The 109,116-nt window shown below is 66.5% G+C and carries 122 protein-coding genes, 1 tRNA gene and 1 riboswitch (2 of these 124 running past the window's edge); of the genes, 59 read left to right on the top strand and 64 right to left on the bottom strand.

Translation table 11 applies throughout. From position 1 onward, the window contains the following. Positions 1-827 carry the 3' portion of a prolyl oligopeptidase family serine peptidase gene (locus tag EEB18_RS12070; RefSeq protein ID WP_187668994.1) on the top strand. 871 nt of this gene lie to the left of the window's left edge, so 827 of the gene's 1,698 nt are visible here — the last part of the coding sequence; its start codon lies beyond the left edge, outside the window; its stop codon occupies positions 825-827. Between the two features lie 5 nt (positions 828-832). Here the strand turns inward: EEB18_RS12070 and EEB18_RS12065 are convergent, their stop codons facing one another. From EEB18_RS12065 to EEB18_RS12050, 4 genes are all read right to left on the bottom strand, one after another. Next, positions 833-2,578, bottom strand: a complete 1,746-nt coding sequence (locus EEB18_RS12065; protein ID WP_187139581.1) for an asparagine synthetase B family protein — start codon at positions 2,576-2,578, stop codon at positions 833-835. After that, positions 2,575-3,276 (bottom strand): lasso peptide biosynthesis B2 protein, encoded by a 702-nt coding sequence (locus tag EEB18_RS12060; RefSeq protein WP_187139582.1) that lies wholly within the window; start codon positions 3,274-3,276, stop codon positions 2,575-2,577. Before EEB18_RS12060 ends, EEB18_RS12065 begins: the two co-directional genes overlap by 4 nt. A 55-nt stretch (positions 3,277-3,331) precedes the next feature. Beyond that, positions 3,332-3,472 (bottom strand): hypothetical protein, encoded by a 141-nt coding sequence (locus EEB18_RS12055; protein WP_187139583.1) that lies wholly within the window; start codon positions 3,470-3,472, stop codon positions 3,332-3,334. Between the two features lie 573 nt (positions 3,473-4,045). Further along, a tRNA-Gln gene (locus tag EEB18_RS12050) sits at positions 4,046-4,119 on the bottom strand. Between the two features lie 159 nt (positions 4,120-4,278). Between EEB18_RS12050 and EEB18_RS12045 the strand changes: the two genes are divergently transcribed. Then, a complete protein-coding gene (locus tag EEB18_RS12045) occupies positions 4,279-5,571 on the top strand; it encodes an FAD-dependent oxidoreductase (protein WP_187139584.1) in 1,293 nt (430 codons plus the stop codon). Positions 5,572-5,675: 104 nt separating this feature from the next. Here EEB18_RS12045 and EEB18_RS12040 read toward each other — a convergent pair whose 3' ends face one another. After that, on the bottom strand, positions 5,676-6,176 hold the full coding sequence (locus EEB18_RS12040) for a TlpA family protein disulfide reductase (protein ID WP_187139585.1): 501 nt from the start codon (positions 6,174-6,176) through the stop codon (positions 5,676-5,678). A 21-nt stretch (positions 6,177-6,197) separates the two neighbouring features. On the opposite strand from EEB18_RS12040, the gene EEB18_RS12035 reads away from it, so the two are divergent. Next, entirely contained in the window at positions 6,198-6,611 is a 414-nt protein-coding gene (locus tag EEB18_RS12035) for a DoxX family protein (protein WP_187139586.1), read from the top strand. Positions 6,612-6,707: 96 nt separating this feature from the next. On the opposite strand, the gene EEB18_RS12030 is transcribed toward EEB18_RS12035, so the two are convergent. Next, complete coding sequence (locus EEB18_RS12030; RefSeq protein WP_187139587.1) at positions 6,708-7,964, bottom strand: dipeptidase; 1,257 nt, start codon at positions 7,962-7,964, stop codon at positions 6,708-6,710. Positions 7,965-8,098: 134 nt separating this feature from the next. On the opposite strand from EEB18_RS12030, the gene EEB18_RS12025 reads away from it, so the two are divergent. Continuing rightward, complete coding sequence (locus EEB18_RS12025) at positions 8,099-9,274, top strand: acyl-CoA dehydrogenase family protein (RefSeq protein WP_187139588.1); 1,176 nt, start codon at positions 8,099-8,101, stop codon at positions 9,272-9,274. 5 nt (positions 9,275-9,279) lie between these two features. Further along, entirely contained in the window at positions 9,280-9,819 is a 540-nt protein-coding gene (locus EEB18_RS12020) for an RNA 2'-phosphotransferase (RefSeq protein ID WP_187139589.1), read from the top strand. A gap of 9 nt (positions 9,820-9,828) precedes the next feature. Here the strand turns inward: EEB18_RS12020 and EEB18_RS12015 are convergent, their stop codons facing one another. Genes EEB18_RS12015 through EEB18_RS12000 form a run of 4 tightly spaced genes read right to left on the bottom strand, consistent with a single transcriptional unit; the run spans position 9,829 to position 11,495 of the window. Continuing rightward, positions 9,829-10,062 (bottom strand): hypothetical protein, encoded by a 234-nt coding sequence (locus EEB18_RS12015; protein ID WP_187139590.1) that lies wholly within the window; start codon positions 10,060-10,062, stop codon positions 9,829-9,831. Further along, a complete protein-coding gene (locus EEB18_RS12010) occupies positions 10,059-10,394 on the bottom strand; it encodes a hypothetical protein (protein ID WP_187139591.1) in 336 nt (111 codons plus the stop codon). Before EEB18_RS12010 ends, EEB18_RS12015 begins: the two co-directional genes overlap by 4 nt. Then, positions 10,381-11,229, bottom strand: a complete 849-nt coding sequence (locus EEB18_RS12005) for a hypothetical protein (RefSeq protein WP_187139592.1) — start codon at positions 11,227-11,229, stop codon at positions 10,381-10,383. Before EEB18_RS12005 ends, EEB18_RS12010 begins: the two co-directional genes overlap by 14 nt. An 11-nt stretch (positions 11,230-11,240) precedes the next feature. Then, positions 11,241-11,495 (bottom strand): hypothetical protein, encoded by a 255-nt coding sequence (locus tag EEB18_RS12000; protein ID WP_187139593.1) that lies wholly within the window; start codon positions 11,493-11,495, stop codon positions 11,241-11,243. A gap of 121 nt (positions 11,496-11,616) precedes the next feature. Here EEB18_RS12000 and EEB18_RS22815 point away from each other — a divergent pair, with 121 nt between their 5' ends. Continuing rightward, on the top strand, positions 11,617-12,363 hold the full coding sequence (locus EEB18_RS22815; RefSeq protein ID WP_187668993.1) for a helix-turn-helix domain-containing protein: 747 nt from the start codon (positions 11,617-11,619) through the stop codon (positions 12,361-12,363). Positions 12,364-12,391: 28 nt separating this feature from the next. Here EEB18_RS22815 and EEB18_RS11990 read toward each other — a convergent pair whose 3' ends face one another. Then, positions 12,392-12,718 carry a metalloregulator ArsR/SmtB family transcription factor gene (locus EEB18_RS11990; protein ID WP_187139595.1) on the bottom strand — a complete coding sequence of 109 codons (327 nt, stop codon included), beginning with the start codon at positions 12,716-12,718 and terminating at the stop codon, positions 12,392-12,394. 89 nt (positions 12,719-12,807) lie between these two features. Here EEB18_RS11990 and EEB18_RS11985 point away from each other — a divergent pair, with 89 nt between their 5' ends. The 4 genes from EEB18_RS11985 to EEB18_RS11970 are packed head-to-tail and all read left to right on the top strand — an operon-like array spanning position 12,808 to position 16,580. Continuing rightward, positions 12,808-13,758: an acyl-CoA desaturase gene (locus tag EEB18_RS11985; RefSeq protein ID WP_187139596.1), complete on the top strand. Its 951-nt coding sequence runs from the start codon at positions 12,808-12,810 to the stop codon at positions 13,756-13,758. Next, positions 13,755-15,164: an SRPBCC family protein gene (locus EEB18_RS11980; protein WP_187139597.1), complete on the top strand. Its 1,410-nt coding sequence runs from the start codon at positions 13,755-13,757 to the stop codon at positions 15,162-15,164. Before EEB18_RS11985 ends, EEB18_RS11980 begins: the two co-directional genes overlap by 4 nt. Continuing rightward, positions 15,133-16,338: a M20 family metallopeptidase gene (locus tag EEB18_RS11975; RefSeq protein WP_187139598.1), complete on the top strand. Its 1,206-nt coding sequence runs from the start codon at positions 15,133-15,135 to the stop codon at positions 16,336-16,338. The genes EEB18_RS11980 and EEB18_RS11975 overlap by 32 nt, the downstream gene beginning before the upstream one ends. After that, positions 16,335-16,580, top strand: a complete 246-nt coding sequence (locus EEB18_RS11970) for a GlsB/YeaQ/YmgE family stress response membrane protein (RefSeq protein WP_187139599.1) — start codon at positions 16,335-16,337, stop codon at positions 16,578-16,580. The genes EEB18_RS11975 and EEB18_RS11970 overlap by 4 nt, the downstream gene beginning before the upstream one ends. A 3-nt stretch (positions 16,581-16,583) precedes the next feature. Here the strand turns inward: EEB18_RS11970 and EEB18_RS11965 are convergent, their stop codons facing one another. From EEB18_RS11965 to EEB18_RS11950, 4 genes are read right to left on the bottom strand one after another with little or no spacing between them, the layout of a single operon-like run. Beyond that, positions 16,584-17,315, bottom strand: a complete 732-nt coding sequence (locus EEB18_RS11965) for an AAA family ATPase (protein WP_262407911.1) — start codon at positions 17,313-17,315, stop codon at positions 16,584-16,586. A gap of 54 nt (positions 17,316-17,369) precedes the next feature. Next, positions 17,370-18,956 (bottom strand): L-aspartate oxidase, encoded by a 1,587-nt coding sequence (gene nadB / locus EEB18_RS11960; protein WP_187139601.1) that lies wholly within the window; start codon positions 18,954-18,956, stop codon positions 17,370-17,372. Continuing rightward, on the bottom strand, positions 18,953-19,153 hold the full coding sequence (locus EEB18_RS11955; RefSeq protein WP_187139602.1) for a hypothetical protein: 201 nt from the start codon (positions 19,151-19,153) through the stop codon (positions 18,953-18,955). The genes nadB and EEB18_RS11955 overlap by 4 nt, the downstream gene beginning before the upstream one ends. After that, on the bottom strand, positions 19,146-20,069 hold the full coding sequence (locus tag EEB18_RS11950) for an ABC transporter ATP-binding protein (protein ID WP_187139603.1): 924 nt from the start codon (positions 20,067-20,069) through the stop codon (positions 19,146-19,148). The genes EEB18_RS11955 and EEB18_RS11950 overlap by 8 nt, the downstream gene beginning before the upstream one ends. Before the next feature lie 111 nt (positions 20,070-20,180). On the opposite strand from EEB18_RS11950, the gene EEB18_RS11945 reads away from it, so the two are divergent. From EEB18_RS11945 to EEB18_RS11880, 14 genes are all read left to right on the top strand, one after another. Next, positions 20,181-20,741 carry a DUF4402 domain-containing protein gene (locus tag EEB18_RS11945; RefSeq protein ID WP_262407910.1) on the top strand — a complete coding sequence of 187 codons (561 nt, stop codon included), beginning with the start codon at positions 20,181-20,183 and terminating at the stop codon, positions 20,739-20,741. A 73-nt stretch (positions 20,742-20,814) separates the two neighbouring features. Further along, entirely contained in the window at positions 20,815-21,303 is a 489-nt protein-coding gene (locus EEB18_RS11940) for a DUF4402 domain-containing protein (RefSeq protein ID WP_187139605.1), read from the top strand. A gap of 52 nt (positions 21,304-21,355) precedes the next feature. After that, positions 21,356-21,553, top strand: a complete 198-nt coding sequence (locus EEB18_RS11935; protein ID WP_056342597.1) for a zinc-finger domain-containing protein — start codon at positions 21,356-21,358, stop codon at positions 21,551-21,553. 130 nt (positions 21,554-21,683) lie between these two features. Next, entirely contained in the window at positions 21,684-22,232 is a 549-nt protein-coding gene (locus tag EEB18_RS11930; RefSeq protein ID WP_187139606.1) for a DUF4402 domain-containing protein, read from the top strand. 142 nt (positions 22,233-22,374) lie between these two features. Then, entirely contained in the window at positions 22,375-23,802 is a 1,428-nt protein-coding gene (gene tldD / locus EEB18_RS11925; protein ID WP_187139607.1) for a metalloprotease TldD, read from the top strand. Positions 23,803-24,018: 216 nt separating this feature from the next. Next, positions 24,019-25,245, top strand: coding sequence for a hypothetical protein (locus EEB18_RS11920; RefSeq protein ID WP_187139608.1), 1,227 nt, complete (start codon positions 24,019-24,021; stop codon positions 25,243-25,245). A gap of 139 nt (positions 25,246-25,384) precedes the next feature. After that, positions 25,385-25,786, top strand: coding sequence for a hypothetical protein (locus EEB18_RS11915; RefSeq protein ID WP_187139609.1), 402 nt, complete (start codon positions 25,385-25,387; stop codon positions 25,784-25,786). A 103-nt stretch (positions 25,787-25,889) separates the two neighbouring features. Next, positions 25,890-26,450 carry a DUF924 family protein gene (locus EEB18_RS11910; RefSeq protein WP_262407909.1) on the top strand — a complete coding sequence of 187 codons (561 nt, stop codon included), beginning with the start codon at positions 25,890-25,892 and terminating at the stop codon, positions 26,448-26,450. A gap of 34 nt (positions 26,451-26,484) precedes the next feature. After that, complete coding sequence (locus EEB18_RS11905) at positions 26,485-27,051, top strand: pyridoxamine 5'-phosphate oxidase family protein (RefSeq protein WP_187139611.1); 567 nt, start codon at positions 26,485-26,487, stop codon at positions 27,049-27,051. Further along, positions 27,051-27,263 (top strand): DUF2007 domain-containing protein, encoded by a 213-nt coding sequence (locus tag EEB18_RS11900; protein WP_187139612.1) that lies wholly within the window; start codon positions 27,051-27,053, stop codon positions 27,261-27,263. Before EEB18_RS11905 ends, EEB18_RS11900 begins: the two co-directional genes overlap by 1 nt. Positions 27,264-27,314: 51 nt before the next feature. Next, positions 27,315-28,013 (top strand): endonuclease/exonuclease/phosphatase family protein, encoded by a 699-nt coding sequence (locus EEB18_RS11895; protein WP_056342578.1) that lies wholly within the window; start codon positions 27,315-27,317, stop codon positions 28,011-28,013. Positions 28,014-28,219: 206 nt separating this feature from the next. Next, complete coding sequence (locus EEB18_RS11890; protein WP_003043080.1) at positions 28,220-28,558, top strand: P-II family nitrogen regulator; 339 nt, start codon at positions 28,220-28,222, stop codon at positions 28,556-28,558. A gap of 17 nt (positions 28,559-28,575) precedes the next feature. Beyond that, complete coding sequence (locus tag EEB18_RS11885; RefSeq protein ID WP_056342575.1) at positions 28,576-29,955, top strand: ammonium transporter; 1,380 nt, start codon at positions 28,576-28,578, stop codon at positions 29,953-29,955. Between the two features lie 352 nt (positions 29,956-30,307). Beyond that, the gene (locus EEB18_RS11880) at positions 30,308-32,677 is read left to right on the top strand and encodes a TonB-dependent receptor (protein ID WP_187139613.1); all 2,370 of its coding nucleotides are present in this window, start codon (positions 30,308-30,310) and stop codon (positions 32,675-32,677) included. A gap of 454 nt (positions 32,678-33,131) precedes the next feature. Here the strand turns inward: EEB18_RS11880 and EEB18_RS11875 are convergent, their stop codons facing one another. Further along, positions 33,132-33,509: a VOC family protein gene (locus EEB18_RS11875; RefSeq protein WP_187139614.1), complete on the bottom strand. Its 378-nt coding sequence runs from the start codon at positions 33,507-33,509 to the stop codon at positions 33,132-33,134. A 184-nt stretch (positions 33,510-33,693) separates the two neighbouring features. Here EEB18_RS11875 and EEB18_RS11870 point away from each other — a divergent pair, with 184 nt between their 5' ends. Then, entirely contained in the window at positions 33,694-34,233 is a 540-nt protein-coding gene (locus EEB18_RS11870; protein WP_187139615.1) for a winged helix-turn-helix transcriptional regulator, read from the top strand. Positions 34,234-34,312: 79 nt separating this feature from the next. On the opposite strand, the gene EEB18_RS11865 is transcribed toward EEB18_RS11870, so the two are convergent. The 4 genes from EEB18_RS11865 to EEB18_RS11850 form a co-directional block, all read right to left on the bottom strand. After that, the gene (locus tag EEB18_RS11865) at positions 34,313-35,899 is read right to left on the bottom strand and encodes a GMC family oxidoreductase (RefSeq protein ID WP_187139616.1); all 1,587 of its coding nucleotides are present in this window, start codon (positions 35,897-35,899) and stop codon (positions 34,313-34,315) included. A 175-nt stretch (positions 35,900-36,074) separates the two neighbouring features. Continuing rightward, positions 36,075-36,989: a sterol desaturase family protein gene (locus tag EEB18_RS11860; RefSeq protein WP_187139617.1), complete on the bottom strand. Its 915-nt coding sequence runs from the start codon at positions 36,987-36,989 to the stop codon at positions 36,075-36,077. Next, a complete protein-coding gene (locus tag EEB18_RS11855) occupies positions 36,982-37,389 on the bottom strand; it encodes a hypothetical protein (RefSeq protein ID WP_187139618.1) in 408 nt (135 codons plus the stop codon). The genes EEB18_RS11860 and EEB18_RS11855 overlap by 8 nt, the downstream gene beginning before the upstream one ends. Continuing rightward, positions 37,386-37,820: a TIGR01244 family sulfur transferase gene (locus EEB18_RS11850; protein WP_187139619.1), complete on the bottom strand. Its 435-nt coding sequence runs from the start codon at positions 37,818-37,820 to the stop codon at positions 37,386-37,388. The genes EEB18_RS11855 and EEB18_RS11850 overlap by 4 nt, the downstream gene beginning before the upstream one ends. Positions 37,821-37,911: 91 nt before the next feature. Between EEB18_RS11850 and EEB18_RS11845 the strand changes: the two genes are divergently transcribed. After that, positions 37,912-38,553: a GNAT family N-acetyltransferase gene (locus EEB18_RS11845; protein WP_187139620.1), complete on the top strand. Its 642-nt coding sequence runs from the start codon at positions 37,912-37,914 to the stop codon at positions 38,551-38,553. 122 nt (positions 38,554-38,675) lie between these two features. On the opposite strand, the gene EEB18_RS11840 is transcribed toward EEB18_RS11845, so the two are convergent. From EEB18_RS11840 to EEB18_RS11780, 13 genes are all read right to left on the bottom strand, one after another. Further along, positions 38,676-39,503, bottom strand: a complete 828-nt coding sequence (locus tag EEB18_RS11840; RefSeq protein WP_187139621.1) for a sterol desaturase family protein — start codon at positions 39,501-39,503, stop codon at positions 38,676-38,678. Between the two features lie 77 nt (positions 39,504-39,580). Continuing rightward, positions 39,581-40,645 carry an AraC family transcriptional regulator gene (locus tag EEB18_RS11835; protein ID WP_187139622.1) on the bottom strand — a complete coding sequence of 355 codons (1,065 nt, stop codon included), beginning with the start codon at positions 40,643-40,645 and terminating at the stop codon, positions 39,581-39,583. Between the two features lie 41 nt (positions 40,646-40,686). After that, on the bottom strand, positions 40,687-41,676 hold the full coding sequence (locus EEB18_RS11830) for a hypothetical protein (protein WP_187139623.1): 990 nt from the start codon (positions 41,674-41,676) through the stop codon (positions 40,687-40,689). A gap of 324 nt (positions 41,677-42,000) precedes the next feature. Beyond that, on the bottom strand, positions 42,001-43,776 hold the full coding sequence (recQ, locus tag EEB18_RS11825; RefSeq protein ID WP_187139624.1) for a DNA helicase RecQ: 1,776 nt from the start codon (positions 43,774-43,776) through the stop codon (positions 42,001-42,003). A 174-nt stretch (positions 43,777-43,950) separates the two neighbouring features. Continuing rightward, positions 43,951-45,594: a YbaL family putative K(+) efflux transporter gene (ybaL, locus tag EEB18_RS11820; protein WP_187139625.1), complete on the bottom strand. Its 1,644-nt coding sequence runs from the start codon at positions 45,592-45,594 to the stop codon at positions 43,951-43,953. 71 nt (positions 45,595-45,665) lie between these two features. Next, entirely contained in the window at positions 45,666-47,705 is a 2,040-nt protein-coding gene (locus EEB18_RS11815; protein ID WP_262407908.1) for a putative bifunctional diguanylate cyclase/phosphodiesterase, read from the bottom strand. A gap of 164 nt (positions 47,706-47,869) precedes the next feature. After that, a complete protein-coding gene (locus EEB18_RS11810; RefSeq protein ID WP_187139626.1) occupies positions 47,870-48,808 on the bottom strand; it encodes a hypothetical protein in 939 nt (312 codons plus the stop codon). 18 nt (positions 48,809-48,826) lie between these two features. Then, positions 48,827-50,641 (bottom strand): ABCB family ABC transporter ATP-binding protein/permease, encoded by a 1,815-nt coding sequence (locus EEB18_RS11805; protein WP_187139627.1) that lies wholly within the window; start codon positions 50,639-50,641, stop codon positions 48,827-48,829. Between the two features lie 293 nt (positions 50,642-50,934). Then, positions 50,935-51,087 carry a hypothetical protein gene (locus EEB18_RS11800; RefSeq protein WP_187139628.1) on the bottom strand — a complete coding sequence of 51 codons (153 nt, stop codon included), beginning with the start codon at positions 51,085-51,087 and terminating at the stop codon, positions 50,935-50,937. A 143-nt stretch (positions 51,088-51,230) separates the two neighbouring features. Next, positions 51,231-52,028 carry a M15 family metallopeptidase gene (locus EEB18_RS11795; RefSeq protein WP_187139629.1) on the bottom strand — a complete coding sequence of 266 codons (798 nt, stop codon included), beginning with the start codon at positions 52,026-52,028 and terminating at the stop codon, positions 51,231-51,233. A 130-nt stretch (positions 52,029-52,158) separates the two neighbouring features. Then, positions 52,159-52,743 carry an LptA/OstA family protein gene (locus EEB18_RS11790; RefSeq protein WP_056342530.1) on the bottom strand — a complete coding sequence of 195 codons (585 nt, stop codon included), beginning with the start codon at positions 52,741-52,743 and terminating at the stop codon, positions 52,159-52,161. Continuing rightward, positions 52,740-53,378, bottom strand: a complete 639-nt coding sequence (lptC, locus tag EEB18_RS11785) for an LPS export ABC transporter periplasmic protein LptC (protein WP_187139630.1) — start codon at positions 53,376-53,378, stop codon at positions 52,740-52,742. Before lptC ends, EEB18_RS11790 begins: the two co-directional genes overlap by 4 nt. A gap of 13 nt (positions 53,379-53,391) precedes the next feature. Continuing rightward, on the bottom strand, positions 53,392-54,009 hold the full coding sequence (locus tag EEB18_RS11780) for a ribonuclease D (protein ID WP_187139631.1): 618 nt from the start codon (positions 54,007-54,009) through the stop codon (positions 53,392-53,394). A 261-nt stretch (positions 54,010-54,270) separates the two neighbouring features. Here EEB18_RS11780 and EEB18_RS22810 point away from each other — a divergent pair, with 261 nt between their 5' ends. Continuing rightward, positions 54,271-55,083: a cold-shock protein gene (locus tag EEB18_RS22810; protein ID WP_187139632.1), complete on the top strand. Its 813-nt coding sequence runs from the start codon at positions 54,271-54,273 to the stop codon at positions 55,081-55,083. A 219-nt stretch (positions 55,084-55,302) separates the two neighbouring features. On the opposite strand, the gene EEB18_RS11770 is transcribed toward EEB18_RS22810, so the two are convergent. The 4 genes from EEB18_RS11770 to EEB18_RS11755 all read right to left on the bottom strand — a co-directional run bounded on the left by EEB18_RS11770 (position 55,303) and on the right by EEB18_RS11755 (position 57,476). Next, on the bottom strand, positions 55,303-55,758 hold the full coding sequence (locus EEB18_RS11770) for a Dps family protein (protein ID WP_187139633.1): 456 nt from the start codon (positions 55,756-55,758) through the stop codon (positions 55,303-55,305). 89 nt (positions 55,759-55,847) lie between these two features. Further along, the gene (locus EEB18_RS11765) at positions 55,848-56,420 is read right to left on the bottom strand and encodes a hypothetical protein (protein ID WP_187139634.1); all 573 of its coding nucleotides are present in this window, start codon (positions 56,418-56,420) and stop codon (positions 55,848-55,850) included. Positions 56,421-56,445: 25 nt separating this feature from the next. Beyond that, a complete protein-coding gene (locus EEB18_RS11760) occupies positions 56,446-56,775 on the bottom strand; it encodes a hypothetical protein (protein WP_187139635.1) in 330 nt (109 codons plus the stop codon). Between the two features lie 56 nt (positions 56,776-56,831). Further along, entirely contained in the window at positions 56,832-57,476 is a 645-nt protein-coding gene (locus EEB18_RS11755; RefSeq protein ID WP_056342511.1) for a GGDEF domain-containing protein, read from the bottom strand. 188 nt (positions 57,477-57,664) lie between these two features. On the opposite strand from EEB18_RS11755, the gene purE reads away from it, so the two are divergent. The 9 genes from purE (at position 57,665) to EEB18_RS11710 (ending at position 66,281) form a co-directional block, all read left to right on the top strand. Further along, the gene (gene purE / locus EEB18_RS11750) at positions 57,665-58,162 is read left to right on the top strand and encodes a 5-(carboxyamino)imidazole ribonucleotide mutase (protein WP_187139636.1); all 498 of its coding nucleotides are present in this window, start codon (positions 57,665-57,667) and stop codon (positions 58,160-58,162) included. A gap of 4 nt (positions 58,163-58,166) precedes the next feature. Beyond that, the gene (locus EEB18_RS11745; protein ID WP_262407907.1) at positions 58,167-59,240 is read left to right on the top strand and encodes a 5-(carboxyamino)imidazole ribonucleotide synthase; all 1,074 of its coding nucleotides are present in this window, start codon (positions 58,167-58,169) and stop codon (positions 59,238-59,240) included. Continuing rightward, entirely contained in the window at positions 59,237-59,731 is a 495-nt protein-coding gene (locus tag EEB18_RS11740; RefSeq protein WP_187139638.1) for a dihydrofolate reductase, read from the top strand. The genes EEB18_RS11745 and EEB18_RS11740 overlap by 4 nt, the downstream gene beginning before the upstream one ends. After that, complete coding sequence (locus EEB18_RS11735) at positions 59,731-60,924, top strand: dipeptidase (RefSeq protein ID WP_187139639.1); 1,194 nt, start codon at positions 59,731-59,733, stop codon at positions 60,922-60,924. The genes EEB18_RS11740 and EEB18_RS11735 overlap by 1 nt, the downstream gene beginning before the upstream one ends. Next, entirely contained in the window at positions 60,921-61,850 is a 930-nt protein-coding gene (locus EEB18_RS11730; RefSeq protein ID WP_187139640.1) for a bifunctional riboflavin kinase/FAD synthetase, read from the top strand. Before EEB18_RS11735 ends, EEB18_RS11730 begins: the two co-directional genes overlap by 4 nt. Positions 61,851-61,935: 85 nt before the next feature. Then, complete coding sequence (locus EEB18_RS11725) at positions 61,936-62,226, top strand: GIY-YIG nuclease family protein (RefSeq protein WP_262408239.1); 291 nt, start codon at positions 61,936-61,938, stop codon at positions 62,224-62,226. A 123-nt stretch (positions 62,227-62,349) separates the two neighbouring features. After that, positions 62,350-65,310 (top strand): isoleucine--tRNA ligase, encoded by a 2,961-nt coding sequence (ileS, locus tag EEB18_RS11720; protein WP_187139642.1) that lies wholly within the window; start codon positions 62,350-62,352, stop codon positions 65,308-65,310. A gap of 3 nt (positions 65,311-65,313) precedes the next feature. Further along, entirely contained in the window at positions 65,314-65,835 is a 522-nt protein-coding gene (gene lspA / locus EEB18_RS11715) for a signal peptidase II (protein WP_187139643.1), read from the top strand. A 26-nt stretch (positions 65,836-65,861) separates the two neighbouring features. Beyond that, complete coding sequence (locus EEB18_RS11710; RefSeq protein ID WP_187139644.1) at positions 65,862-66,281, top strand: DUF3035 domain-containing protein; 420 nt, start codon at positions 65,862-65,864, stop codon at positions 66,279-66,281. 146 nt (positions 66,282-66,427) lie between these two features. Here EEB18_RS11710 and EEB18_RS11705 read toward each other — a convergent pair whose 3' ends face one another. From EEB18_RS11705 to dxs, 3 genes are read right to left on the bottom strand one after another with little or no spacing between them, the layout of a single operon-like run. Then, entirely contained in the window at positions 66,428-67,096 is a 669-nt protein-coding gene (locus EEB18_RS11705) for a hypothetical protein (RefSeq protein WP_187139645.1), read from the bottom strand. Further along, a complete protein-coding gene (locus EEB18_RS11700) occupies positions 67,093-67,521 on the bottom strand; it encodes a hypothetical protein (RefSeq protein ID WP_187139646.1) in 429 nt (142 codons plus the stop codon). The genes EEB18_RS11705 and EEB18_RS11700 overlap by 4 nt, the downstream gene beginning before the upstream one ends. Continuing rightward, complete coding sequence (dxs, locus tag EEB18_RS11695) at positions 67,518-69,446, bottom strand: 1-deoxy-D-xylulose-5-phosphate synthase (RefSeq protein ID WP_187139647.1); 1,929 nt, start codon at positions 69,444-69,446, stop codon at positions 67,518-67,520. The genes EEB18_RS11700 and dxs overlap by 4 nt, the downstream gene beginning before the upstream one ends. Before the next feature lie 175 nt (positions 69,447-69,621). Here dxs and EEB18_RS11690 point away from each other — a divergent pair, with 175 nt between their 5' ends. Continuing rightward, positions 69,622-70,569, top strand: a complete 948-nt coding sequence (locus tag EEB18_RS11690) for a hypothetical protein (protein ID WP_187139648.1) — start codon at positions 69,622-69,624, stop codon at positions 70,567-70,569. 105 nt (positions 70,570-70,674) lie between these two features. Here the strand turns inward: EEB18_RS11690 and EEB18_RS11685 are convergent, their stop codons facing one another. After that, complete coding sequence (locus EEB18_RS11685; RefSeq protein ID WP_187139649.1) at positions 70,675-70,926, bottom strand: hypothetical protein; 252 nt, start codon at positions 70,924-70,926, stop codon at positions 70,675-70,677. Positions 70,927-71,155: 229 nt separating this feature from the next. Between EEB18_RS11685 and EEB18_RS11680 the strand changes: the two genes are divergently transcribed. After that, a complete protein-coding gene (locus tag EEB18_RS11680) occupies positions 71,156-72,154 on the top strand; it encodes a MipA/OmpV family protein (RefSeq protein WP_187668992.1) in 999 nt (332 codons plus the stop codon). A gap of 44 nt (positions 72,155-72,198) precedes the next feature. Continuing rightward, positions 72,199-72,630, top strand: coding sequence for a DUF3592 domain-containing protein (locus EEB18_RS11675; protein WP_187139651.1), 432 nt, complete (start codon positions 72,199-72,201; stop codon positions 72,628-72,630). Positions 72,631-72,634: 4 nt separating this feature from the next. Here EEB18_RS11675 and EEB18_RS11670 read toward each other — a convergent pair whose 3' ends face one another. Further along, entirely contained in the window at positions 72,635-73,525 is an 891-nt protein-coding gene (locus EEB18_RS11670) for a LysR substrate-binding domain-containing protein (protein WP_187139652.1), read from the bottom strand. Positions 73,526-73,621: 96 nt separating this feature from the next. On the opposite strand from EEB18_RS11670, the gene EEB18_RS11665 reads away from it, so the two are divergent. Genes EEB18_RS11665 through EEB18_RS11650 form a run of 4 tightly spaced genes read left to right on the top strand, consistent with a single transcriptional unit; the run spans position 73,622 to position 75,356 of the window. Next, entirely contained in the window at positions 73,622-74,248 is a 627-nt protein-coding gene (locus EEB18_RS11665; protein WP_187139653.1) for a pyridoxamine 5'-phosphate oxidase family protein, read from the top strand. Beyond that, positions 74,245-74,667, top strand: a complete 423-nt coding sequence (locus EEB18_RS11660; protein WP_187139654.1) for a VOC family protein — start codon at positions 74,245-74,247, stop codon at positions 74,665-74,667. Before EEB18_RS11665 ends, EEB18_RS11660 begins: the two co-directional genes overlap by 4 nt. A 12-nt stretch (positions 74,668-74,679) precedes the next feature. After that, positions 74,680-74,901, top strand: coding sequence for a tautomerase family protein (locus EEB18_RS11655; protein WP_187139655.1), 222 nt, complete (start codon positions 74,680-74,682; stop codon positions 74,899-74,901). Further along, a complete protein-coding gene (locus EEB18_RS11650; protein WP_187139656.1) occupies positions 74,898-75,356 on the top strand; it encodes a DMT family transporter in 459 nt (152 codons plus the stop codon). Before EEB18_RS11655 ends, EEB18_RS11650 begins: the two co-directional genes overlap by 4 nt. Here EEB18_RS11650 and EEB18_RS11645 read toward each other — a convergent pair. After that, positions 75,353-75,808, bottom strand: coding sequence for a DUF6265 family protein (locus EEB18_RS11645; protein WP_262407906.1), 456 nt, complete (start codon positions 75,806-75,808; stop codon positions 75,353-75,355). The two genes, EEB18_RS11650 and EEB18_RS11645, sit on opposite strands and share 4 nt — an antisense overlap. 98 nt (positions 75,809-75,906) lie before the next feature. On the opposite strand from EEB18_RS11645, the gene EEB18_RS11640 reads away from it, so the two are divergent. After that, positions 75,907-76,593, top strand: coding sequence for a helix-turn-helix domain-containing protein (locus EEB18_RS11640; RefSeq protein ID WP_187139657.1), 687 nt, complete (start codon positions 75,907-75,909; stop codon positions 76,591-76,593). Here EEB18_RS11640 and EEB18_RS11635 read toward each other — a convergent pair. Both EEB18_RS11635 and EEB18_RS11630 read right to left on the bottom strand, forming a co-directional pair. Further along, the gene (locus EEB18_RS11635) at positions 76,590-76,868 is read right to left on the bottom strand and encodes a hypothetical protein (protein WP_187139658.1); all 279 of its coding nucleotides are present in this window, start codon (positions 76,866-76,868) and stop codon (positions 76,590-76,592) included. The genes EEB18_RS11640 and EEB18_RS11635 overlap by 4 nt on opposite strands. Next, entirely contained in the window at positions 76,865-77,254 is a 390-nt protein-coding gene (locus EEB18_RS11630; protein ID WP_187139659.1) for a winged helix-turn-helix transcriptional regulator, read from the bottom strand. The genes EEB18_RS11635 and EEB18_RS11630 overlap by 4 nt, the downstream gene beginning before the upstream one ends. Positions 77,255-77,361: 107 nt before the next feature. Here EEB18_RS11630 and EEB18_RS11625 point away from each other — a divergent pair, with 107 nt between their 5' ends. Then, complete coding sequence (locus EEB18_RS11625; protein WP_187139660.1) at positions 77,362-77,964, top strand: flavodoxin family protein; 603 nt, start codon at positions 77,362-77,364, stop codon at positions 77,962-77,964. Positions 77,965-78,012: 48 nt separating this feature from the next. Here the strand turns inward: EEB18_RS11625 and EEB18_RS11620 are convergent, their stop codons facing one another. From EEB18_RS11620 to EEB18_RS11600, 5 genes are all read right to left on the bottom strand, one after another. After that, complete coding sequence (locus EEB18_RS11620) at positions 78,013-78,327, bottom strand: hypothetical protein (protein WP_187139661.1); 315 nt, start codon at positions 78,325-78,327, stop codon at positions 78,013-78,015. A 104-nt stretch (positions 78,328-78,431) separates the two neighbouring features. Further along, positions 78,432-78,731: a transcriptional regulator gene (locus tag EEB18_RS11615; protein WP_056342434.1), complete on the bottom strand. Its 300-nt coding sequence runs from the start codon at positions 78,729-78,731 to the stop codon at positions 78,432-78,434. A 2-nt stretch (positions 78,732-78,733) separates the two neighbouring features. Next, positions 78,734-79,180, bottom strand: coding sequence for a hypothetical protein (locus tag EEB18_RS11610; protein ID WP_187139662.1), 447 nt, complete (start codon positions 79,178-79,180; stop codon positions 78,734-78,736). 91 nt (positions 79,181-79,271) lie between these two features. Then, complete coding sequence (locus EEB18_RS11605; RefSeq protein WP_187139663.1) at positions 79,272-80,504, bottom strand: cytochrome P450; 1,233 nt, start codon at positions 80,502-80,504, stop codon at positions 79,272-79,274. A 10-nt stretch (positions 80,505-80,514) separates the two neighbouring features. Beyond that, positions 80,515-81,201 carry a carboxypeptidase-like regulatory domain-containing protein gene (locus EEB18_RS11600; RefSeq protein ID WP_187139664.1) on the bottom strand — a complete coding sequence of 229 codons (687 nt, stop codon included), beginning with the start codon at positions 81,199-81,201 and terminating at the stop codon, positions 80,515-80,517. Between the two features lie 238 nt (positions 81,202-81,439). On the opposite strand from EEB18_RS11600, the gene EEB18_RS11595 reads away from it, so the two are divergent. Together EEB18_RS11595 and EEB18_RS11590 are read left to right on the top strand one after the other, a co-directional pair. Continuing rightward, positions 81,440-81,880: a cupin domain-containing protein gene (locus EEB18_RS11595; RefSeq protein ID WP_187139665.1), complete on the top strand. Its 441-nt coding sequence runs from the start codon at positions 81,440-81,442 to the stop codon at positions 81,878-81,880. 56 nt (positions 81,881-81,936) lie between these two features. After that, positions 81,937-82,890: a hypothetical protein gene (locus tag EEB18_RS11590; protein ID WP_187139666.1), complete on the top strand. Its 954-nt coding sequence runs from the start codon at positions 81,937-81,939 to the stop codon at positions 82,888-82,890. On the opposite strand, the gene EEB18_RS11585 is transcribed toward EEB18_RS11590, so the two are convergent. Then, positions 82,887-84,038 (bottom strand): hypothetical protein, encoded by a 1,152-nt coding sequence (locus EEB18_RS11585; protein ID WP_187139667.1) that lies wholly within the window; start codon positions 84,036-84,038, stop codon positions 82,887-82,889. The two genes, EEB18_RS11590 and EEB18_RS11585, sit on opposite strands and share 4 nt — an antisense overlap. Before the next feature lie 140 nt (positions 84,039-84,178). Further along, positions 84,179-84,289: riboswitch (TPP riboswitch) on the top strand. A 42-nt stretch (positions 84,290-84,331) separates the two neighbouring features. Between EEB18_RS11585 and thiC the strand changes: the two genes are divergently transcribed. The 4 genes from thiC (at position 84,332) to EEB18_RS11565 (ending at position 88,840) form a co-directional block, all read left to right on the top strand. Further along, complete coding sequence (thiC, locus tag EEB18_RS11580) at positions 84,332-86,218, top strand: phosphomethylpyrimidine synthase ThiC (protein ID WP_262407905.1); 1,887 nt, start codon at positions 84,332-84,334, stop codon at positions 86,216-86,218. Further along, positions 86,218-86,811, top strand: a complete 594-nt coding sequence (locus EEB18_RS11575) for a DUF2199 domain-containing protein (protein ID WP_187139668.1) — start codon at positions 86,218-86,220, stop codon at positions 86,809-86,811. Before thiC ends, EEB18_RS11575 begins: the two co-directional genes overlap by 1 nt. A 181-nt stretch (positions 86,812-86,992) precedes the next feature. Further along, the gene (locus EEB18_RS11570; RefSeq protein ID WP_187139669.1) at positions 86,993-88,201 is read left to right on the top strand and encodes a hypothetical protein; all 1,209 of its coding nucleotides are present in this window, start codon (positions 86,993-86,995) and stop codon (positions 88,199-88,201) included. A 111-nt stretch (positions 88,202-88,312) separates the two neighbouring features. Continuing rightward, positions 88,313-88,840, top strand: coding sequence for a 2'-5' RNA ligase family protein (locus EEB18_RS11565; protein ID WP_187668991.1), 528 nt, complete (start codon positions 88,313-88,315; stop codon positions 88,838-88,840). Between the two features lie 101 nt (positions 88,841-88,941). Here the strand turns inward: EEB18_RS11565 and EEB18_RS11560 are convergent, their stop codons facing one another. After that, complete coding sequence (locus EEB18_RS11560) at positions 88,942-89,358, bottom strand: hypothetical protein (protein ID WP_187139671.1); 417 nt, start codon at positions 89,356-89,358, stop codon at positions 88,942-88,944. Positions 89,359-89,561: 203 nt separating this feature from the next. On the opposite strand from EEB18_RS11560, the gene EEB18_RS11555 reads away from it, so the two are divergent. After that, on the top strand, positions 89,562-89,870 hold the full coding sequence (locus tag EEB18_RS11555) for a hypothetical protein (protein ID WP_187139672.1): 309 nt from the start codon (positions 89,562-89,564) through the stop codon (positions 89,868-89,870). Between the two features lie 6 nt (positions 89,871-89,876). Here the strand turns inward: EEB18_RS11555 and EEB18_RS11550 are convergent, their stop codons facing one another. After that, positions 89,877-90,293, bottom strand: a complete 417-nt coding sequence (locus EEB18_RS11550; RefSeq protein ID WP_187139673.1) for a hypothetical protein — start codon at positions 90,291-90,293, stop codon at positions 89,877-89,879. Between the two features lie 180 nt (positions 90,294-90,473). Between EEB18_RS11550 and EEB18_RS11545 the strand changes: the two genes are divergently transcribed. Beyond that, the gene (locus tag EEB18_RS11545) at positions 90,474-91,289 is read left to right on the top strand and encodes a ThuA domain-containing protein (protein WP_187141988.1); all 816 of its coding nucleotides are present in this window, start codon (positions 90,474-90,476) and stop codon (positions 91,287-91,289) included. Here the strand turns inward: EEB18_RS11545 and EEB18_RS11540 are convergent. The 3 genes from EEB18_RS11540 to EEB18_RS11530 all read right to left on the bottom strand — a co-directional run bounded on the left by EEB18_RS11540 (position 91,286) and on the right by EEB18_RS11530 (position 93,596). After that, entirely contained in the window at positions 91,286-92,128 is an 843-nt protein-coding gene (locus EEB18_RS11540; protein WP_187141989.1) for an arylamine N-acetyltransferase family protein, read from the bottom strand. The genes EEB18_RS11545 and EEB18_RS11540 overlap by 4 nt on opposite strands. Before the next feature lie 80 nt (positions 92,129-92,208). Next, positions 92,209-92,982, bottom strand: a complete 774-nt coding sequence (locus tag EEB18_RS11535) for a hypothetical protein (RefSeq protein ID WP_187141990.1) — start codon at positions 92,980-92,982, stop codon at positions 92,209-92,211. Between the two features lie 71 nt (positions 92,983-93,053). Next, positions 93,054-93,596 carry a hypothetical protein gene (locus tag EEB18_RS11530; RefSeq protein ID WP_200937967.1) on the bottom strand — a complete coding sequence of 181 codons (543 nt, stop codon included), beginning with the start codon at positions 93,594-93,596 and terminating at the stop codon, positions 93,054-93,056. Between the two features lie 130 nt (positions 93,597-93,726). Here EEB18_RS11530 and EEB18_RS11525 point away from each other — a divergent pair, with 130 nt between their 5' ends. Then, entirely contained in the window at positions 93,727-94,308 is a 582-nt protein-coding gene (locus EEB18_RS11525) for a hypothetical protein (protein WP_187141991.1), read from the top strand. On the opposite strand, the gene EEB18_RS11520 is transcribed toward EEB18_RS11525, so the two are convergent. From EEB18_RS11520 to ung, 8 genes are all read right to left on the bottom strand, one after another. After that, positions 94,305-94,733 carry an OsmC family protein gene (locus EEB18_RS11520; RefSeq protein ID WP_187141992.1) on the bottom strand — a complete coding sequence of 143 codons (429 nt, stop codon included), beginning with the start codon at positions 94,731-94,733 and terminating at the stop codon, positions 94,305-94,307. The genes EEB18_RS11525 and EEB18_RS11520 overlap by 4 nt on opposite strands. A gap of 134 nt (positions 94,734-94,867) precedes the next feature. Continuing rightward, positions 94,868-95,428, bottom strand: a complete 561-nt coding sequence (locus tag EEB18_RS11515; protein WP_187141993.1) for a hypothetical protein — start codon at positions 95,426-95,428, stop codon at positions 94,868-94,870. A 96-nt stretch (positions 95,429-95,524) separates the two neighbouring features. Beyond that, complete coding sequence (locus tag EEB18_RS11510) at positions 95,525-95,866, bottom strand: DUF962 domain-containing protein (protein WP_187141994.1); 342 nt, start codon at positions 95,864-95,866, stop codon at positions 95,525-95,527. Between the two features lie 448 nt (positions 95,867-96,314). Then, entirely contained in the window at positions 96,315-96,506 is a 192-nt protein-coding gene (locus EEB18_RS11505) for a hypothetical protein (protein WP_056342384.1), read from the bottom strand. Between the two features lie 202 nt (positions 96,507-96,708). Continuing rightward, positions 96,709-97,167 (bottom strand): YaiI/YqxD family protein, encoded by a 459-nt coding sequence (locus tag EEB18_RS11500; protein ID WP_187141995.1) that lies wholly within the window; start codon positions 97,165-97,167, stop codon positions 96,709-96,711. 31 nt (positions 97,168-97,198) lie between these two features. Further along, positions 97,199-97,330 (bottom strand): hypothetical protein, encoded by a 132-nt coding sequence (locus tag EEB18_RS22715; RefSeq protein WP_262407904.1) that lies wholly within the window; start codon positions 97,328-97,330, stop codon positions 97,199-97,201. Positions 97,331-97,423: 93 nt separating this feature from the next. Further along, positions 97,424-98,182, bottom strand: a complete 759-nt coding sequence (locus EEB18_RS11495; protein ID WP_187141996.1) for a sulfite exporter TauE/SafE family protein — start codon at positions 98,180-98,182, stop codon at positions 97,424-97,426. Then, positions 98,179-98,895, bottom strand: coding sequence for a uracil-DNA glycosylase (gene ung, locus EEB18_RS11490; RefSeq protein ID WP_187141997.1), 717 nt, complete (start codon positions 98,893-98,895; stop codon positions 98,179-98,181). Before ung ends, EEB18_RS11495 begins: the two co-directional genes overlap by 4 nt. Before the next feature lie 81 nt (positions 98,896-98,976). Between ung and EEB18_RS11485 the strand changes: the two genes are divergently transcribed. The 5 genes from EEB18_RS11485 to EEB18_RS11465 form a co-directional block, all read left to right on the top strand. After that, entirely contained in the window at positions 98,977-99,303 is a 327-nt protein-coding gene (locus EEB18_RS11485; protein WP_187141998.1) for a phosphoribosyl-ATP diphosphatase, read from the top strand. Between the two features lie 9 nt (positions 99,304-99,312). Beyond that, on the top strand, positions 99,313-99,690 hold the full coding sequence (locus tag EEB18_RS11480; protein WP_187141999.1) for a histidine triad nucleotide-binding protein: 378 nt from the start codon (positions 99,313-99,315) through the stop codon (positions 99,688-99,690). 118 nt (positions 99,691-99,808) lie between these two features. Continuing rightward, the gene (locus EEB18_RS11475) at positions 99,809-105,643 is read left to right on the top strand and encodes an alpha-2-macroglobulin family protein (RefSeq protein ID WP_187142000.1); all 5,835 of its coding nucleotides are present in this window, start codon (positions 99,809-99,811) and stop codon (positions 105,641-105,643) included. Between the two features lie 143 nt (positions 105,644-105,786). Further along, on the top strand, positions 105,787-107,937 hold the full coding sequence (locus tag EEB18_RS11470) for a transglycosylase domain-containing protein (protein WP_187142001.1): 2,151 nt from the start codon (positions 105,787-105,789) through the stop codon (positions 107,935-107,937). 122 nt (positions 107,938-108,059) lie between these two features. Beyond that, a protein-coding gene (locus EEB18_RS11465; protein WP_056342360.1) for an amino acid permease crosses the window boundary here: on the top strand, positions 108,060-109,116 show its 5' portion. Its footprint extends 506 nt past the window's final position; the window shows 1,057 of its 1,563 coding nt (coding positions 1-1,057); its start codon is at positions 108,060-108,062; its stop codon lies off the right edge, out of view.

Genomic DNA, 109,116 nt, shown 5'->3' with positions numbered 1-109,116 from the left:
AAGGCCAGCGCTATCCCGCCATTGTCGTCAATCATGGCAATGATGCCGACCAGCGCTTTGCGCTGCAGGACAATCAATGGGAATATCCCGTCCAGACGCTCGCCGAGCGCGGTTACGTCGTGCTTCTCATCAACGAGGCGAGCAGCCGGCTGAATGCCGACCTTCGCGCGGCCGAGCAGGCGTGGGGCCTTCAGGGAACCACGCTCCCGCCAGAGCGGATGCGGGAGCTGCTCTGGCTCACGGGCGCTGCAAGCTTCGAGGATGCCGTCTTTGAACTGGCCGACGAAGGCATTATCGATCGCGAGCGTGTCGGGATTGCGGGATATAGCCGCGGTTCGCAGCTGGTGAACGTGGCCATGACCCAGTCCCATGTGTTTCGCGCCGCATCTAGTGGCGATGGCGGCTTTCTCGAGCCCGCGATGGCGGCCGATATGCCGGACTATTATGTCGCGATCTTCGCGGGGCTGCCTTACGATCCGAAGGCGCTCCCCAACTATCTCGCGCTGTCGCCATCGCTTCGCGCGAGCAAGGCCTGCGGCGCGATACTTCAACAGATCGCGGCGCCTCATGTCGCGTCGATCGACTTCTATCGCGCGCTTCGTAAGGCCGGCGTTCCGGCCCAGATTAGTCTGTTCCCGGGCGAGGGCGCGGCATCAGACGAAACCCATGTCTTTCACATCCCGTCGAATCGCATGGCGGCGATGGAGGAAAATATCGCGTGGTTCGATTATTGGTTGCTCGGCAAACGCGATCGGGAGTCTCCGTTCGCGGAGCGCTATGCTAGGTGGGATGCAATGGCGGCGGCGCTACCGAATCGCTGCCGCTAGCGCGACTATTCAGCGGCGGTGCCGTCAGGCGATGCACCGCCACCTTCCCACCATCGTACCCATGTTTCGGCGGCGCAAAAGGTCAGGATGCGAAGATCGCGCCCATCGTCACGCCATACTCCCTCGCCAGCGCGGTCGATAAAGAGGGGATCGACAATTCCGGCATCGACAAGGCGCCCGCCGCGTAAGAGGTCCAGGGCCGCCGGCAGTTGTGCATCGAAGATACGGCGCAGAAACCCTTGCGGACTTCCCTTCGTCCGGCGGTCTGCGATCAGCGGCGGGAGGTCGACCGCAAAGGCCGCTCGCGCCACCGCGCGATCGCGGCCGCCCTGCACGGAATGCCAGGTCGGGATCGATAGGCACAGTTCGGCGATTGGTTGCGAGAGAAGCGGTGCGATCTGTGGCGCGCGCCGCTGCCGCGGGTAAAGCTCGACGCTCTTCTGTCCGCGAGCCTGCATTGCGACATAGGCTTTTTGACCTGGCAGCGCGCCAGGCGGTGCCGCGAGCCAGGGATGGCGATCATCTTCGGCGATCGCGGCAATGGCGGCTCGCGAGGTCAGGCCCATCAAGTCGAAGCGGATAAGGTGCGGTTCTCGGCGATCGCGGAGCCGGTGCCAGCCACGGCGGGCAACCTCGGCGATGGACGAACCAGTGAGATCGGTGAGGTCCCGCGCCGTGCGCCACGCACCTGGCGTTGGGCCATGCGCAATCAGCCGGTCGGCAAGAGGCGCAGCGCTGTGCATGTTGCAGAAGACATTGTCGCCGCCGTTGCCAGTAAAAAAGGCGCTAATCGGCTTGCAACGTTCCTCGTCTCGGTGAGTGGTCTCGATCGCCTGAAAGATCGGCAGTGCGAGCGGGACTGGAAAGTGCGGCAATGTCGGTTTGATTATATCGACCGTCGCGAGTTCGAAATTCGCTGTGGCGAGCGATGCGCCCAGCTTGAAAGCGAGCGCCTCGGCATAGCGCCGCTCGTCCCCTTCGGTGCCGGCCTCGACAAATGTGAGGAGCCGAAGCCCCGGCGTTCGCGGCATTGCAGCGGCTGCAACGATGCTGCTGTCGACCCCGCCCGAGACGCCGAGCAGTATGGAGTCAAAGCAGGTCGTCCATGCGCCCACCGACATTTTGACGGCCGCGCGCAAAGCGCCGACGTTGTCGGCGAAGCTGCTCCTGTAACGCCGTGGAAAATGGTCCCACGGCGACCAAGCAAGGCTGGTGCGCGTTCCTGTTTCGGTCACTGTCAGGCACTCGCCAGGAAGAAGCTCCTCAATACCGGCGATACCGGTTTGGCGGCCGAGGGCATCGATACTCGCGAACCACTTCGCAAGAACGTTGAAATTGACGGTGGCCCCGCCTGGTTTCGCAAGCTCGGTCATGTCGCTCGCGAGGCGAGTGATGTCCTGTTCATGGCGGACATAACAGGGCAGCAGGCCTGATGGATCGCGCATCACATGGACATCGCCGTTTTCGCTTTCGACGAGCGCAACATAGCCGCCCCAATAGTCGGTGAGTAAAGACGCGCCGCGCGTCGCGATTGCCTTAGCGATCGCATCTTCGTCTAGAACGAGAATGCGGCCGCAGGGGTGGTCACGACGGAAAAGATAGCCTGCTACGCAACCGCGCCTCCCAAGCGAGATCAACGGCACTCCGCTCCAGACGCGCGCGGAGCGACCCGCAAAACCAGTGGCGCCCTCGCGTTCGTCGATCGGAGCCCGGCCTTGAGACCCAATCTCGATCCGGACCCAGAAGCTCATGTGGCGACCAACGGGTGGAAGTTCTGTACACTCCCGAACGGGTCGCTCAGCACCAAGTCGCCAGACTGCAGCCAGCAATGCGCCGCGAACGGCAGCATTACGCCAATGACCAGGTCTGCGCCGATGCCGCGGCGCGCGAGCATTTTTCGCATTGCGAGCGCATTCGGGAGGCACTGGTCGGCAGCCGATCGGTAGCGCGCGGCAGCGCGGCAGGCGGCGGCAATCGCACGGCAGGCGTCGGGATCGAATGTGCAAGCCTCGGCAGGTTTCAGCAACTCAGCGAGTGTTTCTTGGCGCACGCGGCGGCGCGCAAGGCTTTGTTCGGCGAGCGCTTCAGCGACAAGCCACGGACGCGCGCGCGGTGGCGGCGCATCGAAAACGCTGCACGCAGGAGGGAACGGGAGGGGCGGGGGCGCGAGCGGCGCCCCAAGCTCTATGATACGTCGCTCATGCAGCCAGCCGATGTCGTCGTCATTTGCGGTCTCATCGCAAAAAGAAGCAAAGCGCTCGGCCCCCACCCCTTCGAGCAGAAAATAGCGGCTCGCGGTCAGGTCAAGGAACACATAGCGGGAGCCGATCAGGCGTACCCGCAATTGAGGGCGGATGCGCAGACCCGTGCGAAGCGATGCACGCGCTTCAGACCGTTCGATGCGAGAAAGAGCGTCCTTCGCCGCCAAATCGGTGATGATGGTACTCATGGGAATGGGCCGATCCGGTAGCGTGCGGCCCACAAGGAACCGCACGCCAGACGGATCAGTCGGCTGCCTGGATGCCGCCGCCGATCTTCCGCAGTCCGGTCTGGAAATCGAGCGGACCCTCGGGATCGACGCCCCGGGTTTCGATGCGTGCGTCGCCGAGATCGACGAGGCCAGCTTCATGTTCGACGTTTTGCATGGCATTTCCTCTCTTCAAGATGCGACCGAGATGAGTCGCAATCCGAAGCTATGCGTCCATGAAAATGCCATCCATTTTATAATCCAATTATTATCGGCCGGACTTCTTTGAAAAAGTGACCGAGCAAAGGAAACGCGCGTCTGGAGCACGCACCGCCACCTTTAGCTATTGCCTGGACATACGTGACGGAGCCCGGTCACTCGCCCAAGTTGACTGTACGGGCGGGCGTTCATTTCCAACAGATCGATCGTGATCAGCAACCAAAACTGGAACCGAATATGGATGTAATTGGAGTACGCAGCCCAAGATCTCCGCCAGCGGGAATTGCGCGGCCCCAATACGGGCGCCCGTTGGCCCTAACGGCCGCTCGAATGCTCTCACAGCATCTGGATCCTCGTCCGCCGCTCGGCGGGCCAAGGTTGGTCAGAATTCCCGGTGAAAAGTTAGAGATTCTGACCGATTGTCCGCTATTCTTCGCCATTGTTGGCAAAGCTGTCTGAGGGAGGAGATGAGGGAGGAAGCCTTCCGGCTTCCAAAATTATCCCGCTAAATCAATTTCTTAGCGAGAAAGTCTGGATGCCCCGCGAGGATTCGAACCTCGATAGGCGGTATCAGAAACCGCAGTCTTACCATTAGACGACAGGGCAGCAGAGGCGGGCGCATTATGATTCCGCATGCCCGCTGTCAAGGCCGTTGCGGCCTGTTGATCGCTGCCCCTTGCCCTGTCGCAAATCGCCGCTAGCATCGCCGCATAACAAGACAAGGGGGCCGCTGACCCATGCGGACACCCCGAAGGAGTGGGCTGAATGCGTCATGTCGCGATCGTCGGTTCGGGTCCGGCCGGCTATTATACCGCCGAAACCTTGCAGAAAGCCGAGGACATCGCCGTCGACGTCATCGACCGCCTGCCCGTCCCCTATGGCCTGATCCGCACCGGGGTCGCCCCCGACCACCAGTCGATCAAGGCAGTGTCGCGCCGTTACGAAGGCGTCGCGCTCGCCGACAATGTCCGCTTCGTCGGCCATGTCTCGGTCGGCACCGACGTGACGATCGACGAGCTGGTCGGGCTATACGACGCGGTCGTGCTCGCGACCGGGGCGCCGAACGACCGGCCGCTCGACATTCCGGGTGCCGATCTGCCCGGGGTGATCGGCAGCGCCGCCTTCGTCGGCTGGTACAATGGCCATCCCGATTTCGCAGGCCTCGACCCGCGGCTGACCGCCGCCGGGGTCGCGGTGATCGGCAACGGCAATGTCGCATTGGACGTCGCGCGCATCCTCGCCAAGACGCCGGGTGAATTCGCGGGCAGCGACATCGTCGCCCACGCCCGCGAGACGCTGGCGGGCAGCGCGGTGCGCCATATCCATATTCTCGGCCGCCGCGGGCCGCACCAGATCGCGATGACGCCCAAGGAACTCGGCGAACTCGGCCATCTCGAACGCGCCAGCCCGCGCGTCGACCCCGCCGACCTGCCGCCCGAGGGCGACGATGCGCTGCTCGAACCCGGCATGCGCAAGTCGGTGACGCATTTGCGCAGTTTCAGCGCCAACCCCGTCGCCAAGCCGGTGACGATCGATTTCGATTTCTTCGCGATGCCGGTGGCGATCGAGGGGGACGGCAAGGTCCAGCGCGTCGTCGTCGAACGCACCAAACTCGACGCCGAACTGCGCTCGGTCGCGACCGGCGAAACCTACACGATCGAAGCAGGGCTGGTGGTCAGCTGCATCGGGTACCAGACCCCGCCGATCCCGGGCGTGCCCTATGAGCATGGTCGCGGACGCTTCGCCAACACCGACGGGCGGATCCTGCCGGGCCTTTATTGCGTCGGCTGGGCGCGGCGCGGGCCGTCGGGGACGATCGGCACCAACAAGCCCGACGGTATCCGCATCGCCGAAATGGTGATCGAGGATGTCGGGCGCGGCGGCGGCAAGGCGGGACGCGCGGGACTCGACGCCTTGCTCGCGAGCCGCGATGTCGTGCCGGTCACCTTTCGCGACTGGCGCAAGATCGAAGCCGCCGAGGTCGCCGCCGCGCTCGACGGCAACCCGCGCGAAAAATTCACCAGCGTCGAAGCGATGCTGGCGGCGATCGGACGGTAAGGATCAGCTTCTCTTTCCGCTCGTGTCGAGCGAAGTCGAGACACGCGACCGCATAAGCCGCCAAACGTATCTCGACTTCGCTCGATACGAACGGGGTGCGGAACCTAGGGCGCTTCCGCCAACAGCGGGTCGAGCGCCGCCTTGAACTCGCGGTCGGTGTAAGCACCCTTCTTGGCGTGGCGGACGATGCCCTTGCGATCGATGATATAGGTCGAGGGCACCGCATTATCGATCGACCCATAATTGCCGGTCATCCGGTTCGACAGCGGATAGGAGAGCACGTCGCTGACCTTCTTCAGCTGCGCCTTGGGAACGCTGTCCTCGGTCGTCACCCCGAACATCTCGAGCCCGCGCGCCTGATTGGCTTTGAAATAGCGATGCATCATCGGCATTTCGGCCTTGCACGGCGCGCACCAGGTCGCCCAATAGTTGATCACGACGACCTTGCCCTTCATCTCGGCCAGCGTCACCTTGCGCTTGTCGAAGGTGGTGAGGGTGAAGGCCGGGGCGGCAAAGCCCGGGGTCGGCGTCTTGCCCGGCGAGGCGCCGAGCAGCAGCAGGGCAGCGAGCGGCGCGAACAGCAGGCGGGCAGGAATGATCTTCATGGCACGACTAGACGAAAAAACATGAGCCCAGGCAAGCCCGAAAGCCCGGTCCGCACCGCGCTGCGCTGGCTGCTCGCGCTCGCTTATGCCTATGCGGGCTATCGCCACCTCGCGACCCCCGCGCCTTTTCTGGCGATCACCCCGTCCTGGGTGCCCTTTCCCGCCGACGTCGTCGCCGCGACCGGCGTCGCCGAACTCGCCGGTGCGGCGGGGCTGATGATCCCGCAGGTGCGCAAGGCGGCGGGCTGGGGCCTCGCTCTCTATGCGCTGTGCGTCTGGCCCGCGAATTTCCACCACGCGTTCGCCCATGTCGCGATCGGCGGCGAGACGCTGAGCTGGTGGTACCATGGCCCGCGTCTCGCGCTGCAGCCGGTGATCATCTGGTGGGCGCTGTGGGCGGGCGGGGTGACCGACTGGCCGTTCGCCAAGAAATGACAGTCGCCCCCGCGCAGGCGGGAGCCGCTATCGGCTTGGTCTTGCACCGCTGCGTAAACCGACAGCGGCCCCCGCCTGCGCGGGGGCGACGGGGCGTTATTTCGCGACGGGCGTCTCGATCGGCGGCTGGCCCTTCTGGCTCGCCGCATAGGCCTCGACCGCCTTCAGCACGCGCAGCATGTTGCCGCTCGAAATCTTCTCGAGCTCGGCCTGGGTATAACCGCGCCGCGCCAGTTCGGCGAACAGGCGCGGATAGCCGGTGACATCCTCCAGCCCGACCGGGGTCGCGTCCATGCCGTCATAGTCGCCGCCGATACCGATATGATCGACGCCGATCGTCTTCTTGAGATAATCGATATGGTCGGCCGCGATACCGATCGGCGTCTGCGGCGGCGGATTCGCCGCGTCCCACGCCTTGAGCGCTGCGACGGCGCCATCGGGGTTGCCGACATATTGCGCGTCGAGCCGCGCCTTTTGGGCGGTGCGCGACAGGCCATGCTCACGCAATTTGGGATCGAGGAAGGCCGCATAGAGCACGACCATCACGACGCCGCCGTTCGCCTTGACCGCGGGCAGCACCGAATCGGGGACGTTGCGGGGGTGGTCGTTGACCGCGCGCACCCCCGAATGGCTGAACATCACCGGCGCCTTCGACACCTCGAGCGCATCCTTCATCGTCGCTTCGCTGACATGGCTGAGGTCGACGATCATGCCGATGCGGTTCATTTCACGAACGACCTGCTTGCCGAAATCGGTGAGTCCGTCGTGCTGCGGCGCGTCGGTCGCGCTGTCGGCCCAGGGCGTGGTCTTGCCGTGGGTCAGCGTCATATAGCGCACGCCCATGCCGTAAAGCTGGCGCAGCACCGCGAGCGACGAGCCGATCGACTGGCCGCCCTCGGCGCCGAGCATGCCCGCGACCTTGCCCGCCTTCATCTGGCTTTTGAGTTCGGCCGAGGTCTGGGCGAAGCCGAGGTCGTTCGGATAGCGCGCGATCAGCCGCTTCGCGACGTCGATCTGTTCGATCGTCTGCTGCACCGCCTGCTGCTCGTTCGTATTCGACGGCACATAGACCGACCAGAATTGCGCGCCGACATGGCCCTTGCGCAGCCGCTGGATGTCGGTGTGCATCACGCTGCCGTCGGGCTTGGGCCTGGTGGTGTCGTTGAAGTCGAAATCGTTGATCACATTGCCGACGCTGCCCCGCAGCTCCCACGGCACGTCGTTATGCCCGTCGAAGACCGGCGCCTTCTTGAGCGCCGCCTCGGCGATCGCCTCGGGCGTTTTCTGGGCCAGGACAGGGGTGGAGAGAAGGGCGAATGCGGCAAGGCCGGCGAGCAGGTGCGACTTGTTCATAGCGCGACCCTAACCGCTTGAGGGCGCGGCGCAAGCCCGAGACGGCTCGTATAACGGGAAGGCATATGCTATGCAGTTTCGCGGTCAGGGAAACGTCGCTTGACGTTTACGTAAGCCCCGCGCAGCATCGCACCATGACAGCTTTCGACGACTGGCGCGCACGTTCGCCCTATTATGACGAAACCCATGAGGCGCTGGCGCAGAGCGTGCGGCGGTTCGTCGAGCGCGAGATCGCACCGCATATCGACCGCTGGGAGGCGGAGGGCGAACTGCCGCGCGAGCTGCACAAAAAGGCCGCCGAGGCCGGCATATTGGGCCTGCGTTATCCCGAGCAATATGGCGGGCATTCGGAAGGCTTCGACAATTTTCACGGGCTGGTGCTGACCGAGGAACTCGCTGCGGTCGGCGCGGGCGGGCTCGGCGCGTCGCTGATGACGCACGGCATCGGGCTGCCGCCGATCCTCGCGCTCGGCTCGGAGGAATTGAAACAGCGCGTCGCGCCGCCGGTGCTCGCGGGCGAGAAGATCATCGCGCTCGGTATCACCGAGGCGGGCGGCGGCAGCGACGTCGCCAATCTCAAGACCACGGCCGTGCGCGACGGCGATCACTATGTGGTCAACGGCGGCAAGATGTTCATCACCAGCGGCATGCGCGCCGACTGGCTGACCTGCGCGGTGCGCACGGGCGGGCCGGGTGCGGCGGGCATTTCGCTGCTGCTGATCGAGATGGATTCGCCGGGCGTCGAACGCACTCGGCTCGACAAGATGGGCTGGCGTTGCAGCGACACCGCCGCGATCCATTTCAGCGACGTGCGCGTACCGGCAGCGAACCTGATCGGACCCGAAAATGGCGGCTTCATCGGCATCATGCGCAATTTCAACAGCGAGCGGCTCGGCATGGCGATGGGCTGCTGCGCCTATGCGCGCGTCGCGCTCGCCGAGGCCGCCGCATGGGCGCAAAACCGCGAAACCTTCGGCAAGCCGCTCGTCGGCCACCAGTCGATCCGCATCAAGCTCGCCGACATGGAGCGCCAGATCGAGGCGACGCAGGCGTGGGTCGACCTCGCCGCCTGGCAGGTCAAGAATGGCAAGGACCGCCCCGCCGACTTCGCGATGCTCAAGGTCCAGGCGACGCGGATGCTGGAGTCGGTCGCGCGCGAGGCGGCGCAGGTGCTTGGCGGCGCGAGTTATCTCACCGGCAGCAAGGTCGAGCGCATCTACCGCGAGGTCCGCGTCAACGCGATCGGCGGGGGGAGCGAGGAAATCATGCTCGACCTGGCCGGGCGGCAGTTGTTCGGGGGCAAACGTTAGGCACCATGGACGACAAGAAAATATCGAAGTCGCTTTCCTATTGGCTGCGACACCGGCCCGACGCGGGCGGGATCGCCATCGACCCGGCGGGCTGGGCCGAGGTCGACGCGGTGATCGAGGCGCTGGCGCGCGCGGAGCTGCCGCATGCCGCTGAAGACCTGCAACGCGTCGTCGCCGAGAGCGACAAGAACCGCTTCGAAATCTCGCCCGACGGCCAGCTGATCCGCGCGCGGCAGGGGCATTCGATCCCGATCGACCTCGGTTGGCCCGTGACCGCGCCGCCCGAATTTCTGTTCCACGGCACGGTCGAGAAATATCTGCCCGCGATCATGGCCGAGGGCTTGCGGCCGATGGCGCGGCACCATGTCCATCTGTCGCCCGACGAACGCACGGCCTCGATCGTCGGCGCGCGGCGCGGGAAGCCGGTCCTGTTACGGATTTCCGCCGCCGCACTTGCCGCGGCGGGCGCCGAGTTTCGCGTTTCGAGCAACGGCGTCTGGCTGGTCGATCATGTCCCGCCGGCGTTCATCGAACGCGCAGACTGAGCGAACCCTTCAAAGCATGTCGGCGCAGCGCTGGAACCATAGCTTGGCCTCGCGCTTCACCGTCGCCTCGATGTCGGTGAAGGATGCGCCTTCGTCGAAGTCGAAATTGAACATCACCCGCGCCATGACGCCATAACCCTTGGCCTGCTCCTGCGCGACGAACGCGACCTCGCCGTTGAGCGGGTGCCCCACTTTCGGTTTGCCCACCGTCAAGGTCGACAGTTTCAGTTCGGTCGTCATCATGCGTCCCTTCCGTGCGCTACGCCGCCGCCGGCCGGCGGGGCGTCGGGTTTGACCATCTCCAGCCACGCCAGCAGCGGCGCGGTGACGGCATCGACCGCGGGCGCTTGCGCCGTGCCGCGCGACAACGCCGCCAAAGCGGCGATCTGCGCTTCCCAATGGACGACGCGGCAGCGCCACAGGTCGAGCAGCGCCCCCGGCACCGGATTGCCCTGATCGAGATAGGCCGATTGTAAATTGCCGAGCTCGGCGCGCGCTTCGGCGGCGGCGTCGCGCGACAAGGTCATGATCGCGCCGAGCAGCGCGAGCGGATCGACCATATCAGAGGTTGCCACGATCGCCCCCCGGCTTGCGCCCCTTGATCACGCCGAGGATGCCGTCGCGGATCGCGTCCACCGCATTGCGGTGCGTGACGAGCGCATAGCGATCGGCTGCATCGGCGGCACGATGCTTGGCATCGAAGCTATCGAGCGCATCCTGCGACACTTGGTCGGGGTTTTGGCGTTGCCATTCGGCGCCGATGACGATCGAGGCCATCACCGCGTCGAACAGCGCGGCGACCGCCGCGCGCGCGTCGGGCACGCAGCGGAAACCCGATATAAATTCGACCTGCCAGGTGTCGCCGGGGTTGCCGCCGCCGAAGACGACAAGCTGGATCTGGCCGACGAAACGCCCGTCGATCGACGCAAAGCCGGCGTCGCAGGCATCGATGTAGCCCGGAAAGACCCCGGCGTCGGCGGCGCCCTTGCGCGTGTCGTCAAGCAGTTTCTGATGCGGCACGACATGGGTCAGCACGAGGTCGCCGAAGCGCCGCGTCGCGAGATGCTGCGCCATCTGCGGCGCCGTCGCGAGCGGCGCCGGGAGCAGCCATTGCGCGGTCGGCCCGTCGCCGAACTTGGTGCGCCGCCCCGGCTGCAGCATCCCGTGCCACGGTGCGGGAACGAGATAGCGCTGCGGCAGGTCGGGATGCCCGCAAAAGATCAGCGCATCGTCGGGTCCGGTGGCGTCGAGGATGACATAGCGGTTCGCGGGCGGTTCGACCTGGATCGCCCCCGTCGCCTGCCATCCCTCGGGCACGAGGAAGCTCAGCTCGCCGTCCTTGGTGCGGAACGGCTGGGGTCCGGCGGGCGGCGGCGGCGGGCCGCGCGGGGTGAACAGGGGGTTGGCCATCGCCTTGCCGCCTAGTCGCGGTTCATGTCGACGCTGATCGCGCTGTTGCCGGCGAAGAAGGAATGCCCGTGCCGCGCACGCGTGCTGTTGCCCCCGACATATTGGCCATAAGCCCAATAATGGCCGTCCTTCTGCAGATTGAAGTTCGCGCTCGTGACCCCCGGCGCTTCCTGATTTCCGCCCGGACCCTCGACGAAAATCTTGTAGTTTCCGGATCCGTGAACATAGTTCGACAGATAGACATTGACGCTGATTAATTCGGTCATGATCTCGACTCCGCATTGAGGATGAGGCATTTATTGGTCGGGAACGGGGGATGAATACCCCCCGGATTCGAGAGTTGCCGGGCGATACGCGACGATGGAAAACCGTTCATTGCGCGATTGAGTGGCACTATTCGCGGAGAACGCGATGATTACGGCCGAGATACTGGACATCGTCGACCCATGGCAGGACAGGTCTCCGGCCGAGGCCAGCGACATCTTTTTCGCCGCCGCCGCGCCGCTCGGCGTGACCTATCTGCAGACCCGCGTCTATCGCCGACCGACGACCCGCCTCACCGCGAAGAGCCACTGGGCCGCGGGCGGCGTCGTTCGCCGCGTCGCGCCCGAAAGCTGGCCGGGCAGCGCCGCCTTCAACTATGTCTGTTTCGACTGCAATCCGTTGCTGCGTCCGATCATGGAGGGGCGGACACGCTACGCCTTTGGCGATTTCGCGCCGCACGGCGACCCACGCTTCGGCGCCTATTGGGACGCGCTCGGCGAGGCCGGGGTGAGCGAGGCGCTGTGCGCGACATCCTATGGGCCGAAGGGCGCGATCGCGTCGGCGCATATCGGCTTTTCCGATCGCGACGCCGACCCCGCACGGCGCTCGGTGCAACTCGCCGGGCTGCTCCTGACCGAATATCTTCTGGAAGCGACCGTCCTCGCCGACGATCCCGATCCCGATCTCACCGCACGCGAGCGCGACTGCCTCGCCTTCGTTGCCGAGGGCAAGACCGACTGGGAGATTTCGGTGATCCTGGGACTCGCCGAATCGACCGTGCGCTTCCATGTCGACAATGCGCGCCGCAAGCTCGACGCGGTCAATCGGGCGCAAGCGGCGGCAAAGCTGGTCCTGATGCGGCTGGTCTAGGCGGCGACACCCCCGTCGGTGGCCGTGGCTAGTCGCCCGCCGCTTCGCCCTTCTGCTGCTCGGCCAGCGCGCGCGATTCGGCCTTCAGCGGACGCGAAACGGGGCAAACTTCCTGAACATAGCCGTTGAGCACATTGGTCAGCGCATCGGGCACAAGCCGATAAAAGACGAACTGGCCGCGCTTTTCGCTGGCGATCAGCCCGGCGTTTTCGAGCACCGACAGATGCTGCGACACTGCGGGCTTGCTCATCTCGAAGCGCGCCGCGATGTCGCCCGCGCTGAGCTCGGCATGCGCGAGATAGGCGAGAATCCGCCGCCGCGGCGTCGACGCCAATGCCTGAAAAACCCGTTCCATTGCCTCAAAATGGGCAAGCCGATCGCCCTTGACAAGCAATAATTTATTTAAGTAATTACTTATATTCTTTGTATCAGAGGAGTCGGGCGATGCGCAGCGAACAGGACCCCCATGCGGTGAACTTCCTGATCGACGAGTCCGGCCCCGACCCGCGTGCCGGCACCGTCCGCGCCGACCTGCCGAGCATCGTCTGGAACGGCGGCATGGCGCTGGTCGCGCTCGCCGCCGGTCCCTTCTTCCTCACCCCTTCGGCGATCCTGCTCTTCTTCGCCACCACCGGCGCCGCGCTGCTGCTGGGGCACAGCGTCGGGTACCACCGGATGATGATCCACGGCAGCTTCGCCGCGCCGCGCTGGCTGACCCGCACCCTCGTCTGGTTCGGCGCCTTCGTCGGCATGGCAGGCCCCTATGGCATCGTCCGCGCCCACGACACGCGCGACTGGGCGCAGCGGCAGGCCGATTGCCACCCCTTCCTGCGCCATGGCACAAACATCGTCCGCGATGCCTGGTGGCAGATTTACTGCCGCCTCGACCTCGACGACCCGCCGCGCTTCGATTTCGGCGAACTCGACCGAGACCCTTTTTACGGCTGGCTGGAAAAGACGTGGCGCTGGCAGCAATTGCCTGTCGCGCTGCTATTCTTCGCGATCGGCGGCTGGGGCTGGGTAATCTGGGGCGTCGCCGCGCGGGTCGCGGTCGCCAATCACGGCCATTGGCTCGTCGGCCATCTCGCGCACAACCGCGGGCCGCAGCACTGGACCGTCGACGCGCATGGCGTGCAGGCGTTTGATGTGCCCTGGGCGGCGATCCCGACGATGGGCGAGGCGTGGCACAATAATCATCACGCCTATCCAGGATCGGCGCGGATCGGGCTGCATCCCGGGCAGAGCGACTGGGGTTACGCCTTCATCCGCCTGGGCGAGCGGCTCGGGCTGATGTGGGACGTCCAGACCCCCGCGACGCTTGGCGCGCGCAGCGGGCTGAGCATCGTGGCGCCCGGCGCAGCGCATGCCGCCCCGCTCGCGGGGGCCGGCGCGTGATGAAAACCCTGCTGCACCGCCTGCTCGCCGAACTGCCCGATGCCATTCGGTATGCGCTGGCCGCCGCGGCGCTGATCCTGTCGCAACACGGCCTCGTCGCGCTTGCCTTTTACGGCCACGCCGCCCCGCTGGCGTTCGACCGGATGTTCTGGCTCTTTCCGATCCGCCAGCTCGCCATGCTGCCCGGGATTTCGCCACTCGTCGCGATCGGCGGCTTCGCCTTCTGCCTCGCGATATCGACGGCGCTCGTTTTCCTGTCGCTGCGCCGCGCCGATCGGCTCAGGCGCGGTGGAGGGCTGGCGCTGCTGACGATGGTGCCGACGATCCAGATCTTCGCGGCGTTCGTCCTCACCCTGTTATGGCGCCGCCGCGCGGGATCGCCCGCGCCCGAGCGCGTCGGCAACCCTGCCCCGCCGCATCAGTTGGCGCGCGGAACCGTCGCGGGAATGGCGCTGATCGTCCTCGCGGTCGCGGTGTCCGGGGCGACGATGGGCGCCTATGGCTGGGGCCTGTTCGTGCTCACGCCCTTTCTGGTCGGGGTCATCACCGGCTATATCGTCAACCGCGGCACGTTGCGCAGCCGCGGCGAAACCCTCGTCGCGGTGGCGCTGGCGGGGCTGCTCGGCACGCTCGCCTTGCTGATGCTCGCGCTCGAGGGTCTGCTCTGCATCCTGCTGATCGCGCCGCTCGCGGCGGGACTCGCGATCGTCGGCGGCCTCATCGGACGCGGCGTCGCGAAGCCGCTTGGACCGCAGACGCCGCTTTACAGCGTTGCGGCCCTGCCCTTGGTTTTCCTGGTCGACGCCGCGATGCCGCCCGAACTGCCGATCGTCACCCGCACCAGCATCACCATCGCCGCGCCGCCCGGGGCGGTATGGGCCAGCCTGACCGCGAACCGCCCGGTCGCCGAAAGTCCCGGGCTCGTCGGCCTCGCGGGGCTGGCCTATCCCGTCGCGAGCCGCATCGCCGGCGAAGGCGAAGGCGCGCACCGAATCGGCACCTTTTCCACCGGCACCGCCGACGAGCGTATCACCGTCTGGAAACCCGGCCGCACATTGGCGTTCCGCGTCGTCCGCCAGCCGCCCGCGATGGAGGAAATGAGCCCCTACAGGAAACTCCACACCCCGCATCTGATCGGCACTTTCGACACCGGCGAGACGCGCTTCGACTTGGTGCCGCTTCCCGGCGGTCGCACCCGGCTGACCGCACGCGCCGACCATGTCCTGCGCATCGACCCCGGCCTCTATTGGGAACCCATCGCGCGCTGGGCGATCAAGCAGAATGTGACGCGGGTGCTGACCGACGTGCGGCGCGACGCCGAAAGCCGCGTAAAGGCGCCTCGACACGAGGCGGGCTTGGCGGCACACTCGCCGCATGGACAATCTTACGCACAGCTGGCCGACTGAGGCCGACACCATCCTTCCCGACCTCGTCGACCTGCGCCGCGCGATCCACCGCGAACCCGAGCTCGGCCTGCAGAACCCCAAGACGCTGGCGAAGATCAAGGATGCGCTCGCCGGGCTGCCGCTCGAGTTTCGCGAGGGGCCGTCGACCAGCGGACTGGTTGCCATTTTGCGCGGTCCCGCGAACGGGCGCACCGTGCTGCTGCGCGGCGACATGGATGCGCTGCCGTTGATCGAGGACACCGGCCTCGACTTCACCTCCGAAACCAGCGGCGCGATGCATGCCTGCGGGCACGACACCCATGTCGCGATGCTCGTCGGTGCGGCGAAACTGCTGTGCGCCGCGCGCGATCGCCTGCCGGGCACGGTGGTGTTCATGTTCCAGCCGGGCGAGGAGGGCCATCATGGCGCGCGCTTCATGCTCGATGACGGGCTGCTCGATCCGCTGCCCGACGCGGCCTTCGCGCTGCACATCATGCCCAACGCGCCGCATGGGGTGTTCGCGGGGCGCCCCGGAGCGCTGCTCGCCTCGTCCGACGTGCTGTCGATCACCGTCAAGGGCGCGGGCGGCCACGCCTCGATGCCGCATGACGCCATTGATCCCATTCCCGTCGCCTGTTCGATCGTCACCGCGATCCAGACGATGGTCACGCGCCGCGTCTCGGTGTTCGACCCCGCTGTGGTGACGATCGCCAGGATCGCCGCCGGCACGACGAACAACATCATCCCCGAGACCGCCGAGTTGCTCGGCACGATCCGCACCCTGTCGCCGCACCGCCGTGCCGCGGTCGCCGCCGACTTGCGCCGCCTCGCCCCCGCGATCGCCGAGGCGCATGGCTGCACCGCCGAGGTCGAGATCGTCGAGGGCTTTCCGGTCACCGTCTGCGACAGCCGCGCCGCAGCTTTCGGCCAAGCCGTCGTCGAGGAGACGTTCGGCGAGGCGGCGTGGATGACGATGGACCATCCGGTGATGGGCGCCGAGGATTTCGCCTATGTGCTCGAAAAGGTCCCGGGCGCGATGTTCTGGCTTGGCGCGAGCGAGCAGGGCAGCGACTGGCGGAGCTGCTGCGGGCTGCACTCGAACCGCATGGTGCTCGACGAAAAGGTCATGGCGCGCGGCGCGGCGCTGCACGCGGCGCTGGCGGAGCGGTTTCTGGAAGGAGGGTTCGAGGCATGATCAACATCATCGGCGCCATCATCACCGGCCTGCTGATCGGCGCGCTGGCGCGATTCTTCTATCCCGGCGCGGTCGAGATGGGATGGATCGCGACGATATTGCTCGGCATCGGCGGCTCCTTGCTCGCGGGACTCGTCACCTCACGCGGCCAGCGTGAATTCCATGGCGCGGGGTGTTTCGCTTCGGTGGTCGGGGCGATCGTGCTGATTTTTGTTGGGCGGTTGCTGGGGATCGGCGGCTGACGCCTATTCGATCATCGCCTCGACCGTCTCGTGCGGGTACCGGATGAACTCGTTGTAAAGGCGGTAATGCGCGGTCTCTTCCAGCGTCGTCGGCTGGACGGAGAAGCGATCGATCTGCCACAAATCGGCATCGGGCAGCGCCATCAGGATCGGCGAATGCGTCGCCATGATGACCTGGGCATTGCCGGCGCGCTGAATTCGGCGAAGTAACTTCAGGAAATCGAACTGCCGGGACGGCGAAAGCGCCGATTCGGGTTCGTCGAATATATAGATGCCTCGGCGATCGGCGCGTTCGTCGAAGAAGTTCAGAAAGCCTTCGCCGTGCGACCAGGACAGATAATCGGGCGGGGCCGCGCCGACATCATGCGCTGCTTCGTCGACGTAGCGGGCCAGCGAAAAGAAGGTTTCGGCGCGGAAAAAGAAACCCTGGCTCACCTTGGGCAGCCAGCCGCCGCGAAGAGCGTCCGCCAAGGCGCCGCCGTCGCCGCCCGAGATGCTCGAAGCGCCCACGGCCCTATGGCCATAGCCCCCACCGCCCTCGCTGAAGCCCGCCAGAACCGCGATCGCTTCGAGCAAGGTGGATTTGCCGGACCCATTCTCGCCGACCAGGATGGTCACCGGCCGCTCGAACGTCATTTCGAAAGCCGGGTCGGCGAACAGCGGAATGTTGAAAGGATAATGATCCGGGTCGATCTGCGACGCATCCGGGTCCGCTTGAGCGTCGCGCCGCGACACGCGCCGCAGATAGGGCGGCGGCAGTCTTGAAGGGGACGCCGCCCTAGCCATCGCTCACGGCACCAGCACCGTATCGACCGCCACCGGCAGCATGTCCGGATAATCGAGCGTATAATGCAGCCCGCGGCTTTCCTTGCGGTGGAGCGCGCTCTTCACGATCAGTTCGGCGCATTGCAGGAGGTTGCGCAGTTCGATCAGGTCGGTGGTGACGCGGAAATGGCCGTAATAATCCTCGACCTCGTGGGTCATCATGTTGATGCGGTGCTGCGCGCGTTCCAGCCTTTTGGTGGTGCGCACGATGCCGACATAATTCCACATGAAGCGGCGGATTTCGGTCCAGTTCTGCTTGATGATCACCTCTTCGTCACTGTCGGTGACGCGGCTTTCGTCCCATGGCCGGATCGGCGGGGGAGTCTCGAGTTGATCCCAGCGCGCGACGATGTCCTTCGCCGCGGCCTCGCCGAACACGAAACATTCGAGCAGGCTGTTCGACGCGAGGCGGTTGGCGCCGTGCAGCCCGCTTTCTGTGCATTCGCCCGCCGCGTACAACCCCGGCAGGTCGGTGCGCCCGTCGAGGTCGATTAGCACCCCGCCGCAGGTATAATGCTGCGCGGGCACCACCGGGATCGGCCCCTTCGTCATGTCGATGCCGAGCGTCAGCAGCTTTTCATAGATGTTCGGGAAATGCCCCGCGACGAAATCGGGGTCGAGGTGGCTGATGTCGAGATGGACATAGTCGAGCCCCGAGCGCTTGATCTGGTCGTCGTTGGCGCGCGCCACGACGTCGCGCGGCGCCAGTTCGGCGCGCGCGTCATAATCGGGCATATAGCGGTGGCCGGTGACCGGATGCTTGAGGATGCCGCCCTCGCCGCGCACCGCCTCGGTGATCAGGAAATTCTTGACCTCGAGATTGTAGAGGCAGGTCGGGTGGAACTGCATCATTTCCATGTTCGAGACGCGCGCGCCGGCGCGCCAGGCCATCGCGATGCCGTCGCCGGTCGCGCCTCGGGGGGCGGTCGAGAATTGGTAGACACGCCCCGCGCCGCCGCTGGCAAGGATCGTCGCGCGGCCGACATGCGCATGGACCTCACCGCTCTTTTCATCGAGCGCATAGACACCCCAGACGCGGCCCGATCCTGAGTAACGTTCCTCGTGGCGGCCGGTAATCAGGTCGATGCACGCCTGTCCGGGCAGCAGCGTGATGTTCGGATGCGCCTCGGCGGTCTTGAGCAAGGCAGCCTGCACCGCCCAGCCGGTCGCGTCGTCGACATGGACGATGCGGCGGTGCGAATGGCCACCCTCGCGCGTCAGGTGCAGCGCGTCGCTGTCCTTGTTGAAGGGCACCCCCATCTCGACGAGCCGCTCGATGGCGTGCGGCGCATTCTCTACGACGAACTCGACCGTCTCGCGCCGGTTGAGCCCGGCGCCCGCGACCATCGTGTCCTCGATATGATTTTCGAAGGTGTCGCCCGCATCGAGCACCGCGGCGATCCCGCCCTGCGCCCAAGCGGTCGAGCCGCCGGTGAGTTCGCCCTTGGCGAGCACGAGCACGCGGCAATGATCGGCGAGCGCGATCGCCGCAGTGAGCCCCGCGGCGCCGGAGCCGACGATGATGACGTCGTGGGGGGTGGTGTCGGTCAAAAATCTACCTCCGGCGGCGAATTGAGCAGTTGGTCTGTCGTCTCATCGACGTCCGAGACTTCGACCTCGATCAGGATCGTCCGCAGCGCATCGCGATTGCGACCGGCCAGCGCCTTATCAAAGCGGTCGAACAGACCGAGAGCATAGAGCCGCTCGTTGAGGGTCATGCCCGCCAGCGGCTCGCCCGTGCTAGCCATTCGCCGCGCGCGTCAGGTTGAGGAACACATCCTCGAGGTCGGCTTCGCGGGTCGAGACGTCGACGATGCCATGCCCCATCGCGTTGACTGCGGCGAGCACTTCGCCCGCGTTGGTGCGGTCCTTGTTGTAGTGGATCGCGAGGCCTCGCTCGCCTTCGCGCTCGACCTTGTCGAAGGCGGGGTGCGACGGCAGGGCGGTGACGTCGGCGTCGAGCGTCACGACGACGATCTTCTCGCGCGCCATGTCGACCAGTTCGCGGGTCGGCTTGTTGGCGATCAGCCGCCCGTGGTTAATGATCGCGATGCGGTCGCACAGCTGCTCAGCTTCCTCCAGATAGTGGGTCGTCAGCACCACGGTGACGCCGCGATCGTTGAGCGACTGGACGTAGGACCAGAGCTGCTGGCGCAGCTCGATGTCGACCCCCGCGGTCGGTTCGTCGAGCACGATGATCGGCGGCGAATGGACCATCGCCTTCGCCACCAGCAAGCGCCGCTTCATCCCTCCGGACAACGTCCGCGCATAGGCGTCGCGCTTGTCGGTCAGGTGGACCGCGGCGAGCAGTTCGTCCGAAATGCGCTTCGCCTTGGGCACGCCGTACAGCCCCGCCTGATTCTCCAGCGTCTCGAAAGGCGTGAAAAACGGGTCGAAAACGATTTCCTGCGGCACGATGCCGATCGAGTATTTGGCGTTTCTGGGATCGGCGTCGATGTCGAAGCCCCAGATGCTCGCCGACCCGGCGGTCTTGTTGACCAGTCCCGCGAGGATGTTGATCAGGGTCGACTTGCCCGCACCATTCGGCCCGAGCAGCCCGAAAATCTGCCCGCGCGGCACGTCGAAACTGACATTGTCGAGCGCTTGCTTGCCGCCGGCATAGAGTTTGGAGACGGCGTCGATGCGGATGGCGGCTTCGGTCATGGCCGCTTCCATAGCCGCGCCGCGCTGCTCGCGAAAGCCCGTGTTCCGGCAAGGAAATCTTTACCATGGCGGGTAAGCATATTTTGTCACATCGCCCTTATGAGGGGTGATGTGAGGACCAGACACATCATCTGCCCGCCGCTTCGCCGGCGCGGCCTAGCCGCCCTGACGCTCGCTTTTGCACCGTTCGCCGCTCCGTCGGCGCACGCGCAGAACAACGCGCAGGGCGAAGCCGAAGCCATCGTGCTGCGGCCCCTTTCCTTCTTCAAGGTTAACGACCTCGACTTCGGCGACATCATCGCGTCGAACGCGGCGGGGACGGTGCGTATCCTGCCCGACGGCTCCCGGACGCGGACCGGTGGCGCGACGCTGGCCGGGAATGACGGCGAACCCGCGCGTTTCACCGGGCTCGGCTCGTACAACCGCGAGGTCAATATCTCGCTCGGCGCGAACCAGATCTTCATCACCGGCCCCGGACAGCAGATGCGCGTGCGTAATTTCGAGATCGGCAGCACGCCCACCGCGATCCTGTCGACCACCCCGACGCGCTTTCGCATCGCCTCGACGCTCGGCAACTATAATTTCCCGGTCGGCGCGACGCTCGACGTCAACGCCAACCAGGCGCCGGGCGACTACAGCGGGACCTTCACCATCACCTTGAACTATCTCTGATCGCCGTATGTGGGGCGACGGCACCGGGGGACCACTGGCGCGTTTCGGGGGGAACGCGCTTGCCGGTGCCGTCATGGCGGCGTTCTGGACGATGCCGGTAGCCGCGCAGCAGACGCAGGGCCAGGCGAGCGCGCTGGTGCTCGAACCCATGTCGCTGACCAATATCGAACAGCTCGACTTCGGATCGATCATTCCGTCGGCGACGATCGGCACTGTGACCGTCGCCCCGTCCGGCGCGGTCACGACCTCGGGCGGCGTGGTCGCGGCGTCGGGCGACGCGCGCCCGGCGCGCTTCGCGGGGCAGGGCAGCGCCAACCGCGTCGTCATCAAGACCGGGTCGAACCAGATCGTCCTGACCGGCCCGGGCGAGGCGATGCGCGTCGACGATTTCGAGATCGGCGCGCTCACCGGCCTGTCGCAGATCGGCAACGGCAACAATTTTCGCATCACCGGCACCAATGGCGTCGTCGGCTTTGCGGTCGGCGGCCGACTGCGCGTCAACGCCAACCAGGCCGAGGGCGACTATAGCGGCAGCTTTTCGGTCACCTTCAACTATCAATAGCCCGCGCAGACCCGATTGCGGCGCTGCCGCGCGCTTGCTATGGGCGCCGTCGATGACCCAGAACACGCCCGAAACCATCCGCACGCCCAAGACCCGCGTCGCCTGCGACGGCACCGGCGACGGCCTCGCCAACGCCGCGCTCGGCCATCCGCGCGTCTGGCTCGAGATCGACACCGATGAGGGCTTTGCCGACTGCGGCTATTGCGACCGGCGCTTCGTGCTGATCGGCGGGATCGCCGATAAAGGGTAAGCGTCGGCGGGATCGCCGATAAGGGTTGATCCTTGGCGGCGGCGCAAGGCGTAAACGCCGCCTTTACCAAGCCAAAGCATCATCGGTTCACACCCCGCTGGCATAGTCTGTGCCAGACAGGAGCAGAATCGTGGGGATTCCAGGGACCAGCCATCGTCGGGCCGCCGCGCGCGTCCCGGCCATCGCCGCAGCGCTGATCGCGCTGGCGGCGCCTGCGCACGCCGCCGACATGCCCGGGACGACAACCGCGACGGTCGTCCGGCCGAACAGCCTCGTCAAGACCGACGATCTCGATTTCGGGACGATCATCAGCGGCGCCACCGGCGGCACCGTCAGCGTCAACGCCCTCACCGGCGCGCGCACGACCAGCGGCGGCGCCACCGCGGTCGGCAACGACGCGCAGCGCGCGCAGTTCCAGGGCACCGGCGGCATATTGCTGATCACCGTGTCGGGCAGCACGTCGGTGACGCTGGTACGGGCCGGCGGCGGCGCGACGCCTATGACCGCCACTTTGGTCCGCGCCGCGAGCACCAGCGGCGGCGGCATCGCGCTGCTCGGCGCGACCCTGCTGCCGAGCGGCGTGCAGACCTATTATATCGGCGGCACGCTCACCGTCCCCGCGAACCAGCCCGAGGGCGATTACAGCGGAACGTTTACGCTGACGGTCAATTATCTCTGAGCCTCCCGTCATTGCGAGGAGCGCAGCGAAGCAATCTCCAGCCATCGATATCGCGCAAGGCGGATAGCTGGAGATTGCTTCGCTGCGCTCGCAATGACCATGAGCATTTGCGGACCGTCGGACGCGCGCCTATATCGGCCTCATGACAAGCCCCACCGATCCCCGCCGCTTCCTCTATCGCGCCGATGCGCTCGATCCCGATCTTGCGCAGAAGCTCGCGAAGGAAGCGCTCGCCAAGGCCGATGACGGCGAACTCTACCTGCAATATCGCGCGACCGAGAGCTTCGGCTTCGACGACGGGCGGCTCAAGACCGCCGATTATTCCACCGACGCGGGTTTCGGGCTGCGCGCGGTGTCGGGCGAGATGACGGGCTTTGCCCATGCCAGCGACATCAGCGCCCCTGCGATCCGCCGCGCCGCCGAGACGCTCGCGCTGCTCGACCCCGCGAACCAGCCGCACGCCGCCGCCCCCGCGCGGACCAACCGCCATCTTTATGGCGAGGCCAATCCGCTCGACCTGATCCCCTTCGCCAAGAAGGTCGCGCTGTGCCAGCAGATCGACGCCGCCGCCCGCGCGCGCGATCCGCGCATCGCGCAGGTCTCGGTCGCGCTCGCCGGCAGCTGGTCGGTGGTCGAGATCGTCCGCGCCGACGGCTTCCTCGCGACCGACATCCGCCCGCTCGTCCGCCTCAACGTGTCGATCGTGGTCGAGGAGAATGGCCGGCGCGAGAGCGGCTATTTCGGCCTCGGCGGCCGTTACATGTACGACCATCTGTTCGAAGAGGCGCAGTGGAACCGCGCGATCGACGAGGCGCTGGCGCAGGCGCTCGTCAATCTCGAGGCGGTCGACGCCCCGGCGGGCGAGATGACCGTGCTGCTCGGTCCCGGCTGGCCCGGCGTGCTGCTCCATGAAGCGATCGGCCACGGGCTCGAGGGCGATTTCAACCGCAAGGGCACCAGCGCCTTTTCGGGCCGTATCGGTGAGCGCGTCGCGGCGGCAGGCGTCACCGTCGTCGACGACGGCAGCCTCGCCGAACGGCGCGGTTCGCTGAGCATCGACGACGAGGGCACCCCGACCAGCGAGACGGTGCTGATCGAGGATGGCATGCTCAAGGGCTATATGCAGGACCGGCTCAACGCGCGGCTGATGGGCATGGCGCCGACCGGCAACGGGCGCCGCGAAAGCTTTGCCCATGCGCCGATGCCGCGGATGACCAACACCTTCATGAAGGGCGGCAACGACGATCCCGCCGAACTGCTGAGCCGCGTCAAGAACGGCATCTTTGCCAAAAGCATGGGCGGCGGGCAGGTCGACATCGTGTCTGGCAAATTCGTGTTCAGCTGCACCGAGGCGTATAAGATCGAAAATGGCAAGCTCGGCGCCCCGATCAAGGGCGCGACGCTGATCGGCGACGGGCCGAGCGTGCTCACGAAGGTCACCGGAATCGGCAACGACATGGCGCTCGACGAGGGCATCGGTGTGTGCGGCAAGGGCGGCCAGAGCGTCCCCGCGGGCGTCGGCCAGCCGACCCTGCTGGTGAGCGGGCTGACGGTGGGCGGGACGGCTTAACGCCCCTCTCTCCGTCATTGCGAGCGAAGCGAAGCAATCCAGAGTAGGCGTACACCGCTCTGGATTGCTTCGCTTCGCTCGCAATGACGGGATTCTGTGACGCGCATCACTTGGCCTTCGCCAATCTCGCGCCTATACGCCTCTCAAACATAAAGCAGAAATTGGGTCGCATGAGCTTTTCCCCGGAGGCAGAACCTCCGGTCGCAGGGAGGAATTATGCGCAAGACTTTCCAATTCACCTCGCTCGCGGTCATCGCCGCGATGCTGACCGCGCCCGTCGCGGCGCAGCAGAAGACCACCGGTCCCAAGGAACGCTATGAGATGGACGCCGCGACGATGTCGGGCTTCGCCGCGATGGGCGGAGGCAAGGGCGGCATGGGCGGCGCGATGAGCATGATGTTCGGCGGCGGCCCCGACAGCGCGTTGGCGCGCCAGCTGGTCCTGCGCCTCGGCTCGAACGAGTTGCCGACCGCGCCGCCGCCGAAGGGCGATCATTTTTTCCTGCCGCAGGCGAAGCTTGGCAAATCGGTGCCGCTGATCGCGCCCGAGCGCAAGGACGGCACCTACCCGACCGAATTCGAACGGCCGAAGGGGCGCCTGCTGCTCTATTGGGGCTGCGGCGCCAAGGCGGGGCCGGGGCAGCCGGTGATCATCGATTTCGCCAAGGTCGCGGCGGGTCAGGTGCCGCCGAACCTCTTCTCGACCGCCGTGCCGATCGTCCGCGAAGTGTCGCCGTCGAACAGCAAATCCTATATGGAATGGCCGAACGGCAAGTCGACCAAGATGCCGTCCAAGGACAGCAGCCTGCTCGGCGCGCACCGCGTTGCGAGCAATGTCGGCAACGACATCAATTTCACCCTCGCGCAGGATTATATGCCCGCGCTGCAGGCCTCGACCGCCGACCAGGCCGACGGGTCGGTGACGATCCGCTGGAACCCGGTGACCAATGCGACGGGCTATGCCGCCTGGACGATCGGCGGCATGGGTAACGGAAGCGGCAAGAACGACGTCGGCGACATCGTCTGGTGGACGAGCAGCGCGACCAAGGAATTCGGCGGCGGGCTGTGGGACTGGCTGCCGCCGTCGGTGGTCGCCAACCTGATCACCAAGAAGATCGTGATGCCGCCATCGCAGACGACGTGCCAGATCCCCGCCGAGGTCAAGAAATCGTCGGGCGAGTTCATGATGGGCAACCTCAACGCCTTTGGCCCCGAGGCGAACTTCTCCTATCCGCCCAAGCCCGCGACGGGGGTGTGGAACATCGACTGGACCGCGAAGGTGCGCTTCCGCTCGTACACGATGCTGATGGTCGGCGCCGATTTCGGCGGCATGAGCGGCGGCGGCGCGTCGAGCGGGAGCAGCAGCGGCGAGGCCGCACCGCCCGCCAAGAAAAAGAAATGCAAGGGCCCGCTGGGCATTCCGCTGCCCGACGGCGCCTGCTGAACGCACGCGCGTGACCTGGCCGGTCCCTCCCGCAGGCGCGAGGGAGCGGCCAGGTCACCATGCCTGAGTCAGTTGTCGTTCAGACGAGATGCCCTATATCGGCGGCAGAGGGTGTGTGTTGAATGACAGGAGTCGAACCATGCGTCCGTTTATCGCCACTATCATCGCCGCCGCCGCGGTGGCCGCCGCGCCCGCCGCATCGGCGAAGGAAAAGCTGACCGGCGAGCAGCAGCTCGAAAAATTGCTCGACGGCCGCGTCGCGGGCGAACCGCAAAACTGCATCCAGCTGACCGGATCGAACAGCACCACGATCATCGACGGCACCGCGATCGTCTATCGCATCGGTAGCACCCTTTGGGTCAACCGGCCGAAGGGCGGCGCCGAATCGCTCGACGACGACGATATTCTCGTCACCAAATTGACCGGCAGCCAGCTGTGCAGCATCGACACCGTCCAGCTGCGCGACCGCACCAGCCAGATGTACAGCGGCTTCGTGTCGCTCGGCGAGTTCGTGCCGTACCGCCGTCCCAAGGCCGAATAGCGCCAAAAAGCCCCGTCATTGCGAGGAGCCGAAGGCGACGAAGCAATCCAGGGTTGCGTAAACGGCTCTGGATTGCTTCGCTTCGCTCGCAATGACGGATGAAATGAAAGCCCCCGCCCCGCCCGCCGACTGGCCGGCGCAACTCCTGACCTTCTGGTTCGACGCGCATGGCATGGACGACTGGTATGGCGGCGGGCCGGATTTCGACACCGACATCCGCGCGCTGGCCGGCGACTGGCACGAAGCGCTGCGCGCGCTGCCGGCCGCCAGCTTCCTGACCGACCCCGACACCGCGCTGGCCGCGGCGATCCTGTTCGATCAGGTGCCGCGCAATATCTTTCGCGGATCCGCCGATGCCTTTGCTACCGACGATCTCGCCCGCGCGATCGCGCGCGGCATCGTCGCGCACGGCTGGGACAAGGCCTGGCCCGACGCGCGGCGCCAGTTCGCCTATCTCCCCTATCAGCACAGCGAGGACCTCGCCGACCAGCGCGAATCCTTGCGCCTGTTCGGCCAGCTCGCAGATCCGATGTTCCAGGACTATGCGCAGAAGCATTTCGCCATCGTCGACCGCTTCGGCCGCTTCCCGCATCGCAACGCGGTGCTCGGCCGCACGACACGCCCCGAGGAGCAGGCGGCGGTGGAGGAAGGCAAAAATTGGTGATAAGCCCGCCACACCGATCTTGCGGAGCCCCGACATGGCCGATTTCACCGACAGCCTGACCGACAAGCATATCGCTTTCATCGAGAAGCAACCGGTCTTCTTCACCGCGACCGCCGCCGCCGATGCGCGGATCAACCTGTCGCCCAAGGGCTATGCCGACAGCTTCCGGGTGCTGTCCGAAAGCCGGGTCGCCTATCTCGACCTCGGCGGATCGGGCAACGAGACGCACGCGCATCTCGCCGCCGACGGGCGCATCACCATCATGTTCTGCGCCTTCGACCGCAGCGCGCTGATCCTGCGCATCTATGGCCGCGGCCGCGCGGTGCTGCCGCAGGACGATGAATGGGAGACGATCGCCAGCCCTTTCACCCTGATCCCCGGCACCCGCCAGATCTTCGTGATCGACGTCGACAGCGTGCAGACCAGTTGCGGCTGGGGCGTGCCGATGATGGAATTGCAGCACGAACGCGACACGCTGCAGAAATATCACCGCCAGGCCGACCCGGTGCTGTGGGTCGAGAAATTCCAGGAACGCACCAGGAGCATCGACGGCCTGCCGACCCGCCCGACCGACCGTTTCATCACCGGCGACCCGGCCTGATGGCGCTCGTCGAGCTGGTACGCCTGCCGAACGGGGTCGAGGCCGAATTGCTGCGTGGCCGGCTCGAAAGCGCCGGCGTCCATGCCGTGTGTTTCGACGCCGGCATGAATATCGCCGAAAGCGTCGGCCTGCTCATCCCGGTGCGGGTGATGGTGCTCGACGACGATCTGGTCGAGGCGCAGGCCTTGATGGCGGAGTTCGGCGCCGGTTGAACGCAACCTAAGCCTTGCTCAGACGTCCATAATCCTGTGAAAATGCCCGCCATGATCAAGGTCGCCAGTTACAATATGCGCAAGGGCATCGGTCTCGACCGGCGCCGCGATCCGGGGCGGGTGCTGTCGGTGCTGCGCGAACTCGACGCCGATATCGTCGCACTGCAGGAGGCCGACCGCCGCTTCGGGACCCGCGCCAGCGCGATCCCGCCGCATATGTTCGAAGAGCATAGCGACTATGTGCCGGTCGACCTGCTCGGCGGGCGTCCCTATGCCATCGGCTGGCACGGCAATGCGCTGCTGGTGCGCAAGGGCGCCGAAGTCGAGGAGAGCCACGCACTCCATCTGCCGACGCTCGAACCGCGCGGCGCGGTCGCGGCGACGGTGCGCATCGGCGATACGCGGCTGCGCGTCGTCGGCATGCATCTCGACATTTCGGGGCTGCGGCGGCGGCAACAGGCGCGCGCAATCCTCCATCACCTCGCGGCGGGCGAGGACCTGCCGACGATCCTGATGGGCGACTGCAACGAATGGCGCAACCAGGGCGGCTGCCTCCATGATTTCGGCGAACGCCATCGGCTCGTCGACACCGGCCACAGCTTCCACAGCCGCCGCCCGGTGGCGAAACTCGACCGCATCTTCGCCTCGCCCGACCTGCAGGCGGTCGACGCCGGGGTGCATCGCAGCGCGCTCGCGGCGCGCGCGTCGGACCATCTGCCGATCTGGGCGCGCTTCGAGCGGGCGGGATAGCCTGGGAAAGCCCCTCCCCTAAGGGGCGGGCGGGTTACGTCCCTGCCCATAATTTAGGCATCGCGCTGCCTCGCCTGCCCATTCCACTGACTCAATCGATCGCCTGCGCGCGCCAATTCGTCACAAAATGTTAACTCAACCCCCGCCCGCGCAATTTGGCACGGCTGTTGCAGTGCAACATCTGCCAATAATCACAAGGGGGCGTCATGAAGCTGATCCTGGCTATCATCAAACCGTTCAAGCTCGATGAGGTGCGCGAAGCCCTCACCGGCTTGGGCATTGCCGGAATGACCGTGACCGAAGTCAAAGGCTTCGGTCGTCAGAAAGGCCAGACCGAAATCTACCGCGGCGCGGAATATGCCACCAACATGGTGCCGAAGGTGAAGATCGAGCTCGTCTGCGACGACGCGCTCGCACCGCGGGTCGTCGAAACGCTGCAGCAAAGCGCCGGAACCGGGTCGATCGGCGATGGCAAGATTTTCGTCCTCGACGTCGGTCAGGCCGTGCGCATCCGCACCGGCGAGACCGGCGAGGCGGCTCTGTAATGATAAAGGGGGAAGCAATGACGTTCGCAAACAAATTTGCGGCGACCGCCGGGGCTGCGGGCCTCGCACTGTTCGCCGCGCTGCCCGTGTGGGCGCAGGAAGCGGCAGCCGCCGCCGCGGCGCCCGCCGCCGAAGCGGCACCCGCAGTCGCCAACCCGGGCAATAACGCCTGGATGATGACCGCCACCGTCCTCGTCCTGCTGATGATCCTGCCGGGCCTCGCGCTCTTCTACGGCGGCCTGACGCGCACCAAGAACATGCTGTCGACGATGACGCAGGTCGGCGCCGCCGCCTGTCTCGCGATGCTGATCTGGGTCAGCTACGGCTATGGCCTCGCCTTCGGGCCCGAGGGCAACGCCTTTATCAGCTGGGGCAAATTCTTCCTGTCGGGCGTCACCGCCGACTCGACCGGCGCGACCTTCACCGACGAAGTGATCAGCGAATATGTGTTCATCTCGTTCCAGATGACCTTCGCCGCGATCACCCTCGCGCTGGTCCTCGGCTCGGTCGTCGAGCGCCTCAAATTCTCGGCCATGCTCGTGTTCGGCGCGATCTGGCTGACCATCGTCTATTTCCCGATCGCACACATGGTGTGGGCGGGCGGCGGCCTGTTCTTCGAAGGCGGCATGTTCGGCACCGACACGCCGGCCGCGCTCGACTTCGCCGGCGGCACCGTGGTCCACATCAACGCCGGCGTCTCGGCGCTGGTCGCCGCGATCATCCTCGGCAAGCGCATCGGCTACCAGAAGGAAATCATGGCGCCGCACTCGCTGACCATGACGATGATCGGCACCGGCCTGCTGTGGGTGGGCTGGTTCGGCTTCAACGCCGGCTCGGCACTCGAAGCCAATGGCTCGGCGGGCCTCGCGATGATCAACACGATGGTCGCCACCGCCGCCGCCGCGCTCGTCTGGATGCTCGCCGAAAAGGTCAGCGGCCACAAGCCTTCGGCGCTCGGCTTCTGCTCGGGCGTCATCGCCGGCCTCGTCGCGATCACCCCGGCCGCCGGCAACGCCGGTCCGTTCGGTGCGATCCTGCTCGGCGCGGTCGCCTCGGTCGTCTGCTACTTCGCGGTGACCAAGCTCAAGGCCAAGCTCGGCTATGACGACTCGCTCGACGCCTTCGGCATCCACGGCATCGGCGGCATGGTCGGCGCGATCGGCACCGCCTTCACCATGCTGGTCGCGCTCGGCGGCCCGGCGGGCGAAGACTATGCCCTCGGCCCGCAGATCACGACGCAGGTCATGGCGGTTGTCACCACCATCATCTGGTCGACCATCGGCACCGCGATCGCGATCTACATCGCCAAGGCGCTGACCGGCCTGCGCGTCAGCGAAGAGGTGGAGCGCGAAGGCCTCGACCTCGGCGAACATGGCGAGCGTGCCTATAATTATTGACGAGACTGGACACCCGCCGCCGCTCTCTCCTCTTTAAAAAAGGCGGCGGGGTCCAACCCAGGTTCCTCCTGCGAACCACTGGCCGGGGCTTGTCCCCGGCCTTTTTTTTCGATGGCGGCCGGGGCGGCCGCGGGCCCGGACCAGGTCTCCGGCTTTTTTTTGCTTGCGGCCCAGCGGCCTAGCGGCGACGCACCCAGGCGACCTGGCGCTTCGGCATGTGGCAGCAATGCAACAGCGCGCCGACATTTTGTTACGCGCGATTCGGACCCCATTGCGCATTTGTGACAAGAGGCGCACTCCTCTCGCCGCGACGGGACAAGATAGTCCCGCGCTGCTCAGAGAGGAAAACATCATGCATGCTCGCACTATGCTGCTGGCCGGGCTTTCGACGCTCGCGCTGGCCAATTTCGTTACGCCCGCCGCCGCGCAGGACGCCGCCGCCGAGGAAGACGACAGCAACATCATCATCGTCACCGCGACCAAGCGCGACGCCAATCTTCAGGACATCCCCTTTTCGATCAACGCGCAGACCGCCGCCGACATCCAGAGGTCGGGGGCGGTGACGCTCGAGGATCTGTCGCGCAACGTCGCCGGCCTGTCGGTGCAAAACCTTGGCCCCGGCCAGAGCCAGGTGTCGGTCCGCGGCGTGTCGGCGGGACAGGTCGTGCGCGACCAGCCCGGGGTCAAGGAACAGGTCGGCGTCTATCTCGACGAAAGCGTCATCTCGCTCTCGCTCTTCACCCCCGACATCGACCTTTTCGACCTCAACCGCGTCGAAACGCTGCGCGGGCCGCAGGGCACGCTGTTCGGGTCGGGGTCGGTCGGCGGCACGATCCGCTACATCACCAACCAGCCCAAGCTCGGCGTGACCGAAGGCAGCGTCGAGGCGAACCTCAACCTCGTCGACGGCGACGATATCGGGGGTCATCTGAAAGGCGCGATCAACGTCCCGCTCGGCGACAAGGCGGCGGTGCGCGCGGTCGGCTATTACACGCGCTACGGCGGCTTCATCAACGCGGTCGGCCCCGCGGGCGGCAACGACGTCAACAGCGGCGAACGTTATGGCGGGCGCCTCGCGGTGACCTTCGAACCCGTCGACGACGTCACCATCACCCCGCGCATCGTCTATCAAAAGGTGACCGCCGACGGCTTCAACCGCCAGGATATCTATAATCTCTATGGCAACCGCTTCACCACCACGCGCCCGCAGGTGACCTATGACGAGCGCGAGCAATATCTGCTGCTGCGCGAAGCGTTCGAGGACAAGACGCTGATCGCCGACCTGGTGATGAACGCCAAGCTCGACGGCGTTTCGGTCACCTCGGTGACCAGCTACACCAACCGCGACATCCTCGTCAGCCGCGACGCGAGCGCGCTGACCGGTTCGGTCTCGGTCGACCTCGGTTTCCCGACCGCCGGGGTATTGCTGCCATCGGCCCTCGTCGACACCACCGACCTCAAAACCTTCACCCAGGAAGTCCGCCTCGCGTCGGATTATGACAGCGCCTTCCAATGGGTGTTCGGCGGTTTCTATTCGAGTACCGACCGCTTCTATCGCCAGCGCCTGCCCACCCCCGGTTATGACGCCTTCACCGATGCGACGCTCGGCGCGGGCACCTCGGCGGCGGTCGCCAACGGCTTCCCCGCCAACTCGCCGTACAACGCCGACCTGCCCTATAAGATCAAGCAGCTCGCGATCTTCGGCGAAGGCACCTATTCGATCACCGACGCCTTCGACGTTACGGTCGGCGGCCGCTATTACGACTTCGTCGAGACGCGGCGCTTCGTCACCGGCGGATTGTTCGCGAACGGCGACCGCCGCCGCGACAAGACGCGCTCGAACGGCATCAGTCCGCGCGTGCTGCTGAGCTACGACGTCGCCGACAATGTCAGCGTCAATGCGCAGGCGTCGAAGGGCTTTCGCCTCGGCGGGGTCAACGATCCACTCAACCTGCCGCTCTGCTCGCCGAGCGACGCGGCGCTGTTCGGCGGCTTCCAGGATTATGACGACGAGACCTTGTGGAACTATGAAGTCGGCGTGAAGTCGAAGGGCCGCGGCTTCACCTTGAACACCGCCGCCTTCTACAACGACATCCGCAACCTCCAGGTCACGCTCGACGCCGGCAGCTGCTCGTCGCGCATCGTCTTCAACGTCCCCAAGGCGCATTCGATGGGGGTCGAGGTCGAGCTCGGGGTGAACCCGATCGACGGACTCGACCTCAACCTGTCGGGCAGCCTGATCGAGGCCGAGTTCGACACTACCCTGCCCGGCGTGCTCGCCACCGCGACGGGCATCCGCGAAGGCAACCGCCTGCCCTCGGTTCCGAAGTTCCAGCTGTCCGCATCGGGCAGCTATGAATTCCCGGTCTCGGACAGCGCGTCGGCCTATCTCGCGGCCTCGTTCCAGCATGTCGGCGCGCGCTACACCCAGCCCGCGGATCAGGAAAACAACCCGCGCACCTTCGTCCACGGCCTGCCTTTCGGCGGCGCCCCGGCGAACGCCGCGACGACGGTCGACCTTGAACTGCCCGACTACCAGCTGGTCAATCTCAGCGCCGGGGTCGATTTCGAAAGCGGCCTGTCGCTCAGCGTCTATGTCAACAATCTGCTCGACGAAAACGCCCTGCTCTCGTTCGACCGCGAACGCGGCGGCCGGGCGCGCCTCGGCTATACCGTTGGTCAGCCGCGCACCTTCGGCATCACCGCGCGCCAGAGCTTCTAGACGATCGGGGCGGGTTGCCGTTCGCGGCGGCCCGCCTTCGCAGGCGCACAATAAATAGGCAGTGGTGATGCAAATTTAGGCCTTTCCATCATGACATTAATATGGCATTCAACCATCAAGAGTTTCAGGAGGGGAGAGCCTGAAAGGCTGGGCCGGGACGCAAGTCCCGGCCCTCTTTTTTTGTGCGCAGCATAAGCCATCGCGCAAAAGCCCGGAAAAGCGCGGCGCGGAATTTTTCTGCGCCGCAGCCGGCGCACGGGGCGGCTGCGAAAGCCCCCGATTCGCCGCGGCGGAATCCTCCCGAATAGCCAGCGCCCGCGTACCTGTCGCCGCACGCGTCGCGTTGCGGATTTCCGCTCGGACGAAAGAATGAGCGAGTCGGGCCCGGGCTTGAAGACGGACCCATCGCGACCCCCCGCGGCAGCAATGCGGCGGGGGTTGCGCTATCGGGCGTTCAGCCGGCGCCCGCCTCGGACCGCGAAAACATGAAGGCATTGCCGTCGGGGTCGTAGAAGGTGAGCAGCTTCACCAACCCCGGAATATGCTGGATATCGCCGTCCTGCCGTACCCCTTCGGCATCGAGATGCGCCTTCGCCGCCTCGATATCCTCGACCTCGAAGACGTTGGTCGCGCCGCCGCCTTGCACCACCGTCTCGACCTCGCTCAGCCCGATGTTCACGCCCGCCATCGGCGATTTGAGCTCGCACCAGCCGATCTCGTCGGCGCGGTAGAGCAATTCGCACAGCATCACCCGTTCGTACCAGGCGATCGACGCGGTCATGTCCTTGACCCCCATCGAACAGGTGAGTTCGGACCCGATCTTCAACGCCATTGTCATTTCTCCCTATCTGGCCAGGACTTCGTCATTGCGAGCGAAGCGAAGCAATCCAGGGCGACTGACGCCCGCTCTGGATTGCCGCGTCGCCTGCGGCTCCTCGCAATGACGGTGCTTATGAATTGGAACCCAAGCCCCAATCCGCTTGCTTCAATAGTCTGGTTTGTATAGTTACTAGCCAATGCCGTCAAGCGTTCCCGATCCCCTGCTCGCGCAGCTGACCCGCCACCGCTGGCTGGTCCCGCTGCTCGCCGATCTCGCCGCGCACCGGGGCGCGCGGTTCGTCGAACTGGTGAAGCGGCTCGCGCTCGCGCGCGATAGCCTGACGCGCACGCTCGAGGCGGCGGCGGCGATCGGCTGGGTGCAGCGCAATCCCGGCCACGGCCACCCGCTGCGCCCCGAATATATCCTCACCGAAAGCGGGGCCGCCGCCGCACTGCGCGCCGCGACGATCGCGGAGGCGCAGGCGGCAGTCGGCCTGCCGCCCGGCGCGGCGACGCGCTGGGGGCTGCCGCTGGTCGCCGGCATCGACGCCGGGCACGCCCGCTTCAACGCGCTGTCGCGGCTGCTCTCCCCCGCAACCCCGCGCGCGCTGTCGCAGGGGCTGACGGCGCTCGGCAAGCATGGGCTGGTCGTGCGCGATGTGGTCGACGGACGGCCGCCGAGCAGTCTCTATGGGCTGACGGAGACGGGGCGGGTGCTGGCGGAGGCTTGCGCTTAGCGCTCCGGTTCCCCGGCGAAAGCCGGGGTCCATGCGACGCCGCGCCAGCTCTCCGGGTCCCGGCTTTCGCCGGGGAACGTCAGGCCAAAGCCGCCTTCACGAAATCCGCCGCGCGTTCGCCGATCATGATGCTCGGCGCATTGGTGTTGCCGCTGACCAGCCGCGGCATGATGCTCGCATCGGCGACCCACAGCGCGTCGAGGCCCTTCGCCTTCAGCGTCGGGTCGACCACCGAAGCATCGTCGCTGCCCATGCGGCACGTCCCGACCGGATGATAGACGGTGTTGGCTCGGCTGCGGATCAGCGCGTCGAGCGCGGCATCGTCGGCGAGGTCCACCGGATGCCGGTCGGCGCCGGCATAGTCCGACAGCGGCGGCGCGGCGGCGATGCGGTGCATCATCCGCACCCCGGCGCGGAGCGTCGCCATGTCACGGTCATCGGTCAGGAAGCCCGGATCGATCGCGGGCGCGGCGGCGGCGTCCGGTGATGCGAGGCGCACCGTGCCGCGGCTCTCCGGGCGGAGCACGCAGGCGTGGATCGAAAAGCCATGCCCCTTGACCTTGGTCCGGCCATGGTCCTCGAGCATCGCGGGCACGAAATGATATTGGATATCGGGCGCGGGCAGGTCGGGGTGCGATTTCCAGAAGCCGCCCGCTTCGGCGAAGCAGGTCGTCATGATGCCGGTGCGTTTCAGCCGGTGCTCGACAATCGCCTTGAGCATCCGCCAGCTGCCACCGAGGCTGTCGCCGAAGGGATCGGTCGAGCGCGTCTCCCAACTCGACACATAATCGATATGATCCTGCAAATCGGCGCCCACCGCGGCGCGGTCGGCGACCACATCGATGCCCTGCTCCTGCAGATGCGCGCCGGGACCGATCCCCGACAGCATCAGGATCTGCGGGCTGTTGAAGGCCCCCGCCGACAGGATGACCCCGCCCCGCGCGCGCAGCGTCTCCCGGCTACCACCGCGCCGGATCACGACCCCGGTCGCGCGCCCGTCCTCGACGAGGATCTTCTCGACCAGCGCCTTGGTGCGAATGTCGAGATTGGCGCGCCCGCGCAGCGGTTCGACATAGGCGCGCGCCGCCGACCAGCGCTCGCCCGCCTTTTGCGTCGTCTGATAGAGGCCAAAGCCTTCGTTATTCGGTCCGTTGAAATCGGCGGTGCGCGGCAGTTGCAGCGCCGCCGCGCTTTCGACGAAGCGCCGGCTCGTCACATTGGGCCAGCGCTGGTCCATGACATTGAGCGGGCCGTCACTCCCGTGGAAATCGTCCGCCCCGCGCTCATTGCCCTCGCTGCGTTTGAAATATGGCAGCACGTCGGCATAGCTCCAGCCGCTCGCGCCAAGTGCCTGCCACTGGTCGTAATCGAACTGGTGGCCGCGAATATAGACCATCGCGTTGATCGCGCTCGACCCGCCGAGGCCGCGCCCGCGCGGCTGATATCCGATGCGGCCATTCAGCCCCTTTTGCGGGACGGTGTCGTAGCGATAGTTCGACGCCTCGGGGATGAAGGGCATGAAGCCCGGGGTCTTGACGCGGACGATATCGTTCGTCCCACCCGCCTCGACCAGGCACACCGTCCGCTTGCCGTCCTCGGCCAGCCGGCCCGCCGCCGCGCTCCCCGCGCTGCCGCCGCCGATGACGATGATGTCGAACTGATCCATATGCCGCTCCCCTCGCGCCGCCTGCGGGCGGTCGTCGGGTGCTTACATGAATGTCATTAGCGGGCGAAGCAAGACCCTAGTCGTCGCCCCGCGAAGGCGGGGGCCGCTGGAAGTTTACGCCTTCGCCGATGACCAAGGCCGACAACGGCCCCCGCCTTCGCGGGGGCGAGGATGCCTACTCCGCCGGCTCTTCCACCGGCCGCCCCGCCGCCCAGCGTTCCTTGATCATCGCACTCGTCGCGCGGCTGCCGTCGTGGCTCCAGCCGGGCTCGCGCCACATATAGTCGAGCTTGTGCTTCCACGGCGCATGCCAGACGTCCTTGGCGATGCCGACCCATTCATGGACCGCGGCCCATAATATGTTGAAGCTGCCGAGCTGCTTGACGATGCCATAGCGCACCGGTTCGTCGTCGCGCTCGGCGACGAAGCTGCCGAACATCTTGTCCCAGATGATGAAGACCCCGGCATAATTGGCGTCGAGGTAGCGCGGGTTGACGCCGTGATGGACGCGGTGGTGCGACGGGGTGTTCATCACTGCCTCGAACCATTTCGGCATCCGCCCGATCGCCTCGGTATGGATCCAGAACTGGTAGATCAGGTTCAGCCCCGCGCAGAAGAACACCATCGCGGGCGGAAAGCCGATCAGAAACAAAGGCAGCCGGAAGAGGAAGGTCAGGCTGAAAAAGCCCGTCCATGTCTGCCTGAGCGCGGTCGAGAGATTATAATGCTGCGAGCTGTGGTGGATGACATGGCTCGCCCAGAACCAGCGGACGCGGTGCGCGCTGCGGTGGAAGGCATAATAAGCCAGATCGTCGAGGAAGAAGCAGAGAATCCACGCCCACCACCAGCTCCGGAAATCGATGCCGATGTCGAACAGGTGGAACTGATAGACCCACACCGACATGCCGACCACCGCCGCACCGACGAGCGCACCGGCGACCTGGCTGACCGTGCCGAGCATCAGCGAGGTCAGCGTGTCGCGCGCCTCGTAGCGACTTTTGTCGCGGCGCAGCGAAACGATCATCTCGGCGATCAGCAGCAGGATGAAGGCGGGCACCGCATAGACGACGGGATCGGGAAGCTTATCCACGGGCGATCTCGCGCATCCGGCTGGCCCACATCCCCGCGTCCTTCCCCAATTGCAGCGTCACCGTGCCGAAGGTGCGTTCGGGCATGGTCAGGATCAGAAAGTCCTTGTCGAGCCGACCGGTCACGCTGGCGTCGATCGGGCGCGCCGCGAAATGATTGCCATGCGCGCGGACCAGCATCTGGCGCCCCCCGGCATCGCGGACGATCGCCGCGAAACCCGCCCGGTCGCGCGCGACCTCGACGCCCCTGAACCCCGCCTCGGCCTCTTCGGCGAGGCGGATCGCATGCGCCTCATCCGCGATGCGCGGATCGGCGCCCAGTCCCATGGCCTTGACCAGCCAGGCGACGAACAGCACCGCGACCAGCGAAGCGCCCAATTGGATGAGGTCCGCCAGCGTCATTTGTCGCCCGCGAGCGCGTCCATCATCGGCCGTAGCCCGCTCAGGTCATACCCCGCATTCGCCGCTGCCTCGACGATAGCATCGACATCGTCGCCGGCGCGCGCGCGGGTCAGCGCCCACAGATGCGTCGAGCGCGTGCCCGAGCGGCAATAAGCGAGGACCGGCCCCGTCGCATCGCCGAGCAGGGTGTCGAGCGCGTCGAGCTGCGGATGGCTGAAGCCCGCATGGCCGACCGGGATCGCGGCATAGGCCAGTCCCTCGGCCGCCGCGGCATGCGCGATATCGTCGCCCTGCGGCGCGGCGGGTTCCTCACCGTCGGGCCGGTTGTTGACGATCATCGCGAAGCCCGCGGCCTTGGCCTCAGCCACGTCCTCGAGTGTAATCTGGGGGGCGACGCTATAGTCGGCGGACAGGGTTCGAAAATCGCTCATGGCGCCGATCTACTCCCGCCGCCCGCTCGCTGACAAGCGGGAAGCTGCGTTGCCGCTTTCCTTGCCCGGCGCTTTACCTATGGTCGTTGCCATGGACGATCATTTCACATGGGCCTTCGGCTATTGCGCGGCGCGCGGCTTTGGCGATCCGGTTGCCACGACCACCCCTCCGGCGCTGTGGTTCGATGTCGGCAAGCCCGACCAGGCCGGCCGCTTCATTCTGGGGAATGTGTCGGGGGAGGCGGCCGCCGATGCGTTCGCCGCTGTCGCGGCGCCCCATATCTATGTCGACATTGCCGCGCCGCGCGACGCCATTCTCCCCCATATTCCGCCGCGCTGGCAGCCGCGCGACGCGATGTGGCTGATGGCGACCGACGCCCTCATGCCGGCGGCGCGGCCCACACCCGGCTTTGCGATCGAAGTCGATGAAAGCACCGACCGTTTCGAGGCGGTGGCCAGGCATGGCGACGGGTCGCTCGCCGCGCGCGGCGTTCTCGGCATCCATGGCCGCACCGCCGTCTATGACCAGATCGTCACCGAAGCGGCGTTCGCTCGCCGCGGGCTCGGCTCGGCGATCATGGCCGAACTCGGTCGCCGCGCCGTTGCGCGGGGCGTCACCACATGCCTGCTAGTCGCCACCGCCGACGGCAAGGCGCTTTACGAACGGCTCAGCTGGACACTGCGCAGCGACATCGTCTCGGTCATCTCGCCGCCGGAGCGCCCCCGCCGATAAACCGAAAGGCGCGAAAGCCTGGGGGCGCGAGCCGCGCCCCCAGGCTCCGTGAGGCGGGACGCCCTTGCGCGGCGCCCCACTGCCTTCTCCCCGAACCCCTCGCCCGGGAAGGCGGTTTCGGTTCAGGCGGCCACCGCTGTTGCGCCTGAGTCGGCGGGTTTCGCGCCCACCGCGCGGTCGCCGGCCACCACCTCGGCAAAACGCTCGGCGTAACGCGGATGCTCGGTCCCCATCATCTTGTCCCACCAGGTGAAATAGAGCCCGTAATTCTTGTTGAAGCCGCCATTGTGGTGGAGGTCGTGGTGCGTCGTCGTGTTGATCCAGCGCGTCCACGGCGTCGACAGCCACCAGCGCGGGTGGAGCTCGAACCCCGCATGCCCCATCGCGTTGCGCAGGATCTGGAACAATATCCAGCTCAGCATCACCCAGCCCGGGGTCGGCACGAAGAAGAGCCAGATCGGCACGAAGGCGATCATCACGAACGCCTCGGGAATCGCGAAACTGTACGCCGCCCAGGGCGTCGGGGTGATCGAGCGGTGATGCGCGCGGTGGAAGATCCTGAACAATTTCGGGTGGTGCATCGCGCGGTGCACCCAATAGAAATAGGCGTCGTGGGCGACGATGATCGCGGCGAGCAGCGCGAGGTCGCCGACCCAGCCATAGCTGCCCTCGAACCGGTGCAGCACCCCGGCATCGACGCCCCAGATGATGAACGCCGACACGACCGTATAGACCGCGACGGTCTGCACCGATTGCGCGAATTCGCGGCGCCTGTCGGCCATCGTCGCCTCGCGCGCCTGGATCTTGCGAGTCCTGAGGCTGGTCCGCCGCAATCCCCAGACGATCGCCGCGACCAGCGCGGCGGCGACCAGGTAGCGACCGAAGTCGAAGGCGAAGACGACCGGCCCTTTGTGGACCAGATTGGCGAGCGGCGGAAAGGCGTCGAGCATCGGGGCATCCTGTCTGGATTGGATGCCCGCCTTTCAGCACGGCAGCAGATGCCCCGCTCCCCGATGTCGGAAAACGGCTAGCCGATTCTGGAATCGGCGAGTCGGACGCTGCGATATTCGCTCGGCGTCATCGCCTCGGCGTCGCGGAACGCGCGGTTGAACGGCCCGAGCGAGCCGAAACCCGCGTCGAGCGCGATCGTCAGGATCGGCACCTCGCGCTGCGCCGGGTCGGCGAGCGCGGCGCGGACCTCGTCGAGCCGGAAGCCGTTCAGGAAGGCGGTGAAGTTGCGATAGCCCATCTCGCCGTTGATCGCGCGCCGCACGCGGTACTCCGGCTCGCCGAGCCGCGCCGCGAGCATCGCGATCGAAAAGCCCTCGGCGCGATAGGCGCGCTCATCGGCCATCACCGCACGCAACCGCTGCGCCAGCGGCGACGGCGCGGTGGGCGACGCCACCGCATCGGGTTCCGTCGACGCTCCCGGCGCCGCGAACAATTCGGCTGCGCGAAACCGGTACAGCCCGACCGAGACGATGAAGGTCGCGACGAAGATCGCGACGAGCGTCACCGACCGGCCAAGGTCCCGGCTCATGTCGCGGTTGTGAAACATCTCGACAAAGGTGACGAGCAGGATGAAGCCGCCGATCGCCCCGACGACGCCGAGCCGGAATCCGCGCCGTGCCTCGATCAGGTCGTTGGCGCGCCCGCGCCAGGCGATCCACATGCCCGCAACCGCAAAGGCGAACATGCCGATCCGCACCACCCCCCAAATCTCCCAGCTGAAGCGCCCGGTCACCGCGATCAGCGCAACCTGGATCAGCGGCAACGCGCCGAACGCCAGCACCAGCAACCAACTGCGCCAACCGATCCGCCGCCGGTCGTCGAACCACAGCCGCGCGAACAGCCAGAACAGCGCCGGCACCATCACCGACAAGGCATCGCTCAGCACATAGGGGAAAAGCGCCGCGCCATGCGGTCGGAACAGCCGCGCCAGCAGATAGGCGACGATTGCGACGTTCATCGCGATCGCGACCCGCGCCGACAGGACAGCGCGATGGTCGCGCACCAAAATAGCAATCCACAGCGCGAACAGTGCGATCGCGCCGCCGCGAATCATCGGGTCGATTATGTCCAGCGCCGCCATCGCCGTCTGCTAGCTCACGGCGCGCGGCGGCGCCACCATGCCTAGCCGTCGGGATATTGGTCGATGCAGGTCTGCATTTCGGCCCACAGCCCGTCCGCGGCGGCAAGCTGGACCACCCCCATTTCCTTGCCGAGCACCTTGACCTGCATCGTCCGGCCCGCCTTCAGAGTCGGCCAATAATATTCTTGCAGCGCGCCCAGCTTGTAATCGGTCGCGCCTTCCTCGGTGGCGCCATAAAGGAAGCGCGCCGCCACCGCGCCATCGACGAAGATCGCGGTGCCCGGGAAATTGGCGTAGGCGACGCCGGGATCGAACCGATCGCGCGGATTGCCTTCGGCATCCTCGCCGGCGCTCGCGCCCTTCTCGTGCTGCGCCGACAGCGCCTCGGATTTGCCTTCGTCGATGCGCGGCAGCGCCTTGCCGCTCAGCCAGATATTGCCATCGTTGAAATTGGTGAAGCGCAGCGCGAGCGTCAGATCCTTCGCCAGCGGCCGCGTCGCGATGCAGCTGTTGCCGCGCGACTGAAAGGTCCAGCCGTCGCCGAAGCTCAAATCCTTGCGCGGGATCGGCGGCGGTTCCCTGCCCTGCCGCTCCAGCGCGGCGCCGCCCGCGAATTTTTCGGGCGCCGCGAGCGCGAGCAGTTCGGCCATGTCGCGATAGGCGTCGAGATGGGCCCGGCGCAGCTTGTCGCACGCGGTCATGCGACCGATCAGGTGATCGGCCCGCGCGCTGCCTTCGGCGGGCTGCGCGACCACGGCTTCGCCCTCTTCCTTGTGCACCGTATCGAAGGCGGCGGTCTGCTCGGCGTCGCTCAACGCCGATCGGTCGCTGGCGAGCGCGAACCAGGTCAGCGCCATCGCCTCGCGCGTCCGCACCGCTTCGGCATCGCCCTCGACGAGCACCCCCATCAGGCTGTTGAGCACCCCGCAACGCGCCGCGTCGCCATAGGCGACCGGTGTTTCCTCGGCGGCGGCGGCGGCGGGGACGGCGAGCAACAGGGCGGGAAGGATCGGCAGGGCATAGCGCAGCATGGCAAACTCCATCGGCTGCGACCCCGAGCCGCCTAGATGCTTGGGCCGAGGGCTGCTGTCAATCGACCGGTGCGGGGGTAAAGCGAACCGCGAACTTGGCGTTTTTTCGATCTCACGCAAAGGCGCAAAGGCGCGAAGAAGAAAAAGGAATCTCACACAAAGACACAAAGAGGGCGGCAATGACCTTCGGCGTTGCAACAGGCCCGCGCGAAGCGCATTTTTTGGCCTGCGGCGCAGGAACCGTTCGCAATTTTCGCCAACATCTTTGTGTCTTTGTGTGAGATTCTACTTCTTCGCGCCTTTGCGCCTTTGCGTGAGATTTTTCTAAAACTGCCTGATCACCGCCAGAAACGCATCGCCCCACGCCTCGAGCTTTTTGGCACCGACTCCCGGGATCGCCCCCATCGCGTGCAAAGTGCCGGGCTTTTCGGTCGCCATCGCGCGCAGCACCGCGTCGTGGAACACGACATAGGGCGGCACCCCCGCCTCGGCCGCGAGTTCGCGCCGGACGCTGCGCAGCGCGTCGAACAGCGGGTCGCCGACCGGGTTCGGCGCCCCGCCCGCGCCGCCGCGCTCGCGCCGCGTGCGTTTCACCGGCGGTTCGGCCATCAGCACCTCGGCCTCGCCCTTCAGCACCGGGCGCGCCGCTGGGCCGAGCATCAGCCCGCCATGTTCGGTCGTGGCGAGCGCCTCGCGCGCCATCAGGCTGCGCACCAGCGGCTTGATCAGCCGCGCCTCCTCGCCCGCGACGATGCCGAACACCGACAATTTGTCGTGGCCGCGACTGACGATCCGCTCGTCGCTGCGCCCCGTCAGCACCGCCTCGACATGGCCGATGCCGAAGCTCTGCCCGGTGCGATACACCGCCGAGAGCAATTTGCGCGCCAGTTCGGTCGCGTCGATCCGGCTCGGCGGTTCGAGGCAATTGTCGCAATTGCCGCAGCGCTCGGGCGGGTCTTCGCCGAAATGGCGGAGCAGCAAGGCGCGGCGGCACGCCGGCGTCTCGACCAGCGCACCAAGCGCGTTCAGGCGTGTCCGCTCGCCGGCGACGCGCGCCTCGGGCAGTTCGCCCAATCGCGACCGCGCCATCGCGAAGTCGGTCGCCCCCCACAGCATGAGCGCCTCGGCCGGGTCGCCGTCGCGGCCGGCGCGGCCGGTTTCCTGATAATAGGCCTCGATCGATTTCGGCAGCCCGGCGTGCGCGACGAAGCGCACGTCGGGCTTGTCGATCCCCATGCCGAAGGCGACCGTCGCGGTGACGATGCCGTCCTCCGACGCGACGAAATCATGCTGCACCCGCGCCCGGATTTCGGGATCGAGCCCGGCGTGATAGGCCGCGACCTTGCGCCCGGTCGCCGCCGCGAGCTGGCTCGCCAGCTTCTCGGTCCCGCTGCGCGTCGGGCAATAGACGATGCCGGGGCCCGGATTGGCGGTGATGAAATCGGTGAGCTGGCGCGCCGGGGTGACGCGCCCGCGCATCGCATAGCGGATGTTCGGCCGGTCGAACCCCGCGAGGATCAGTCCGCCCGCGGGGATGCCGAGCTGGACGAGGATATCCTCGCGCGTATGCTTGTCGGCGGTCGCGGTTAGCGCAAGCCGCGGCACCGCCGGGAAGGCGTCGAGCAAGGGCCGCAGCAGGCGGTAATCGGGGCGGAAATCATGCCCCCATTCGCTGACGCAATGCGCCTCGTCGATCGCGAACAGCGCCGGGCTGCGCGCCTCGAGCAGCGCGCGAAACCCCTCGCCGGTCGCGCGTTCGGGCGCCACATAAAGCAGGTCGAGGTCGCCGTCGCGATAGCGCTGGCGCGTCTCGGCGAAATCGGCATCGACGCTGGTCAGCGCCGCCGCGCGGATTCCCGCCGCCCGCGCGCCGCGCAGCTGGTCGTGCATCAGCGCGATCAGCGGCGACACGACGACGACACAGCCGGGCAGCGCGACCGCGGGCAGCTGATAGGTCAGCGACTTGCCTGCGCCGGTCGGCATCACCGCGAGCGTGCGCTCGCCCGCCATGACGCGGTCGACGACTTCGCCCTGGCGGCCACGGAAATGGTCGAAGCCGAAGGTCGATTTCAGGAGGGGGAGCAGCGCGGCGGCGGTCATGCCGGGGCGATAGGAAGTTTGGGGGAGTGGGGGAAGCCCCGACCTCCTCAATATCGGGATCGATCCTCAAATATCGTCGTCCCCGCGAAAGCGGGGACCCAGTGCGTAAGTCGACTTACCCTTCGCTGGGCCCCCGCTTTCGCGGGGATGACAAAGGTAGAATGAGACGCGAAGCTAAGCCCGCGCCAGCATCGCCCGTTCGGCCATCCGCGACGCGGTCTCGCGTTCGGCCATCACGACATGGTCGGCGCCGCGCCGCACCAGGTCGGTCACCTCCTCGTCCGAATGCGCGCGCGCGACGATCAGCAGTTTGGGATTGATCGCCCGCGCCCGCCGCACGATCGCCCCCGCCTCGACCCCTTCGGGGATCGCGATCAGCAGGGTCGAGGCGTCCTCGATTCCCGCCTGCCGCAGGATGCTTTCCTTGGTCGCGTCGCCGACGATCACCGTCGCCCCGGCCTGCTTCGCCGCCGCCGCCATGTCCTTCTGGTCCTCGATCACCGTCAGCCCCTCACCGCGGCCGCAGATCAGCGAGCCGATATGGCTGCCGACGCGGCCATAGCCGATCAGCACCACCCCGGCGTTGCACGGCGCGGGCGCCGCTTCGGCCGCGACCGGCTCCTCCGCCGCATCGGGCTGCTCGGCGCGGATGCGCCGCACCGCGAGGGTGAACAGGATCGGATTGAACAGAATCGACAGCAGCGCGCCGGCGAGGATCAGGTCGCGCCCGGTTTCGGGCAGCACCCCGAGCCCGACCCCCAGCCCGGCGAGAATGAAGGAGAATTCGCCGATCTGCGCCAGGCTGACCGACACGGTCAGCGCGGTCTGGCTCCGGTGACCGAACGCCCGGACGAGCGCATAGGCGGCGACCGATTTGCCGATGACGATGATCGCGACCGTCGCGATCACCGGCCCCGGCTGCTCGATCAGCACCTTGGGGTCGAACAACATGCCGACCGATACGAAGAACAGCACCGCGAACGCGTCGCGCAGCGGCAGCGTTTCCTCGGCGGCGCGGCGCGACAGCTGCGTCTCGCCGAGGATCATGCCGGCAAAGAAGGCGCCGAGCGCAAAGCTCACGTCGAAAATCACCGCCGCGCCGAACGCGACCCCTAGCGCGATCGCCAGCACCGCGAGCCGGAACAGCTCGCGCGATCCCGAATGCGCGACCCAGTGCAGCACCCAGGGCAGCACCCGCCGCGCGATCACGAACATGAAGGCGGCGAAACCGACGACCTTGACCAGCACGATCGCCGCCGATTGCAGCAGCCCCGCGCTCGTTCCCTCGTCGCCGCGCGCCCCGAACATCGCGGGCAGCAGCACCAGTGCGAGCACCATGACGAGGTCCTCGACGATCAGCCAGCCGACGGCGATCCGTCCCTTTTCGGTCTCGACCATGTCGCGCGCCTGCAACGCGCGCAGCAGCACCACCGTCGAGGCGACCGACAGCGCGAGGCCGAAGACCACGCTGCCCTCGATCGACCAGCCGAGCCACAGCCCGAGCATCATCCCCAGCGCGGTCGCCACCCCGATCTGCAGCACCGCCCCCGGCACCGCGATCTTGCGCACCGACAACAGGTCTTTCAGCGAAAAATGCAGGCCGACCCCGAACATCAGCAGGATCACGCCGATCTCGGCGAGCTGCATCGCAAGCCCGGTGTCGGCAACGAAGCCCGGGGTGAACGGCCCGACCATCACCCCGGCGAGCAGATAGCCCGCGATCGGCGAAATGCGCAGCCGGTGCGCCAGCGCGCCCATCAAAAAGGCGACCCCCAAGCCCGCGACCACGGTTCCGATCAAAGAAGTGTCGTGCGGCATGCTCCTTGCGTACGGGGCGCGGGCACGGCGGGTCAAGTTGTGCGGCGCAAAAAAACGTGACGGGCGACCCGTCAGGCCGCCTGTGCGCCCAAGCCTCCGCCCGCATCTGCCAGCGCGACCCCGCGGCCCGGGCGGCCGATCAGGAAACCCTGCGCCTCGTCGCAGCCCTCGCGGCGCAGCACCTCGAGCTGCTCGCGCGTCTCGATCCCTTCCGCCAGGATCGGGATCGACAGGCTCTTGCCCAGCGCCAGCACCGCGCGCAAAATCGCCGTCGACTGGATATTGCCTTCCAGCTCGGCGGCGAAGAAGCGGTCGAGCTTGATCTTGTCGAACGGAAAGGCGCGCAGCGTTTCGAGCGACGAATAGCCGGTGCCGAAATCGTCGAGCGCGACCCCGATGCCCAGCGCCTTGATCTGGCGCAGCACGTGCAGCGCGCGGTCGCGGTCGGCGATGATCGCGGTCTCGGTCAGCTCGATCTCCAGCCGCCGCGGCGGCAGGCCGGTATCGATCAGCACCTGGTGGAACAGGCGCGGCAGGTCGGCGTGCGCCAGCTGCAGCGGCGACACATTGACCGCGACCTTCGACTGGTGCGGCCAGGCGGCCGCATCGGCGCAGGCGCGGCGCAGCACCCATTCGCCGAGCGCGAGGATGAAGCCGTTCGATTCGGCGATCGGAATGAACACCGCGGGCGGGATCGCGCCGCGTTGCGGATGGGTCCAGCGCAGCAGCGCCTCATAGCCGGTGACCGCCCCGCTCGTGACCGATGTCTGGACCTGGTAATGGACGTCGAGTTCGTCGCGGTCGATCGCGCGGCGCAGGTCGGCGGCGAGTTCGCGCTGATCGCGGATCGCCTCGTCGAGCTGCGAATCATAATGGCACGGCACCGGCGCGGCATCGGCCTTGGCGCGATACATCGCGAGGTCGGCATTGTTCGCCAGCACCTCGGCGGTCGCGGCATCGTCGGGGAAGACCGCGATGCCGATGCTGGCGCCCAGCCGCGCCTCGAAATCCGCCAGAATCAGCGGGGCCTTCAGCTCGGCATCGAGCCGCGCCGCGAACGCCGTCAGCTGCGCCCGATCGGTAAAGCGCGTCAGTGCGACAAACTCGTCGCCGCCCAGCCGCGCGACAAATTCATTGTGGCCGAGCGCATCGCGCATCCGCTGCGCGATGCGCGCGAGCACCTCGTCGCCGGCCTTGTGGCCGTGGACGTCGTTGATTTCCTTGAAGCGGTCGAGGTCGATCGCGCAGAGACCGACGCGCTCGCCATTGACGATCGCGGCGCCGATCTGCCGCGCCAGTTCGGCACGAAAGGCGGTGCGGTTGGGCAGGCCGGTCAGCGCGTCGTTCATCGCCATATGGGTCAGCTCGCGCATCGCCTCCGAGCGCGTCTGCCGGTCGAGCATCGCCGCGAACACGCCCGCAGCGATGACGATGCCGCCGACGAGCACGGTCGCGAGCGCCAGCGCATTGAATTCCGAAGGGCGGAGCGGTGTCTGGTCGAGCGCCATCGGCGTGATGCGCATCGCCGTCATCGCGAGGAAGTGGAGCGAGGCGATCGCGAGCACGATGAGCGTCGTGGCGAGCAGGACCCGATGGCGCATCGCCCGCTGCGTGCGCAGCACGGTCAGCGCGGCTGCGGCGAAGACCATGCCGCTGATCACCGCCGCGGCGATATAATTCTGGTCCCAGGCGACGATGCCGTCGACGCGATAGGCGGTCATGCCGGTAAAGTGCATCGCGGCGATCGCGCCGCCGAACAGCGCGCCGCCGATCGCGCCAAAAATGTCGTCGCGGCCCCACGCGGCGACCGCGAAACCGATGAACGATCCGACTATCGCGACCATCAGCGAGGCGATCGTCAACACCGGATCGAGGGTGACGGGGGCTTTCGCTTCAAAGGCGAGCATCGCGACGAAATGGGTGCACCAGATCGTCGCGCTGGCCGCGACGGCGACGAGGAACGCCCATGCGATCCCCTGCGCCCGCTCCGCATCGCGCGCGCGTTCGAACATCTGCACGATGGCAAAGGCACCGACGCCGCAGATCGCGACGGCGAGCGCGACGAGCCACGGATCGTGCTCGATCGCGATGCACATGGCCAGCCTGATCAAAATCCCCACCTCTTGACGCAAAACAGCCCGCGGACAGGGCGGGACGATTGCTGCCGAAATGGCGGTAATTGCTTACAAATTTGTAAATTGATCGGGAATAGGATCGCGAGATCGGCTACCGGGCAAGGTCCGAAAGCCGTGCGGACCAAGAGCAGGACATGGAGTTAATTGGTAGGCGGATAAAATATCGCGTCCAGTGAGGTGTCGCGCGGGGGGATTCCGGGAATTTTATGGATTAACTCGTCAACGCTATTTCTCGGGCTTGCAAACACCATGTGCTTCCCGAGCGCAAAAACGTCTGTCACAGTTGGTCGTTCGGATCGATAGAATATCGCATTTCTAGCGTAAACTTGAACTGCGTAATTAAGTGCATCAACCTCCGACGGTGTAGCGACAAGCGTAACTAGTCTAGGATCAAGCCGGTAGCTGCTGGGTTTCGCGAATAGCACGGCCATCCAAGGCGTTAGCGGAACGAGAATTTTGGGGCCATGTAAGTGTTCTACGGGCGCCAAGATGTTATGGAAAAAGCCATCTCCAAAGACAAATTCTCGATCAGGTGAAAAGATGACCATCGCTTTGCCCGAACTTCTGATCGACCTCACGGCATTTCGTTGAGAGTTGCGCATATTGACCCCGATTAAGCTGTTCCGGTTCCATTCGGGGAGAGGGCCACGAAACTCCTCGGCGAGTGCGACTGCGGTCTCGCGGTGCTTCGGACTCCTAACTGCCAACGATACAATGCACTCGATGAGCATTTCGAACTGCTTATCGGCAGCGGAAACGTGCACTATGCGTTCCTCGGCAGCATCTGAAAAAGGTGGATAGCAACGATCCAACCGATAGAGCCAATCGATAACGCTCGGAAAGTTGTCGTCAGCGACCTGAAATTCGGCCTCGAAACTGGTGTCCCAAGGCGTCACTTCACTTGGATTTTCGCCAATTTTGATCGTATGGCCGTTACCTATTAGCCCAAAGTTTTTCGGAACACTCTTGCGGACCGAATTGTCAGGAAGGAGCCAGGTGACGCCTCCATCGTCATCCGCCCAATGCTCTGACACACATTCCGGCCACCAATGGTGACCTGCCGATTTAATCTTCGCCATTTCCGCCTCTAGCAATGATCAAACCGTCCCCTCCTCCTTCTCCGCCTGCTGCCGCGCCCACATGTCGGCGTAGAGCCCGCGCATGCGCAGCAGTTGCTCGTGCGTCCCGGTCTCGGCCACGCGGCCCTTGTCGAGCACGATGATCCGGTCCGCGCCCGTCACCGTCGACAGGCGGTGCGCGATCACCAGCGTGGTGCGGCGTTCGGCGATGCGGTCGAGCGTGTCCTGGATCGCCGCCTCGGTGCGACTGTCGAGCGCGCTCGTCGCTTCGTCGAGGATCAGCACCGGCGGGTTCTTGAGCAGGGTGCGCGCGATGGCGACGCGCTGTTTCTCGCCGCCCGACAGCTTCAGCCCGCGCTCGCCGACCTCGGTGTCGTACCCCTGCGGCAGGATGCCGATGAAGGTGTCGATCGCCGCACCCTCCGCCGCCGCCGCGATCTCTTCGGCACGCGCGCCCTCGCGGCCATAGGCGATGTTGTAGCCGATGCTGTCGTTGAACAGCACCGTGTCCTGCGGGACGATGCCGATCTCGGCGCGCAGGCTTTTCTGGGTGACCTTGGCAATATCCTGATCGTCGATGGTGATCCGCCCGCCCTGCGGGTCATAGAAACGGAAGAGCAGCCGCGCGATCGTCGACTTGCCCGCACCCGACGGCCCGACGATCGCCAGCGTCTCGCCCGCGCCGACCGCGAAGCTGACCCCGTTGAGGATCGTCCGGTCGGGTTCATAGCCGAACACCACATTGTCGAACGCCACCGCACCGCCGTTCACCACCAGCGGCCAGGCGCCCTCGGCATCGCGCACCTCGGGCGGGGTGTCGATCAGGCGGAACATCGCCTCCATGTCGATCAGCCCCTGGCGAATGACGCGATAGACCATGCCGAGCATGTCGAGCGGGCGGAACAGCTGCGCGAGCAGCGTGTTCACCAGCACCACGTCGCCGACCTGATATTGCCCCTTCGACCAGCCCCACACGGTGTACGCCATCGCCCCCGCCATCGCGGCGTTGGTGACAAAACTCTGCCCGATGTTGAGCCAGGCGAGGCTGTTCTCGCTCTTCACCGCGGCCTTGGCATATTGGTCGGCGACGTCGCGATAGCGCGCCGCTTCGCGCTCCTCGGCGCCGAAATATTTGACCGTCTCGTAATTGAGCAGGCTGTCGACGCTGCGCCCGACGGTGAGCGTGTCGAGGTCGTTCATGCGGACGCGGAGCGCATTGCGCCAGTCGGTCACCTTGCGGGTGAAGATGATATAGACGATCACCATCAGCGCGGTCGCGCTGGCGAGCCCGAAACTGAACTTGGTCCAGAAGATGATCAGCACCGCGAGCAGCTCGACGATCGTCGGCGCGATGTTGAACAACAGGAAATAGAGCATCGTGTCGATGCTCTTGGTCCCGCGCTCGATCACCTTGGTGACCTCGCCGGTCCGCCGCGCGAGGTGGAAGCGCAGGCTCAGCGCGTGGAGGTGGGTGAAGGTCGCGATCGCCAGTTCACGCGTCGCATCCTGCCCGACGCGTTCGAACACGACGTTGCGCATATTGTCGAACAGCACCCCGGCGAAGCGCGCGCCGGCATAAGCGAGCACCAGCCCTATCGCGAGCGCGACGCCCTGCTCCATCCCCGGCGCCATCTTGTCGATCGCGGCGCCGTACAGGAACCCCATCGACAGCTGGACGCCCTTCGACGCGAGCACGATGAGCCCCGCGGCGATGATGCGCAGCTTGTGCTCGGTGTGCCCGGCGGGCCAGAGATAGGGCAGGAAGCGCCGCAGCGTGTCCAGCACGGGCGGTTCCTTGGCCGCATCGGCGGAAGTTTGCGTATCGGGCGGCATCGGCGCCCCATGTAGGGCGGCCAGAGCGCGACGCCAAGCGGGGTTGGTGACGACAGGCTGGCTTATGCCTCCGCGCGCGGCACCATGAATATCTCACGCGAAGGCACAAAGACACAAAGACACAAAGAGGGCAGCGCACGCCACGGGCGCGGCGCGAGGATCGCGCGAAGCGCCTTTGAAAATGTCGCCTGCGGCGACGAGCCGATGCCAGCGACCAGGCGCGACATCTTTGTGTCTTTGTGTGAGACCCTTTTTCTTTGCGCCTTTGCGCCTTTGCGTGAGATTTTCTTCTTCTACCGCGAATCGCGATATCCCGCCCGGCGCAGCAGGCGGTCGATCAGTCGCCGTTCCTCGCTGGTCGGGCCGGCAAGTTCGGGGGTTTCGATGGTGGTCAGCCGCCGACCGAACAGCGGCCGGCGCGGCGTGACAATCGGGGAGAACCGCATGGGCGGGGCGCCTTTTACTGCGCGGCGTCGCACCCCCCGGTGCCGCATATGGTCTGGTCCCGCCGTCACCTTGCCGCGCCATGGTATCGGCTGCGTTGACGGAAAAGGTTAGCGCCCCCTTTCCCGTGAATCGCAGCCGCGGATCAGAGCTGGTGCCGGCCCGCGGCGCGCGCCGCCGCTGCCGCCGCGGGACGATGCTCCCAATGCCAGGCTTCGCTCGGCACGGTGCGGATGAAACCGAAGCGCGTCGCATGCTTCGCCAGCCAGTCATAGGTCGGGCTGCCGAGTCCCCCCGCGGTGTCGATGTCGAGCGCGATGCCGTGCTGGTGGTTCGACGACCCGGGCTTGGCGGCCTTGTTGAACCCCGGCCGTCCCGCGACATAGCCCTCATAGAGATATTTCTGGTTGGCATAGGTGCGAAAGCCCGAATTGAGCAGGATCGCGATCCCGTCCGCCGCCGCCGCCGCGACCATCTGCTGATAGGGCGCGACGATCGCCTCCGACAGATATTCGATCTCGAGCGTCCGGTCGACGATCGGGACCAGCGTGATCTGGCCCTGATAGGCGCCGCCCTTCCACGCCGCATTGGGTCCGAACTGCCCCGCTCCCGGCGCGGGAGCGATCTTGCCCAGCGTGACGTTGCGAAAACTGCCGCTGAAATTGCGCGTCGAGGTCCACCCCAGCGCCGCGCCGCCCGCCGCCGGCGCCACCAGCGCGAAGACGATCTTCGACTGGCTCCCCGACGGTTCGATCTTGATCTGCTCGACCTTCACCTTGCTGTTCTTGGGGATCGTCTTGAACCCGCCGACCGCGGCGCCGGCGGGCAGCGCGTCGCCCGCCCGCCATGTTTCGAACTCGAACAGCGCGCCCGGCTTGCGCAACCGCGCATCGGGATCGGTCACGGTGAATATCGTATCAAGAAAGCTTTCGGAAATCGACACGACTCGCCTCCCCCACTTCTGAAAAATCACAGGGGAATAGTGACACGAAACCGGGATATCGCAAGTAACGGGCGAAAGTGATGAGCCGCGCCCGCCGCGCGGGTCGGAATTCGTCTTGACTTAGAGGCCGTTACTGCTTGCGTTCGGGAACGGTGAAGGTGCCGGTCACGCGCCCGCCCGCACCCGGGACGACATTGCCGTCGGGTCCGCGCGTCGCGCCGCGCCCATCGACCGTCGCGCGCCCCGAATTGAGGTCGATCACCAGCCGCCCGCCGTTCAGGCGGTTGCCGCGCTGGGTCAGCTGGACATTGCCGACCATCGTGATCAGCCGCTTGTCGAGGTCGTAGATCGCGACATTGCCCGTTGCGCGCTCGTCGCCCTTGGTCACCACGACGCCGCCGGTCGCGTCGAGCCGGTTGACGTCGGTGCCGCCCTGCCGCGAATAAGCGACGGTCATGCGCTGCGAGGTCACGGTCATGCCCGCCTGCGTCACCCGCACCCCACCCGACAGCACGACGCGGTCGGACCGGTCCTGCACCTCGATGCTGCCGGCGCTGAAATCAACGGGGGCGTTGCTGTTGTGGTTGGCGAGCGCCTGCGCCCGCGCCGGGGCGCCGCCGCTGCCGCCCGACAGGATCGCGAGACTGGTCAGCGCGAAGCTCGCGCCCGCCAAGATCAGGCTGCGCAATCCCCCCAGGCGCGGCGTTGCGGTCATTTCAGCACTCCCTGATTGATCCTCAGCCGGGCATTGCCCGACAGGCGGACGACGCGCGTGTCGAGATCGGCCGACAGCGCGTTGGCCGAAAAATTGCCGATGTTCAACGTGCCGTTGACCCCGCCGCGGCCCGTCAGGCTGCGCGACTTCAAATCGATCGCGACATTGCTCGCGTCGATCCGGTATCCGTCGGCGCTGCGCACGCGCACCGCGCCGGGCACTGCGACCTGTTCGGTGTCCATATTATATTGCCCCGCCGCCGCCGCGATCGTCGCGGGCCCGTCGGCCAGGTTGATGGCGCCCGACAATTGCTCCATCCGCACGATCGGCTCCGCCGAGCTTTTCTGTACCGCGCTGCCCGCGACGAGCGCGAAGGGCTGGCCCTTGGTGTCCTGCCCGCGATATTCGGCGCGGGTCACCTTCATTCGCTCCTGCGCCACCTCGACCTTGTCCTTGGACAAGAGGAAGCTGACCTCGGTCCGCTGGGTGAAGGGCGAAAAAATCATCACCGCGGCGACGACGCCGATCACCAGCGGCAGGCCGAAGCGCAGGATGCGCACGACACGGTCGTGGCTCGACCCGCTGGTCGCCCACAACTGGCGCATCGTGCGATCATGATCGGCGCGGGCGGACATGCGAATCGCCCCCTCAGCTGTGCGCGAAAATATCGGCCTCGGGCCAACCCGCGAGGTCGAGCGCCGCGCGCGTCGGCAGGAAGTCGAAACAGGATTGCGCCAGTTCCATGCGTCCCTCGCGGACCAGCCGCGCGTCGAGGATCTCCTTCATCGCGTGGAGGAAGCGCACGTCGCTCGCGGCATAGTCGCGCTGCGCGTCGCTCAGCGTTGCGGCACCCCAGTCGCTCGACTGCTGCTGTTTCGACACCTCCTGGCCCAGCAATTCGCGGACCAGTTCCTTCAGCCCGTGGCGGTCGGTGTAGGTGCGGATCAGCCGCGAGGCGATCTTGGTGCAATAGACCGGCGCGGTCACGACGCCGAGCGCCTGCTGCAGCGCGGCGATGTCGAAACGCGCGAAATGGAACAATTTCAACCGGTTGGCATCGGTCAGTATCGCCTTCAGCACCGGCGCGTCATAGGCGCTGCCGGGACCGAAGCGGACGAGATGCTCGTCGCCCGACCCGTCGCTGATCTGAACCAGGCACAGCCGGTCGCGCAGCGGGTTGAGCCCCATCGTCTCGGTATCGATCGCAACCGCACCCGGACCCAGCACGCCCTCGGGCAGATCCTCTTCATGAAAATAGACTGTCATGGCCTCGCCTTAGGCCAAGCCGCCTTGCGGCTCAATGACTGGTTTTGCCCGCGCCGCGGGCGCGCCGGGCGGGTGCGACGGACGCTGCCCGCATCGCGACGAAGCCCGCGAATTTTCTGTTCGCAGCGGCCGGTCATTTAGGTTATATATTGCGCCGTTAGCGGCACGGGGCGAGTCTGTGCCAAGGGTGAACTGCGTCTCCGTCCGGCGCAAGGAGCCGGTGGTAACGGAGCGTGGACGACCGAAAGCGACTATCAGACAATGAGTTTCAACAAAGACCGCCGTGGCCATCGGGGGCGCGGTAAGCGCGATGATTTCGGCAATTTCGACAGCTTCGAACCGGCGCCCTATGGCGGTGACAGCTATGGCGGCGGCGCGTCGCGCGGCGGCTTCGGCGATCGCAGTGGCGGCGGCGGGGACCGTGGGGGCGGTTTCGGCGGCGGTGATCGCGGCGGCTTCGGCGGCGGCGATCGTGGCGGCGGCGGTGGTGGCTTCGGCGGCGGACGCGGCGGCGGCATGCCGGCGCAGGTCGTCGGCGAAGGCAATGGCACCGTCAAATTCTTCAACCCGTCGAAGGGCTTCGGCTTCGTCGCGCGCGACGACGGCGGCGAGGATGTGTTCGTGCACATCAGCGCGGTCGAACAGGCGGGCCTGCAGGGCCTGGCCTCGGGCCAGCCGCTCGGCTTCACCCTCGTCGAACGCAACGGCAAGGTGTCGGCGATCGACCTGAAGATCGAAGGCGAACCGATGCCGATCGAGGACAGCGCCCCGCGCCGCGACGATCGCGGTGACCGCGGCGGCTTCGGCGGCGACCGTCCCGCACCGGGCGGTGCCCGCGGCCGGCGTCAGCTGACCGGCGAACGCACCTCGGGCACGGTGAAGTTCTTCAACACCACCAAGGGCTTCGGCTTTATCGCGCGTGACGACGGACAGGCCGATGCCTTCGTCCACATCAGCGCGGTGCAGCGCGCCGGCATGACCGGCCTCGAGGAAGGCGACCGCGTCGCTTTCGACATCGAAGTCGATGATCGCGGCAAGTTCGCCGCGGTGAACATCCAGCCGCATCAGGACTGAATTACGGTCCGAACGGATAAGGAAAAGGGCGGCCGAGAGGCCGCCCTTTTTCGTTGGGGGGCGTGGCGGCACATATCTTACGGTGCGAGCCCCCCATCTCCATTCGTGTCGAGCGAAGTCGAGACCCCCTGCAGTAATGCATGCCTTCGGGGTGCCCCGACTTCGCTCGACACGAACGGATTAAAGGTGTGTCGGCTATCAAGCGTCGATAGTTGCCGCTCAATAACCCGCGGTCGCCTCCAGAAACCAAACCCGCTGCTCGGTCTCGTCGGCCCAGCCGTCGACCAGGCCGCTCGTCGCGATATCGCCGGCCTTTTCCGCCGCCGCCTTGACCTCCTTGATCTGCGCCAGCAGCGTCTTGTTGTCGGCGGCCAGCGTGCGGACCATCGTTTCGGCATCGACGCCCGCGGCATCGTCGTCGCGGATCGACTGGCGGCGGCCGACGTCGCCGATCGAACGCAAGGTCGCGGCGCCATTCTTGCGCACGCGCTCGGCGATCAGGTCGGTGGTGGCGAGTATCTGCGTCGCCTGTTCGTCGAACAACAGGTGCCGTTCGCGAAAATGCGGCCCCTGAACGTGCCAGTGATAATTTTTCGTCTTGAGATAGAGCGCGAGACTGTCGGCGAGCAGCGCGTTGAGCGCATCGGCGACGGCGGGCTGATTATGGTCGGGCATGACACCCTCCTTTCCTGTCCTATCGATATAGGGATCGGAAAGCCCATGGTCCCACGCAGCCTTTCACGCTGAATGATCGATAAAATCGATTACTGGCCGAGCATCCCGAACGCCGTCATCGCGCTGCGCAGCCCCCAGATCGCCAGAATGAGCGCCGCCGCCCAGCGCACGATCTTCGCGCCCAGCCGATCGACGAGCGCGGGTCCAAAAGCCAGGAAGGGCAGCATCGCGATCGTCCATCCGGCCAGCCCGCCCGCCGCGGCCCAATGCCCCGCGCCGCTCGTCGCCGCGAGCGCGCCGATCAGGAAATGGCTGCGGTCGCCGAACTGGATCAACAGCATCCGCACCGCGAGCAGCGGTACCGGCGCGGTCAGCACGCGATCGTCGGCGAGCGTCAGCCGCCCGCGCCACGCGAGCGCCACCGCCGCCGACAGCAGCGCGAAGGCGACGAGCAGCGCGACGATGCCCTGCCCGATCATCCGGTTGGCGATCGATCCGGCAACCGCCGCGATCACCGCATTGACGACGAATGCACCGACCGCGATGCCGAACACCAGCCGCCGGTCGTCGCGCGCGGCGAGCAGGTGCGACAGGAAAATCCCCGTCCGTCCGTCGGCGTTGGCCAGCGCCACCGCGACGAGCGCCAGCATGATCGCATCCATGAAGTTCGGTCCCGAAGCGTTGGAATCAGTGCCCGAGGCGCATCGCAACCGACGCCAGCCAGGCTTCCTGTGCGGCGGGCGCCATCGGCCCGCGCGGTACGCTCGCGGCGTCGCTCATCGCGTCGAGATAGGTCAGGATCGCGGCGCGATAGCCGCCCGCGGCGACCGCCGATTCGAGCCGGCTCGCCAGCGTCTCGACCGCGGCAAAGCCATGATCGCGCGCCAGGCAACGGATGTCGTCGACCCCCTGGACGATCTGGGTCAGCGCGCAATGCGGCAGCGCCTCGGCGAGCGCGCCGATCTGCCCGGTGATCCGGCGCTGGATATCGTGGTTCGGGTCGTTGTGATGCAACATCTGACACCCCCTGGTCCTCAAGGGTGTGACGATGCGCTCATTTGGTTAATGGCCGGTTAGCGATGGCCGGCGGGGCCATCCTGCCCCTGCTTGCAGCGATACATGTCGCGGTCGGCCGCCGCGAGGATATCCGATTCGGTCATGTCGGGCTGGAGCATCGCGACCCCGAAGCACGCCGACAGCGCGATCTCGCGCCCGTCATAGACGGCGGGGGCCGCCATCAGCATATCGCACAGCCGCGTCACCTGCGCCCGCGCGCCTTCCTCGGTCGACTGGTCGAGGATCAGCCCGAACTCGTCGCCGCCGATGCGCGCCGCGACATCGGTCGCGCGGATCGAGGACAGCAACCGGTCGGCGATCTGGATCAGCGCGAAATCGCCCGCGGCATGGCCGAAGCTGTCGTTGATGAATTTGAGCTGGTTGACGTCGGCGAAGACTACCGCGGCGGTCTCGGCATGGCGTTCGAAGCGCGCGATGCGCTGGTGGATCGCGGTCAGGAAATAGCGGCGGTTGAACAAGGGGGTCAGCGTGTCGCGCTCCGACACGCGCTCGAGTTCGGCGACCGCGATCTTGAGGACGCGATTTTCGCGGCGCAACGCGTCGCGTTCGCGCCGAACGTCGCGCAACTGGTCCTCGATGGAGTCGACGGGTACGGCGGTCAGGTGATCGACCGCGATCCGTGCCCCCCCTATGCTGTCCATCCCAAACGTCCCCGAAGCGAACCCATGCCGCCGGCCGGATGCCGACAGTCTCTCGTGACGGGCGATCCTAGAACGGACTTGATACCAATCGGTAAACGGAGCCCGCGATTTGATGGCGTTGCCCGCATCATTTCGACCCGCTAGGGGAGGGGCGCGGCGATGACTCGCCCGGGCAGGGAGACAGAGGGATGGGCGACACGGCGCCAAGCGTTGGCGTGATCATGGGCAGCCAGTCGGACTGGCCGACGATGGCGCACGCCGTCCACATCCTCGAAACCTTCGGCATCGCCCACGAGGTCCAGATCGTCTCGGCCCACCGCACCCCTGACCGCCTTGTGTCCTATGCCAAAAGCGCCGCGACGCGCGGGCTGAAGGCGATCATCGCGGGCGCCGGCGGCGCCGCGCACCTGCCCGGCATGGTCGCGTCGATGACGCGCGTTCCCGTGCTCGGCGTTCCCGTCCAGTCGGCGGCGCTCAGCGGCGTCGACAGCCTCTATTCGATCGTCCAGATGCCCGGCGGCATTCCGGTGGCGACCTTCGCAATCGGCAAGGCGGGGGCGACCAACGCCGGGCTGTTCGCCGCCGCGCTGCTCGCGAACACCGATGCCGGCCTCGCGGCAAAGCTCGACGCCTGGCGCGCCGCGCAGTCCGAAAGCGTCGCCCCGATCCCTGTGCGCGAGGGCTGAGCGCTTGCTGCCACCCGGTTCGACCATCGGCATATTGGGCGGCGGCCAGCTCGGCCGCATGCTCGCCGTCGCCGCCGCGCAGCTCGGCTACAAGACGCATATCTATGCCCCCGACGCCGAAAGCGTCGCCGCACAGGTCGCGGCGCAGCACACGCAAGCCGCGTGGGACGACGAATCGCGCCTCGCCGCCTTCGCGGCGCATTGCGACGTCGTCACCTTCGAATTCGAAAATGTCCCCGTCGACACGCTGCGTTTCCTGTCGGGCCATGTCGCGGTACGCGCCGGCGCCGACGCGCTCGAAATCGCGCAGGACCGGCTGATCGAGAAAAACTTCGTCGCGGGCCTTAGCGGCCGCCCCGCCCCCTTCGCGGCGGCGCCCGACCGCGCCGCGCTCGATACCGCGGTCGCCGCGATCGGCACCCCCGCGATCCTCAAGACCGTGCGCATGGGCTATGACGGCAAGGGCCAGGCACGCCTCGCCACCCCCGAAGACGCCGACGCCGCGTGGGACGCGATCGACCGTCACGCCGCGGTGATCGAAGGCTTCGTCGCCTTCGACCATGAATTTTCGGTGCTGATGGTGCGCGGCATCGACGGCGAGACGCGCTTCTGGGACAGCCCGGTCAACGTCCATGAGGACGGCATCCTCGCCACCTCGACCCTTCCGCCGCCGCCGATCGTCCTCGACCAGCAGGCCGAAGCGCGCGACCTGATGGCGCGCATCGCCGACGAACTCGATTATGTCGGGGTGCTCACCGGCGAGTTTTTCGCGACCGACAAGGGTCCGGTCTTCAACGAGATGGCGCCGCGCGTCCACAACAGCGGCCATTGGACGATCGAGGGCGCGGTGACGAGCCAGTTCGAAAACCACATCCGCGCGATCGCCGGGCTGCCGCTCGGCGACACCGCCAGCCCGCGGCTGCCCGTCGTCATGCGCAATCTGATCGGCGCCGGCATAAACGACGCGCCCGCCTTGCTCGCCGAACCCGGCTGCCACCTCCACCATTATGGCAAGGCCGAGGTCCGCGCCGGGCGCAAGCTCGGCCACGCGACCTGGGTCGGCACGGAACCCGCATGAACCACCCCGAAATCACCCTGATCGTTGCGCGCGCGACGAATGGCGTCATCGGCGCCGATGGCAAGATGCCCTGGCACCTGCCCGCCGATCTCCGTCGCTTCAAGCAGCTCACCATGGGCCGCCCGATGATCATGGGGCGCAAGACCTTCGACAGCCTGCCCGCGATCCTCGAGGGCCGGCGCCACATCGTCCTCACCCGCGACCCCGACTGGCAGGAGGACGGCGCCGAACCCGTCGCATCGGTCGAGGCGGCGCTGCGCAGCGCCAACGCGCCGCAGGTGATGGTGATCGGCGGCGCCGAAATTCATGCGATGTTCCTGCCCCTCGCCGACCGCATCGAGCTGACCGAAGTCGCGCTCACGCCCGCGGGCGACGCGTCGATCGCCTATCCCGACCCCGCCGACTGGCACGAAGCGGCGCGCGAAGATCATCCCGCCGACGACGCGGGCCGCCCCGCCTACAGCTTCGTCACCTTCACGAGGAAGCGCTGATGCGTCGCTGGCTCACCGGGATATTGCTCGTCGTCGCCATCGCCGCGCTCGCATTTTTCGCGCTTGCCCCCGGCATAGTCGAACGCGGGCTCAACCAGATCGACGGCAAGCCGCTTCCCGAAGTCAGTGCACGCGCGAAGGCGCTCCACGCGACGCTCACCATCGTCGACCTGCACAGCGACAGCCTGATGTGGAAGCGCGATTTCCTGACCCGCGGGACGCGCGGCCATATGGACCTGCCACGCCTGCAGGACGGCCATGTCGCGCTGCAGATCCTCGCGAGCACGACCAAGTCGCCGAAGGACCAGAATTACGATTCGAACGGCGCCGACACCGACAATATCACCAGCCTCGTCATCGCCCAGCTCCAGCCGGTGCGGACGTGGAACTCGCTGCTCGAACGCTCTTTGTGGCACGCGACCAAGCTCCACCGCGACGCCGAGGCGTCGAACGGCAAGCTGCGCCCGGTCGCGACCGCCGACGATCTCGCCGCCCTGCTCGCCGCGCGCAAGGGCAAGCCGCTCACCACCGGCGCGATGCTCAGCGTCGAGGGGCTGCACAATCTGGGCGGCGACATCGCCAATCTCGACAAGCTCTACGCCGCGGGGTTCCGCATGGCGGGGCTCACCCATTTCTTCGACAACGACCTCGCGGGGTCGATGCACGGGCTCAAGAAGGGCGGGCTGACCCCGTTCGGGCGCCGGGTCGTCACGGCGATGGAAGCCAGGGGCATGATCGTCGACGTCGCGCATTGCAGCAAGGCGTGCGTCGCCGACATCCTCAAAATGGCGCGCCGTCCCGTCGTCTCCAGCCATGGCGGGGTGCAGGCGACGTGCAAGGTCAACCGCAACCTCGACGACGCGCAAATCCGCGGCGTCGCCGCGACCGGCGGGCTGATCGGCATCGGCTATTGGGACGCCGCGGTCTGCGACACCTCGCCCGCGAGCATCGCCAAGGCGATGAAGCATGTCCGCGACCTCGTCGGCATTCAATATGTCGCGCTCGGCAGCGATTATGACGGCGCGACCACCGTCCGCTTCGACACCTCGCAGCTGGTGCAGGTCACGCAGGCGCTGATCGACGCGGGCTTCACCGACGACGAGATCCGCGCCGCGATGGGCGGCAACGCGATCCGCGTGCTCGGCGCGGGGCTCGTCCCGCTGACCCCGCCCGTTTCCGCCGAACGTCTATGATCCGCCTCGACGGCCACCAGCGGATCGAGGGCGATTTGCGCGGCGGCGTCATCGCGCTCGGCAATTTCGACGGCTTCCACGCCGGGCATCAGGCGGTCGTCGGCCGCGCCGTCCGCCATGCGCGCGACGAGGGCCGCCCGGCGATCGTCGCGACCTTCGACCCGCATCCGGTGCGCTTCTTCAAACCCGACGCCGCGCCCTTCCGCCTGACCACGCTCGACCAAAGACAGGCGCTGTTCGCCGCCGCGGGCGCCGAGGCGATGCTCGTCCTGCCCTTCGACGCCGCGCTCGCGGGTACGACGGCAGAGGATTTCATCACCGGCCTGCTGCTCGACCGCTATGGCGCCGCCGGGGTCGTCACCGGCGCCGACTTCGTCTTCGGCAAGGGCCGCGGCGGCGATGTCGTGACGCTTGCCGACCACGCCCGCCGCCTTGGCTTCTTCACCGAAATGGTCTCGCCGGTCGACGACGCCGACGAGGTCATCTCGTCGAGCCGCATCCGCGACGCACTGCACGCGGGCGATTGCGCCACCGCCGCGCGCCTGCTCACCCGGCCGTTCATAGTGCGCGGAATCGTCCAGCACGGCGACAAGAACGGCCGCCTGCTCGGCTTCCCGACCGCGAATATCGACATGGGGTCCTATCTCCGCCCGCGCTACGGCATCTATGCCGTCACCGGGCGCCTGCCCGACGGCCGCGTGCTGAAAGGCGCCGCGAACCTCGGCATCCGCCCCAGCTTCGATCCGCCGAAGGAATTGCTCGAACCGCATTTCTTCGACTTCGCCGAAGACCTGTACGGCCAGGAAATCGACGTCGCCTTCCACGCCTTCCTCCGTCCGGAAGCGAAATTCGACGGGATGGACGCGCTGATGGCGCAGATCGCGGCGGATTGCGATGCGGCGAAAAGGTTGCTGGCGGACGTCTAGCTCCGACTACCACCGCCACGAAAATGCTCCATATTGGCGCCAGCTGTTCCCCGGCGAAAGCCGGAGCCCAATACAACGGCGCGTCATCAAGCAGGGCTGGGTTTGCATCCTCACCAACAAGCGAAACGGCACGCTCTACATTGGCGTGACGAGCAACCTCCCGCAGCGCATCTGGCAACATCGGGAGGCCCTGATCGATGGCTTCACCAGGAAATACGGCCTCAAGATTCTTGTATGGTTCGAGCATTTCGATGGTCTTCAGGACGCGCGGCGCCGCGAGGTGCAGATGAAGGGATGGAAGCGTGCGTGGAAGATCGAGTTGATCGAGAAGGCGAATCCCGAGTGGCGCGACCTTTATCCCGATCTGTTGCGCTAGCCTTCTGGGCCCCGGCTTTCGCCGGGGAACAAGAATGGCTGACGTGACCAGTTCCCCGGCGAAAGCCGGGGCCCATATTCGCAAGCTTTGCGCCCACGCAAATCTGCGCTAAGCGCCGCCCCCATGACCGACAGCACCCCTGCCCCCGAAGCGCGCGACTATCGCGACACCGTCTTCCTGCCCAAGACCGACTTCCCGATGAAGGCCGGCCTGCCGCAGAAGGAACCGCTGATTCTGGCGAAATGGGTCGAGGGCAATCTGGAAGGCCAGATTCGCGAAAGCCGCAAGGGCCGCGATCAGTTCATCCTCCACGACGGCCCGCCCTACGCCAATGGCGACATGCACATCGGCCATGCGCTCAACCATATCCTCAAGGATATGGTCGTCCGCACGCAAACACTAAAGGGCAAGGACGCGCCTTACGTCCCCGGCTGGGACTGCCACGGCCTGCCGATCGAGTGGAAGGTCGAGGAGCAGTATCGCAAGAAAAAGCTCAACAAGGACGAGGTTCCGGTCGAGGAATTCCGCGCCGAATGCCGCGCCTATGCGCAGCATTGGGTCGACACCCAGCGCGAGCAGCTGAAGCGCCTCGGCATCGGCGGCGACTGGGACCATCCGTATCTGACGATGGATTATGAGGCCGAGGCCACCATCGTCCGCGAACTGCTCAAATTCGCCGCCAACGACATGCTCTATCGCGGCGCCAAGCCGGTGATGTGGTCGCCGGTCGAAAAGACCGCGCTCGCCGAGGCCGAGGTCGAATATGAGGATATCGTCTCGACGCAGATCGATGTCGCGTTCGAGATCGTCGAAAGCCCGATCGCGGAGCTGGTCGGCGCGCATGCGGTGATCTGGACGACGACCCCATGGACGATCCCGGTCAACCAGGCTTTGGCCTATGGGCCGGAGGTCGAATATTCATTGGTTGAGGTAGACGGCAAACGACTTTTGGTGGCCACCGAACTGGTTCCGACATTTCTCGCCCGGGCATTCCCCAACGCAGGCCAAAGCAACGTCGCTGCGATCCCCGTCGGGGATGGCAAGGATGATGCCGCGCTGAGTGCCGATCTAATCTTGCATGCGGATGGCGGGTATAAAGGCGCCGACCTCGCCGGCACCATCGCCCGCCACCCGATGCACGCGCTCGGCGGCTTCTTCGCGCGCCCGCGCCCCTTCCTCGCGGGCGATTTCGTCACCACCGACAGCGGCACCGGGCTCGTCCATATGTCGCCCGACCATGGCGAGGATGATTTCGACCTGTGCAAGGCGAACGGCATCGACCCCGTGTTCGCGGTCGAGGGCGACGGCAAATATCGCGAGGATTGGGGCTGGCTCGGCGGTCAGGGATCGGTGATCAACCCGAAATTCAATGCCCCCGACGGCCCGATCTGCACCGACCTGCGCGACGCCGGCGGGCTGCTCGCGGCCTCGGCCGATTACAAGCACAGCTATCCGCACAGCTGGCGGTCGAAGGCGAAGGTCATCTATCGCTGCACCCCGCAATGGTTCGTGCCGATGGACCGGGTGATGACGCATATCGAGCCCAAGGCGCCGCGCGAGCAGCGCTGGGAATCCGAAGGCGGCGCGATCAACCCGCATGAAGAGGATCTCTGCGCCGCGCCGACGCTGCGGCAGGCGGCGATGCAGGCGATCGACGACACGCGCTTCGTCCCCGAAAAGGGCCGCAACCGCATCGGGTCGATGGTCAAGGACCGCCCCGACTGGGTGCTGTCGCGCCAGCGCGCCTGGGGCGTGCCGATCACGCTCTTCGTCGACCGCAAGACCGGCCAGTATCTCAACGACCCGCAAGTCAACGACCGCATCGTCGCGGCGGTGAAGGCGGGCGGCGTCGACGCCTGGTCCGACGCGCGCGCGCAGGAGTATCTGGGCGACGCCTATGACGCCGCCGATTACGAGCGGATCGTCGACATCCTCGACGTCTGGTTCGATTCGGGCTGCACCCACGCCTTCGTGCTCGAAAGCGGCCGCTGGCCCGCGCTCGTCCGCCACGACGGCGGCACCCACAGCGCCGACCTCTATCTCGAGGGCAGCGACCAGCATCGCGGCTGGTTCCAGTCGTCCTTGCTCGAAAGCTGCGGCACGCGCGGCCAGGCGCCGTATAAGGCGGTGCTCACCCACGGCTTCACCATGGACAGCAAGGGCCTCAAACAGTCGAAATCGGTCGGCAACACCACCGATCCGGTCAAGGTGATGCAAACCAACGGCGCCGACATCATCCGCCTGTGGGCACTGTCGGTCGATTTCACCGAAGACCACCGCATCGGCGACGAGATCCTCAAGGGCGTCGCCGACCAGTATCGCAAGCTGCGCAACACCTTCCGCTACCTGCTCGGCGCGCTCGACGGGTTCAGCGAGGAGGAAGAGCTCAAAAACTACGCATCCTTGCCCGAGTTGGAACGGCACATCCTCAGCCGGCTGTCGATACTGGATAGCCAGCTCAAGCAGGCGGTCGATGATTTCGACTTCAACACGTACACGCGGTTGCTGACCGACTTTTGCAACGAGGATCTGTCGGCCTTCTATTTCGACATCCGCAAGGACGTCCTCTACTGCGACCTCGGCCCCGCGGCGCCGCTCGGCACCGACACGCGCCGCGCCTATCGCAGCGTGCTCGACATCCTGTTCCACGCGCTCGTCCGCTACGCCGCGCCGGTACTCGTGTTCACCGCCGAAGAAGTGTGGGGCACGCGCTACCCCGACGGCGGCAGCGTCCACCTGCTCGAATGGCCGGAAATCGCCGACAGCTGGTACGATGACGATCGCGACGGATGGTGGCTCGATATCCGCGAAGCACGCCGCACGGTGACCGAAGCGATCGAACCGCTGCGCCGCGAAAAAATCGTCCGCTCCAGTCTCGAAGCACGGGTCTCGATGCCCGAGGTGCCGAATCTGAGCGCCGAAGCCATGGCCGAAATCGCCATCACCGCCGCGGTCACCTATGGCGGCGACACAGTGACGGTCACCCCCACCACCGACCATAAATGCGGCCGCTGCTGGCGCCACCTGCCCGAGGTGGTCGAGGACGGCGCCTTGTGCAATCGCTGCGACACGGTATTGAGCTAAGCCATGTCCAGCACCCGTTCGCCGCACCTGAAGTTCGGCCTGATCATCGCCGCCGTCGCCTTCCTGCTCGACCAGATCAGCAAGTGGATCGTCATCACCCCGCTCTCACTCGAGGCGAAGCGCGTGATCGACATCTTGCCGATCTTCCGCCTGACCTGGGCGGAAAATACCGGCATCTCGCTGTCTTTGTTCGCCGACGGGGGCGAGACGATGCGCTGGATCCTCGTCGCGGTCACCGCCGCGGTGGCCAGCGCGGTGTTGATCTGGATGACCCGCGAAAAGGCGCGAGGAGACGTCTTCGCGCTCGCGCTGATCTTCGGCGGCGCGCTCGGCAATATCGTCGACCGCGTCCGCTTCGGCTATGTCGTCGACTTCGCCGACCTGCATTTCGGCGATTTCCGCCCCTTCCTCATCTTCAACGTCGCCGATGCCTGCATCACCATCGGGGTGCTTTTGCTGGTTGCGCGCGCGCTGCTCTTGGGCGAAAAGGCCCCGAAGGCGGGCGACCAGCCCGCCGCCGATTAAACGGGGCGTACAGGAGTGATTTTCAAGTGAACCGGACCACCGCCATTCTTGCCGCCGCCCTGGCCGCATCGACGCTGTCGGCCTGCGGGTCGAACAATCTGTTCAGCCGCGACCGTCCCGACGAAATGCGCGTGTCGCGTCAGGCACCGCTGATCGTGCCGCCCGACTATTCGCTCGTCCCGCCCGCGCCGGGCGCGGCACGTCCCGGCGGCGAAACCACCGCCGAACAGACGCTCCGCACCCTTTTCGGCGGCCCCGCCCCGCGCAGCACGACCGAAAGCGCCGTCATCGGCAGCGCCGACGGCGCCCGCGCCGACCCCGGCATCCGCAGCCAGGTCGGCAGCCCGACCACCGAGGTCGTCGACAAGGGCCTCGTCACCCGCGACATCCTCGTCTCGCCCGAAGGCGACGGTCGCGACGCGCAGGCGGCGATTCCGGGAGCGTAAGGCTCCAAGATTTTCGCGCCGAGACGCAGAGATAGGAATTGGGCGGCTTTAGCCGCCCTTTTTCATCCCCTTTTCTCTGCGTTCTCTGCGCCTTTGCGTGAGATTTTCGAGCCTCACGCAAGGGCACGAAGAAAATCCGATATCGATCAGCTGAACAGGCTCGACAGGATGAACATCGCGGCCAGGCTTTCGACCATCGCGCGCGAGGCATGGCCAAAGGCGCGCAGCCGGCCGCATTTCAGATGCTGGTTGAACCACGCGGTCTGCAGGAAACCGAACCACAAAAGCCCGAACAGCGCCAGCGCGCCGCCCGCGAGCACCGACCAGTCATGGCCCTGCTTGATCAGGATCACCGCGGTTCCCAGCATCATCGCGAGTACCGCGGCGACATAGCATTGGCTGTAAAAGGGCGCGCGCAGCGTGGCGCGATCGACCTGCAGCCCACGTGCGCGCACCATCCGCGTCGCCATCATCACCGGGAACAGGCTGTACAGCACGATGCGCAGGATGATCAGGTCGGTGTTGTTGCTGACGAAGGCCGACAGCCCGACCTTGCTCGCCACCACCGCGTCGGTGCCGACCAGCGCGATCTCGGCGGCGTGGACAAGGATGAGCGACAACAGCAGGAACAAAGGCGGGCTCAGCGTGTCGGTATATTGCTGGTCGGACACATCGCCCTGCTCGACGTCCGAATAATCCATCATCTTGAGCGGGTGCACGAGCACCCGCCACAGGGTGACCGGATAGAAGACCAGCCACGACATCACCTCGTACAGAAGCTCGTCGAGCGATTGCAGGAGGTTGAAGAAGTTCATGCGGCATCCTCGACCGGCGACGCTTGCCCTTTGGAAAGCCAGCGCGCGAAATTGCGGACCGTTGTCGGCTGGCTCCGGTCCCAATTCGCCCAGCGTTTCCAGTCGAGGCCGCGGCTGTTGCAATAATGCTCGAGCCAGTCCTGCGGCTCCTCATCGTCGATCGGCAGGTCTTTGAGGAAATCGTCGTCGGGATGCGGGGTCAGCCCCACCGGCCAATAGGCCCATTCGGGCAGCAACTCGTCCCAGAGGAACTCCGCCACGTCGCGCTCGCAATCGCCGGCCAGCATGGCAATGAACCGTTCGCGCCCGACATTGTCGCGCCGGGCCGCCAGCGCCGCCGCCTGCCGTTTGTCACGGCGCGCGGCGATGAGCGAATAGATCAGGAACAGGGCGACGCAGCCGGCGGCGAACCACCAGCCGCTCAAGCCCGGACCCCCGCCTCCTCGACGCCCGCGCTGTTGTGGCGCAGCGCCTTCAGCACCGTGTCGACGATCTGCGGCGCGTTCAGCCCCGCCGCGTCATATTGTTTGTCGGGCGAATCCTGGTCCTGGAAGGCGTCGGGCAGACGCATCGTGCGCAGCTTCAGCCCCGCGTCGATCAGCCCCTCGTCGCTCGCCAGCGTCAGCACATGCGCGCCGAGCCCGCCGACACTATTCTCTTCGATCGTCACGCACACCTCATGGTTCGCGAGCGTCTTGCGGATCAGTTCCTCGTCGAGCGGCTTGGCGAAGCGCAGGTCGATGACGCTGGTCGACAGCCCGCGCGCTTCGAGCGTGTCCGCCGCCTTCAGCGCCTCGGCGAGCCTTGTGCCGAGCGACAGAATCGCGACGGTCTTGCCACTGCGCACGACGCGCCCCTTGCCGATCTCCAGCTTTTGGGGAACTTCGGGCAACGCCACCCCGGTGCCATTGCCGCGCGGATAGCGGAACGCGATCGGCCCATCGTCATATTCGGCGGCGGTATAGGTCATATGGACCAGTTCGGCCTCGTCGGCCGCCGCCATCACGACAAAATTGGGCAAGGTCGCCAGATAGGTGACGTCGAACGACCCTGCATGGGTCGATCCGTCGGCGCCGACCAGCCCCGCGCGATCGATCGCGAAACGCACCGGCAAATTCTGGATCGCGACGTCATGGACGACCTGATCATAAGCGCGCTGGAGGAAGGTCGAATAGATGGCGCAGAACGGCCGCATCCCCTGCGCCGCCAATCCGGCGGCAAAGGTCACCGCATGCTGTTCGGCGATGCCGACGTCGAAGGTCCGGGTCGGATGCGCCTTGGCGAATTTATCGACCCCCGTGCCCGACGGCATCGCCGCGGTGATCGCGACGATGCGCGGGTCGGTGTCGGCGAGCTTCGCCAGCGTTTCGCCGAACACATTCTGATACGCCGGCGGTCCCGGCGGCGCCTTCGCCTGCTCGCCGGTGATCACGTCGAATTTCTGGACGCCATGATATTTGTCGGCAGCGGCCTCGGCAGGGGCATAGCCCTTGCCCTTCACCGTCACCGCGTGGATCAGCACCGGGCCATGGTCGCTGTCGCGCACATTCTCCAGCACCGGGATCAGATGGTCGAGATTGTGACCGTCTATCGGCCCGACATAATAAAAGCCGAGTTCCTCGAACAGCGTCCCGCCCATCGCCATGCCGCGCGCATATTCGTCGGTCTTCTTGGCCGCCTTGTGCAGCGGCTCGGGCAGCTTGCGCGCAAAGCGCCGCGCGATCTCGCGCAGCTCGACGAACGGCCGCGACGATACCAGCTTGGCGAGGTACGCGCTGAGCCCCCCGACCGGCGGCGCGATCGACATGTCGTTGTCGTTGAGGATGACGATCAGCCGGTTGCCCGCCGCGGCGGCGTTGTTCATCGCCTCATAGGCCATGCCCGCCGACATCGACCCGTCGCCGATCACCGCGATCGCGCGGCCCGGCTGATCCTTCAGCTTGTTGGCGATCGCAAAGCCGAGCGCGGCACTGATCGAGGTCGAGCTATGCGCGGCGCCGAACGGGTCATACTCGCTCTCGCTACGCTTGGTGAAGCCCGACAACCCGCCGCCGGTGCGCAGGGTGCGGATGCGATCGCGGCGCCCGGTGATGATCTTGTGCGGATAGCATTGGTGGCCGACGTCCCAGACGATCTTGTCGCGCGGCGTCTCGAACACATAATGGAGCGCGGTGGTCAGCTCGACGACGCCAAGCCCCGAGCCCAGATGCCCGCCCGTCGTCCCGACCGCCGAAATCATCTCGGCGCGCAGTTCGTCGGCGAACTGGCGGAGGTCTTCGGGCTTCAGCTTGCGGAGGTCGGCGGGGACATCCACCGTGTCGAGCAGCGGTGTTTGCGGGCGATCGGTCATCGCCCGGTCATACTGGCAAGTGCCGATAGTGTCGAACGAAAAGGGCGCGCGCCGGGGGCCTCCGTCCACCGTGCACGCGGGGCGCACCAAATTGTTTCGAGTTGCATTTCGCGCGCCGATCGCCTCAGATTTGCGGCGGCATCCGCCGACGCGGCGCGGCGAAAAGGATCGGGACATGACGACGGGAAAGACACGGGTTTCGATGATCGGCGCGGCCGGCGCCGCGGCGGCGGCGCTGCTCCTGACGCCGGTGATCGCCGTGGCGCAGAGCGGCACCGACGATGCCTTTGCCGGCCCCTATGCCGGCGCCAGCTGGTCGCTGAAAAAGGTCAAAAACGGCACCGGCCAGTGCATGATGATCGTCAATCACGGTGCGATGGGGCTCGACGCGGCGGGGACGAAAACCGTCAAGGAACGTTACGGGTCCGGCGGCGTGGCGCTGATCGAATGGAAGGGCGGCTGCAACGCCGACGGGCTGATCAGCGGACCCGGCACGCTCTACATCGACCTCGACGAGACCGGCGACTTTTTCTCCAAACGCTTCATCGGCACCGCCGACCGCGGCGTGCTGAACGGCCCGGTCGGCTACAACGCCTATTATGATGTCGACGCCGACGAATATGACGAACTCGACCCCGACCAGCCGGTGACCTTCGTCAACGGCTGCAACAGCTGGAACGGCAAGCAGCCGAGCAGCTGCGACGCCGGCCAGTCGGACCGGCTGCGCGGCCAGCATATGGCAAGCCGTGGCGGTTCGACCGCCAAGCCGACCCCTGCGGCCCCGAAACCGGTCGCTGCGACACCGGCAAAACCCGCCGGCCCGGTGGCCGTCGACATTCCCCCGTCCGAAACGGGCCATCTCAACGAAGAGCAGAATGCCGCCGCCGCCGCCTGGCTCAAGGCCGACACCGAGGCGCGGCGTATCCAGGCCGAAAAGGTCGCCGACTTCGAACGCAAACAGGCCGACTTCAACAAGAAACAGGCCGATTATGAAAAGCAGCAGGCCGACTATCGCGCGGCCGTCGCCGCGCACCAGGCCGAGGTCGCGCGCGTCGCCCGGGCCAACGCCGACATCGACGCCTGCAACAAGGGCGACCGCTCACGCTGCCCGGCGCCGAACTGACCCGGCGACGCGGTACGCCGCCTGACCGCGTCGGCCCCTCCGTCAGCCGCTGCGCGGCTGCCAAAATACCGCCATTCCCCAGAGAGGGCGGCCCTTCCCTGCATCCTATTTGGCGTCAGCATCCTCGGCGCCATCAGCCGGCGGCGGCGCCCGTTTCGCGACGTCGACCTGCGCATAGAGCCCGCGCACCATCAGGTCGGTGAACACCAGCATCACCCCGACCATACCGAGCAACAGCACGGCCGCGATGACCGGCAGCGGCCCGACGCTGGCGATCGTGCCGCGCCGCTCGAGTATCGCGAGAACGACGGCGCCAGCCATCAACGCATAGCCGACGAACCGCGGGATCCGGCTCATGCCCCTGTTCTTTCGGTGACGTCACGACGGAACAACGGGACAGCCATGGCGTCGGCGCCAATGTCGCGCCGCGCAACATCGGGCGCGGGATTGTAAAGATTGCAGGCCATGACTCGCTGCATGGGAACTAAATCCCCCGTCGGCAAGTCTCTGTCTTTCCAAGCCCCCATCCTTCGCATACACCCCCTGCACGAGGGGCAAGACCATAGGAACCTAACGCTTTATGCCGATGCCCGCCTTTCTCCCCCGCCTTGCGCTTCCGGCGCTGCTGCTTTGCGGCGCCGCCCCTGCCCAGGCGATGGACGGCCCCGCGCTCGGCTATGACCTCGCCGGCCTGAGCGCCGAGATCGCGCCCGGCCGCCCGGCGCCCCGCACCACGACCACCGCCTATCTGCAGGACCGCGACATCGACGAGGCGATCCTGCTCCCCGCTGCCTCGCCCGAAGGCGACGACAGCGACCGCAAATGGTCGCGCGACTATATTTCTGTGGCCGGCGGGGTGATCACCGCGCCGAGCTACAACGGTTCCGACGACCGCGTCGTCCTGCCCGCCTTCTACGTGCGCGGCCGGCTCAGCGGCTTTTCCTTCTCGACCCGCGGCACCAATTTGCAGGTCGACCTGATCCGCCAGAAGCGCGGGCAAAAGACCGACCTGAAATTCGGCCCGATCATCAACCTGCGCAGCGACCGCACCGGCCGCATCAAGGATGCCCAGGTCGAGGCGCTCGGCGAAAAGAAGATGGCGGTCGAGCTCGGCCTGTCGGCGGGCGTCACCCACACCGGCATCGTCACCAGTGGTTACGACCAGGTCGGTTTCCGCGTCGTCGGACTCGCCGACATTTCGGGCAAGCACGGCAGCTGGGTCGTCTCGCCGACCATCGATTATGGCACCCCGCTGTCGAAACAGGCCTTCATCGGCATGTCGGCGTCGGTGAACATCTATGGCAAGGGTTTTGGCCGCTATTATTTCGACGTCGACCCTGTCGGCAGCGCCGCGAGCGGCCTGCCCGTCTATACCGGCGCGGGGAACAAGGTCACCGCGGGCAAATATACGATCGGCCTCGCGGGCGCCTATGGCCTGTCGGGCGATTTGCGCAAAGGCTTCGTGCTGATCGGCGGCGCCCAATATGGCCGGATGCTCGGCCGCTACGCCGATTCGCCGATCGTCGCCGACGCGGGCAGCGCCGACCAGTGGCTCGGCGGCATCGGCCTCGCCTATCAATTCTAGACGGGGACCCGTCCGTCCCCATCTTCGTTCCGGGGGGAAGCGAAGTGGCAGAAGACCAGATATTGCGCCTGATCCCGTGGTTCTTCGCGGGGATCGGCCTGCTGTTCGCGAGCATCGGCCTCGCCATGGCCAAAAAGGAAATGCGCGGCCGCCGCTGGCACGAGGTCGAGGGCCGGATCGTCGGCCATGACAGCCATTGGAGCAGCGACAGCGACGGCGACCGCACGCTGATGCACACCGCGACGATCGAATATCGGCTCGCGGGCGTCACGAAACAAATTCCCGACAGCCTGTCGACCAACCACCCCAAACCGGTCGGCAGCATCATGCGCGTCCGCTACAACCCCGACGATCCCCATGACGTCATGATATGGGCGCCGATGCGCAACGGCTGCTTCATCGGCCTGTTTGTCGGCCTCGGCTCGCTGTTCGCGCTGGTCGGCGGGGTTTGGATCGCCTTCACGATGATCGGCTGACGCGTCAGGCCAGCCCCGCCATCCGCAGCCGCGCCTTCATCGCCGCGACGAACAGCCGCACCGACGGCAGCGCGGCGCGCGACGGTTCGAACAGCAGGTGGACGGGCAGCGCGGGCGGCTGATCACCGCCGAGCAAGGATATCAGCCGCCCCGCGTCGACCGCGTCCATCACCTGATAACTCAGCAGGTTCGCGATCCCGACGCCGGCCTCGGCCGCCGCCATCGCGCCGTCGACGGTGTTGACCACCAGCCGTGGCCGCGCCTCGAGCTTCAGCCGCGTGCCGGCGAACTGCCATTCGCCACCTGCGCGCGGCCCGTCCATCGCGATCAGCGCATGATCGGCGAGGTCGCCGACCACCGCCGGGGCGCCCTGCCGCGCGAGATAGGCGGGGCTCGCGACCAGCATCTGCCGCACCGCGCCGATGCGCACCGCTTTCAGCGCCGAATCGGCGAGCGGCCCGATGCGCAGCGCGACGTCGATCCCCTCCTCGACGATCCGGACGTTGCGGTCGACCAGCATCATCCGCGCGGTCAGCGCATCATGTTCGGCGAGCAGGGCACTCACCACCGGCAGCATATGCAGCCGCCCGAACATCACCGGCGCGGTCAGGTACAGCTGGCCGCGCGGCTCGGCCGCTGCCCCGCGCACCGCGCGCTCGGCGCCCGCCAGGTCGCCGAGGATACGCCGCGCTTCGCCGAGAAACGCCGCGCCGGCGTCGGTCAGCACCACCGCGCGGGTCGAGCGGTGGAACAGGCTCGTCCCCAGCCTGTCCTCGAGCGCGGCGATGCCGCGCGTCACCGCGGGCGGCGAATGGCCCAGCTTGCGTGCCGCGGCGGCGAACCCGCCCTCGCCCGCGACGGCGACGAACATCTCCAGCGTCAGCAAGCGGTCCATCGATTATTCCATTTTCCGGAATGAACTTCTGCAATCTTCGCCGATTATCATCATCGGGGCAATGACCTAGATCGGCTCGGCGAAAGGAGGCGACCGATGGCACGCAATTACCGGACCACCCTCTTCAACGAAGACGTCCGCAAGCTGCAGGAGATCCACGGCTCGCGCGCCGCCTATGCCAAGCTCGACGCGGGTGCCGACGGCGCGCCCGATGCGCTGACCGACAAGGAAATCTCCTTCATGGCGCTGCGCGACAGTTTCTACATGGCCAGCGTCAGCGCCGACGGCTGGCCCTATATGCAGCATCGCGGCGGCCCCGCCGGTTTCCTGCGGCATATCGAGGGCAACCGGGTCGGCTTCGCCGACTATCGCGGCAACAAGCAATATATCAGCACCGCCAACCTGCTGCGCGACGACCGCGTCTCGCTGTTCCTGATGGATTATCCGAACAAGGACCGGCTGAAACTGATCGGCCATGCGCACAGCGTCGAGCTGGCCGACGATCCCGAACTGGTCACATCGCTGATGCCCACCGGCTATCGCGCGGTGCCCGAGCGCGCCTTCCTGATCGACGTCGTCGGCTGGGAATGGAATTGCTCGCAGCACATCACCCCGCGCTTCACCGAGGCCGAAATTTCGGCGGCGATCCAGCCGATGGCCGCCGAACTCAACCAGCTGCGCGCCGAAATCGCCGCGCTTCGCTCCGCAAAGGAAGAACAATGACGACAGCCTCGCCGCGCCCGCTCACCCGGGGCGCCCACCATATCGGCCTCGCGGTGCGCGACGTCGCCGAGGCGCGCGACTTCTTCGTCGACGCGCTCGGTTTCACGGTCGCCGCCGAACGCCCCGACTATCCCGCGATCTTCGTCTCCGACGGCACAACCTTGCTCACCCTGTGGCAGGTCGCCGATCCCGCATCGGCGCCCCCCTTCGACCGCCGCGCCAATGTCGGCCTCCACCATCTCGCGCTGCAGGTCGCCGATCTGCCCACGCTGCGCACCGTCTTCGCGCGCGTCGAGGGCCATCCCGGCGTCCGGATCGAATTCGACCCCGAACCGATCCGCGAGGGCGCGACGACGCATCATTTCATCTGTGCGATGCCCGGCGGACTCCGTATCGAGTTCGCGACCCCGTTCGCCTGAAAGGAAGACGCCATGCCCTATGTGAACATCAAGATCACCCGTGAGGGCGCGACGCCCGAACAGAAAGCCGAACTGATCGCCGGCGTCACCGACCTGCTCCAGCGCGTCCTCGCCAAGAACCCCGCGACCACCGTCGTCACGATCGACGAGGTCGAGCTGGAAAACTGGGGCATCGGCGGCCTGCCCGTGCTCGACTATCGCGCCGCGCAGGCGGCGAAGGCAGCCAAGCCATGACCGCGAACAATAGCGCCCCCGCCTTCGCGCTGATCATGCTGCTCACCGGCATCGGCATCCCGATCCTCGCCGCGCTCAACGGCGGGCTCGGTACGCGGCTCGGCAGCCCGATGGCGGCGTCGATGATCCTGTTCGGCCTCGCCTTCCTCATAGCGACGGCCGGTGCGCTGATGACCGGCTCGGTCGGGCAGATCCGCTTCACGTCGGATATCCCGCCGCAATTCTACTTCGGCGGGCTGTTCGTCGCTTTCTATGTGATCGCGGTGACCTTCATCGCGCCGAAGTTCGGGGTCGGCAATGCGATCTTCTTCGTCCTGGTCGGCCAGCTGGTCAGCGCCGCTACGATCGACCATTTCGGCCTGTTCGGCGCGATGCGCTCGGCGATCGACCTGAAGCGCGTCGCGGGCATCGGACTGATGGTCGCAGGGGTCTATCTGGCGCGCCGGACGGCCTAGCGCCGCCTGTAGGTCCAGCGCATCGCCTTCGACCCGTCGATCAGCGAGATCGTCGCGGTCAGCGTTTCGCCGTCGCGCGCATAGGTGATGCGCTGCGGATAATCATGCGCGGCATTATCGAAGGTCGCATGCGCCGCGCCATGCTCGGCCAGCGCGAACGCCACCGCCGAACCGCCGCCGGGCCGCGCGATATAGGTCGGCGTGCCGTCGGTGCCCGGCTGCAGCATCAGGAATTCGAACGCCTGCGCCTTGTCGCCCGCCCCCGACAGGCTGTGGCCGATCATGACCCCGCCGCGCGGGTCCGACCAGCTCTCCTCGCTCCATTCATCGCCCGCGTCCCTGACCCACGCCCCCGCCATCCACGCGAGATCGCCGACCGTGGCGGCCGGGGCCGAACCCGGGGCCGCCGCCATCAGCAACATCGCCGCCATCGCCGCCGTCATGCTTTTCATCATCGCTTCCTCCCCGCCGCAACTCGGCGCTGACCCCGTCTGCCGCCGCCGCCGCCGCGCGTCTTGAACCGATGCGACAAAAAGCGTCTAAAGCGCGCATGGACTATCGCGAGTTCGCCCCGCCCCCCACGCTCGCCGGGCTGGTCAAGGCACGCTGGACGCTCGCGGGCGGCGGCGACCCCGACGCGTGGATCGCCCAGCAGGCGACCCCCGACGGCTGCATCGAGCTGATCCGCCGCACCCATGGCCGGTCGCGTTGGGACGGCGACCAGCCGGCGGATTTCGTCGTCGGGCTCGTCGACCGGCCGCAGGCGTTCACGATCAGCGGCGACGCCGCTTTCGAGGCGCTACGCCTCTGGCCCTGGGCTTGGACCGCGCTCGGCGGCGCCCCGCTCGCCCAGATCTACGGCCGGTGGCAAGCCTGTCCCGCCGCCGATTTTGAGGCCATCGAACGGCGATTGTCCGCCGCTACGGACCTTGGCGTCCTCGGCCTCGCCATCATCGGCGCGCCGACCGTCGCCGCGATGAACGCCACCACCGGCATGGCGCCGCGCGCGCTCCAGCGCTGGTTCGCGGCGCATGTCGGGGTGGCGCCGCGCGCCTATCTGCGCCTGCTGCGCTTCCAGAAAGCCTTCGAGACGCTCCCCGGCGAAACGAGCCTCGCGGGCCACGCCGCCGACGGCGGGTTCGCCGACCAGGCGCATATGGCGCGCGAATTTCGCGAACTGGCCGGGGTCCCCGCCCGACAGGCACGGGTGCGCGCGCGCGGGCCGTTCCTGCGCTAGGCGTCGGGGCCGCCCAACCGTTCCTTGTTGTGGCGCGTGCGCGCGACGATCACCCACAATAGCACCGCCCAGCCGATGCCGAGGCAGATCCATCCCCAGGTCTCGGTCGGCAGCGGCCCCAGCACCAGCGGCCCGCCGTTCTGCGGCCAGGCCCATAACCCCAGCGAGGCGAAGACGAAGACCAGGCCCAGCATGCGCGGGGCGCGGGCGATGCCGCGCAATTCGCTGCGATAGGCGGCGCGCGCGTCGGCATCGGACAGGTCGGGCCGGGTCATGCCGCCACCGCCAGCCGCGCCGCGAACGCCGCGCGCGCCGCCTGCACCGCGCCGAACTGGCGCTCGATCCATTCGAAAAAGGGCGTCATCGCGTCGCCGAGCGACACTCCGAGCGGGGTCAGATGATATTCGACATGCGGCGGCACCGTCATGAAATCGTGCCGCTCGACCAGCCCATTGGCCTCCAACGCCCGCAACGTCTGCGTCAGCATCTTCTGGCTGATCCCGCCGACCCGCCGTTTCAGCTCGCCGTTGCGGCTGTGGCCCTGCGCGATCACCAGCAGGATCAGCAGGCTCCAGCGGTCGCCGACGAGGTCGAGAATCTCGCGCGACGGGCAATTCGCGTCGCACGGATCGACTTTGCCTACCCAGTCCGGAACACTCATATCGATAGTTACCTCAAGGTGCGTACTTCACTTTTGGTTCCTACCCTATCATCTCCCGTTGCGCAAGCCGCCCGGACCCTCCGCGGCATCAGCAAAGGACGACAGATATGACCCAGGTAGCGATCATCCATCATTCGGGCTTCGGCCACACCGCGGTCCTCGCCGCCGACGTCGCGCGCGGCGTCGAAGCCGCGGGCGCCACCCCGGTTCTGCTCGCGATCGAGCCCGGCCAGACGAACTTCGACGAATTTTTCGCCGTCGCCGCCGAATCGGACGCGCTCGTCTTCGGCACCCCGACCTATATGGGCACCGTTTCGGCGCCGATGAAGGCGTTCATGGACGCCAGCGCCGCCGTCTATTTCACCAAGCAGTGGAAGGACAAGCTCGCCGCCGCCTTCACCGTCTCGGGCTCGCCCTCGGGCGATAAGCTCAACACGCTGACGACGCTCGCCATCTTCGCGGCGCAGCATGCGATGCTGTGGATCGGCACCGGCCAGAATCCCGGCAACAACGACGACACCAGCGCCGCGACCGACGTCGAAAACCGCCTCGGCAGCTTCCTCGGCGCGATGGCGCAGGCGGCGAACGACAGCGCCGAGGTCACCCCGAAAGCCGGCGACCGCGCCACCGCCCATTCGCTCGGCCGGCGCGTCGCCGCGGCCGCCGCCCGCTGGCAGGCGGGCGCGCGCGAAAGCGTCGCCGCGGCGTGATCGCGACGCGACCCGCGCGCCGCTCGATCGGCGGCGCGCGGGCGACGGTCACATCTTGTGCGCGGGCGCCGGCACGGCCTTGGCCGCGACCGCGCGATGCGGCGCGGCGCTATGCTTCGCGGCGACGCGATGCTTCGCGACATGATGCTTCACGGCGTGATGCTTCGCCGCGACGCGATGCTTGGCTGCGGCATGATGCCTCGCCGGCGCGCGATGCGCGGCGACGGCATGGCCTTCGCGTTGCATGCAATTGTCGGTCACCGACTTCGAGCAAAAAGGTGTCGCATTCTGCGCGGTTGCGGCCGTGCCCGACAGCGCCAACAGGGCTGCCGCGCCGATTGCCGCGAGTTTGGTCATCTGCATGATAAGCCTTCCTTCATCCTGTGGAGAGGGTGGCATCTATCGCACAGCCATCATGGCGGCAGCGCGTCCGTAACATTACAATCCTGCAATGGAGCCGGCGGCGGCTAGTCGGCGGCCGCCGGCAAATGGGCAACGATCGCGCGCAGCGCCGCGACGTGGCGGTCCAGCGCCTTTCCGCCTTCGCGGGTCAGCGAGGCCCAAGTGCGTTGCCGCCCGCCCTCGGACGCCTTCTTCAGCCGGACATAGCCGGCATCGCTCAGCGCCGAGAGATGCTTCGACAGCACCGAATCGCTGACCTTGACCAGTTCGCGCAGCCTGGCGAATTCCATGTCGCTGACCGTGCTGAGCAGCGCCGCGATCTGCAGTCGCGCCGGCGCGTGCAGCAGCATGTCGATGCCGTCCATCGTCACGCGCCCTTCAGCAGTTCGCGGTCATAGACGCGCGTCCACCACAGGCTCATCGCCAACGCCACGACAAAGGCGAAACCCGCGATGCCGAACTTCACGAGCAAGCCGAGACCATAGGATCGCGCGTAAATCTCCGCGCCCATCGCGCCGAGCATCAACACGACAAGCGTGAGCGTCACCGGCAGCGTCCGCCCCTTGCGATAGCCGTTGACGAAGACCCCATAGCGTTTGCGATCGTCGGTGACGAGCCAGGCGACCGCCGCCATCGGGAACACCATCAACAGCAACGACCACGGTTGGCCGAACCCCTGCCCCAGCACCAGCGCCGCCATCACCGCGGCAAAGGCGGCGTGCCGCCACAACGGGTATTTCGGCCCGCTGCGCGCCAGTTCGCGCCGCGCCTCGGCCATCGAGTCGAGCGCCGCCTGGGCTTCGATCGGGTTCATCACAGACCTCCTTCACTTTCCAAGACGGAAAGCAATAGGCATCACTTTCCGATTCGGCAAGTGATAATTTTCCAACTTGGAAAGTGAAGCGTCAGCCGGGCACGATCCGCACAGGCATATGGACGAATCCGTGCAGGAACGGGCTCGCCAGCCGCTCGGCCTCGCCCTGCGGCTCGATCCGGATACCGCGGTCGACGATCTCCTCGATCAGCGTGCACAGCTGGATCTCGGCGAGCCGCGCCCCAACGCAGCGATGGATGCCGTGCCCGAACGCGACATGCCGCCGCGCATTGTCGCGGCGCACGTCGAAACGCTCGGCGTCGGGAAATATGCTCTCGTCACGGTTCGCCGAGATGTACCAGAGGATGACCTTCTCGCCCTGGCGCAGCTGCTGCCCGCCCAGCTCGACATCTTCGGTGCAGGTGCGCCGCATATGCGTCACCGGCGACTGCCAGCGGATGATCTCCTGCGCCGCATTGGGGATCAGCGACGCGTCGGCGCGCAGCCGCTCGAGCTCGCCCGGATAGCGATGCAGCGCCTCGACCAGCCCGCTCATCGAATTGCGCGTCGTGTCGTTGCCGCCGACGATCAGCAGCGCGATATTGGCGAGCCGCTCCATCGGGTTCAGGCTGCCCATCGCCTCGCTGTGCACCATCCGCGACAGCAAATCGTCGCTCGGCGGCATCGCCTTGCGCTTGGCGAATTCGGCGTCGAAGCGCGCGAGCATCGCGGTCATCTCGGCCATCCACTGCGCGCGATATTCCTCGGTCGCGGTCTCGGGCGAGACATTGCCGCCATAGTCCGACCAGCGCTTGAGGTCGTGCCGCTCTTCCCACGGGAAATCGAACAATATGCACAGCATGCCGATCGTCAGCGGCACCGACACGCTTTCGACCCAGTCGAACGTCTCGCCCACCGGCAGCGCGTCGAACAATTCGCGCGTGCGCTGGCGCACCACCTTCTCGCGCTCGGCCATCTGGCTCGGGTTGAACGCGGGGGCGATCACCTTGCGCTGCGCGGTGTGCACCGGCGGGTCGGCGGCGATGAAGTTGGGCAGGTTCGACTGCGGCGGCGGGTCGGCGATGACGATATTGCCATTCTCCCACGACGAGGAAAAGACCGTCGGGTTCAGCTCGACCGCCTGCACCAGCGCATGGCTGACCACCGACCAGTAACCGCCATAGGGACTGTCGGGACACCAGCTCACCGGCATCGCGGCGCGCAGATGGGCAAAGGGCTCGCGCCACTTGTCCTCGACGTACAACGCGATGTCGCTGACATCGACCGGACTCACCGCACGCACGTCTTCCAGCACCGAAGCCATATCGCTCTCCCTATGTTTTTCCGCCCGACCCTAACCGTATCGGCTCCAGCCGCAAGTCGGCGCAGCCGCCAGGCGCCAGCTCGAACCCGTCGGCGCGCTGATAGGTGTAAAGGCTGAAGCGGCTGGTCCAGCCCGGTTCGGTCACCTCGGCGGTCCACCGCCCCGGTGCCGCGCGCAACGACGCCCGCCCCGCCTTATCGGTCCGCACGATCCGCTCGCGCTCGCCCCCCGCATGGCGCAGCCGCACACGCACGCCGGGCATCGCCCCACCCTGCTCGCTCGCGACATAGAGGCTGATCGATCCGGGACCCTTTACGGGCTTCGCGGCGAGCGCCTTCACCTCGGCCTCGATCGGCGCCATCGCCGCTCCGCTGCTATTTGGGTCGCTCCCCCAGATCTGGAACCGCCCGCCCTTGCGCTCGATAAACAGCAAGTTGCGCTTCCCCGCCTCGGCCCATCCCCGCGCGCTCGTATTTTGCGTCACCACGCGCAGCCGCTGCGGCGCCCGCCCCTTGTAGAAACGGTCGACCGTGACGGTCCAACCCTGCCACTCGTCATCGACCGAATAAGCCGAGGCGGTCCCAGTGACCACCAGATCGGCCTTGGAGAAAGCAACGCACAGCGGCGGATGCGGGGTGGCGACGATCGCGGACGAGGGAAGCGCCAACAACGCGGCTGCGGCGCCGAGAATCGGCAAAGCCGTTCGCCTTCTAGACCGAGCCGACATGGCGCTTCTCCCCGCCGCCCGCGTGCGTTCGCAGGTCTCGCAACGCGACTATGCCATGCTCGCTCGCCGAGTCCAGCGACCGCAAACAAGCCGTGCCGGCCTATTCCCTCTTTGTGCCTTCGTGCCTTCCTGCCTTTGTGTGCGATTATTCTTGTCTCGCACAAGGGCACGAAGACACAAAGAAGATGCCGACAATCGACGGAGTAAAATGACCGACCCGCGCGCCCTGATCGACAAGCTCCAACTCGCCCCGCATCCCGAGGGCGGCTGGTACCGCGAGACCTGGCGCGGCCCGCCCGGCGCCGACGGCCGCGCCAGCGGCACCGCGATCCATTTCCTCCTCGAAGCCGGACAAAGCTCGCACTGGCACAAGGTCGATGCCGAGGAAATCTGGCTGTGGCATGCGGGATCGTCGCTCACCCTGTCGCTCGCCGCGACCGACGCCGACACCCCCGCCCTCCACCGCCTCGGCCCCGACGCGCTCGCAGGCGAACAACCGCAGATCCGCGTCCCCGCGCATCACTGGCAGGCCGCTTTCGCCCCGCACGGCTGGGCGCTGGTCAGCTGCCTCGTCGTCCCCGGCTTCGACTTCGCCGGCTTCACGCTGGCCCCGCCGGGCTGGGCGCCGGGCTCGGCGCCGGGCGGCTGACCCGCATGTGACGGCAGGCACAGCATCGGGCGCCGCAAGACGATAGCGGGACGGCGATGCGCCAGCGCCTGCCCCTCGCCTTCGCCGTCCCGCTGCTCATCGGCGCCGCCCAGCCCGCCGCCGCGCCCGAAGCCTGCGACGCCGCCCGCGAAAACGGCGTCCACATCGCGCCGATCCCGATCGTCGACATCGCCCGCGACCCGATTCCGATCGCCGACCATATGCCCGTCGCGCACGAGGTCGTGCAGATCGCGACCAAGGGCTGGCTGCTCGGCAGCGCGCTGCGCGTCCCCGGCCCCGAGCGTCTCGTCTATCCTGCGGGCACCCCGCTCGATCCCGACCATGGAGGCGATCCGGGCAGACTCTGCCTGCCGCTCGCGCGGCCGCCCTTCGGCCTAATCCCCGATCCCGAACGGCGCGGCCCCGGCGCCTATGTCCAGCCCTGCCTCGCCGACATGGATGGCGACGCCGCCTATGAGCGGATCGATATCTTCGCGGGGGACAGCGCAATGCACGTTCCGACGCGGCGGCTCATACGCTCCGAAACCCTCGCCGTGCCGCAGTCGCTTATCGCCGACCCGCTCGGTCTCGCCGCCAGCCGCCGCTATGTCCACCGCGAGGTCACCGCCTATGTCGACGGTCCCGTCGCGGCGGGGACCATCGTCCGCCTGCGCATCGCCCATGCCTTTCAGGATCAGGACCGCTACGATCCCGCGGGCGCGCCCGCGAGCAGCTTCGTCGCGGGCGCCGACGGGACAAGCGTCTACCGCCTCGTCCCCCGCGCCCCGCACCCCGTCTCGATGACCGGCAACGGCTATCATGGCGCCGCGAACGACCCCGACGCGACCATCGTCATCGCCGACGGCGCCGAGGTCATGGTCGGCGGCCTCAAATTCCGCATCGACCATTATAGCCACGGCTGGACGATCGAGCCCCAGGCGACCCGCTTCCCGCCTTGGGTCCATTATGGCTGCGACGGGCGGAGCGTCGAACTGGGCGGGCTGCGCTAGGGCGGCGCAGCGCCCGGCGCATTGGCCGCATCGGCGTTCGCGTCGGCAGCCGCCTCGGAATTGGCCTGCGCCACGGCTTCCGCCGCCGCCTTAGCCGCGGCTTCGGCCTCCACCTTGGCCTTGTCGCCGTAAAAATGCGTCGCGCGGTCCGAAAGCCATTTGGCGACCCGGTCGGAGAACATGCCCGCGAGCACCCCGATCGCGCTGAACGCCTGGTAGTTGGCGGTGCCGTCAGCGAAGCTGTTGGTCGACCCGAGCACCGCGGCGCCGCCACCGACGACGACGAACACGCACACCGCGATCAGCCCGCCCAGCAGGATGCGCTCGCCATAATTGCCGCCGGGCGTCGTAATGCCAAGGTCGTTGTTGGGATAGACCGCCAGCACCAAGGTCACCAGCAGCGCCCCGAACAGGCCCGAAAAAAAGGACAGGATGATCTGCAACAGCGAGGGCGGCAAGGGCACCAGCAGGCCGCCGCCGAGCATAAGCGAATCGCGCAGCACCGCGATCGAGGAGAAGGGCGCGCGCAACGCCTTGACCGCCTCCTCGGCCTTGTCGGCGCGGCCGAGATATTGATCGACCTCCTCCAGCGCCTTCATAGCGTCGTCGCGCGCGACCCTTGTTTCGAGCCATGTCTTGCTCGCCGCCAGCAGCGCCTCCTTGCCCTTCAACACCAGCTCGGCTTCGCGCCGCAACGCCGGCGACACACCCGGCTCGTTCGCGCAGCTCTCCATCCGGGTCAGAGCCATGCGCACGGCCGAAACGCTCAATTTATCGCCGCGCGTGATGTCGCATATACCAGCCCTCGCGAGCTCGGTGAGCACCGATTGGAGCGGCTCCTCAAGCCCGAAATAATGATCGTTGGCCGCAATATAGGCCTTCTCGCTCTTGCGAAATTCGATGGCCAGCCTCTCGCGTTCGGCACGCTTCTTCGCCGCCGCCTTCCGCTTTCCGTCGGCGTCGGCGAGCAGCGCATAGCCCGAGGCATAATCGACATTGTCGACCTTGGCGGCCTTCAGCCGCACCCCGACCTCGGACTGCGCCGACGCCGTCATCAGCACGATGACGAACATGTAGGCGAGCAGCGCCGCGACGAGCAGCCGCGCCGCACCCGCCATCAGCCGTTTCGACCGTTCTTCCGCTTCCATCGCGCGCCCTCCCCCGAGAAATGCCTCGGCGCGAATGTCCCACCTCGCGCCGCCGCCAACAAGATGACCGCTCGGTTTCGGATCAATCTGTCCGCCGCCCTTTTCCGTTGTTGGCAATCGCCCGGCCGGGACCTATAACCGCGCCATCCCCGGGGAGCCTGTGTGTGGAAACAGGTTGAGAGCGGAACATCCCGCGACCCGTCGAACCTGATCCCGGTAATACGGGCGGAGGGAGGGTCGGCGTTCCACTCGCGGAATCCGTTCTCGCTCCGATCACAACGGAGCGACTGCACATGGCCGACATCGACGCGAAATTCGAAACCCCCACCCCCATCGGCGTCACCACCGGCCCGATCCGCGGCAGCCGCAAGATCCACGTCGCGACCCAGACCGGCAGCGGCATCCGCGTCGCGATGCGCGAGATCGACCTCGACCCGCATTCGGGCGAGCCGCCCGTCCGCGTCTACGACACCAGCGGCCCCTACACCGACGCCAACGCCACGATCGACATCAACGCCGGCCTCCCCGAACTCCGCCGCGACTGGATCCGCAATCGCGGCGACGTCGAGGAAGTGACGCAGCGCGAAGTGAAGCCCGAGGACAATGGCCAGCTCGGCCCCGACCGCAGCGGCGGCGTCCCCGCCTTCCCCAACGTCCGCCGCCAGGTGCTGCGCGCCAAACCCGGCCAGAACGTCAGCCAGATGCACTACGCCCGCCGCGGCATCATCACGCCCGAGATGGAATATGTCGCCGAGCGCGAAAATCTCGGCCGCGCGCGCCTGTCCGAATATAAGCGCGACGGCGAAAGCTTCGGCGCGTCGATCCCCGACTATGTCACCCCCGAATTCGTCCGCGACGAGGTCGCGCGCGGCCGCGCGATCATCCCCAGCAACATCAACCACCCCGAATCCGAGCCGATGGCGATCGGCCGCAACTTCCTCGTCAAGATCAACGCCAATATCGGCAACAGCGCGGTCGCCAGCGACGTCGCGGCCGAGGTCGACAAGATGGTCTGGTCGATCCGCTGGGGCGCCGACACCGTCATGGACCTGTCGACCGGCCGCAACATCCACGACACGCGCGAATGGATCATCCGCAATTCGCCCGTCCCGATCGGCACCGTCCCCATCTATCAGGCGCTCGAAAAGGTCGGTGGCGTCGCCGAGGACCTGACCTGGGAAATCTTCGCCGACACGCTGATCGAGCAGGCCGAACAGGGCGTCGACTATTTCACCATCCACGCCGGGGTCCGCCTGCCCTACGTGCCGCTCGCGGCCAAGCGCATGACCGGCATCGTGTCGCGCGGCGGCAGCATCATGGCGAAATGGTGCCTCGCGCATCACAAGGAAAGCTTCCTCTACGAACGCTTCGACGAGATTACCGAGATCATGAAGGCCTATGACGTCGCCTACAGCCTCGGCGACGGCCTGCGTCCCGGCAGCATCTACGACGCGAACGACGAGGCGCAGTTCGCCGAGCTCTACACGCTGGGCGAGCTCACCAAGCGCGCCTGGGCACAGGACGTACAGGTGATGATCGAGGGCCCGGGCCATGTCCCGATGCACAAGATCAAGGAGAATATGGAAAAGCAGCTCGAAGCGTGCGGCGAGGCGCCCTTCTACACGCTCGGGCCGCTCACCACGGACATCGCGCCGGGTTACGACCATATCACCAGCGGCATCGGCGCCGCGCAGATCGGCTGGTACGGCACCGCGATGCTTTGCTACGTCACGCCCAAGGAGCATCTGGGCCTGCCCGACCGCGACGATGTGAAGGTCGGCGTCGTCACCTATAAACTGGCCGCCCACGCCGCCGACCTCGCCAAGGGCCACCCCGCCGCACAGGTCCGCGACGACGCGCTATCAAAAGCGCGCTTCGAATTCCGCTGGCGCGACCAGTTCAACCTGTCGCTCGACCCCGACACCGCAGAGCAATATCACGACCAGACCTTGCCGGCAGAGGGCGCCAAGACCGCGCATTTCTGCAGCATGTGTGGGCCGAAATTCTGCTCGATGAAGATTTCGCAGGAAGTTCGGGAGTTCGCGGCCAAGCAGAACCAGCCCGCCGAAAACTTCCTTGCGGCCGAGGAAGCCGAAAAGGGCATGGCCGAGATGAGCGAGCTGTTTAAGGAAACGGGGAGCGAGCTTTATATGGGCGCGGGCGGGCGCGAACACGACTGATGACTCGAGGGGGCTTGTTCGGAAAGCTGTTCGGACGGCGCAAGCCGTCCGCTCTCGAATTTCTGGAATCCGCCCGCTGGAAATGCACGAGTTGCGATGTCGAGCATGAAGGCATGTTCGACATCGGCTCGCGGGCGCCCGACCATTGGGGCAAAGCCGAGCATCTCGAGCCCAATAGCGCGCTACGGCTCGACGGCAATTTCCTGTCCGAAGATTTCTGCGTGATCGGCGGCGAACATTTCTTCGTCCGCTGCGTCTTCGACATCCCGGTCCACGGCATGCCCGAAAAATTCGGCTACGGCGTCTGGTCGACCCTCTCGCGCGAGAATTTCGACCGCTACGTCGACGGCTTCGACGACGGCAAATACAGCGACATGGGGCCATGGTGGGGCTGGTTCGGGAACAGCCTCAAAGGCTTTCCCGAAACGATAAACCAAGGCTGCTGGGTCCATCCGCAATCGGGACGGCAACGGCCGGTGATCAGCCTCGACGACGAGGATCACGAACTGGCGCTAGCTCAGCGGGATGGAATCAGCCCTGAACGGCTGCTGAAACTTTACGCCGAGTATGGCCATGCTCCGAGTGCAGGTTAACGGAGATGGGGAATTTTTGCTCCTGTCACCGTAGCTCCACCGTAATTCAAATCGACGCTTCGGTTTAAGCAAACCGTTTTTGATATTGATCAGTGATATTGAGCCGAATTATGGTATTTTCTTCGAGCTTAATCATTCTGTAATGGGACATAAATCTAGCAATAAGATCGGAAAATAAATCATGGCTTGGGATGGAAAAATAATTGAAATATTCTTGTCCAGCCCATCAGATGTTCAAGTCGAACGAGATACTGTAAAATCTATAATTCAGGAGTGGAATCAACGAAGAGGAAGAGATTCATCGTGCATGTTTTCTCTTCTGACTTGGGAAGACTCTGTCACTTCAGAGTTAGAAAATGACGGGCAGGATTCGATCAATTCTCAGATAGGTGACACTTATGATGTTATCTTAGGGCTGATGTGGGGAAGATTTGGAAGCCCTACAGCCCGAGAAGATTCGGGCACGCTAGAAGAATTTAGAAGAGCGCTCAATAGAAAAAGAGAAGGTGATCCAGTTAGGATATCTTTCTATTTTAAAACTTCAGATATTCCGTTTGAAAAAATGGATCCAGATCAGATAAAAAAAGTGAAGGAATTCAAATCTCTTTTTCAGAAAGAAGGCGGACTTACTCGTGATTTCACAGACGGAGAAGAACTTAGATCTCAGATAAATCTTCTTCTTGAACACATTGCCAAGAATAAAGATTCTTACCCAACGGATAATTCACCCAAATCCCCTTCAGAGCCAAAGGCCAAAAAGGGCAAGCTTGGCGAGAATCAAGCCCAGCCAGAAGCGCAATCCGCTCAGGTCGATGGAGCTTCGGCCAATACGAGCGACTGGGGGCTAATCGACATCACGGAAAGGATGCAAGAGTTAACAGATGAGTTTAGCGCCGAATCTGAACAATGGGCATCGCAGACCAACTCTCTAGGCGATGCTGCGGTAAAGGGATCGGAAGAACTTGAGTCTCTATCCAGATTCGGCCAGCCATCTTCTGCTGATATAAGGAAATCTATAGAGAAGGTTGCAACTGCTTTTGACAAAAATGCAGAATATTGCGAAAAACACTCTCCAAAAATTGTTGGATTAATGCAGGAGATCACTCAACTAAACGAAGAAAGAGTATCAATAATGGAAGATTTTTCCTACTCACATGAAGATAAGGAAGAATACCTTAAATCTTTGATTGAATTGTCAGAAACCATTCACGATACAACAAAAAGCACGCAAGGACTTTTAGATAGCATTGACCAAATGCCTCGAATGACCAAGAGATTTAACGAATCTCGCCGCAGAGTTATTTTTGCTCACGCGCCGTTTATGGATGAACTTCATAGGTCTGCAATAGTCGTCGACCGCACCATCGCGGCGCTTAAGCGCTTATCCTAAAACGGGGGTTACGGTGACTGGGATTGCGGTGACGGTTTACTAAACCCCAAACTCCAGGCGATATGACTGGGCCAGTCGGCCCCACCCCCACTCCATGCTACACTCCCACCCATGCGCGCCCGGAACCCCCTCTACGTCATGGCCAAGCCGCCGCCGGAGGTGCAGGCGCAGATCGCGGCGCTGCCCCGCAACGATCCTTCGCGCGGGCCGCACCTCCTCCATGTCACGCTCATCTCGCTCTACGACCTGCATTATGCGCCGCCCGAGTGGCTGCCCGCGACCCTCGCCGCGCTTTACAGCTTCGCAGCAGCGCCTTTCCCGCTCCGCTTCGACCGGATCGAGAACCGCAAGGCGGTGACACTGCGCACGCGAGAGCCGCTGGCCGAGGCGCGGGCGTTCCAGAAGGCGCTGGTGAACCATCTGTTGCGCAAAAAGGCGCCGATCATGGACGGCACCACCCCCGAACCGCACATCACGATCAACTATCGCGGCGACCGGCTGGGGTCCCAGACATTGAACGCGCTGAAATTGCCGCCGATCGGCTGGACGGTCGACGAGATCATCCTGACGGAAAGCATCGTCGGCAAGACCACCCATGTCGAACATGGCCGCTGGCCGCTTGGCGAGGGTGCGGGCTGACGGATTTCAGTAGATCGAACGGCGGGCATAGCCGATGCGCGCGCGGCGTCGACAATCGTCCGTCCGAAGCGCCCCGAAACGACACCGCTCCGGCGGCGCCTTCAGAACACCACGGACTCGGGTATCGAAACCATGGCGCTCGAAACCCGCAGAGTGACGCCTTGCGCGGTGGCATTGTGGTTGGTGATTTCGACCGCCTGAATACCGTGCGCGCCGGGTTTCAGCGTCACCGAACAGCCGAGCGGAAAGGTGGCGAGATTATTGTGCCAGCTATACGTCTTTCGCGCGCATTCCACGCCGTCGACCCGGATCGCAAACACCGTCGTCGCGTTGTCGCCCGCATTGGTCATGACCGATATCGTGGCCTCGATGGCCACAACCTCTTCCTTGTCCACGGTCACCACTGCCTTCACATGCTGGCGATCGACCTCGACTTCGCGATAGGTCGCCGCATGCGCGCCAACCCCGCTCAGAAGCGCGACGGCCAGAATCCCGGCTCTCAATGATGTCATGGTCATTCCCCCCTTTCCCGCGCATCGTGCACGACCGAACGGCCGCCCGGTCGAAGGCCCAACGGGACGAAACTAAACCGCCACCGCCGATGCCGCATCACGGACATCATCCAAAAGGGACCTATTCTCTCCCGCTTGCGGACGCACCGGACCCCGCATTGCCATGCGCCGCCGCGGAGCCTATCCTCGCTCCACGCAAAGGCTGTCCCATGTCGCACCCCTCGAACATCGTCCATTGCACCGGCCCCGCCGACCCGCACGCGCTCGACGGCATTTCGCAACGCCACCGCAGCGGCGACCTCGACAAGCTTTGCCCGGTCTGCGCCGGTTACGGCCAGTGGAACACGCAGATCGACCTCGTCAGCCACCGCTCGATCCGCCACGCCTGCCCCAAATGCGACGGGCGCGGCTGGATCGAGACCGGCGACGACATGGTCCCTTCGCCCGACATCGTCCGCGACCCCGGCGCCCCACCGCGCTGGACGGTGCGGCTCGACGCGTCCGACGACCGCGAATAGGCGGGGTCAGCTCTCGTCCACAACGGCGACCGCCGGCCGCCAGCGCCAGATCAGCAGCAGCAACGCGGTCAGGATGAAGATCGCGAACCCCGACAGCATCCACGCGTTGACATACCATTGCTCGCCCCAGCTGAACTCGCCGCCCATGATCTTCGCCCAGCCGCGAAAATGCTGCGTGCAGGCGACCGCGAGGCCGAACAAAGCGAAGATCGCCGACAAATATCGCACCAGCCAGTGCGCCGGGTTGGGCAGGATCAGCAGCACGCCCAGCACGCCGATCATCGTGCGCTGCACCCGGCAATAGGGGCAGTGATAGACAAGGTCGGTCAGGTCGACCGTCCAGGTCAGGATCGACAGCAGGATCGCCGCCAATCCCACGGCGCGGCGATGCCGCAACAAGATATCCGGCAGATCGTTCAGCATGATAGTCTCCCCCTCCGGCCCGGCATCCCCCACCCGGCCCCGGCGTCAAGCCGGGCGGGTTCCACGACCTGGCACGCCCGGCCCCGCCCCGGCGCCGCGATGAATAGCAATGCACGCCCCGCTCCCCCTCGCCGCACGCGCCAAAGCGTGTAAGCTGCGCAAAAATACGGGAGAGTGCCGATGATCGCCGCCTGGCTCGCCGCCGCGCTGCTGCTGGTCCTGCAAGCCGCGCCTGCCGCCCCCGACCCGCGCCGCCCGGCGCCGACCCTCGACAGCGTGCCCCCCGTCGTCCCCGAGCTCACGCACCCCGCGGTGCTGATCGTCAGCAAGACCAACGGCTATCGCCACGACAGTATCGCAGAGGCGGTGCCCGCGATCGAAGGCCTCGCCAAGGCGCGCGGCTGGAGCAGCTTCGCGACCGAAAATGCCGCGGTGTTCAACCCGCGCGACCTTGCGAAATTCGACGTCATCGTCTTCGCCAACGCCAGCGGCGACATCACCACCCCCGACCAGCGCGCCGCCTTCCAGGCCTTTCTCTCGCGCGGTGGCGGCTTCGTCGGGCTGCACAGCGCGGGCGACGGCAGCCACCCCGACTGGTTCGTGCGGGTGCGCGGCAACGGCAATTTCATCGGCCACCCCGGCGGCGCCGACCAGTTCCAGGCCGCCGACATCGTGGCGCTCGACCGCACCCACCCCGCGACACGCACGCTGCCGGCGCGCTGGCGCTGGACCGACGAATATTACAGCTGGGACGCCGAACCCGCCGCCGACGCGCATATCCTCGCGCGGCTCGACGAGAGCGGGATGCGGCTCGAGCCAAAGCTCAAGATGGACACCGGCCACGCGCTGATCTGGTGGCGCTGCGAAGGCCGCGCGCGCATCTTCTATTCGGCGCTCGGCCACCAGGCCGCGGCATGGAGCGACCCCGCGCACCTCGCCATGCTCGACGGCGCGATCGGCTGGGCAGCGCGGCAGGACGGGACAGGCTGCGACTAAGCCAGCTCGACGACCTCGACCGCCGCCGCGCGCTCGATCGCCGCGCGCCAGCCCGGCTCGACCGCCAGCCCGAAATGCTCCGACAGCGCCGCCGCGATTCCGTCGGCCGACAGGATATGCTGCTCGGCCTCGTGGCCCGGCCGGCGGATCGTCAGCCGGTTGTTGCCCAGCGCGTAACGCGCCTCCGCCGTCGTTCGCGCGACCATCAGCTGGTGGGTGAAATGCGACGCCGGGTGCGTCGCGGTGTACCAGTTGCCGACCTCATAATCGATCGCGGGCGGCGCATGATGCTCGAAGTCGTAGAGCGCGGTCCAGGTCCCGCCAAGGTCGGCCTCGAGCCGCGACACCGCGCCCTGCGGCACGATGCGATAGCGCTCGTGCAGGGTCGGCTGGACCTCTGCGGTGTCCATCGCGAGCGGCCCCAGCGGCACCGCCGATCCGAAACCGACGTCGACCAGCCACGCCTGGCCGCCGAGCATCACGCGCGTCATCTGGTGGGTGCGCGGGGTCGGCGGGGCGTCGTCGGGCAGCATCCAGCGCACCCGCGCGATCCGGCCCTCGGCATCGAAACCGATCGCGCGCAGCACGCGCAGGAACAGGCTGTTCTGTTCGAAACAATAGCCGCCGCGCCCGCCATCGATCAGCTTGGCATCGACCGCCGCGGGATCGAGGTCGACCCCCTTGCCGGTCAGCGGGTCGAGCGCCTCGAACGGGATCGCCGCGATATGCGCCGCCTGCAGCGCCGCGAGCACCTCCCATGTCGGCACGAGCGGGCCGGCATAGCCGATGCGCGCGCAGTAACGCGGCAGTTCGACGGCGGCTGGAACATCATGGGGCATTGAAAAATCTCCGGTCGGCGAATCGGGGACCCGCCTTATGAAAGCTCAACCCCGGTTGAGATCAAGCGCCGATCACGCCGCTATTTCTTGACCCGCCATTCGCGCATATAGGCCGATTGCTCGCCATATTTCTTGCCGTGCGCCACCGCCTGCTCGGCGAGTTCCTCGGCCGTCGAGGCGCGCGCACGATCCTGTTTGATCAGGGTATCGCGGCGGATCGGGATCAGCTGCGCGATCGGCGTCCCCGCGGGCAGCACATGCTCGCCCACCGGCCCGGTCCAGGCGAAGGGCAGGTTCACCGTCGTGTCGAAACGATCGCAATCGACGAAGCCCGAAAAACAGGTGAAGGGCAGGTCGGGCCGGCTCAGCGGCTGGACGAACAGCACCGAATAGCCGCCCGGCACCTTGATCCGCCAGGGATTGATGAACTTCAGCGGCATCACGCTTTCGAACGGCGGTTCGGGCGCCCCGATCTGGCCCGGATGATGCTGTTCGAGCGGCGCGAACGGCACCCCCTCGGCCCAGCCCATCTGGATCGACACCCGGTCCTCGGGCACGACGATCAGCACGTCGAAAGGCAGCGGAATCACGAACCCCAGCGAAAAGGCGTCGGTCATCGGCAGGCACGCCTTGGCGGTCATCGCGGGCAGGCCGTTTTCATAGCTCATGCCCATTTCGCGGTTCAGCCGCTTGAACCAGTCGGGCGCAAAGCGGATCGCACGTTCGGGCGGCGGGATCTTGCCGGCAAGTTCGGGATCGCAGAGAAATTCGATCACCGGCGCCGCGCTATCCGCCGCCGGCGCGACCGCCGGCTCCATCCCGCCGATGCCAAAGCTTATCTTATATCCGCTCATCGCCCCGTCCTTCGGCTCCACCGTGTCGCAAAAGCCGGGCGCTGACAATCGTCCACACCCGCCGCGCTGTCTCAATAGACGTTGCGTTCGCTCCGCAGTGTCGCCTCGCCATTCTTCCAGTCGATCTCGGCCGCGGGTTCATCGGGGCCGTCGGGCGCGAACAGTTCATAGACCACGCCGCCATCGGCCTGCGTGCTTTCGATCACCCGCGCCGGCGCGAACCGATCGGGCGCGACATCGGCCGCCGCGCGCACCGCGGGGGGGACGTCGGACCAGGCGATATCGCGCTGGATTTCGACGACGCGATAGGCGCCATTTTCCTCGATCACGTCGATTTCGATATCGCTGCCGTCGTCGCGCGATCCTTCGACGTCGTAAAAGACCATGCCGCCGCGTGCCTTGCGCGTCGCGCCCGCGATCGTCATGTCGGGCACGCGCGACAGCACCGCGGCGCGCACCCCTTCGGGCAGGCTCGCGGCATCGATCGCGGTCGTCTCGGCAACCGGGCCATCGGGCAGCACCGCCTTCCCGTTCGCCGGCGGCGGCTCGGATGCGCCGCCGCATCCCGCCAGCCCGAGCATCAACCCCGCCATCACCCACCGACCACGCCGCATCATGTCACTCCCGTCATTGCGTGCGCCCTCCTATCGCCGCGCCGTGCGCAAGTCGACGAAGCATTCCGGATTCGACTCTTCGGCAGGTAGAGAACATAATAAGAACATTGATCCGATTCGGAGGCGTCTCATGGCACCCAATTTCCGCTATTTTCTGGGCTACCAGGTGGCCGCCGACCGCGCCGGATGGCTCGCACGGCATCTGCCGCCGGTTTCGCGCGACCTGTTCGTCGGCCTCAGCCCGCATCGCTATCATCTGACCCTCTGCACGATCGCCGAAACCACGCTGCCGCACCCCTTTTTGCGCCAGCAGGTCGAGCGCGCCCTGGCCGCTGGCTTGCCGGCCGCCGCCGCGATACCCTTTGGCCGCATCGTCGCCCGCGAGGCGGGGGCCGAACTCGTCACGGCGGGCGATATCGGGGCGATACGCGCCCAATATGAAGCGGTGATCGCCCGCCTCGCGCGCGAAGGCATCGCGCCCCTGCATCGAAAATCGGGTCTACGCCCGCATATCACGCTCGGCTACGGCAAGGCCGACTTCGATCCGGCCCTGCTCGCGTGGACCTGGACCCCGCACGAACTCGTCCTCATCGAAAGCCATGTCGGGCATCGGCGCCACCGCCGGTTGCAGGGCTGGACGCTGCCGCCGCCGGCGCAGGGGCTATTCGACTTCATGGCCGACGAACTGCCGCCGATCCGGCGGGCCGCCTAGTTTTCGAGGCTGTGTTCGAGCGTGATCTCGCAATCGAGCAACTTCGACACCGGGCAGTTCATTTCGGCCTCTTTGGCGATTTTCGCGAACTCCTCGGCCGAAATGCCCGGCACCTTGGCAGTCAGCGTCAGCGCCGAACTCGAAATCTCGAACCCGCCGTCGACCGGATCGAGCGTCACCGCGGCGCTCGTCTCGAGGCTGTCGCCGCTATAGCCCGCGCGCGCCAGCCCGAACGACAATGCCATGGTGAAACAGGCCGCGTGCGCCGCCGCGATCAACTCCTCGGGATTGGTCCCCGGCACGCCTTCGAAGCGCGTGCCGAACCCATAGGGCTGCTTGTCGAGCACCCCCGATTTTGTCGTGATCGACCCCTTGCCCTCCTTGCCGAAACCTTCGTAGCGGGCGGATGCGCGATTGACGGTCATGACATGTCTCCTTGGCCGGACGGAAAGGGGGCGAGACTCGGGGACTCGGCCCGGACGGTCAGCAGCTTAAGCCACACCCCCGCGCGCTGCCACGCCTATTCGTCAACGAAAGGGCGGCGCCCCCCGCCGCGCGCCTATGGCTTGATCTTGCCGACCAGCGATACCGCCGTCGCCCTGGCGCTGTCGTTCGGCGCGCTGCCGACCGTCAGGATGACAAAGCGGCTGTCGTCGAGGAAGACGTTGAGCTGGTTGATCCCGGGCACGAAAAAGGCGCCCTTGCCCAGCCCCGGCACATCCTCGATCTTCTTGTCCGAAAAGGCCGCCATCGTTTTCGCGGTCGTCGATTTCGCCAGCGCGATCGCCTCGGGCGTATTGTCGGCGATCGGCGATTTGCGCGTCATCAGCGTCGCGCTGCCGCCGCTTGCCAGGCGATAGGTGCATTCCGACGTCGCGGCATTGGCGCCCTCGGCCTTGTTGACGAGGCCAAGGCTCGTTTCGGCGACCTGGTCCTTGAGCGCGTCACCCACCGCCGCCTTGTCAAGCAGCGCACAGGCATCGCTCGCATCCCAGCCGTCCACGGCGGCCGTCTTCGCCTCGCCGCCGCCCGTGGCATCCTCTTTCGCGCCGCCGCCGCAGCCGGCGAGCAGCAATGTGCCCAGCGCCGCGGCGATCACACCCTTCACACTCTTGTCCATCCGGAATCTCCCTGCCGATATCGCGCGACCCGCAGCGACGATGCGCCCAAGCCTCCGCAACCGCAAGATCGTCCGCGATTATAGGATGATGACCCTTCAGCGGCGCGGCCGCACCACCCCCGCCTTGTCGAGTTCGGGTCCCAATCGTCCGGTCAGCCACAGCGCCCACATCCGGAAATCGGCGGCGAGGCTCCACAGCGGATAGGTGAAGGTCGCCGGCCGGTTCTTCTCGACCCCATAATGCGCGATCCACGCAAAGAAATAGCCCGCCAGCGGCAGCGCGACCAGCCCCATCCAGCGCCCGGTGACGACCGCGGCGATGGCGATCAGCACGACCAGGCTGGTCCCGACATAATGGAGCGCGCGCGTCGACGCCTTGCTGTGCTCGCGCAGGTAAAAGGGCCAGAAGGTCGCGAAGCTGGTGTAGAGCCGGGGCATGGGCCGAGAATGATAGCGTTGACGGCGAGGGTCAAGCCGACGGGGTCAACAGCGGCATTGGGGTGGGATAAGACGCTCCCCTCCCTTTCTGGGGAGGGGAGCGCGAAGTCCACTCTCGGTCGCCAGCAACCGCGACAGGTTCCCCACCAAACGCCCACCCCGTCACATAAACGACCACAACCCCATGCGCGTCGCGCCGCGCGAAGCGCTTCGCTTCCTCGGCGGCGAACCTCGCGAGGCCGGGGAACAGACGGGGGCGGACCGGGTCGAGCGAGGCCATGCAAGGAAAAGCCCTCCCGCCGGGGTCGCGTCGGCGGAAGGGCTTCCTTGGACCCGGACCGGGCGGAGGGCCGGACCGGGGACGAAAATATTCTGGTGACGGCCCGCTCCGGGCGGGCCGGATAGCCTGCCCCCGGCCGGCCCAATTGCCGGCCGGGTCCTGGGGGTGTCACCGGATGCGGGCGGCGGCTTCGCGGACTTTCTGCACCGCGGGGAGCAGCAGGCCGATCAGCGCGTTCACCGGGCCGTTCGAAATCGTCATGCCGCCGGCGGCGGGCTGCGCCGACTGCGCCATCGCCGGGGTCGCCGAGAGGGCGACGGTGAGCGCGAGAACAGGGGCGAGGATCAGGGTCTTGGTCATCTTATATTCCTTTCGAACGGGGTCGAACTTGGGTGTCGTGTTTCAAAACTGGCTCGGGGCGTTCCCGATGACCGGCTTATCGCGGCGCGCGCGGCGGCCGGCCGTGATGCACATCACTGGCCCCGAAAAATGTTCACAACGCTTTGGAAAGGAAGAAGGAAAATCTTCGGATGCTTCTTCGCCGGCGAACCCGCGCCGCGAATCAGCCGCGCTTGAGCTTCACCAGCGCGGTGTCGAGCGCCTGGAGGAAGGCCGAACGATCGGCTTTCGAAAAAGGCGGCGGTCCGCCCATGCCGTCGCCCATCCCGGCGCGCAGGTCGGCCATGATCGCGCGCGTCGCGATCGCCGGGCCGATCGATGCAAGCGTGAAGGGCTTGCCCGTCGGCGCGAGCACCGTCGCTCCCGTCTTCAGCGCCCGGTCGGCGAGCAATATGTCCGACGTGACGACGATGCTGCGCGGCGTCGCCGCCTCGGCGATCCAGTCGTCGGCGGCGTCGAAGCCGTCCGACACGGTAATGCGCTCGATCAGCGGATGGTCGGGTACGCGCAAGCGGCTGTTGCTGACGACCTTGACCGCAACCTCGTGCCGCCAGGCGACACGGTAGATTTCGTCCTTTACCGGACAGGCATCGGCGTCGACGAGGATGACGGGCGACGTCATCGCGCCGCCCCCACCCGCCGGTGCCGCGGCCTTATTTTTTCATATTGTCGAGTCCGGCGACCACCCCGGTCTTGGTCGACGGGTTGCTGGCGTTGGGCTTTTTCGGCTTTTCGGCCTTGGGTTTGCGGGTTTCGCGGCTCGATTTCTTCTGGCTCTTGGCCATGGTCAATACCTTGGAGGCGGCGGACGCCTGTGCCCGTCGCCCACGACCCTAGGCGCAAGACGCCCGCGCGTCGCCTGTTTCCGGCGCGCGCGGTCATCCGTGGACCCCGTCCCACAGCAATTTCGCGCCGAGCAGCACCATCAGCGCATAGATCACGACATAGAAGCGCGCCGGATCCATCCGCTTGAGCCAACGCACCGTGAGCAGCGTGCTGACGATGGCCAGTGGCATCAACAGCAGCGCCGCGACCACCACCTCGTGCGGAAAGGCACCCAAAGCCAGGTATGCGGGCACCTTCATCCAGTTGACGATCGCGAACAGGATCGCGCTGGTGCCGATGAAGGTCAGGTGCGGCAGCTTGCGCGGGGTCACCCACATCTGGAACGGCGGACCGCCGGCATGCGCGATCTGGCTGACGAACCCCATCGCCGTCCCGAACAGCGTGCCGACCCAGCCCGGCGACTGCGACGCCGCGACGATACGCCCGCCCCGTTCGACCCACAGCCGGTACAGCCCGAACGCCAGCGTGATCGCCCCCAGCGCCGCCATCAGCTGCGCTTCGTCGACGCGCTCGGCATAATACCATCCCGCCGCCACCCCGACCGCCGCACCGGGCAACATCCAGCCGATGATCCACCCGTCCCAGGTCTGGCGAAACGCCCAGACGCTGACGACATCCTGCACGATCAGGATCGGCAGCAGCAGCGCCGCGGCGGTCGCGGGCGGCAACACCAGCGCCGCGAGCGGCGTCGCGAGCGCGCCGACCCCGGCGAGCCCGCCCTTCGCCATGCCGAGCAGGATCACCGCGACGATCAGGATCGCCAGCGTCACCGGATCGGCCAAGATGCTCATTCGGCGGACGTCTCGGGGGGCGTCTCGGGCAATTGCCAGTCGATCGTCCCGCGCCCATGGGCGGCGAGGAACGCATTGGCCTGGCTGAACGGCTTCGACCCGAAAAAGCCGTTGTGCGCCGACAGCGGCGACGGGTGCGGCGCGCGCAGGATCAGGTGCGGGCCGCCCGCGCCGAGCCCCGCGACATTCGCCGCCTTTTTCTGCGCATGGCTGCCCCACAGGATGAAGACCTTCGGCGCCGGATCGGCGGCGACCGCGGCAACCGCGGCGTCGGTGAAACGCTCCCACCCGCGCTTTTGGTGCGACGCCGCCTGCCCCGCCTCGACGGTCAGCACGGCGTTGAGCAGCAACACGCCCTGTTCCGCCCAGCTCCCCAGATAGCCGTGCCGCGCCGGCGCGATGCCGAGGTCGTCGCGCATCTCCTTGTAGATGTTGACGAGGCTCGGCGGCGTCCGCACCCCCGGCTGGACCGAAAAGCACAGGCCATGCGCCTGGCCGGGTCCATGATAGGGGTCCTGCCCCAATATCACGACGCGGACTTGCCTTGGCGGCGTCGCGTCCAATGCCGCGAACCAGTCGCGCGGCTTGGGATAGATGGTCTTGCCCTTCGCGCGCTCGGCGGCGAGATACGCCTTCAGCTGCGCCATATAGGGCAAATCGAACTCGCCGCCGATGCGGGCGAGCCAGTCGGGATGGAGCTTGACCTCGGCCATGCGGCCTTTGACCGGAGCCGGCGCGCCTTGTCCAGCGGCTATTCCATCGCTAGGCACGGCGCGCAGACAGGGGATCATTTGATGGCGATCGGCGAAGCACTAAATCAGCTCGAGGCGGTGGTGAAAGCGCGGCTCGCCGCGGGCGACGCCGAAGCCAGCTATGTCGCCAGCCTCGCCGCCAAGGGGCGCCGCAAGATCGCGCAAAAGCTGGGCGAGGAGGCGGTCGAAACCGTGATCGCGGCGGTCAGCGAGGACGACAGCGCGCTGGTCGGCGAAGCAAGCGACCTCCTCTTCCATCTCGCGATCCTGCTCGCCGACCGCGGCCTCGGCTGGGACGCCATCGCGACCGAACTCACCCGCCGCCACGGCACCTCGGGCCACGCCGAAAAGGCCGCCCGCCCCCGCTAGGAGCTCTCCATGCCGATCGACGCCACCCTCCCATATGACGAGACCAACATCTTCGCGCGCATCCTGCGCGGCGAGCTGCCGTGCACGAAAGTCCATGAAGACGACTTCAGCCTCGCCTTCCACGACATCAACCCGCAGGCGCCGCTGCACATCCTCGTCATCCCCAAGGGCCCCTATGTCAGCTGGGACGATTTCTCCGCGCGCGGCAGCGACGCCGAAATCGCGGGCTTTATCCGCGCGGTCGGCACGGTCGCGCGCGATGCGGGCCTCGTCGCACCGGGCTATCGCCTGCTCGCCAATGTCGGCTTCGACAGCCATCAGGAGGTTCCGCATCTGCATGTCCATATTTTTGCAGGACAAAAATTGGGTCCGATGCTGGTCCGCTGAGTCGGCCAAACGCTTCATCGCGGCAAAATCTGCGACGAACCGTTTCATTTCGTCGGTGAACCGTTGACTATTCGCCCGCGTTTCGGCACATAAGACGATGGGTCTTTGGGAGGCAGCGATGGCGCGTTTTTGGCAAGGACTCGGGGTGCGATTCGCGGCGAAGGCCCGCCTCGCGCTGATGCTCCCGCTCGCCATGGCGGTCGCCGCCGCGAGCGGCGACACCATCCCGCAGGTCATCCTCGCCACCCCCGGCAGCGCCGGCACCGGCGACGGCACGATCAGCCGCTTCACGCTGCGCTTTTCCGAAGACATCGTGCCGCTGGGCGATCCGCGCGCCAAGGCCCCGGCGACCAACGACTGCAAGCTGCCCGCGACCGGCCGCTGGGTCGACACGCGCACCTGGGTGCTCGAATTCGAAAAATCGCTGCCCGGCGGCATGAGCTGCCACGTCGAGCTGCTCCCGACGCTCAAGACGGCAAGCGGCGTTTCGGTCGGCGGCAACAGCCGTTTCGAGATCGACAGCGGCGGCCCCTCGGCGCGCGCGGTGCTCGTCGGCGGCACTTACGATGGGGTTGAAGAGGATCAGATCTTCCTCGTCGCGACCAATGTCGCCGCCGACCGCGCCTCGGTCGGCCGCTTCGCCTATTGCGCGGTCGACGGCATCGGCGAGAAGATTCCGGTCGACGTGCTGGGGTCCGACACGGCGAGCGAAATCCTCGACGGCCTCGGCAACAACAATTGGGACCGCCAGGAATTCGCCTATAATGGCAATCTCCCGCTGCGGCTCGCCGCGGGCCCCGACCGCGCCGCCGCGCTCGAACGCATCGTGCCCGTCAAATGCCGCCGCCCGCTGCCCCCCGGCCGCGAGATGGCGCTCGTCTGGGACGCGCGCATCCAGCAGGCGGGTGCGCCGAGCCGCACCGCCGGCCGCGACCAGCGCTTCGATTATGACGTCCGCCCCGCCTTCACCGCGAAAATGTCGTGCAGCCGGATCAATCCGCAGGCGGGCTGCAACCCGATCAAGGACATCACGCTCAGCTTCGCCTCGCCGGTCGCGCGCGACACCGCGCTCGCCGCGACGCTCACCACCGCCGACGGCAAGCGCCTCACCGCGCGCGTCGACGACGACGACAAGAATGACGCGCACGTCACCTATGTCCGCTTCAAGGGGCCGTTGCCGCAGAATGTCGACGCGACGCTGATCCTGCCCGCCGACGTCACCGACCAGAGCGGCCGCAAGCTGCAGAACCAGTCGAATTTCCCGTTGAAATTCCACATCGACCGCGCCCCGCCGCTGGTCAAGTTCGCCGCCGAATTCGGCATCCTCGAGGCCGGCGAGGGCGGCGTGCTGCCCGTCACCGTGCGCGGGGTCGAGGCTTCGCTGGTCCAGGCGAATCTCAAGATGCCCGCCAATATACTGAAGGTCGGCGACGACGATGCCGCGATCGCCCGCTGGCTGAAGCGCGTCGACGAGGCCGACAACAGCGATTATCGCGACGAACGCGACGCGACCGGCAAGGAAGTCACCGTCAACTACACCGGCAGCAAGTCGGTGTTCGACGGCGCTCCTGCGGGGGGCGAGCGCCGCGACATGACGCTGAGCCCGCCCGCCGGCGGCAAGGAGTTCGAGGTCGTCGGCATCCCGCTCGGTGAAAAGGGTTTCCATGTCGTCGAGATCGCCAGCCCCGAACTCGGCGCCGCGCTGCTCGGCCGCAAGTCCACCCGTTATGTCGCGACCGCCGCGCTCGTCACCAACATGGCGGTGCATTTCAAATGGGGCCGCGAAAATTCGCTCGCCTGGGTGACGTCGCTCGACACCGGCCTGCCCGTCCCCGGCGCCGAAATCCGCGTCACCGACAGCTGCACCGGGCGCCAGCTCGCGCGCGGCACCGCCGACAAGGCGGGCCGCCTCGCCTTCCCGAACGGCCTGCCGCAACCCGAAACCTATGCGAGCTGCGAAGAAAAGCCCGACATGGCGGTCAGCGAGGGCCATGCGCTGATGGTCAGCGCGCGCAGCGGCGACGATTTCAGCTTCACCCTCACCGACTGGGGCGACGGCATCCGCCCCTATGACTTCGACCTGCCCTATGGCTGGTCCGAACGCGACGACATCCTCCACACCATCTTCGACCGCGCGCTGGTCAAGGCGGGCGAGAGCGTCAACATGAAGCATGTCCTGCGCCGCCCGGTCGGCACCGGCTTCGCCGCGCCCAAACCGATCGCGGGCAAGCTGCGCCTCGTTCACCGCGGCTCGGACACCGAATTCACCATGTCGTTCAGCATCGACGCGTCGGGCAGCGGCGAGAATGTCTGGAACGTCCCCGCCTCGGCGCCGATGGGCGATTACGACCTCGTCTTCGTCACCAAGGATAAGGACGGCGAGGACAAGACGATCTGGTCGTCGCAATCGATCAAGGTCGACGAATATCGCCTGCCGACGATGAAGGCGACCGTCACCGGGCCGAAACTGCCGCCGGTGCGCCCGACGCAAATCCCGCTGTCGCTGTTCGTCGGCTATCTGTCGGGCGGCCCCGCGCCCAACCTGCCGGTCGAGATGCGCACCAGCTTCTCGCCCAGCTGGTCGCCGCCCGAGGATTATCGCGACTGGGACTTCGACGGTCAGCCGGTCAAGGAAGGCACGATCCAGCTCGACGACAGCGGTGAGGAACCCGCCGCCGACCTGCCGCTCGCGCGCTCGGTGCCGCTCGTCCTCGACGCCAACGGCAGCGCGACGACCAACGTCATGGTCGACCAGCCGATCACCGAACCGACGCAAATGGCGGTCGAGATGGATTATGAGGACGCCAATGGCGAGACGTTGACCTCCAGCCGCCGCATCACCCTCTTCCCTTCGGCGGTTCGTCTCGGGCTCAAGACCGACGGCTGGTTGATGCGCGACAACGACCTGCGCCTCAATTTCATCGCGCTCGACCTCGACGGCAAGCCGCTGTCGGGCCAGCGCGTCTCGGTGGCGGTCTACAGCCGCGAGATCATCACCGCCCGGCGCCGCCTGATCGGCGGCTTCTACGCCTATGACAACCAGATGCGCACGCGGCGGCTCGACGCGACCTGCTCGGCATCGACCGACAAACTCGGCCGCGCGCACTGCGCGATGGCGCCCGGCATTTCGGGCGAGGTTACCGTCGTCGCGACAACGCAAGACGCCGACGGCAACGAGGCGCGCGCCGTGCGCTCGGTCTGGCTCGCGGGCGACGACGACTGGTGGTTCGGCGGCGACAATGGCGACCGCATGGACGTGATCGCCGAAAAGCCGCGTTACGCCGCGGGCGACACCGCGCGCTTCCAGGTTCGCATGCCGTTCCGCGAGGCGACCGCATTGGTCACCGTCGAACGCGAGGGCGTGCTGTCGAGCTTCGTCGTGCCGCTCAAGGGCACCAACCCGGTGGTCGACGTCAAGCTGCCCGCCAGCTACGCCCCCGATGTCTATGTCTCGGTGATGGCGGTGCGCGGCCGCGTGACCGGCGACGAAAGCTGGTTCCGCAAGCTGAAACGCGCTGCGGGCTTCAAGATCGAAAATAGCGAGGGCGCCCCCGCGACCGCGCTCGTCGACCTTGCCAAACCCAGCTATCGCATGGGTATCGCGCGGATCAAGGTCGGCTGGGAAGGCCATCAGCTCGGCGTCAAGGTCAAGGCCGACAAGGCGACCTACGCCGTCCGCGAAACCGCCAAGGTCGCGATCGAAGTCAAAGGTCCCGACGGCAAGGCGCCCGCCAATGCCGACGTCGCCTTCGCCGCGGTCGATGAGGCTTTGCTCCAGCTCGCGCCGAACGAAAGCTGGAAGCTGATCGACGCGATGATGGGCGAACGCACCCTCGATGTGCTGACTTCGACCGCGCAGATGCAGGTCGTCGGCAAACGCCATTATGGCCGCAAGGCGCTCGAACCGGGCGGCGGCGGCGGCGGCGACCTCAGCGGCCTGACCCGCGAGGACTTCCGTCCGGTGCTGCTGTGGAAGGGCCGTGTCCCGCTCGATGCCAAGGGCCGCGCCACCGTCGACGTACCGCTGAGCGACAATCTGTCGGGCTTCCGTCTCGTCGCGATCGCGACCGACGGGTCGCAGCTCTTCGGCACCGGCGAGACGAGCGTCCGCACCGTGCAGGATCTCGGCGTCTTCGCTGGGCTTCCCGAGCTCGTCCGCACCGGCGACGCCTATGACGCGCGCTTCACGTTGCGCAACGGCACCGACAAGGCGATGGAGGTCACCGCGACCGCGACGCTGTCGCCCGCCGTCGCGACCGCGCCGCCGCTCACCGTCACCATCCCGGCGGGCGGCGCGGTGCCGATCAGCTGGCAGATGACCGCGCCCGACCTCGTCGGCCCGATCGAATGGACCGTCGAGGCATCGGCAAAGGGCGGCAAGTCGCGCGACCGGCTGGTCTTCCAGCAGGTCGTCGAACCCGCGGTACCGGTCGAAACCTGGGCCGCCAGCCTGTTCCGTGTCGGCCCCGACACCAGCCTGCCGATCGGCATTCCCGAAGGCGCGCTCACCGGCGGTTATGTCGACATCGCGCTCGCGGGCACCCTCGCTCCGCCGCTGTCGGGCGTGCGCGATTATATGGGTGTCTACCCGTACAATTGCTTCGAACAATCGACATCTCGCGCCGTCGCGCTCGGCGATGTCGGCCGCTGGCAGGCGCTGGCGGGGGAGATCCCGACCTATCTCGATAAGGACGGGCTACTGCGTTACTGGCCCAACGACCGGCTCGAAGGGTCGCCCGAGCTGACCGCCTATGTGCTCGCGGTGACCGCCGCCAACGGCTTCGCCATCCCCGAGGATTCGAAGGCTAAGATGATCAAAGCGCTGCAGGCGATCGTCGAAGGTCGCCTGACCCGCAAGGGTTACGGCCCCTATGACATCCGCCCGGTCCGCGTCGCCGCGCTGGCGGCGCTCGCCCGCAACGATGCGTCGAGCCCCAAGCTCGTCGCGGCGATCGACATGGCGCCGGTCGACATGGCCACCGGCACCCTCGCCGACTGGCTGGTCGCGATCGAACGCACCCCCAACGTGCGGGGCGCCCCGGCGCTGCGCACCGCCGCCGAGGCCGAGCTGCGCAAGCGCCTCGTCTACGAAGGCACCCGCGTCGATCTAGTCGACGATGCCAAGGCGCCCTGGTGGATGATGGTCAGCGGCGACGAAATGGCGATCAAGGCGCTCGACGCGGTGCTCGGCCGCAAGGGCTGGGAGGATGACGCGGGCAAGCTGATGGTCGGCGTCGCGCAGCGTCAACGCAGGGGCCATTGGGACACCACCCCCGCCAACGCCTGGGGTGCGACCGTCGTCCGCCGCTTCGCCACCCTCTATCCGGCCGCGGCGATCACCGGCGTCACGCGGATCGGCCTCGCCGACGCGAGCGCGGCGCAAAGCTGGCCGCTTCCTGATACAACCAGCCCGCTCCGCGTGCCGCTCGTCACCGGCAAGATGGCGCTGCAACACCAGGGCACCGGCACGCCCTGGGCGGTGGTCAGCGTCAAGGCCGCCGTGCCGCTCAGGGAACCGCTCAACGCCGGTTACCGGATCAAGCGCTCGGTCAGCGTGGTCAAGGCCGCCGACCCGAACCGCCTCGTCCGCGGCGACGTGATCAAGGTGCGGATCGAGGTCATCGCCGCCGCCGGACGGACCTGGGTCGTGGTCAACGATCCGATCCCGCCGGGCGCGACGATCGTCGGCAATCTCGGCGGCCAGTCGCAGATGCTCGCAGCGCAGGCCGGGGGCGAGGGCGTCTGGCCGAGCTATGTCGAACGCGGCAAGGACAGCTGGCGCGGTTACTTCGGCTGGATGCCCGCGGGCACCCATGCGGTCGAATATGTCGTGCGCCTCAATGGCTCGGGCCGCTTCAACATGCCGCAGACGCGCGTCGAGGCGATGTACTCGCCCGCGATCCGCGGCCAGTGGCCGAACGCCCCGCTGACCGTGGCGGCTGCGGCGAATTGATGGCCTCGGCGCCCGCCTTCAAAACTCCGTCATTGCGAGCGGAGCGAAGCAATCCAGAGCGGCTTGTCACACCCTGGATTGCTTCGCTTCGCTCGCAATGACGAGGTGAATGATGGAATGACCTGCAACTGCGCGCAAAGGCGATGACTGGGCCCATCCCCCCCAAACGGCGCTGGTTCGACGCCCTCGCCTGGACCGCGCTCGCGCTGCTCATCCTCGTCACCGCCGCGCACCTCCTCACCAAGCCCCCCGCGATGCCCGACTACGAGGACGTCCGCGCCGACTGGAAACCCAGCGAAGCCTGGCTCTACGACCGCGACGGCCGCCTGCTCGACAGCGAGCGTGTCGATTTCGAACGCCGCCGCATGGCGTGGGTGCCGCTCGCCGACATCGCCAGGCCCGTGCGCGATGCCGTCGTCGCGAGCGAGGACAAGCGCTATTGGTCGCACGGCGGGGTCGACTGGCTCGCGATCGCCAGCGCCGCGAAAACCCGCCTGAACTGGGGGGGGACCGGCGGCCGCTCGCGCGGCGCCTCGACCCTACCGATGCAGCTCGCGGGTTTCCTCGCGCCCGACCTCGCGCTCCCCGGCCAGCGCGGCTGGCTGAACAAGATCCGCCAGATGCGCGCCGGGCAGGACCTCGCCGCGCACTGGACGCGCGAGCAGATGCTCGAGGCCTATTTCAACCTCGTCCCCCTGCGCGGCGAGACGCAGGGCATCGGCGCCGGCGCCCGCGCCTTGTTCGGCAAAAGCCCCGCCGACATGGACCGCACCGACGCCGCGCTGTTCGCCGGCCTGCTCCCCAACCCCGCCGCAGGCGCCGAAACGCTTGGGCAACGCGCCTGCCGCGTCGCGGGCGCGAAGGACTGCACCGCGATCCGCGGCGCCGCCGCGACGCTCGTCTCGGGCGAGCGCATCGGGCAGCTCGACCCCGCGCTCGCGCCGCACCTCGCGGTCCGCCTGCTCGACAAGCCCGGCAAGCGCGTCACCACCACGATCGACCGCCGCATCCAGGAGGCCGCGATCGTCGCGCTCAAGCGCCAGCTCGCGGGCCTCGGTGCCGACCGCGTCCGCGACGGCGCGGTCGTCGTGCTCGACAACGCCACCGGCGACGTCCTCGCCTATGTCGGCGGCGTCGGTTTGAAATCGACCGCGGCGCAGGTCGACGGCGCCAACGCCCGGCGTCAGGCCGGCTCGACGCTCAAGCCACATCTCTATGCGCAGGTGATCGAGCATCGCTGGCTCACCGCCGCGTCGATCCTCGACGACAGCCCGGTCCAGCTCGACACCGCCTCGGGGCTCTACGTCCCCAAGAATTACGACCACAGCTTCAAGGGGCCGGTCAGCGTCCGCCACGCGCTCGCCTCGTCGCTAAACGTCCCCGCCGTCCGCACCCTGCTCATCGACGACGTCCAGCAGTTCCGCGACCGCCTGTGGGCGCTCGGCTATCACGGCCTCGTCGAGGACGGCGAATATTACGGATTTTCGCTGGCGCTGGGTTCCGCCGAAGTTTCGCTGGTCGAACAGGCCAACGCCTTCAGAACATTCGCAAATCACGGCAACTGGTCCCCCGTGCACTTCGTCGATATGCGCGATGATCGTGAAGTTCCGCGGGCCATCGTCTCCCCCGCCGCCGCCTTCATCGTCGGCGACATCCTCGCCGACGCCTCGGCCCGCACCGACGCCTTCGGTGCCGACAGCGCGCTCCGCCTCCCCTTCTGGGCCGCCGCGAAGACCGGCACGTCAAAGGGCATGCGCGACAATTGGTGCATCGGCTGGTCCGACCGCTTCACCGTCGCGGTGTGGGTCGGCAATCTCGAGGGCGATTCGATGCGCGCCGTATCGGGCACCTCGGGCGCCGCGCCCGTCTGGCGCGACGTGATGATGGCGCTCCACGCCGGAAACCCCGGCAAGGCCCCCGCGATGCCCGCCGATGTCGAGGCCCGCCAGATCGCGCTCCCCGGCACCCGCGAGCCGCCGCGCCGCGAATATTTCATCCGCGGCACCGGCCAGGCCGAAATGGCCGCCGCCCCCGCCGCCGCGCGGCGCCCGCGCATCACCAGCCCGGTCAGCGGCAGCGTCTATGCACTCGACCCCGACATCCCGCTCGATCGCCAGCGGCTCGGCATCGCGGTCAGCGGCGAAGTCACCGGCTATCGCCTGATCCTCGACAAGGTGATGCTCGGCGACGCCGACGCCGGGCAACAGATTTTACCACGCCCCGGCAGTCATATGCTCGCGCTCGTCGACCCCGGCGGCCGCATGGTCGACCGCGTGCGTTTCACGGTGCGATAAACCGGGTTGGACCCACCCGAATCCGTCTTTCGGCCCCGTGAAATTAAGTTGCGCTGACGGGAGGAGCGTTTACTCTACCCCGCCATGAGAGGCCCACACCGGGTCCCAAAGGGGAATTTTGGATGATATTTGGTCGCGTCAAACCGCTCGACGCCATCTTGGCCACCGCCGAGAAAAAGTCGCTGCATCGAACGCTCGGTGCTTTTCAGCTCACCCTGTTCGGCATCGGCTGCGTCATCGGCACCGGCATTTTCGTGCTGACCTCGGCCGGCGCGCAAAAAGCCGGGCCAGGCCTGATGCTCGCCTTCGCCATCGCCGGGCTGATCTGTATCGTCGCCGCCCTCTGCTACGCTGAAATCGCCGCGATGATCCCCGTCGCGGGTTCCGCCTATACCTACACCTATGCGACGATGGGCGAGGTTCTCGCCTGGACCGTCGGCTGGGCCCTTGTCCTCGAATATGCGGTCGCAGCGTCCGCGGTGTCGGTCGGGTGGTCCGGCTATTTCACCGGAACGATATTGAACGAGTTCCTCGGGATACAGCTGCCATCCTACCTCGCCGGCGCGCCACTGGCGCTCGGCGGGATCGAAGGCGGGTTCATCAACCTGCCCGCCGTGGTCATCGCCCTGCTCGTCACCTGGCTGCTGATGATCGGCACGACCGAAAGCGCGCGGGTCAACGCGATCCTCGTCGCGATCAAGGTCACCGCACTCACCGCCTTCATCGTGCTGACGCTGCCCAGCGACTATTTCTCGACCGACAAGTTCAATCCCTTCCTGCCCGCCGGCGTCTTCGGCGGCTTCGGTTCGGGCCTCGGCGCGGTTGGCGCGGCGGCGACGATCTTCTTCGCCTATGTCGGCTTCGACGCGGTCTCGACCGCCGCCGAAGAAACCAAGAACCCGCAGCGCAACGTGCCGATCGGCCTGATCGGCTCGCTGCTCTTCTGCACCGTCTTCTACATCCTCGTCGCCGCCGGCGCGATCGGCACCGTCGGTGGTCAGCCGATCATGGGCCCGAACGGCATCCCCTTCCCCGCCGGCTCGGAAGAACTGGCACGCCAGTGCGCGACCTTCGCCGCCGACCAGCTGCCGCTCGTCTGCTCGAACGAAGCGCTCGCGCATGTGCTGCGCCAGATCGGCTGGTCGGGCGTCGGCAACATGCTCGGTATCGCCGCCTTCG

Source organism: Sphingopyxis sp. OPL5 (assembly GCF_003797775.2).
Classification (GTDB): domain Bacteria; phylum Pseudomonadota; class Alphaproteobacteria; order Sphingomonadales; family Sphingomonadaceae; genus Sphingopyxis.
The sequence above is the reverse complement of the archived record's forward strand: the minus strand, read 5'-3'. Positions and strand labels throughout refer to the sequence as shown.

What these genes read in the sequence shown, in the direction of transcription:
- EEB18_RS12000 (WP_187139593.1), bottom strand. Translation starts at nt 11,495, where the DNA reads ATGACCGAATTAATCAGCGTCAATGTCTATCTGTCGAACTATGTTCAC.
- EEB18_RS11630 (WP_187139659.1), bottom strand. Translation starts at nt 77,254, where the DNA reads ATGAGTGTTCCGGACTGGGTAGGCAAAGTCGATCCGTGCGACGCGAAT.
- EEB18_RS11955 (WP_187139602.1), bottom strand. Translation starts at nt 19,153, where the DNA reads ATGGCTAGCACGGGCGAGCCGCTGGCGGGCATGACCCTCAACGAGCGG.
- EEB18_RS11670 (WP_187139652.1), bottom strand. Translation starts at nt 73,525, where the DNA reads ATGGACCGCTTGCTGACGCTGGAGATGTTCGTCGCCGTCGCGGGCGAG.
- EEB18_RS11470 (WP_187142001.1), top strand. Translation starts at nt 105,787, where the DNA reads ATGACTGGGCCCATCCCCCCCAAACGGCGCTGGTTCGACGCCCTCGCC.
- EEB18_RS11790 (WP_056342530.1), bottom strand. Translation starts at nt 52,743, where the DNA reads ATGACCGCAACGCCGCGCCTGGGGGGATTGCGCAGCCTGATCTTGGCG.
- EEB18_RS11485 (WP_187141998.1), top strand. Translation starts at nt 98,977, where the DNA reads ATGGCGATCGGCGAAGCACTAAATCAGCTCGAGGCGGTGGTGAAAGCG.
- EEB18_RS11885 (WP_056342575.1), top strand. Translation starts at nt 28,576, where the DNA reads ATGACGTTCGCAAACAAATTTGCGGCGACCGCCGGGGCTGCGGGCCTC.
- EEB18_RS11605 (WP_187139663.1), bottom strand. Translation starts at nt 80,504, where the DNA reads ATGGCTTCGGTGCTGGAAGACGTGCGTGCGGTGAGTCCGGTCGATGTC.
- ung (WP_187141997.1), bottom strand. Translation starts at nt 98,895, where the DNA reads ATGGCCGAGGTCAAGCTCCATCCCGACTGGCTCGCCCGCATCGGCGGC.
- EEB18_RS11645 (WP_262407906.1), bottom strand. Translation starts at nt 75,808, where the DNA reads ATGAAAAGCATGACGGCGGCGATGGCGGCGATGTTGCTGATGGCGGCG.
- EEB18_RS11540 (WP_187141989.1), bottom strand. Translation starts at nt 92,128, where the DNA reads ATGCCCCATGATGTTCCAGCCGCCGTCGAACTGCCGCGTTACTGCGCG.
- EEB18_RS11530 (WP_200937967.1), bottom strand. Translation starts at nt 93,596, where the DNA reads ATGCGGCGTGGTCGGTGGGTGATGGCGGGGTTGATGCTCGGGCTGGCG.
- EEB18_RS11635 (WP_187139658.1), bottom strand. Translation starts at nt 76,868, where the DNA reads ATGACCCGGCCCGACCTGTCCGATGCCGACGCGCGCGCCGCCTATCGC.
- EEB18_RS11810 (WP_187139626.1), bottom strand. Translation starts at nt 48,808, where the DNA reads ATGGCGAAGATTAAATCGGCAGGTCACCATTGGTGGCCGGAATGTGTG.
- purE (WP_187139636.1), top strand. Translation starts at nt 57,665, where the DNA reads ATGGGCGACACGGCGCCAAGCGTTGGCGTGATCATGGGCAGCCAGTCG.
- EEB18_RS11850 (WP_187139619.1), bottom strand. Translation starts at nt 37,820, where the DNA reads ATGAGCGATTTTCGAACCCTGTCCGCCGACTATAGCGTCGCCCCCCAG.
- EEB18_RS11830 (WP_187139623.1), bottom strand. Translation starts at nt 41,676, where the DNA reads ATGCTGCGCTATGCCCTGCCGATCCTTCCCGCCCTGTTGCTCGCCGTC.
- EEB18_RS11650 (WP_187139656.1), top strand. Translation starts at nt 74,898, where the DNA reads ATGACCGCGAACAATAGCGCCCCCGCCTTCGCGCTGATCATGCTGCTC.
- EEB18_RS11505 (WP_056342384.1), bottom strand. Translation starts at nt 96,506, where the DNA reads ATGACCAAGACCCTGATCCTCGCCCCTGTTCTCGCGCTCACCGTCGCC.
- EEB18_RS11735 (WP_187139639.1), top strand. Translation starts at nt 59,731, where the DNA reads ATGCGTCGCTGGCTCACCGGGATATTGCTCGTCGTCGCCATCGCCGCG.
- EEB18_RS11500 (WP_187141995.1), bottom strand. Translation starts at nt 97,167, where the DNA reads ATGACGTCGCCCGTCATCCTCGTCGACGCCGATGCCTGTCCGGTAAAG.
- EEB18_RS11705 (WP_187139645.1), bottom strand. Translation starts at nt 67,096, where the DNA reads ATGAACTTCTTCAACCTCCTGCAATCGCTCGACGAGCTTCTGTACGAG.
- EEB18_RS11680 (WP_187668992.1), top strand. Translation starts at nt 71,156, where the DNA reads ATGCCCGCCTTTCTCCCCCGCCTTGCGCTTCCGGCGCTGCTGCTTTGC.
- EEB18_RS11920 (WP_187139608.1), top strand. Translation starts at nt 24,019, where the DNA reads ATGCGCAAGACTTTCCAATTCACCTCGCTCGCGGTCATCGCCGCGATG.
- EEB18_RS11990 (WP_187139595.1), bottom strand. Translation starts at nt 12,718, where the DNA reads ATGGAACGGGTTTTTCAGGCATTGGCGTCGACGCCGCGGCGGCGGATT.
- recQ (WP_187139624.1), bottom strand. Translation starts at nt 43,776, where the DNA reads ATGACCGCCGCCGCGCTGCTCCCCCTCCTGAAATCGACCTTCGGCTTC.
- EEB18_RS11590 (WP_187139666.1), top strand. Translation starts at nt 81,937, where the DNA reads ATGCGCCAGCGCCTGCCCCTCGCCTTCGCCGTCCCGCTGCTCATCGGC.
- EEB18_RS11685 (WP_187139649.1), bottom strand. Translation starts at nt 70,926, where the DNA reads ATGAGCCGGATCCCGCGGTTCGTCGGCTATGCGTTGATGGCTGGCGCC.
- EEB18_RS11730 (WP_187139640.1), top strand. Translation starts at nt 60,921, where the DNA reads ATGATCCGCCTCGACGGCCACCAGCGGATCGAGGGCGATTTGCGCGGC.
- EEB18_RS12060 (WP_187139582.1), bottom strand. Translation starts at nt 3,276, where the DNA reads ATGAGTACCATCATCACCGATTTGGCGGCGAAGGACGCTCTTTCTCGC.
- EEB18_RS11510 (WP_187141994.1), bottom strand. Translation starts at nt 95,866, where the DNA reads ATGCCCCGGCTCTACACCAGCTTCGCGACCTTCTGGCCCTTTTACCTG.
- EEB18_RS11690 (WP_187139648.1), top strand. Translation starts at nt 69,622, where the DNA reads ATGACGACGGGAAAGACACGGGTTTCGATGATCGGCGCGGCCGGCGCC.
- EEB18_RS11625 (WP_187139660.1), top strand. Translation starts at nt 77,362, where the DNA reads ATGACCCAGGTAGCGATCATCCATCATTCGGGCTTCGGCCACACCGCG.
- EEB18_RS12025 (WP_187139588.1), top strand. Translation starts at nt 8,099, where the DNA reads ATGACAGCTTTCGACGACTGGCGCGCACGTTCGCCCTATTATGACGAA.
- EEB18_RS11935 (WP_056342597.1), top strand. Translation starts at nt 21,356, where the DNA reads ATGACCCAGAACACGCCCGAAACCATCCGCACGCCCAAGACCCGCGTC.
- EEB18_RS22810 (WP_187139632.1), top strand. Translation starts at nt 54,271, where the DNA reads ATGAGTTTCAACAAAGACCGCCGTGGCCATCGGGGGCGCGGTAAGCGC.
- EEB18_RS11970 (WP_187139599.1), top strand. Translation starts at nt 16,335, where the DNA reads ATGATCAACATCATCGGCGCCATCATCACCGGCCTGCTGATCGGCGCG.
- EEB18_RS11905 (WP_187139611.1), top strand. Translation starts at nt 26,485, where the DNA reads ATGGCCGATTTCACCGACAGCCTGACCGACAAGCATATCGCTTTCATC.
- EEB18_RS11495 (WP_187141996.1), bottom strand. Translation starts at nt 98,182, where the DNA reads ATGAGCATCTTGGCCGATCCGGTGACGCTGGCGATCCTGATCGTCGCG.
- EEB18_RS11760 (WP_187139635.1), bottom strand. Translation starts at nt 56,775, where the DNA reads ATGTTGCATCACAACGACCCGAACCACGATATCCAGCGCCGGATCACC.
- EEB18_RS11550 (WP_187139673.1), bottom strand. Translation starts at nt 90,293, where the DNA reads ATGCTGAACGATCTGCCGGATATCTTGTTGCGGCATCGCCGCGCCGTG.
- EEB18_RS11975 (WP_187139598.1), top strand. Translation starts at nt 15,133, where the DNA reads ATGGACAATCTTACGCACAGCTGGCCGACTGAGGCCGACACCATCCTT.
- EEB18_RS12055 (WP_187139583.1), bottom strand. Translation starts at nt 3,472, where the DNA reads ATGCAAAACGTCGAACATGAAGCTGGCCTCGTCGATCTCGGCGACGCA.
- EEB18_RS11665 (WP_187139653.1), top strand. Translation starts at nt 73,622, where the DNA reads ATGGCACGCAATTACCGGACCACCCTCTTCAACGAAGACGTCCGCAAG.
- EEB18_RS12015 (WP_187139590.1), bottom strand. Translation starts at nt 10,062, where the DNA reads ATGATGACGACCGAACTGAAACTGTCGACCTTGACGGTGGGCAAACCG.
- EEB18_RS11740 (WP_187139638.1), top strand. Translation starts at nt 59,237, where the DNA reads ATGAACCACCCCGAAATCACCCTGATCGTTGCGCGCGCGACGAATGGC.
- EEB18_RS11845 (WP_187139620.1), top strand. Translation starts at nt 37,912, where the DNA reads ATGGACGATCATTTCACATGGGCCTTCGGCTATTGCGCGGCGCGCGGC.
- lptC (WP_187139630.1), bottom strand. Translation starts at nt 53,378, where the DNA reads ATGTCCGCCCGCGCCGATCATGATCGCACGATGCGCCAGTTGTGGGCG.
- EEB18_RS11555 (WP_187139672.1), top strand. Translation starts at nt 89,562, where the DNA reads ATGTCGCACCCCTCGAACATCGTCCATTGCACCGGCCCCGCCGACCCG.
- EEB18_RS12020 (WP_187139589.1), top strand. Translation starts at nt 9,280, where the DNA reads ATGGACGACAAGAAAATATCGAAGTCGCTTTCCTATTGGCTGCGACAC.
- EEB18_RS12035 (WP_187139586.1), top strand. Translation starts at nt 6,198, where the DNA reads ATGAGCCCAGGCAAGCCCGAAAGCCCGGTCCGCACCGCGCTGCGCTGG.
- EEB18_RS11880 (WP_187139613.1), top strand. Translation starts at nt 30,308, where the DNA reads ATGCATGCTCGCACTATGCTGCTGGCCGGGCTTTCGACGCTCGCGCTG.
- EEB18_RS11910 (WP_262407909.1), top strand. Translation starts at nt 25,890, where the DNA reads ATGAAAGCCCCCGCCCCGCCCGCCGACTGGCCGGCGCAACTCCTGACC.
- EEB18_RS11480 (WP_187141999.1), top strand. Translation starts at nt 99,313, where the DNA reads ATGCCGATCGACGCCACCCTCCCATATGACGAGACCAACATCTTCGCG.
- EEB18_RS11525 (WP_187141991.1), top strand. Translation starts at nt 93,727, where the DNA reads ATGGCACCCAATTTCCGCTATTTTCTGGGCTACCAGGTGGCCGCCGAC.
- EEB18_RS11660 (WP_187139654.1), top strand. Translation starts at nt 74,245, where the DNA reads ATGACGACAGCCTCGCCGCGCCCGCTCACCCGGGGCGCCCACCATATC.
- EEB18_RS11835 (WP_187139622.1), bottom strand. Translation starts at nt 40,645, where the DNA reads ATGGCGGCGCTGGACATAATCGACCCGATGATTCGCGGCGGCGCGATC.
- EEB18_RS22715 (WP_262407904.1), bottom strand. Translation starts at nt 97,330, where the DNA reads ATGGCCAAGAGCCAGAAGAAATCGAGCCGCGAAACCCGCAAACCCAAG.
- thiC (WP_262407905.1), top strand. Translation starts at nt 84,332, where the DNA reads ATGGCCGACATCGACGCGAAATTCGAAACCCCCACCCCCATCGGCGTC.
- EEB18_RS11545 (WP_187141988.1), top strand. Translation starts at nt 90,474, where the DNA reads ATGATCGCCGCCTGGCTCGCCGCCGCGCTGCTGCTGGTCCTGCAAGCC.
- EEB18_RS11620 (WP_187139661.1), bottom strand. Translation starts at nt 78,327, where the DNA reads ATGCAGATGACCAAACTCGCGGCAATCGGCGCGGCAGCCCTGTTGGCG.
- ybaL (WP_187139625.1), bottom strand. Translation starts at nt 45,594, where the DNA reads ATGCCGCACGACACTTCTTTGATCGGAACCGTGGTCGCGGGCTTGGGG.
- EEB18_RS12040 (WP_187139585.1), bottom strand. Translation starts at nt 6,176, where the DNA reads ATGAAGATCATTCCTGCCCGCCTGCTGTTCGCGCCGCTCGCTGCCCTG.
- EEB18_RS11865 (WP_187139616.1), bottom strand. Translation starts at nt 35,899, where the DNA reads ATGGATCAGTTCGACATCATCGTCATCGGCGGCGGCAGCGCGGGGAGC.
- EEB18_RS11940 (WP_187139605.1), top strand. Translation starts at nt 20,815, where the DNA reads ATGGCGGCGTTCTGGACGATGCCGGTAGCCGCGCAGCAGACGCAGGGC.
- EEB18_RS11520 (WP_187141992.1), bottom strand. Translation starts at nt 94,733, where the DNA reads ATGACCGTCAATCGCGCATCCGCCCGCTACGAAGGTTTCGGCAAGGAG.
- EEB18_RS11570 (WP_187139669.1), top strand. Translation starts at nt 86,993, where the DNA reads ATGGCTTGGGATGGAAAAATAATTGAAATATTCTTGTCCAGCCCATCA.
- EEB18_RS11615 (WP_056342434.1), bottom strand. Translation starts at nt 78,731, where the DNA reads ATGGACGGCATCGACATGCTGCTGCACGCGCCGGCGCGACTGCAGATC.
- EEB18_RS11585 (WP_187139667.1), bottom strand. Translation starts at nt 84,038, where the DNA reads ATGGAAGCGGAAGAACGGTCGAAACGGCTGATGGCGGGTGCGGCGCGG.
- EEB18_RS11535 (WP_187141990.1), bottom strand. Translation starts at nt 92,982, where the DNA reads ATGAGCGGATATAAGATAAGCTTTGGCATCGGCGGGATGGAGCCGGCG.
- dxs (WP_187139647.1), bottom strand. Translation starts at nt 69,446, where the DNA reads ATGACCGATCGCCCGCAAACACCGCTGCTCGACACGGTGGATGTCCCC.
- EEB18_RS11515 (WP_187141993.1), bottom strand. Translation starts at nt 95,428, where the DNA reads ATGGACAAGAGTGTGAAGGGTGTGATCGCCGCGGCGCTGGGCACATTG.
- EEB18_RS12030 (WP_187139587.1), bottom strand. Translation starts at nt 7,964, where the DNA reads ATGAACAAGTCGCACCTGCTCGCCGGCCTTGCCGCATTCGCCCTTCTC.
- EEB18_RS12065 (WP_187139581.1), bottom strand. Translation starts at nt 2,578, where the DNA reads ATGAGCTTCTGGGTCCGGATCGAGATTGGGTCTCAAGGCCGGGCTCCG.
- EEB18_RS11610 (WP_187139662.1), bottom strand. Translation starts at nt 79,180, where the DNA reads ATGAACCCGATCGAAGCCCAGGCGGCGCTCGACTCGATGGCCGAGGCG.
- EEB18_RS11655 (WP_187139655.1), top strand. Translation starts at nt 74,680, where the DNA reads ATGCCCTATGTGAACATCAAGATCACCCGTGAGGGCGCGACGCCCGAA.
- EEB18_RS11755 (WP_056342511.1), bottom strand. Translation starts at nt 57,476, where the DNA reads ATGGACAGCATAGGGGGGGCACGGATCGCGGTCGATCACCTGACCGCC.
- EEB18_RS11765 (WP_187139634.1), bottom strand. Translation starts at nt 56,420, where the DNA reads ATGGATGCGATCATGCTGGCGCTCGTCGCGGTGGCGCTGGCCAACGCC.
- ileS (WP_187139642.1), top strand. Translation starts at nt 62,350, where the DNA reads ATGACCGACAGCACCCCTGCCCCCGAAGCGCGCGACTATCGCGACACC.
- EEB18_RS11855 (WP_187139618.1), bottom strand. Translation starts at nt 37,389, where the DNA reads ATGACGCTGGCGGACCTCATCCAATTGGGCGCTTCGCTGGTCGCGGTG.
- EEB18_RS11560 (WP_187139671.1), bottom strand. Translation starts at nt 89,358, where the DNA reads ATGACCATGACATCATTGAGAGCCGGGATTCTGGCCGTCGCGCTTCTG.
- EEB18_RS11985 (WP_187139596.1), top strand. Translation starts at nt 12,808, where the DNA reads ATGCGCAGCGAACAGGACCCCCATGCGGTGAACTTCCTGATCGACGAG.
- EEB18_RS11475 (WP_187142000.1), top strand. Translation starts at nt 99,809, where the DNA reads ATGGCGCGTTTTTGGCAAGGACTCGGGGTGCGATTCGCGGCGAAGGCC.
- EEB18_RS11780 (WP_187139631.1), bottom strand. Translation starts at nt 54,009, where the DNA reads ATGACAGTCTATTTTCATGAAGAGGATCTGCCCGAGGGCGTGCTGGGT.
- EEB18_RS11875 (WP_187139614.1), bottom strand. Translation starts at nt 33,509, where the DNA reads ATGGCGTTGAAGATCGGGTCCGAACTCACCTGTTCGATGGGGGTCAAG.
- EEB18_RS11900 (WP_187139612.1), top strand. Translation starts at nt 27,051, where the DNA reads ATGGCGCTCGTCGAGCTGGTACGCCTGCCGAACGGGGTCGAGGCCGAA.
- EEB18_RS11800 (WP_187139628.1), bottom strand. Translation starts at nt 51,087, where the DNA reads ATGCGGTTCTCCCCGATTGTCACGCCGCGCCGGCCGCTGTTCGGTCGG.
- EEB18_RS11565 (WP_187668991.1), top strand. Translation starts at nt 88,313, where the DNA reads ATGCGCGCCCGGAACCCCCTCTACGTCATGGCCAAGCCGCCGCCGGAG.
- EEB18_RS11890 (WP_003043080.1), top strand. Translation starts at nt 28,220, where the DNA reads ATGAAGCTGATCCTGGCTATCATCAAACCGTTCAAGCTCGATGAGGTG.
- lspA (WP_187139643.1), top strand. Translation starts at nt 65,314, where the DNA reads ATGTCCAGCACCCGTTCGCCGCACCTGAAGTTCGGCCTGATCATCGCC.
- EEB18_RS11640 (WP_187139657.1), top strand. Translation starts at nt 75,907, where the DNA reads ATGGACTATCGCGAGTTCGCCCCGCCCCCCACGCTCGCCGGGCTGGTC.
- EEB18_RS11575 (WP_187139668.1), top strand. Translation starts at nt 86,218, where the DNA reads ATGACTCGAGGGGGCTTGTTCGGAAAGCTGTTCGGACGGCGCAAGCCG.
- EEB18_RS12045 (WP_187139584.1), top strand. Translation starts at nt 4,279, where the DNA reads ATGCGTCATGTCGCGATCGTCGGTTCGGGTCCGGCCGGCTATTATACC.
- EEB18_RS11805 (WP_187139627.1), bottom strand. Translation starts at nt 50,641, where the DNA reads ATGCCGCCCGATACGCAAACTTCCGCCGATGCGGCCAAGGAACCGCCC.
- EEB18_RS11915 (WP_187139609.1), top strand. Translation starts at nt 25,385, where the DNA reads ATGCGTCCGTTTATCGCCACTATCATCGCCGCCGCCGCGGTGGCCGCC.
- EEB18_RS11870 (WP_187139615.1), top strand. Translation starts at nt 33,694, where the DNA reads ATGCCGTCAAGCGTTCCCGATCCCCTGCTCGCGCAGCTGACCCGCCAC.
- EEB18_RS11840 (WP_187139621.1), bottom strand. Translation starts at nt 39,503, where the DNA reads ATGCTCGACGCCTTTCCGCCGCTCGCCAATCTGGTCCACAAAGGGCCG.
- EEB18_RS12005 (WP_187139592.1), bottom strand. Translation starts at nt 11,229, where the DNA reads ATGGCCAACCCCCTGTTCACCCCGCGCGGCCCGCCGCCGCCGCCCGCC.
- tldD (WP_187139607.1), top strand. Translation starts at nt 22,375, where the DNA reads ATGACAAGCCCCACCGATCCCCGCCGCTTCCTCTATCGCGCCGATGCG.
- EEB18_RS11895 (WP_056342578.1), top strand. Translation starts at nt 27,315, where the DNA reads ATGATCAAGGTCGCCAGTTACAATATGCGCAAGGGCATCGGTCTCGAC.
- EEB18_RS11770 (WP_187139633.1), bottom strand. Translation starts at nt 55,758, where the DNA reads ATGCCCGACCATAATCAGCCCGCCGTCGCCGATGCGCTCAACGCGCTG.
- EEB18_RS11595 (WP_187139665.1), top strand. Translation starts at nt 81,440, where the DNA reads ATGACCGACCCGCGCGCCCTGATCGACAAGCTCCAACTCGCCCCGCAT.
- EEB18_RS11950 (WP_187139603.1), bottom strand. Translation starts at nt 20,069, where the DNA reads ATGACCGAAGCCGCCATCCGCATCGACGCCGTCTCCAAACTCTATGCC.